General features: G+C 29.3%; 91 protein-coding genes, 21 tRNA genes, 1 pseudogene and 2 riboswitches. Of the genes and pseudogenes, 13 read left to right on the top strand and 100 right to left on the bottom strand.

Annotation, left to right across the window (positions count from 1 at the left end):
* Positions 1–86: 86 nt before the first annotated feature.
* The 6 genes from OW729_RS00565 to OW729_RS00540 all read right to left on the bottom strand — a co-directional run bounded on the left by OW729_RS00565 (position 87) and on the right by OW729_RS00540 (position 6,445).
* Positions 87–716, bottom strand: a complete 630-nt coding sequence (locus tag OW729_RS00565) for a response regulator transcription factor (RefSeq protein ID WP_268059447.1) — start codon at positions 714–716, stop codon at positions 87–89.
* Between the two features lie 13 nt (positions 717–729).
* A complete protein-coding gene (locus OW729_RS00560) occupies positions 730–1,836 on the bottom strand; it encodes a sensor histidine kinase (protein WP_268059446.1) in 1,107 nt (368 codons plus the stop codon).
* A gap of 17 nt (positions 1,837–1,853) precedes the next feature.
* Positions 1,854–2,507, bottom strand: coding sequence for a site-2 protease family protein (locus tag OW729_RS00555; RefSeq protein ID WP_268059445.1), 654 nt, complete (start codon positions 2,505–2,507; stop codon positions 1,854–1,856).
* A 212-nt stretch (positions 2,508–2,719) separates the two neighbouring features.
* Entirely contained in the window at positions 2,720–3,787 is a 1,068-nt protein-coding gene (locus OW729_RS00550; RefSeq protein WP_268059444.1) for a hypothetical protein, read from the bottom strand.
* A 20-nt stretch (positions 3,788–3,807) separates the two neighbouring features.
* Complete coding sequence (locus OW729_RS00545; RefSeq protein ID WP_268059443.1) at positions 3,808–4,809, bottom strand: phosphodiester glycosidase family protein; 1,002 nt, start codon at positions 4,807–4,809, stop codon at positions 3,808–3,810.
* A 259-nt stretch (positions 4,810–5,068) separates the two neighbouring features.
* A complete protein-coding gene (locus OW729_RS00540) occupies positions 5,069–6,445 on the bottom strand; it encodes a PhoH family protein (protein WP_268059442.1) in 1,377 nt (458 codons plus the stop codon).
* 161 nt (positions 6,446–6,606) lie between these two features.
* Between OW729_RS00540 and OW729_RS00535 the strand changes: the two genes are divergently transcribed.
* Together OW729_RS00535 and OW729_RS00530 are read left to right on the top strand one after the other, a co-directional pair.
* Positions 6,607–7,023 (top strand): transcriptional regulator PerR, encoded by a 417-nt coding sequence (locus tag OW729_RS00535; RefSeq protein WP_268059441.1) that lies wholly within the window; start codon positions 6,607–6,609, stop codon positions 7,021–7,023.
* 89 nt (positions 7,024–7,112) lie between these two features.
* Positions 7,113–8,063 carry a VCBS repeat-containing protein gene (locus OW729_RS00530; RefSeq protein WP_268059440.1) on the top strand — a complete coding sequence of 317 codons (951 nt, stop codon included), beginning with the start codon at positions 7,113–7,115 and terminating at the stop codon, positions 8,061–8,063.
* A gap of 265 nt (positions 8,064–8,328) precedes the next feature.
* Here OW729_RS00530 and OW729_RS00525 read toward each other — a convergent pair whose 3' ends face one another.
* The 13 genes from OW729_RS00525 to carA all read right to left on the bottom strand — a co-directional run bounded on the left by OW729_RS00525 (position 8,329) and on the right by carA (position 24,969).
* Positions 8,329–8,898 (bottom strand): hypothetical protein, encoded by a 570-nt coding sequence (locus OW729_RS00525; protein ID WP_268059439.1) that lies wholly within the window; start codon positions 8,896–8,898, stop codon positions 8,329–8,331.
* A gap of 47 nt (positions 8,899–8,945) precedes the next feature.
* Positions 8,946–9,224 carry a hypothetical protein gene (locus OW729_RS00520; RefSeq protein WP_268059438.1) on the bottom strand — a complete coding sequence of 93 codons (279 nt, stop codon included), beginning with the start codon at positions 9,222–9,224 and terminating at the stop codon, positions 8,946–8,948.
* Between the two features lie 39 nt (positions 9,225–9,263).
* Positions 9,264–9,806 carry a hypothetical protein gene (locus tag OW729_RS00515; RefSeq protein ID WP_268059437.1) on the bottom strand — a complete coding sequence of 181 codons (543 nt, stop codon included), beginning with the start codon at positions 9,804–9,806 and terminating at the stop codon, positions 9,264–9,266.
* Between the two features lie 211 nt (positions 9,807–10,017).
* A complete protein-coding gene (gene yihA, locus OW729_RS00510) occupies positions 10,018–10,599 on the bottom strand; it encodes a ribosome biogenesis GTP-binding protein YihA/YsxC (RefSeq protein WP_268059682.1) in 582 nt (193 codons plus the stop codon).
* Positions 10,589–12,925 carry an endopeptidase La gene (gene lon, locus OW729_RS00505; protein ID WP_268059436.1) on the bottom strand — a complete coding sequence of 779 codons (2,337 nt, stop codon included), beginning with the start codon at positions 12,923–12,925 and terminating at the stop codon, positions 10,589–10,591. Before lon ends, yihA begins: the two co-directional genes overlap by 11 nt.
* A 336-nt stretch (positions 12,926–13,261) precedes the next feature.
* On the bottom strand, positions 13,262–14,941 hold the full coding sequence (lonB, locus tag OW729_RS00500) for an ATP-dependent protease LonB (protein ID WP_268059435.1): 1,680 nt from the start codon (positions 14,939–14,941) through the stop codon (positions 13,262–13,264).
* 201 nt (positions 14,942–15,142) lie between these two features.
* Positions 15,143–16,435 (bottom strand): ATP-dependent Clp protease ATP-binding subunit ClpX, encoded by a 1,293-nt coding sequence (clpX, locus tag OW729_RS00495; protein ID WP_268059434.1) that lies wholly within the window; start codon positions 16,433–16,435, stop codon positions 15,143–15,145.
* A gap of 20 nt (positions 16,436–16,455) precedes the next feature.
* Positions 16,456–17,040: an ATP-dependent Clp endopeptidase proteolytic subunit ClpP gene (gene clpP, locus OW729_RS00490; protein WP_268059433.1), complete on the bottom strand. Its 585-nt coding sequence runs from the start codon at positions 17,038–17,040 to the stop codon at positions 16,456–16,458.
* Between the two features lie 237 nt (positions 17,041–17,277).
* The gene (gene tig, locus OW729_RS00485; protein ID WP_268059432.1) at positions 17,278–18,570 is read right to left on the bottom strand and encodes a trigger factor; all 1,293 of its coding nucleotides are present in this window, start codon (positions 18,568–18,570) and stop codon (positions 17,278–17,280) included.
* A gap of 231 nt (positions 18,571–18,801) precedes the next feature.
* On the bottom strand, positions 18,802–19,584 hold the full coding sequence (locus OW729_RS00480; RefSeq protein WP_268059431.1) for a sugar phosphate isomerase/epimerase family protein: 783 nt from the start codon (positions 19,582–19,584) through the stop codon (positions 18,802–18,804).
* A 28-nt stretch (positions 19,585–19,612) separates the two neighbouring features.
* Positions 19,613–20,431, bottom strand: a complete 819-nt coding sequence (locus OW729_RS00475) for a hypothetical protein (RefSeq protein WP_268059430.1) — start codon at positions 20,429–20,431, stop codon at positions 19,613–19,615.
* A 240-nt stretch (positions 20,432–20,671) separates the two neighbouring features.
* On the bottom strand, positions 20,672–23,857 hold the full coding sequence (gene carB, locus OW729_RS00470; protein WP_268059429.1) for a carbamoyl-phosphate synthase (glutamine-hydrolyzing) large subunit: 3,186 nt from the start codon (positions 23,855–23,857) through the stop codon (positions 20,672–20,674).
* A 23-nt stretch (positions 23,858–23,880) separates the two neighbouring features.
* The gene (carA, locus tag OW729_RS00465) at positions 23,881–24,969 is read right to left on the bottom strand and encodes a glutamine-hydrolyzing carbamoyl-phosphate synthase small subunit (protein ID WP_268059428.1); all 1,089 of its coding nucleotides are present in this window, start codon (positions 24,967–24,969) and stop codon (positions 23,881–23,883) included.
* Positions 24,970–25,862: 893 nt separating this feature from the next.
* Here carA and pflB point away from each other — a divergent pair.
* Positions 25,863–28,109 (top strand): formate C-acetyltransferase, encoded by a 2,247-nt coding sequence (pflB, locus tag OW729_RS00460; RefSeq protein WP_268059427.1) that lies wholly within the window; start codon positions 25,863–25,865, stop codon positions 28,107–28,109.
* Positions 28,110–28,218: 109 nt separating this feature from the next.
* Positions 28,219–28,920 (top strand): pyruvate formate-lyase-activating protein, encoded by a 702-nt coding sequence (gene pflA, locus OW729_RS00455; RefSeq protein WP_268059426.1) that lies wholly within the window; start codon positions 28,219–28,221, stop codon positions 28,918–28,920.
* Between the two features lie 289 nt (positions 28,921–29,209).
* Here pflA and pyrE read toward each other — a convergent pair whose 3' ends face one another.
* From pyrE to OW729_RS00210, 49 genes are all read right to left on the bottom strand, one after another.
* Positions 29,210–29,782, bottom strand: coding sequence for an orotate phosphoribosyltransferase (gene pyrE / locus OW729_RS00450; RefSeq protein WP_268059425.1), 573 nt, complete (start codon positions 29,780–29,782; stop codon positions 29,210–29,212).
* 137 nt (positions 29,783–29,919) lie between these two features.
* Entirely contained in the window at positions 29,920–30,819 is a 900-nt protein-coding gene (locus tag OW729_RS00445) for a dihydroorotate dehydrogenase (protein ID WP_268059424.1), read from the bottom strand.
* On the bottom strand, positions 30,812–31,546 hold the full coding sequence (locus tag OW729_RS00440) for a dihydroorotate dehydrogenase electron transfer subunit (protein ID WP_268059423.1): 735 nt from the start codon (positions 31,544–31,546) through the stop codon (positions 30,812–30,814). The genes OW729_RS00445 and OW729_RS00440 overlap by 8 nt, the downstream gene beginning before the upstream one ends.
* A 53-nt stretch (positions 31,547–31,599) precedes the next feature.
* On the bottom strand, positions 31,600–32,454 hold the full coding sequence (gene pyrF, locus OW729_RS00435) for an orotidine-5'-phosphate decarboxylase (RefSeq protein WP_268059422.1): 855 nt from the start codon (positions 32,452–32,454) through the stop codon (positions 31,600–31,602).
* 4 nt (positions 32,455–32,458) lie between these two features.
* The gene (locus OW729_RS00430) at positions 32,459–33,649 is read right to left on the bottom strand and encodes a dihydroorotase (protein ID WP_268059421.1); all 1,191 of its coding nucleotides are present in this window, start codon (positions 33,647–33,649) and stop codon (positions 32,459–32,461) included.
* A 26-nt stretch (positions 33,650–33,675) separates the two neighbouring features.
* Positions 33,676–34,113, bottom strand: a complete 438-nt coding sequence (locus OW729_RS00425; protein ID WP_268059420.1) for an aspartate carbamoyltransferase regulatory subunit — start codon at positions 34,111–34,113, stop codon at positions 33,676–33,678.
* Entirely contained in the window at positions 34,113–35,039 is a 927-nt protein-coding gene (gene pyrB / locus OW729_RS00420) for an aspartate carbamoyltransferase (protein ID WP_268059419.1), read from the bottom strand. Before pyrB ends, OW729_RS00425 begins: the two co-directional genes overlap by 1 nt.
* A 338-nt stretch (positions 35,040–35,377) precedes the next feature.
* Positions 35,378–36,142 carry an EFR1 family ferrodoxin gene (locus OW729_RS00415; protein ID WP_268059418.1) on the bottom strand — a complete coding sequence of 255 codons (765 nt, stop codon included), beginning with the start codon at positions 36,140–36,142 and terminating at the stop codon, positions 35,378–35,380.
* 167 nt (positions 36,143–36,309) lie between these two features.
* On the bottom strand, positions 36,310–37,689 hold the full coding sequence (locus OW729_RS00410) for a GntP family permease (RefSeq protein ID WP_268059417.1): 1,380 nt from the start codon (positions 37,687–37,689) through the stop codon (positions 36,310–36,312).
* Positions 37,690–38,237: 548 nt separating this feature from the next.
* Positions 38,238–39,617 carry a GntP family permease gene (locus tag OW729_RS00405; protein WP_268059416.1) on the bottom strand — a complete coding sequence of 460 codons (1,380 nt, stop codon included), beginning with the start codon at positions 39,615–39,617 and terminating at the stop codon, positions 38,238–38,240.
* A 391-nt stretch (positions 39,618–40,008) separates the two neighbouring features.
* The gene (locus OW729_RS00400) at positions 40,009–41,388 is read right to left on the bottom strand and encodes a GntP family permease (RefSeq protein WP_268059415.1); all 1,380 of its coding nucleotides are present in this window, start codon (positions 41,386–41,388) and stop codon (positions 40,009–40,011) included.
* Between the two features lie 273 nt (positions 41,389–41,661).
* Entirely contained in the window at positions 41,662–43,209 is a 1,548-nt protein-coding gene (locus tag OW729_RS00395) for an acyl CoA:acetate/3-ketoacid CoA transferase (protein WP_326498344.1), read from the bottom strand.
* 354 nt (positions 43,210–43,563) lie between these two features.
* Entirely contained in the window at positions 43,564–45,288 is a 1,725-nt protein-coding gene (locus OW729_RS00390) for a sigma 54-interacting transcriptional regulator (RefSeq protein ID WP_268059414.1), read from the bottom strand.
* A gap of 146 nt (positions 45,289–45,434) precedes the next feature.
* Entirely contained in the window at positions 45,435–45,857 is a 423-nt protein-coding gene (locus OW729_RS00385) for a MaoC family dehydratase (RefSeq protein ID WP_268059413.1), read from the bottom strand.
* A 137-nt stretch (positions 45,858–45,994) separates the two neighbouring features.
* Positions 45,995–46,930, bottom strand: coding sequence for an ABC transporter permease (locus OW729_RS00380; RefSeq protein WP_268059412.1), 936 nt, complete (start codon positions 46,928–46,930; stop codon positions 45,995–45,997).
* Positions 46,931–48,034, bottom strand: a complete 1,104-nt coding sequence (locus OW729_RS00375) for an ABC transporter permease (protein WP_268059411.1) — start codon at positions 48,032–48,034, stop codon at positions 46,931–46,933.
* The gene (locus tag OW729_RS00370; RefSeq protein ID WP_268059410.1) at positions 48,027–49,559 is read right to left on the bottom strand and encodes an ABC transporter ATP-binding protein; all 1,533 of its coding nucleotides are present in this window, start codon (positions 49,557–49,559) and stop codon (positions 48,027–48,029) included. The genes OW729_RS00375 and OW729_RS00370 overlap by 8 nt, the downstream gene beginning before the upstream one ends.
* Positions 49,546–50,658 (bottom strand): BMP family ABC transporter substrate-binding protein, encoded by a 1,113-nt coding sequence (locus tag OW729_RS00365; protein WP_268059409.1) that lies wholly within the window; start codon positions 50,656–50,658, stop codon positions 49,546–49,548. The genes OW729_RS00370 and OW729_RS00365 overlap by 14 nt, the downstream gene beginning before the upstream one ends.
* 122 nt (positions 50,659–50,780) lie before the next feature.
* The gene (gene guaD / locus OW729_RS00360; protein ID WP_268059408.1) at positions 50,781–52,058 is read right to left on the bottom strand and encodes a guanine deaminase; all 1,278 of its coding nucleotides are present in this window, start codon (positions 52,056–52,058) and stop codon (positions 50,781–50,783) included.
* Between the two features lie 11 nt (positions 52,059–52,069).
* The gene (locus tag OW729_RS00355) at positions 52,070–52,642 is read right to left on the bottom strand and encodes a xanthine phosphoribosyltransferase (RefSeq protein ID WP_268059407.1); all 573 of its coding nucleotides are present in this window, start codon (positions 52,640–52,642) and stop codon (positions 52,070–52,072) included.
* Positions 52,643–52,837: 195 nt separating this feature from the next.
* A riboswitch (purine riboswitch) is annotated at positions 52,838–52,939 on the bottom strand.
* Positions 52,940–53,220: 281 nt separating this feature from the next.
* Positions 53,221–54,513, bottom strand: a complete 1,293-nt coding sequence (locus tag OW729_RS00350) for a dicarboxylate/amino acid:cation symporter (protein WP_268059406.1) — start codon at positions 54,511–54,513, stop codon at positions 53,221–53,223.
* A gap of 248 nt (positions 54,514–54,761) precedes the next feature.
* Positions 54,762–55,637: a pyridoxamine kinase gene (locus OW729_RS00345; RefSeq protein WP_268059405.1), complete on the bottom strand. Its 876-nt coding sequence runs from the start codon at positions 55,635–55,637 to the stop codon at positions 54,762–54,764.
* Positions 55,638–55,650: 13 nt separating this feature from the next.
* Entirely contained in the window at positions 55,651–56,580 is a 930-nt protein-coding gene (locus OW729_RS00340) for a radical SAM protein (protein WP_268059404.1), read from the bottom strand.
* Positions 56,581–57,062: 482 nt separating this feature from the next.
* Positions 57,063–58,001: an N-acetylmuramoyl-L-alanine amidase gene (locus tag OW729_RS00335; protein ID WP_268059403.1), complete on the bottom strand. Its 939-nt coding sequence runs from the start codon at positions 57,999–58,001 to the stop codon at positions 57,063–57,065.
* A gap of 141 nt (positions 58,002–58,142) precedes the next feature.
* A complete protein-coding gene (locus OW729_RS00330; RefSeq protein ID WP_268059402.1) occupies positions 58,143–58,961 on the bottom strand; it encodes a MerR family transcriptional regulator in 819 nt (272 codons plus the stop codon).
* 301 nt (positions 58,962–59,262) lie between these two features.
* Positions 59,263–59,646: a CBS domain-containing protein gene (locus OW729_RS00325; RefSeq protein ID WP_268059401.1), complete on the bottom strand. Its 384-nt coding sequence runs from the start codon at positions 59,644–59,646 to the stop codon at positions 59,263–59,265.
* Positions 59,647–59,812: 166 nt separating this feature from the next.
* Positions 59,813–59,889, bottom strand: a tRNA-Arg gene (locus OW729_RS00320).
* A gap of 21 nt (positions 59,890–59,910) precedes the next feature.
* Positions 59,911–59,984: transfer RNA gene (locus OW729_RS00315), tRNA-Gly, on the bottom strand.
* Between the two features lie 16 nt (positions 59,985–60,000).
* A tRNA-Lys gene (locus OW729_RS00310) sits at positions 60,001–60,076 on the bottom strand.
* Between the two features lie 4 nt (positions 60,077–60,080).
* Positions 60,081–60,155, bottom strand: a tRNA-Gln gene (locus tag OW729_RS00305).
* A 4-nt stretch (positions 60,156–60,159) separates the two neighbouring features.
* Positions 60,160–60,235, bottom strand: a tRNA-His gene (locus OW729_RS00300).
* Between the two features lie 4 nt (positions 60,236–60,239).
* Positions 60,240–60,316, bottom strand: a tRNA-Lys gene (locus OW729_RS00295).
* A 28-nt stretch (positions 60,317–60,344) separates the two neighbouring features.
* Positions 60,345–60,421 (bottom strand) — tRNA-Arg (locus tag OW729_RS00290).
* Between the two features lie 4 nt (positions 60,422–60,425).
* Positions 60,426–60,499 (bottom strand) — tRNA-Gly (locus tag OW729_RS00285).
* 4 nt (positions 60,500–60,503) lie between these two features.
* Positions 60,504–60,578: transfer RNA gene (locus OW729_RS00280), tRNA-Gly, on the bottom strand.
* A gap of 28 nt (positions 60,579–60,606) precedes the next feature.
* Positions 60,607–60,682 (bottom strand) — tRNA-Pro (locus OW729_RS00275).
* Between the two features lie 6 nt (positions 60,683–60,688).
* Positions 60,689–60,765: transfer RNA gene (locus OW729_RS00270), tRNA-Lys, on the bottom strand.
* 27 nt (positions 60,766–60,792) lie between these two features.
* Positions 60,793–60,869, bottom strand: a tRNA-Arg gene (locus OW729_RS00265).
* Between the two features lie 3 nt (positions 60,870–60,872).
* Positions 60,873–60,946, bottom strand: a tRNA-Gly gene (locus tag OW729_RS00260).
* A gap of 4 nt (positions 60,947–60,950) precedes the next feature.
* Positions 60,951–61,025: transfer RNA gene (locus OW729_RS00255), tRNA-Gly, on the bottom strand.
* A gap of 5 nt (positions 61,026–61,030) precedes the next feature.
* Positions 61,031–61,114, bottom strand: a tRNA-Leu gene (locus tag OW729_RS00250).
* Positions 61,115–61,129: 15 nt separating this feature from the next.
* Positions 61,130–61,205, bottom strand: a tRNA-Lys gene (locus OW729_RS00245).
* Between the two features lie 4 nt (positions 61,206–61,209).
* Positions 61,210–61,284 (bottom strand) — tRNA-Gln (locus OW729_RS00240).
* A 4-nt stretch (positions 61,285–61,288) separates the two neighbouring features.
* Positions 61,289–61,364: transfer RNA gene (locus tag OW729_RS00235), tRNA-His, on the bottom strand.
* A gap of 4 nt (positions 61,365–61,368) precedes the next feature.
* Positions 61,369–61,445 (bottom strand) — tRNA-Arg (locus OW729_RS00230).
* A gap of 4 nt (positions 61,446–61,449) precedes the next feature.
* Positions 61,450–61,523: transfer RNA gene (locus OW729_RS00225), tRNA-Gly, on the bottom strand.
* Positions 61,524–61,529: 6 nt separating this feature from the next.
* Positions 61,530–61,605 (bottom strand) — tRNA-Pro (locus tag OW729_RS00220).
* A gap of 135 nt (positions 61,606–61,740) precedes the next feature.
* The gene (locus OW729_RS00215; protein ID WP_268059400.1) at positions 61,741–62,211 is read right to left on the bottom strand and encodes a metallophosphoesterase; all 471 of its coding nucleotides are present in this window, start codon (positions 62,209–62,211) and stop codon (positions 61,741–61,743) included.
* Positions 62,212–62,224: 13 nt separating this feature from the next.
* Positions 62,225–62,821 (bottom strand): XTP/dITP diphosphatase, encoded by a 597-nt coding sequence (locus tag OW729_RS00210; protein ID WP_268059399.1) that lies wholly within the window; start codon positions 62,819–62,821, stop codon positions 62,225–62,227.
* Positions 62,822–63,006: 185 nt separating this feature from the next.
* Between OW729_RS00210 and OW729_RS00205 the strand changes: the two genes are divergently transcribed.
* Positions 63,007–64,389, top strand: a complete 1,383-nt coding sequence (locus OW729_RS00205) for a hypothetical protein (protein WP_268059398.1) — start codon at positions 63,007–63,009, stop codon at positions 64,387–64,389.
* 491 nt (positions 64,390–64,880) lie between these two features.
* On the opposite strand, the gene OW729_RS00200 is transcribed toward OW729_RS00205, so the two are convergent.
* The 6 genes from OW729_RS00200 to OW729_RS00175 form a co-directional block, all read right to left on the bottom strand.
* On the bottom strand, positions 64,881–66,440 hold the full coding sequence (locus tag OW729_RS00200) for a peptide ABC transporter substrate-binding protein (RefSeq protein WP_268059397.1): 1,560 nt from the start codon (positions 66,438–66,440) through the stop codon (positions 64,881–64,883).
* Between the two features lie 217 nt (positions 66,441–66,657).
* Positions 66,658–67,134 carry a hypothetical protein gene (locus OW729_RS00195; protein ID WP_268059396.1) on the bottom strand — a complete coding sequence of 159 codons (477 nt, stop codon included), beginning with the start codon at positions 67,132–67,134 and terminating at the stop codon, positions 66,658–66,660.
* A 308-nt stretch (positions 67,135–67,442) separates the two neighbouring features.
* Positions 67,443–67,706: a hypothetical protein gene (locus OW729_RS00190; RefSeq protein WP_268059395.1), complete on the bottom strand. Its 264-nt coding sequence runs from the start codon at positions 67,704–67,706 to the stop codon at positions 67,443–67,445.
* 29 nt (positions 67,707–67,735) lie between these two features.
* The gene (ligA, locus tag OW729_RS00185; RefSeq protein ID WP_268059394.1) at positions 67,736–69,727 is read right to left on the bottom strand and encodes an NAD-dependent DNA ligase LigA; all 1,992 of its coding nucleotides are present in this window, start codon (positions 69,725–69,727) and stop codon (positions 67,736–67,738) included.
* 127 nt (positions 69,728–69,854) lie between these two features.
* Positions 69,855–72,119 carry a DNA helicase PcrA gene (gene pcrA / locus OW729_RS00180; protein WP_268059393.1) on the bottom strand — a complete coding sequence of 755 codons (2,265 nt, stop codon included), beginning with the start codon at positions 72,117–72,119 and terminating at the stop codon, positions 69,855–69,857.
* Between the two features lie 41 nt (positions 72,120–72,160).
* On the bottom strand, positions 72,161–72,460 hold the full coding sequence (locus tag OW729_RS00175; protein ID WP_268059392.1) for a YerC/YecD family TrpR-related protein: 300 nt from the start codon (positions 72,458–72,460) through the stop codon (positions 72,161–72,163).
* Positions 72,461–72,799: 339 nt separating this feature from the next.
* Between OW729_RS00175 and OW729_RS00170 the strand changes: the two genes are divergently transcribed.
* From OW729_RS00170 to OW729_RS00160, 3 genes are all read left to right on the top strand, one after another.
* Positions 72,800–73,636 (top strand): polysaccharide deacetylase family protein, encoded by an 837-nt coding sequence (locus tag OW729_RS00170; RefSeq protein ID WP_268059391.1) that lies wholly within the window; start codon positions 72,800–72,802, stop codon positions 73,634–73,636.
* A gap of 273 nt (positions 73,637–73,909) precedes the next feature.
* Positions 73,910–74,704 (top strand): amino acid ABC transporter substrate-binding protein, encoded by a 795-nt coding sequence (locus OW729_RS00165; RefSeq protein ID WP_268059390.1) that lies wholly within the window; start codon positions 73,910–73,912, stop codon positions 74,702–74,704.
* 25 nt (positions 74,705–74,729) lie between these two features.
* On the top strand, positions 74,730–75,377 hold the full coding sequence (locus tag OW729_RS00160) for an amino acid ABC transporter permease (RefSeq protein ID WP_268059389.1): 648 nt from the start codon (positions 74,730–74,732) through the stop codon (positions 75,375–75,377).
* Positions 75,378–75,661: 284 nt separating this feature from the next.
* Here OW729_RS00160 and OW729_RS00155 read toward each other — a convergent pair whose 3' ends face one another.
* Both OW729_RS00155 and OW729_RS00150 read right to left on the bottom strand, forming a co-directional pair.
* A complete protein-coding gene (locus tag OW729_RS00155) occupies positions 75,662–76,390 on the bottom strand; it encodes a pseudouridine synthase (protein WP_268059388.1) in 729 nt (242 codons plus the stop codon).
* Between the two features lie 258 nt (positions 76,391–76,648).
* Entirely contained in the window at positions 76,649–78,760 is a 2,112-nt protein-coding gene (locus tag OW729_RS00150; RefSeq protein ID WP_268059387.1) for a triple tyrosine motif-containing protein, read from the bottom strand.
* A 148-nt stretch (positions 78,761–78,908) separates the two neighbouring features.
* Here OW729_RS00150 and pulA point away from each other — a divergent pair, with 148 nt between their 5' ends.
* Positions 78,909–81,038, top strand: a complete 2,130-nt coding sequence (gene pulA, locus OW729_RS00145; RefSeq protein ID WP_268059386.1) for a type I pullulanase — start codon at positions 78,909–78,911, stop codon at positions 81,036–81,038.
* 18 nt (positions 81,039–81,056) lie between these two features.
* Here the strand turns inward: pulA and OW729_RS00140 are convergent, their stop codons facing one another.
* Positions 81,057–82,427, bottom strand: a complete 1,371-nt coding sequence (locus tag OW729_RS00140; RefSeq protein WP_268059385.1) for a VanW family protein — start codon at positions 82,425–82,427, stop codon at positions 81,057–81,059.
* A 122-nt stretch (positions 82,428–82,549) separates the two neighbouring features.
* On the opposite strand from OW729_RS00140, the gene OW729_RS00135 reads away from it, so the two are divergent.
* Positions 82,550–83,590 (top strand): M42 family metallopeptidase, encoded by a 1,041-nt coding sequence (locus OW729_RS00135; RefSeq protein ID WP_268059384.1) that lies wholly within the window; start codon positions 82,550–82,552, stop codon positions 83,588–83,590.
* Between the two features lie 138 nt (positions 83,591–83,728).
* Here the strand turns inward: OW729_RS00135 and OW729_RS00130 are convergent, their stop codons facing one another.
* From OW729_RS00130 to guaB, 12 genes are all read right to left on the bottom strand, one after another.
* A complete protein-coding gene (locus OW729_RS00130; protein ID WP_268059383.1) occupies positions 83,729–84,391 on the bottom strand; it encodes a phosphatase PAP2 family protein in 663 nt (220 codons plus the stop codon).
* A 22-nt stretch (positions 84,392–84,413) separates the two neighbouring features.
* Entirely contained in the window at positions 84,414–84,848 is a 435-nt protein-coding gene (locus tag OW729_RS00125; RefSeq protein ID WP_268059382.1) for a YaiI/YqxD family protein, read from the bottom strand.
* A 304-nt stretch (positions 84,849–85,152) separates the two neighbouring features.
* Positions 85,153–86,508 carry a glucose-6-phosphate isomerase gene (locus tag OW729_RS00120; RefSeq protein WP_268059381.1) on the bottom strand — a complete coding sequence of 452 codons (1,356 nt, stop codon included), beginning with the start codon at positions 86,506–86,508 and terminating at the stop codon, positions 85,153–85,155.
* 403 nt (positions 86,509–86,911) lie between these two features.
* Positions 86,912–87,724: an alpha/beta fold hydrolase gene (locus OW729_RS00115; RefSeq protein ID WP_268059380.1), complete on the bottom strand. Its 813-nt coding sequence runs from the start codon at positions 87,722–87,724 to the stop codon at positions 86,912–86,914.
* A gap of 226 nt (positions 87,725–87,950) precedes the next feature.
* Positions 87,951–88,400 carry a VanZ family protein gene (locus OW729_RS00110; RefSeq protein WP_268059379.1) on the bottom strand — a complete coding sequence of 150 codons (450 nt, stop codon included), beginning with the start codon at positions 88,398–88,400 and terminating at the stop codon, positions 87,951–87,953.
* Between the two features lie 285 nt (positions 88,401–88,685).
* A complete protein-coding gene (locus tag OW729_RS00105; RefSeq protein WP_268059378.1) occupies positions 88,686–89,549 on the bottom strand; it encodes an MBL fold metallo-hydrolase in 864 nt (287 codons plus the stop codon).
* 27 nt (positions 89,550–89,576) lie between these two features.
* Positions 89,577–90,410 (bottom strand): methyl-accepting chemotaxis protein, encoded by an 834-nt coding sequence (locus OW729_RS00100; RefSeq protein WP_268059377.1) that lies wholly within the window; start codon positions 90,408–90,410, stop codon positions 89,577–89,579.
* A 317-nt stretch (positions 90,411–90,727) separates the two neighbouring features.
* On the bottom strand, positions 90,728–91,924 hold the full coding sequence (locus tag OW729_RS00095) for a flagellin N-terminal helical domain-containing protein (RefSeq protein ID WP_268059376.1): 1,197 nt from the start codon (positions 91,922–91,924) through the stop codon (positions 90,728–90,730).
* A gap of 214 nt (positions 91,925–92,138) precedes the next feature.
* On the bottom strand, positions 92,139–92,306 hold the full coding sequence (locus tag OW729_RS00090; protein ID WP_268059375.1) for a carbon storage regulator: 168 nt from the start codon (positions 92,304–92,306) through the stop codon (positions 92,139–92,141).
* A gap of 785 nt (positions 92,307–93,091) precedes the next feature.
* On the bottom strand, positions 93,092–93,475 hold the full coding sequence (locus OW729_RS00085) for a hypothetical protein (protein WP_268059374.1): 384 nt from the start codon (positions 93,473–93,475) through the stop codon (positions 93,092–93,094).
* A gap of 223 nt (positions 93,476–93,698) precedes the next feature.
* A complete protein-coding gene (guaA, locus tag OW729_RS00080) occupies positions 93,699–95,231 on the bottom strand; it encodes a glutamine-hydrolyzing GMP synthase (protein WP_268059680.1) in 1,533 nt (510 codons plus the stop codon).
* Between the two features lie 308 nt (positions 95,232–95,539).
* Entirely contained in the window at positions 95,540–96,994 is a 1,455-nt protein-coding gene (gene guaB, locus OW729_RS00075) for an IMP dehydrogenase (RefSeq protein ID WP_268059373.1), read from the bottom strand.
* A gap of 239 nt (positions 96,995–97,233) precedes the next feature.
* Positions 97,234–97,331: riboswitch (purine riboswitch) on the bottom strand.
* Between the two features lie 490 nt (positions 97,332–97,821).
* Here guaB and OW729_RS00070 point away from each other — a divergent pair.
* Positions 97,822–98,559 carry a tRNA lysidine(34) synthetase gene (locus OW729_RS00070; protein ID WP_268059372.1) on the top strand — a complete coding sequence of 246 codons (738 nt, stop codon included), beginning with the start codon at positions 97,822–97,824 and terminating at the stop codon, positions 98,557–98,559.
* Between the two features lie 170 nt (positions 98,560–98,729).
* Here the strand turns inward: OW729_RS00070 and groL are convergent, their stop codons facing one another.
* Together groL and groES are read right to left on the bottom strand one after the other, a co-directional pair.
* On the bottom strand, positions 98,730–100,361 hold the full coding sequence (groL, locus tag OW729_RS00065) for a chaperonin GroEL (protein WP_268059371.1): 1,632 nt from the start codon (positions 100,359–100,361) through the stop codon (positions 98,730–98,732).
* Between the two features lie 136 nt (positions 100,362–100,497).
* Positions 100,498–100,782 (bottom strand): co-chaperone GroES, encoded by a 285-nt coding sequence (gene groES, locus OW729_RS00060; RefSeq protein ID WP_268059370.1) that lies wholly within the window; start codon positions 100,780–100,782, stop codon positions 100,498–100,500.
* A 535-nt stretch (positions 100,783–101,317) separates the two neighbouring features.
* On the opposite strand from groES, the gene OW729_RS00055 reads away from it, so the two are divergent.
* Entirely contained in the window at positions 101,318–101,962 is a 645-nt protein-coding gene (locus OW729_RS00055; protein ID WP_268059369.1) for a TIGR01906 family membrane protein, read from the top strand.
* A 73-nt stretch (positions 101,963–102,035) separates the two neighbouring features.
* On the opposite strand, the gene OW729_RS00050 is transcribed toward OW729_RS00055, so the two are convergent.
* From OW729_RS00050 to OW729_RS00040, 3 genes are all read right to left on the bottom strand, one after another.
* Positions 102,036–102,740, bottom strand: a complete 705-nt coding sequence (locus OW729_RS00050; RefSeq protein WP_268059368.1) for a TVP38/TMEM64 family protein — start codon at positions 102,738–102,740, stop codon at positions 102,036–102,038.
* Positions 102,741–103,079: 339 nt separating this feature from the next.
* Positions 103,080–104,564 carry a 4Fe-4S dicluster domain-containing protein gene (locus tag OW729_RS00045; protein ID WP_268059367.1) on the bottom strand — a complete coding sequence of 495 codons (1,485 nt, stop codon included), beginning with the start codon at positions 104,562–104,564 and terminating at the stop codon, positions 103,080–103,082.
* A gap of 211 nt (positions 104,565–104,775) precedes the next feature.
* Positions 104,776–105,654: a DNA-3-methyladenine glycosylase family protein gene (locus OW729_RS00040; RefSeq protein ID WP_268059366.1), complete on the bottom strand. Its 879-nt coding sequence runs from the start codon at positions 105,652–105,654 to the stop codon at positions 104,776–104,778.
* A 362-nt stretch (positions 105,655–106,016) separates the two neighbouring features.
* Between OW729_RS00040 and OW729_RS00035 the strand changes: the two genes are divergently transcribed.
* Positions 106,017–106,523 (top strand): NUDIX hydrolase, encoded by a 507-nt coding sequence (locus tag OW729_RS00035; RefSeq protein ID WP_268059365.1) that lies wholly within the window; start codon positions 106,017–106,019, stop codon positions 106,521–106,523.
* Positions 106,524–106,991: 468 nt separating this feature from the next.
* Here OW729_RS00035 and gltA read toward each other — a convergent pair whose 3' ends face one another.
* From gltA to OW729_RS00005, 6 genes and pseudogenes are all read right to left on the bottom strand, one after another.
* On the bottom strand, positions 106,992–108,380 hold the full coding sequence (gene gltA, locus OW729_RS00030) for an NADPH-dependent glutamate synthase (RefSeq protein ID WP_268059364.1): 1,389 nt from the start codon (positions 108,378–108,380) through the stop codon (positions 106,992–106,994).
* The gene (locus tag OW729_RS00025; RefSeq protein ID WP_268059363.1) at positions 108,380–109,282 is read right to left on the bottom strand and encodes a sulfide/dihydroorotate dehydrogenase-like FAD/NAD-binding protein; all 903 of its coding nucleotides are present in this window, start codon (positions 109,280–109,282) and stop codon (positions 108,380–108,382) included. The genes gltA and OW729_RS00025 overlap by 1 nt, the downstream gene beginning before the upstream one ends.
* Positions 109,283–109,575: 293 nt before the next feature.
* Entirely contained in the window at positions 109,576–110,961 is a 1,386-nt protein-coding gene (locus OW729_RS00020) for a GntP family permease (RefSeq protein WP_268059362.1), read from the bottom strand.
* Between the two features lie 246 nt (positions 110,962–111,207).
* Positions 111,208–112,755, bottom strand: a complete 1,548-nt coding sequence (locus OW729_RS00015) for an acyl CoA:acetate/3-ketoacid CoA transferase (RefSeq protein ID WP_268059361.1) — start codon at positions 112,753–112,755, stop codon at positions 111,208–111,210.
* A gap of 304 nt (positions 112,756–113,059) precedes the next feature.
* Positions 113,060–114,787: a sigma 54-interacting transcriptional regulator gene (locus OW729_RS00010; protein ID WP_268059360.1), complete on the bottom strand. Its 1,728-nt coding sequence runs from the start codon at positions 114,785–114,787 to the stop codon at positions 113,060–113,062.
* A 448-nt stretch (positions 114,788–115,235) separates the two neighbouring features.
* Positions 115,236–115,343, bottom strand: a pseudogene (locus tag OW729_RS00005) (electron transfer flavoprotein subunit alpha); the annotation flags it as partial.

The raw sequence follows: 115,343 nt of genomic DNA, 5'->3' as shown, positions 1-115,343 counted from the left end.
AGTCTTGATATTAAGCTCTAAAGATAAAGTTAAACATTTTCATGTTTATTTTTATATAAAAAATGGGACAGCATTAATGCTGTCCCTTAAAATTTACCTTTTAAATAATATATAGCAATCTGTGTTCTATGACTTAATCCAGTCTTAGATAAAATATTACTTATATAATTCTTAACAGTCCCTTCTGATATATACAACTTTTTAGCAATCTCTTTATTAGATAACCCTTCTGAAATTGCTACTATCACTTCTAGTTCTCTCTCCGTAAATAATATCTCACCAATTGAATGATTTACACTACTATTTAATCCATGTACTATTTTGTCTAATATTAAATCTTCCATAACCGTATTTCCATTATAAACAGTTTTTATAGCATTAATTATTGTATCTGGTGGATTGTTTTTTAAAATATATCCCTTTGCCCCATACTTTATTGCATCATATATATACTCGTCTTCATCAAAAGTAGTAAGTATTAATGCTCTAGTATCTGTTTTAGATACAATGCCTTTAACCGCTTCAACTCCATTCATAACCGGCATTCTAACATCTAGTATAGCTACATCTATATCATTATTTAAGCAGCCTTCGACTGCCTTATATCCATCTTCTACACACTTACTGACCTCAATTTCACCTGTCATTTCTAAAATAATTTTTAGACTTTCTCTTATAAGTGCATCATCATCTGCAATTAAAACTTTAATTGCCATAATGTAACTCCTTTCACTGAATAGGTAAAAGTAGTATTACAGAAAAGCCCTCATATCCGTCTATAATTACTTTTCCCTCTACATTTTCGCATCTTTCCTCTATCCCTTTAATTCCAAGTCCCTTAATCACACTTGAACATCCAACACCATTATCCTTAACTTGAAACTTTATAATTTTATTCAAAATCTCAATTTTTGCTTTTATTTCTGTTGCATTTGAATATTTTATTGTATTAGTCAAAATCTCCTTCAAACTATCATTAATTATCTTCCAATACACCATAGAGACTGCTCCTAAGTCTCCTTCACAATATAGGTTAGTTTTTATTCTACTATTAACCTCAAACTCTGCTAATATAAGCTTTAATTTGTTTACACCTATTTGCTCAACAGGAGGTTTTATATTTCTTAAAGTGGCTCTTATGCTATCCATACCTTCTCTTAAAACATTTATGGTATTTTGAATCATATCTTTAGATTTTGTAGTATCTTTATCCATTATAAATTTTATAGCCTCAAGCTGCATTAAGCTTCCTGAAATAGTATGTCCAATATTGTCATGTATTGCCTGGGCAATTTTATTTCTTTCTTCTAATTGAGACATATACTTTATCTGCTCACCATATTGAATGTCCTTAACCGAAGAATTATTTAGTAAATAATTTTTCTCTCTCAAATATTCATTTTCTTTAGTAAGTTTTTTTACTTTTAAATTAAATATATTATATATTCTAACTATCACATAAGTGAGCATTAAAATAACTAAATACTCATTAAAAACATTATTTTCAAGCCAAAATAGTGGTACAGATAAAAAGCATATTCCTAAACTTTGTCTAATATTAAACAAATTAAGCACTTCAAAAAAATTCATAGGCAACAGTAAGATAAATACATTATTGATTAGTATAGTACTACCAAACAAAAAGACTAAAATAAAAACCTCCATTATTTTTATTTTAATCTCATCTTCAATAATATATGTATATACACAAAGTGCCATATAAATTAATAATATTACTACTACATAGGAAAGATTATGGAAATTAGTTTTATTTACAGAAATAGCCGCAGTATATATAACTATGAAAAATTTGCTTAATATAAGCAACCCTTCCATACTACACCTCAATAATTCTAAACTATAAGATTAACTATTAGTAAAAAAAATCTAGTAAGTAAATTTGTTGGTGGATAAATTATAAGTCCTGCAAGAGAATTCCCACCTAATATAGGTAAAATCAAAACTAATAATATTATCATTTGATATCTATATAGTTTGTCAGCTACTTCATAAAAAAATTTAGGGAATAAGTCTCTTAAAATGTGGAAACCATCTAAACCTGGTATAGGAAGTAAATTAAATACCGCTAACAAACAATTTATTGAAATACCACCAAGGCAAATTTTATATAAAACATAAAATAATTTTTCATTTTGGAGTGGTAACTTAGACAGAACCCCTAACAAAACTGTAAATATTAAAGCTGCAAATAAATTTCCTATAACTCCAGCAATAGACACCTTGAGATCATCTTTATAATAATTTTTAAAAGCATTAGGATTAGTTTCAACCGGTTTTGCCCATCCAATTCCTATAATTAAAATCATAAGGAATCCTATAGGGTCAATATGTGCCAATGGATTTAAAGTTAATCTGTCTTGAAATTTAGGTGTTTTATCCCCTAACCTATCTGCCATCCACGCATGAGCATATTCATGAAAAGTAAACCCTACTAGTATCCCTGGAATAATTAATATCTTGTATAACAATGTATCAGTACTAAACATACTTATCCTCCTTTTTATTATAATTATATCAAATACAAATTAATAAATACAAAATTTATAATTGTTTTGAAATTTACACCAAATTAATATTTTTATAAAATATAGTCTACTTATTATAATAGGAAAGCCCCATTCTTAATCAGAATAAAGCTTTCCTATTATTCTATTGCTAAAATTAACTTTAAAAACTATCCAGTCTAAGTATAATTTTCTTACTTTAACTGAGTTTCTACTAATTTCCCTTCACTAGTAGAAGCTATTCCATTTTCATACATTTGCATAAAAATACCTTTATATACAGTCTCTTTATTAGAAGCAACTTCAGTAACAGTTCCTTTTAGATTGTCATTAATATATACCTTACCCTCTTTTGAAATAAAAATATCTTTTTTATCTATAGGGTTTGTAAGTGTAATCTTTTTCCACTCAGTAGTATCTTGTTCTGCTCTACCACAATATATATTTTTCACTTTTGAAGATCCTGTATCACTATTTTCAAGTTCTCCTAGGTAAATTCTATCTTCTTCATCTGCTGATATAAGGCATACATTATCAATATCTTTCATAGAAATAGAATCACTACTACCTGTTATATATACTTTTCCTTCTTTTGGCGCTTCATAAGTTATTCTATCATCATTAGGAAGTATTTTTATATCACCTATAAAATAAGCTTCTGTTCTTACCTTTTCAATCTTCTTCATAACATCTATACTATAAATAGTAGTTTTTCCACCTTTTAATGCAGTTTTAACATATATCATATTAGTTAAAGGAGTCAACTCTATATCTTCTATATAAGATTTCTTTGAAGCTGTTATTGACGTTTTTTCACCTTCTTTTGTCTGCATTAAATCTTTTTTATTTCTTTCTGCATCATAAGAACAAAACATATATTTGTTGTTATTTCCCTGTTCTTTTTTCATAGCTAAAAGTATTATATCCCTATCTGGTGCCCATTTGTAAAATTCCACTTCATAATTCTCTTCTAATTCCATTTGATTTTCTTTTCCAGTATAAACATCAATTACTTTTAAAACATCATCTTTATAGTAGGACACAAATCCTCCATCATATGAAACAGCGACATGTTCTGCATCCTCTGGAATTGGCACGTCTACTTTCTTTCTCTCTTTTTTCTTTTCATTAACTACTTTTTTAGCTACTATATTAGTAGTACCTTCAGCTGCAAATAAATAATTATCAACATAGTATAAAACAGCTACTTGAATAGTCACGGATATTAGCATCCATACCATTATTTTTTTTATAGCTTTCATCTATTCTTATTCCTCTCCTTTTACGATTCCACATAAAATATCGTAGGTATTGATCTTTCTCCTAAAGCATCGCAAGGATTATTTATAACTTCTCCTTCATAGTATAATGTTGAAGATGAACCTCCATCTAGATTAGCTGCATTATAAGCCCCATTTTCATACATTAAATCCTGAACTTCTCTATAAGTTGCCCCTAAACTTCCCGGTTGTCTTCCATCTATAACAAGAAGCATAATGCTTCCATCTTTTCTTTGTCCTATAGCGGTTCTTGGAGCAATTCCACCTCCACCATCTCCACTCTTTATTGTCTTCTTGCCACTAACAATCATAGTTTTATCAAAAGAAACTGCATCAACTACATTCTTTTGCTTCATTTCTCTTACTGTATGATATCCTACTAATAACCTTCCGTCTTTAGTAATACCTATAATTTCATGTTTCTCATCTTCATCTTTATAGTCATTATGAGCTATTTTACCATTAGAAATTATTATACCTGCAGGTTGTCCACCATTTCCAGCCCACTTCTTTCCACTTGGTGATTCATCAGTAAAGGCTCCTCCATTTACTGCTGCTACAGCATTATATCTTTTTGCCATAGCACTTGTTGTTTCTCCTGTTTTATAAAGTTTACTAGTATATCCAACCTTTACTCTTGTTGGATCATTAATTATAATCATTGTTCCTTTGAATTTATTTCCGTTTATTTCATATCTTTCTATACTACTATCATGTTTAGGCTTTATATTAACCTCTCCGTCATCATCTTGAATAATTGTTTCTATTTTATTCCTACTTTGAATTTCATTAATACGTTCTTTTGATAAGAAAGCAGTAGCAATCCATTGATGAGTCATTGTTGTCATTGCTGCACCAACCACTGTATTTTTAGCATTTTCAAATGGTCCATAGTAAAGCATGAACGGACCTGTTGCACCTGTAAAAACCAATTCAAAGATTATAAAGGCTGCAAACAATTTAAATGAAAATTTCTTTTTTGTCTTTCTATTTTTTTTACCCATCCTTTTATCACCTTTTTATTTTTATCATGTTTTCTATATCACTCTATGTATTCTACACTAAAATTTAAAATAAAGATAGTTCTTTTTTGTGAATTATTTGTGTCAATTTTACAATACACAACAATATTTTTATAATACAAATTAATATCCTAAATTTAATTATATAATAAATATTTATTTTTTTAAAGGCAAATATCCTGGAATAAATGTAAAATTAAATTACTCCAGGATATTTGTCTTTATTTAGATTTAATAATTACTATAATAATTTTGATGCTTCATGGGCAAGAGGGGATCTTTCGCATTCATCATATTTCAATGTTACTTGACAGCATAAATGGCTTCCTTTCATTTTTTCTGAAGCATAACATAGTCCATTAGATCTATAATCTAAAAAAGGTTGATCTATTTGCTCTGGATCACCTACAAGTACTAATTTACTACCTTCACTCACTCTAGTAATAATAGCCTTAACTTGTTTTGGAGATAAATTTTGAGCTTCATCTATTATTATCCAATTTTTAACTATAGATCTTCCTCTTAAAAATCCTACAGCTTCTGTAGTAATAATTTTCCTGTCAAATAACTCTCTTATTTTATCACTAAGCTCCTTTTCATTTTTATATCTTTCTTTTTCATCAGAGTCAATTAAAATTTCCAAATTATCTATAATTGGTCTCATATAAGGAGCTATTTTTTCTTCCTCAGTACCTGGTAAATACCCTATCTCTTCATCCATAGTTATATTAGGTCTACAAACTAGTATTCTCCTGTACTCTCCACTATTTTCTTGTATTATTTTATCTAACCCTACAGCAAGAGAATATAATGTTTTACCAGTTCCTGCTGGTCCCTTTATTATTACAAGTGGTACTTTATCTGCACTACAAAATAAGGCTTCTAACATAAACTTTTGCCCCACATTTCTAGGACTTATTCCAAGTGGGGATTTATCTTTATATATAAGTGGCACCACTTTTTCTCCATCAAATTTTCCTAGAGCTGTTTTTTTTGGATTTTGTAAAGAGTGCATTATTAAAAACTCATTTGGATATAACTTTGGAATAGAATATTGCTGAGTCTCCTCTGAGTATAGTTTTAAATCTTGAAAATTAATATACTTCTTTTTATAAAACTCATCTATTTTCTCTGAAGACACATATACTTCTTGTCTCCCAGTATATTGATCATCATACTCTGGAACTACCTTTTCATAATAGTCATTGGCTCTTATATCCATAATATCTGCTTTAATTCTTTCGAATATATCTTTTGTAATTAAAAATACATCTTCCCCATTTTCTTTTAATCCCTTACAAATCTGAATTATTCTATTATCTGCTTTAGCTTTATCCCAAGAGTACGGAATCTTTGTTTCATAATGATTCATTTCCACTCTGAGACTTCCACCATTAGGCAACTTTATTCCCTTATTTAATTTTCCTTTTTTTCTTAATCCATCAATTAATCTAGCAGCTATTCTTGCATTTGCTCCTAGCTCTCCTGTATTTTTTTTAAATGTATCTAATTCTTCTAAGACAACTTCTGGTATAACTACATTACCATCTTCAAAACAAAATATGGAACGTGGAGAATATAGTATAACATTAGTATCTAATACATAAGTTTTTCCCAAAATATAATTCCCCCTCTCTCTATATTTATATTATGCTTATAAGGTTATATATGTATTAAAAACCAGGAAAAATATACAAAGTTTATTTGTATTTCAGAATAATTGACTAAAGATAATTTATATTATATAATATAAATAATTACATGATAAGGGTGGTGTCTATGGATAACATAACCTCTACTTTTAGAGAAAAAAAATTAAAACTTACACCTCAGCGTATAGCCGTTTATAAATACCTACTTTCCACTAAAGAACATCCTTCTGCTGAAACTATATATAAGGCTTTACATGAAGATTATCCAACTATGAGTTTAGCCACTATATATAAAACACTAAAGACTTTAGTTGAAGTTAACCTAATTCAAGAAATTAATGTAGGTGAAGGAAATTTTAGATATGATGGTAATGCTATACCCCATCCTCATATACAGTGTTTAAATTGTGGAAAAGTAGACGATATAGAAGGAATCTCATTTTCTAATTTAAACGAAACTGTGAAAGACTATACAGACTATGAAGTTCTTTCAAACAAAATATATTTCTATGGTCTATGCTGTAATTGTAAAGAAAAAGCATAATAGATTTAGTTCTATTATGCTTTTTCTTTAATTTTTTATAAATATTTTGTACTTGTACCTCATAAATATAATTAAGTGGAGGTGCCAAAATGAAATTTAAAGTATTTTTTATAAAAAGAAAACATATATACTACTCTGTATTGATTTTACTAGTTTTTATATTTTTTATAATATTTACAAATTTAAAATCTAAAGATATTTCTTCTCCTACATTTAGCATAAATTCAGATAAAAAAACATATAAAGCAGATCTTACAGGAGATGGTAATAATGATATCTTATACATAACAACCCTAAAAGGTAAATATTATTTACAAGTAAATACTGATAAAAACAGCACTTACATTCAGCCTAATAAAAACATAAATACTTTGGGAACTTACACTCCTTATTGGTCAGCAAGAGTTAAATTATTAGATATAAATAGAGATAGAATTCCTGAAATATTTATACAATCTTCCGAAAAAAATAAACCTATTCAACATGGCTTTCTATACAACAACGGTAAGTTTCAAACAATATTTTCTAGCCATAATAATATTCTTGGTTTTATTGATTGTAGTAATAACAAAACTCCAAAACTTATATCAGGAAATATATCAAAAGATGGTTTTCAATTTTATAATTATATCCTTATACAAAATGAACTAAAAAAATATACTTATAATTATGAAGAAAAATTTGCAGGGAAAAATATAATTTTATCTTTTATAAATTTAATTACAAGTGGTGTTAACTCTTCTTCTATAATTGATAAAAATATATTCTCTAATGATGTAGATAAATCATCATTGTACACTATTGATGCATTAATAAACTCTGATACTATTTATACATTTCAGGATGCTCAATTTATTGATATTAAATCAGATAATAATGGTAATCCTTCTCAAATGCAATGGATATTAAATTTTAGGGGAATATCAAATAATAACCCTTCCTCAATAAAAAATTATACTTTTAAACTTCTACTTAAATCAGATAAAAGCTCAAATGACAGCTATTATTATAAAATATTTTCAATTTCCCAAATACAATAAGGAACTATGTTTTAGAAAATTGATATTCTATTAAAATATTCAAGGGAATTTAAATATATGACAAGTAAAAACGGACCGCTAACGCGGTCCTAATCAAAAGGGGGATGGGGGGTTTTAGCACTAGTAAAGAGTAATCATATCTATATGATCAACTCTTCATGCACATTATATATATTAACCCATAACAAAAATTTTATTCACTTTATTTATATTTTTATAGTTTTTTTATCAGTCAAGGAAATTGTGTAATTAAAAAACTTCCCATTTAGGAAGTCTTTTCATTGTCTTCAGCTATATATAATCTTATAACTTTTTCTAACTTCTTAGATTTCTCAAAATCAGTAATGCCTTTTATAGCAATTAGTAAATTAACTATTTCATCATCTGGCTTTAGTTTTCTTCTTTTCCTTCTTCTTTTACTTCTTTTAACCTCTGGCTTTTTGTATATGTTCATTTCACCATCTATAATGTTTCCTTCCTCTAAATCTATGTTGTTATAATCATTTTGTGGAATTTCTTCTTTTATATCTTTTATATCTTTTATATCTTTTATATCTTTTATATCTTTTATATCTTTTACATCTCCTTCATTGTTTATATCTTCTACGTTTTTTGCAAAATTTTTTTCTTGATTATTTCCACCTGATAAAATATTTAAAAGAGATGCTATCTGTTTTATATCTATATTATTTAACATAGATGTTAAATTATTTATATCAAAATTATTTATATCAAAATTACTTATGTCAAAATTATTATTTTCATCACTTATATCATCATAATTATTCATGTATGGATCTTCATTCCCTTTTTTATGCTTTCTATGCTTTCCCATTCCATCACCTCTTTATAAATGGGAGAGCTTCAAGCTCTCCCTTTTTACTAACAACAGCATAAACCTTGTCTTTTGAATCCTCCACAGCAAAGTAAGAATAAGAATATTAACAATGTTCCTGTTTCGCTATCAATTATACATGCTTTCTTTAATACTAGTAGGAATAATGCTAATCTACATGGATCAAATCCTCCACAGCAGCATCCTCCACCTATATTTCCTATACCGTATCCTCTATTAAATCCACATCCTCTATTCCATCCGCATCCTCTGTTACATCCGCACATACAATCATATTCGCACTTGCACTTACATTTTCTTGACATACTAAACCCCCCTTTCTTGGGCCATGGTTTCAATGTAATCTATTCTTCTTCGTTAGTTTCTACAATCTCAACTTCTGGTTCTTGTTCTTGTTCTTGTTGCTCTTGTTGTCCTTGGGTTGACTTGAAGATGTCATTAATAGCACTTAAATTACATTTCTTTCCATTAAGGAAGAAGAATAGTAATAATAAGATTATTAAGATGCCACCTCCACCGCTTCCACATCCGCCGCAATTGCCGGAACTACCACAGCTATCGCAACATCCATATCCACAGTTTCCGCCTCCGCATCTACAGCACTCACAACAACATCTCCTGTGTTTTCTACGTTTTTTACCATAACATCGGTAACAACATTGTTGGCAACAATTATTATTTCCACCATTATTTTTATTACAACAACATAATAGAAATAATATTATAATCAAGAGCAGAGGGAATCTGCTTCCTGATCCAAGGCCAGCATTACCTAAAAGCCCTGCGATTTTATCAATGTTACCAAAATTATTTTCCCCATCATTACCGGCTGTTAAACTGTTTATCAATGAACTTATGCTATTCATATCCAAATCGTTTAAATCCACTTTACCTCCCCCTTTCTGCCCTTTAAATTTCATCATTTGTTGTATAATACATACTATTCATTTAGGTTTTGTTTTGACACAAAAAAAATAAACATGCAGTATTTTTTCTTACTGCATGTTTATTTCCACTTATCTAGTGTTCACTGTTAGTACTCTAACATAATATTTTTATAGATTGTAATGCAAATAAAATAACATCCTAGATAACTTTTTATATATCTGATATTAACATTTCTGTTAATTCTTCCTTACCTGCTTTATTAAGAGAAGAAAAGAAAATAAATTTATCATCTCCTCTAAATTTTAAGGTTTCCTTTATAATTTTTTCATTTTTCTTAAACTCACTTCTCTTAATTTTATCCGATTTAGTCGCAACAATTACCGCCTCATAACCATAATGCTTAATCCATTCATACATATGCACATCATCTTGTGTTGGTTTATGTCTGGAATCTACAAGTAAGACTATTGTTTTTAGTTGGGGTCTATTAATAAGATATTTCTCCATCATCCCCCCCCACTTTTCCTGCTCTTTCTTAGATACCTTAGCAAATCCATATCCAGGTAAATCCACAAAATAAAATTCATCATTTATTAGAAAAAAATTTATAAGTCTTGTTTTACCTGGAGTACCACTTGTTTTTGCAAGTTTTCTTCTGTTAGTTATAGTATTAATTAAAGAAGATTTGCCTGCATTAGATCTTCCCACAAAAGCTATCTCTACCCTATTATCAGTAGGATATTGAGATGGATTAACTGCAGATATTATAAACTCTGAGTTTTTAATCATTATCATTTGTACTCTCCTCTACAAAAACATTTTCTAATACATCTTCAATCTTTTCAGCAAGTATAACCTTTATTTTGCTAAGTATGGATTTAGGTATTTTTCTTAAGTCTTTTTCATTTGCTTTCGGTATTATTATTGTATCTATGCCTGCTCTAAAAGCTGCAAGTGTTTTTTCTTTCAATCCACCAATAGCAATTACCCTTCCTGTAAGAGTAATTTCACCCGTCATGGCAACATTGTGTTTCACCTTTTTATTATTTAAAGCAGATACCATTGCAGTTATCATTGTTACACCTGCAGATGGTCCATCTTTAGGTACCGCTCCTTCTGGTGCATGTATATGAACATCTTTTTCTTTATAAAAATCAGGATTTATTCCATATTTATCAGCATTTGCCCTTACATAGCTGTATCCTGCTTCTGCTGATTCCTTCATTACATCTCCTAATTGGCCCGTTAACTGAAGCTTTCCTCTACCTGGCATAATACTAACTTCCACAGGAAGGGTGTCTCCTCCATATCCTGTCCATGCCATTCCCATGACCACACCAACTTTATCAGTTTTATCAGCTTTATCATAAGTGTATATCTCAGGACCTAAATATTTATTTACATGGTTTACTGTTATAGTTATTTTAACTTTATCTCTTTCTAACATATCTGCAATAGCTTTTCTAATAACTGAAGCTATCTTTCTTTCTAAACTTCTAACCCCTGATTCCCTTGTATAATTCTCTATAATAAATGATATTGCCCTATCTGAAAAAGTTATCTTACCTTTTTCTAAATTATGCTCCTCAAATTGCTTTGGTATAAGATACCTTTTAGCAATGTGGAATTTTTCCTCATAAGTATATCCTGATACATCTATTATTTCCATTCTATCAAGCAATGGTCTCGGAATAGTATCTAAAGTATTTGCCGTAGTTATAAACATAACTTCAGATAAATCTAAATCAAGTTCTAAATAATGATCTCTAAATGTTTTATTCTGCTCACTATCTAAAACTTCAAGAAGTGCGCTTGCCGGATCCCCTCTAAAATCTCCACTCATCTTATCTATTTCATCTAATAAAAATAATGGGTTCTTAGATTTAGCCTTTTTCATACCATTAACTATTCTTCCTGGAATAGCTCCAACATAAGTTTTTCTGTGACCTCTTATCTCAGCTTCATCTCTAACTCCACCTAGAGACATTCTTACAAAGTTTCTATTTAATGCATTTGCTATAGATCGAGCTATAGATGTTTTACCTACTCCTGGAGGTCCAACTAAACATAGTATAGGTCCTTTTAACGACTTACTCATACTTTTAACCGCTAAAAATTCAATTATTCTATCTTTAACATCTTTAAGTCCATAATGTTCGTTTTCTAATACTTCTCTAGCTCTTTTTATTTCTAAATTATCCTTTGTTCTTTTATTCCATGGAATATCTAATATACAATCTAGGTAGGTTCTTATTACTCCACCTTCTGCTGAATAATTCCCCATACTATTTAATCTATTCAACTCATATAAGGCCTTTTCTTTAACTTCTTTTGGAAGTTTTGCTTTACTTATTTTTTGTGAATACTCTTCAATTTCCTTCTTGCTCTCATCTTCATCTCCAAGCTCTTCTTGTATAGCTCTCATTTGTTCTCTTAAAAAATATTCTTTTTGAGACTTATCTATCTTACTTTTTACTTTAAGCCCAATTTTCTTTTCTATCTTTAATATCTCAACTTCATTAGTTATTATTAATAAAAGCTTTTCTAATCTATCATATACTTCATATGCTTCAAGTAATTCTTGCTTTTTACTCTCTTTTAATGTTAAATATGAACTTATAATATCAGCAAATCTTCCTGGATCATCTAAATCATCTAAATTTTCTAGAGCCTCAGGAGAAACGCTATTAGACAATCTAGCATATTCTTCAAACTCTTTTTCTATTGAACGAATCAAAGCTTCACACTTATCTTTATCTTTACATTGTTCATATTCTAATATTTCCACATCTGTTTTTAAAAAAGGTTCTTTTTGAATATAACTAGTTAATCTTGCTCTATTTTGGCCTTCTACTAAAACTCTTATTGTATTTCCTGGCAACTTCAGAATTTGTTTTATATTACATATAGTTCCTATACTATAAATATCCTTTTCCTCAGGTTCTTCTATTTTAGCTTCTCTTTGTGAAACTAAAAATATTTCCTGCCCATTTAACATAGCCTCTTCAATAGCAAGTAAAGATTTTTCCCTACCTACATCAAAATGTAATATCATATGAGGAAATATTGTTATACCTCTTAAAGGAATTAAAGGAAGAACTTTTAATTCTTTTTCCATATTTTCCCCTCATTTCTCTGTTTTCTTTATTTTCATGGTATATAATGCCTATATTTATTTGATACTATGCTATTATACCTATAAACAATATTTTTTTCAATTAGTTTAATTATATCATACCTTAAATAACACTGTTTTTAATTAAATTTGCTTAACACCTTTACTAAAGTATATTATAATTAAACCTAACTTTAATAAAAAGTACTTTAAACTTTAGGTAGATTTTTTATTCAATCTAAGTTTAGAAACACTTATTCATGGTCATAGCCATGATAAATATTGAATAAACTTTAAGTAAACCCCTTACTTTTTTATAGTGAGGGGTTTACTTAAAGTTTAAATAGATTCTGCACTTAATACATCTACACCTGAATTTACATCTAATAAAATTTCACTATTATTGTCACTACTCAATGCTATGTTTATCACATCTTTAATATTAGTTACAGGTATAATTTTAACTTCATTTTCACTTTCAAATATATCTTGCCAATTTTCTTTAGGTATAATAATTATTTTCGATCCTGCTTTTTTAGCTGCAGAAATCTTAGCATTTACTCCTCCTATAGGCTTAACCTTTCCATGTAATGAAATTTCTCCTGTCATAGCAACTTTATTATTTACAGGTATTCCTTTAATAGCACTATATATAGCTGTTGTTATACTTATACCGGCAGAAGGCCCATCTACAGGCATCCCTCCTGGGAAATTAATATGTATGTCATATTTATCACATTGTATATTAAATATCTTTTTTAGTACTGTTACGGCATTTTCAACTGAACTCCTAGCTGTACTCTTCATTATAAGTTTTTTACTTTGATTACTAAGTTCCTCTTCTTCTACTATACCTGTAATTATTAGTTTACCTTTTGTAGAATCTGCTTTCTGACAAGAAGCTTCTATTTCCATAATTGTACCCATATTAGCTCCATATACCGCAAGCCCATTTACATATCCTACTTGAGGTTCTTCTGGAATGCTCTTTTCAGGTCTTGGAGAATATTGTCCATTTTCTATTATCCATTCTATATCATCTGATTTTATTATATCTCGTTTTTCATTTAAAGCAATTCCAACTCCAAGTTGCACTAAGCTTACAGCTTCTCTTCCATTACTAGCATATTTCCCTACTAACTTTTTAGATATAGAATCTATTTTAAATCCAGCTTTTGTGGCAGCATTTTCTGCTATTTCCTCTATTTCCTCCTGCAATAATGCTCTGAAAAATATTTCTACACATCTAGATCTTAAAGCAGGACATATTTCCTCTGGATTTCTTGTTGTTGCTCCTATCAATCTAAAATCGGCAGGAAGGCCATTATCAAAAATCTCTTTTACGTATAATGGCATATTAGGATCTTCTGAATTATAATAAGCACTATCTAAAAAAACCTTTCTATCTTCCATAACCTTTAAAAGTTTATTCATTTCTATTGGATGTAATTCTCCTATCTCGTCTATAAACAATATACCTCCATGTGCCTTTGTAACCGCTCCTGATTTTGGTTGTGGTATACCTGCTGCTCCAAAAGCACCTGCTCCTTGGTATATAGGGTCATGTACAGAACCAATTAATGGATCTGCAATTCCTCTATCATCAAAACGAACAGTAGTAGCATCAATTTCTACAAATTTAGCCTCTTCTTGAAAAGGAGAATCCTTTTGTTTTTTTACATATTCTAAAACTAACCTAGCTGCAGCAGTTTTACCAACCCCAGGTGGACCATATATTATAACATGCTGAGGATTAGGTCCACATATAGCTGCCTTTAAAGACTTTATCCCATTTTCTTGACCTATAACATCTTTAAACATAGTGGGCCTACTTTTTTCTGTAAGCGGTTCTGTTAAATTTATAGACTTTAATTTTGTTAGTTTTTCCATTTCTTTTTTATTTTCTCTATTTACTACTACCTTATTTCCATTCTGCGACTTAATAGCATTTAAAAAATACATCCCCATTATTATTGTAACGAATAAACTAATATAGCTTACTACTGAACTATTAACCATATATTTTATCACCTTCCTGCACAAAGTAGAAAAATTTGTATTCTTTATTTTATATTTTGTACATTTTAAAGTAATATATTCAGTATTATATATTAAAATTAAAACTAATCCCCTTTTAATACATAATGCAATTTAATTTTATCAATTTGTGTTTTCTAAAACAAAAAAACACCCATACATAGGTGTTTTTTATAAATAAATTTAAGCTGGCTCACTACCTCTTTTTTTTCTTTTATGTTTCTGTCCATTTATAACAGGTCTTTCTTCTCCATCAGTTAACACAAGCTCTGGTTGCTTGTTATCAATAGTTTCTTCATTTATAATAACTTTTACAATGTCTTCTTTAGAAGGTATATCAAACATAATATCTCTCATAATATCTTCTATTATAGATCTAAGACCTCTAGCACCTGTTTTTCTTTCAATAGCTTCATCAGCTATCGCTTTCAATGCCTCATCTTTAAATTGAAGTTCAACATTATCCATCAATAAAAGTTTCTCATATTGTTTAACAAGAGCATTTTTAGGTTCTTTTAATATTCTAACAAGTGCTTCATTATCAAGAGATTGAAGTGTTACTACTATAGGTAATCTACCTACAAATTCAGGAATTAATCCAAATCTCAATAAATCCTCTGGTACTATGTCCTTTAATAACTCCCCTATATCTTTTTCTTTCTTTGACTGTATATCAGAACCAAAACCTAATGTACTTTTTCTAGTTCTTTTTTCTATAATCTTGTCTAATCCATCAAAAGCTCCACCACAAATAAATAATATATTTGAAGTATTTATTTGTATAAATTCTTGATGTGGATGCTTTCTTCCTCCTTGTGGAGGTACTGAGGCTACAGTTCCTTCTAATATCTTTAATAAGGCTTGTTGAACCCCTTCTCCAGAAACATCTCTTGTTATAGATGGGTTTTCTGATTTTCTTGCTATCTTATCTATTTCATCTATATATATTATACCTTTTTCAGCCTTTTCAACATCATAATCTGCATTTTGAATCAACTTTAATAATATATTTTCTACATCTTCACCAACATATCCAGCTTCTGTTAATGTAGTAGCATCTGCAATAGCAAATGGAACATTAAGAAGCTTTGCTAAAGTTTGTGCAAGTAATGTCTTTCCTGAACCTGTTGGACCTAATAATAATATATTACTTTTTTGAAGTTCAATATCATCTACATCTACAGATGAATTTATTCTTTTATAGTGATTATATACCGCCACTGCTAGAGCCTTCTTTGCACCTTCTTGACCAATTACATATTGATCTAAATAGTTTTTAATTTCATAAGGTTTGGGAAGAGAAGTTATATCTATCTCAGTATTTTCCTCAAATTCATCTGCTATTATTTCTGAACATAAGTCAATGCATTCATCGCATATATATACTCCGGGACCAGCTATAAGTCTTCTAACTTGCTCTTGAGTTTTTCCACAAAAGGAGCACTTCAACTGTTTCTTATCATCATATTTAGACATCTCTACACCTCACTAAGGTTTTATTTCTTTCTAATTACAACATCATCAATCAGCCCATATTCTTTTGCTTCGTAGGCCTCCATAAAATTATCTCTTTCAACATCCCTTTTTATCTGTTCTAATGGCTTTCCTGTTCTTTCACTTAATATTGTATTTAATTTATCTTTTATTCTCAATATCCTTTTAGCATGAATATCTATATCTGTTGCTTGACCTTGAAATCCTCCAAGTGGCTGGTGAATCATTATCTCACTATTTGGAAGAGCAAATCTCTTTCCTTTTGCTCCTGCTGCTAAAAGAAATGCTCCCATAGAAGCTGCCATACCTACACATATTGTAGATACATCTGGTTTTACATATTGCATAGTATCATATATAGCCATTCCAGCTGTAATAGAACCACCTGGGCTATTTATATAAAGGCTTATATCTTTATCTGGATCTTCCCCTTCTAAAAATAACAATTGTGCAACTATAAGGCTTGCTGTAACATCATTTACTTCTTCTCCTAAAAATATTATTCTGTCTTTTAAAAGCCTTGAATATATATCATAAGATCTTTCTCCTCTATTAGTTTGCTCAACTACAACAGGTACTAAACTCATTTTATCTCCTCCTCAATATTATTTAAATTTTTGTATATTCCCTAATACCTTTAATATAATAGTATTAAATAAGTTTCCTACTAAGGTAATTTATCAATTACTTATAGATAAATAAATACTATAATTAAAAAGTTTTACTTTAAGATTATCACCTATATTTAATATGATATTCATATTATAAAAGAATTTGATGTAAAATAATTGCCAGAAACATTTCTGGCAATCTTTTTAATCTATTTATGCTATTTCCTTGCTGCTATTAACCAAAAGCTCTATTGCTTTTTCATTTACTATTTGAGATTTTAAATATTCTCCTTGAGAACCCATAATAGCATCTACTACTTTTTCAGGTTCATTACTTCCGTATTGTTTAGCTATTTCAAGTGCTCTTTCTTTCATTTCATCTGCAGAAACTTCAACATTTTCTAATTTAACTATTTCTTCAAGAACTAATTCAGTTTTAACTCTTTTTTCTGCTGTTTCTTTCATATATTCTCTAACTTTTTCTTCTGTATTATTTGTATATTGGTAATAAGTTTCAATATCTAATCCTTGATATTGTAATCTCATTTCTAAATCTTTAAGCATAACGTCTACTTCTTTATCTATCATTACTTTTGGAATTTCCACTTCTGCTTTATTACATACTGCCTCTATAACAGCTTCTTTATATTCTGCTTCTTCTCTAGCTTTATTAGCTTCTTCTGCTTTCTTTCTTATATCATTTTTTAATTCTTCTAAAGTATCAAATTCTGAAACTTCTTTTGCAAATTCATCATCTAATTCTGGTAATTCTTTTGATTTTATTTCTTTTATTTTAACTTTGAAATTTGCAGGTTTTCCATTTAGGTCATCTCTACCATATTGTTCTGGGAAATTTACATTAATTTCTTTTTCCTCTGATGCTTTTAATCCTATTAATTGTTCTTCAAAGTTATCTATGAATGTACCTGAACCTATTTCTAATGAATAGTCTTCGCCTTTTCCACCTTCGAAAGCTGCACCATCTATAAATCCTTCAAAATCAATTACAGCTATGTCGCCTTTTTCTACAGTTCCATCTTCTTTTGTCATTATTCTTGCATTCTTTTCTTGCATAGCTTTTACTTGTTTTTCGATTTCTTCATCAGTTACATTATACTTTTCTTTTTTAACTTCTAAGCCTTTATATTCACTAACAGTTACTTCTGGTTTAATTGTAACTTCTGCTGTATAAACAAAATCTTTATCGGAACCTATTTGTGCTATATCTATTTTTGGGTAATCTACAGGAGATAATTTATGTTCTTCAACAGCTTGTGGATATGTAAGTTCACAACAATCATTTATAGCATCTTCATAAAATACACCTTCACCATAATATCTTTTTATTATGTTCATTGGTGCTTTTCCTTTTCTAAAACCAGGAATATTGAATTTTTTTGCATTTTTTTTATATGCTTTTTTTATTGCTTCATTAAATTTTTCTTTTTCTACAGTTATTTCTAGTTTAACAATATTAGTTTCTATCTTTTCAATTTTAGTATTCATTAATATTTTTCCTCCCAATCACCGTAAATACTTATTTTGACTTCATATATTATAACATACATTATTAAATTTTTACAAATATATCTGAAGATTTTTTCATAATTATAATTATATACTAAAAGTTTCATATTACAACACTTATTTGCAGTAACTAATTTCCAGTTACCAGTTGACAGTGTTACAGATTTTTCTGTGTTACATAAGATTATCTATCCCCTATATTATGATATGTTATATAAATTTTTCCAAATACTCTTTACTCTCTAAAAATTCTCTATAATCTATATAGTTATCACTGTAAACTTCTATTATACAGTTTCCTTTATAATTAACCTTTTTCAAATCTTCATAAAACTTCTTATAATCAACGTCTCCTTTTCCAGGTAGCAAGCATACATCAGTAGAAGTTCTATCATTTATATGAACATTGACTATGTTTTCATTCATTATTTCTATATATTCCTCAACTAAAACCCCTACTTTATAAGCTTGCTTTATGTCTAAAGTAAAATTTATAGGATATTTACATTTTTCCTTAATCATTTTTAAAAAATTCAGGTCTGATGACATACACCACGAAACATTTTCTTGAGCTAGTTTTATTCCTATCTCAGAAGATATGTATACAAGTTCATTATATACATCTGTTATTAATTTTGCATCAAAAAATTTATTATCTATTTTTCTCATACCATGAAAAGTATATGTATTCGCTCCTAATTTTTTTCCTGCAATGCATACTTCTTTAAAATACTTTAACATATCTTTCCTTCTTCTTTTGTAGCTATCAAACAAATATGGCTCAAAAAAAGATGAAAAAGCATGAACAGAATTCACAGAAAATCCCCATTTTTCCTTTTCATAAATAAGCCTTTTTGTAAATTCTTCTTGAAATTCACTAGGGCAGTTGAAAAACAGTTCTCCTGTTTTGAATCCTAAATTCTTCATTAATTTTATAGAATCTTCTAAGCACACCTTTGGATAAAAACATGCAGAAGAAATACCAATCTCCACTATATAAAACCCATCCTTATCTTACTATTTATTTGACTATCCTTGTTTGACCATCTACTATAACTTCTAACCCTTCTTTTAAAATTTTTCCATATTCAATTGACTTACCTCTAATTTCTCCTCCCCATTCATTTAACCTATATTGATGTACCCCTTCATTTAAGTTATATCTCCATAAAAATTTCTCTTCTTTTCTATTAAACCATGGAAGTTGAGATAAATATATTATAGTATTATCATCTAAAATCTTAGGTGACCCATTCCATATGTATTGAGGATTATCTTTTAATATTACATCCTTAGAAAATCTTTGTCCTTTTGTAGATATATATTCGTTATTTGCAATGTCTTTCTTATTTCCATTCTCATCTACTAAAATCATACTTTGATTACTTTTGTCAATGAACACTAAAAACCTTTTCGAACCACTTATACTATATTGAATATTTTTAGGTAAAAAATCAATATACTGTCTTTTATTATTAATTATATTGTATGTTAGTTTAACTTCTTCATTATTTGAAAGCTTTATTGATTCTACTTGTTGATTTAAAGTTGGCTGTTTTTTTTCTTCTTGCTTTTTAGCTTTTACATTATTAGTTTCATCTTTCTTTTTTTCTTCAACACTATTTTTTTCTTGCTTAGGAGGTTCATTTTTATTTGATTTATATACTTTATTTGTGATTTTATTAACAGCTGTTTTTAGTATATTATTAGAACCACCTATGGAAAAGGATACCCAACTTATAATAATTAATACTATAAGTAATGCTCCTATTATCTTTACTTTTTTTCTTCTTTTCATTTTTTTATGGTAATTTTCACTAAATATACTTGGCTTTCGCACACTCTAACCTCCTACATTAAATAATAGTATAATTTAATAGTATAGATTTATGTATAATAAACATATTTAATATTCTTCTAATTATATTATTCCCTATTTATATCATTATACAAAAAAAGACCTGATAATTCAAAATATACAAGTCTTTTTTCTTATACTTTTCTTATTTATGATATTTCACAAATCACAATCAGAAATTTATGCTTAGAAAGCCGCTGAGAAGATTAATTATATCCTGCATTAAAAATATTCTTTTAACTCTCTATATTGTATTTCAACATTACTATTTTTAATATTAATTACTTTTAAAAATATTTTTGCTGTATCAATGCATGTAAATAATGGTATCCTATATTCTGCTGCCTTTCTTCTTACTTTAAAGCCTTCAGTAATTATATTATTCCCTTTTGTTGGTGTATTTATTATAAGATTGATCTTTTCCTTTGATATTAAATCAAATAATTTGTTAACACCTACTATTTCACAATCAATATTGTATTTTTTAAGTTCTTCTCCTGTTCCCTCAGAGGTATAAATTTTAAATCCTAATTTATAATATTCTTTTACAATATCTATACCTTCTTCTTTATCTACATCTTTAAGAGAGACATATAGTGAGCCTTCCGTACATATTTCTATTCCAGAAGCAACAAATCCTTTGTATATAGCTTTATCTAAATCATAATCTACACCTAATACTTCCCCTGTAGACTTCATTTCTGGTCCTAAATATGTGTCTACATCTGCTAACTTTTCATTGGAAAATACAGGAACTTTAACAGCTTTAATTTTTCCTTCTTTTAAAAGTCCTGTTCCCCAGTTTGAATCTCTTAATTTCATGCCAAGCATTGTTTGAACTGCTATATTAACCATAGGTACGCCAGTAACTTTACTTAATATAGGCACAGTTCTTGAAGCTCTTGGATTTACCTCTATTACATAAACTTCTTTTCCATCATATACATATTGAATATTTACTAATCCAATTATTTTTAATGCTCTAGCAATTTTCTCAGTATTTTTAACTAATTTATCTACTGTATCTTTTGACAATGTCATAGGTGGGTACACCGTTATACTGTCTCCTGAATGTACTCCCGTTCTCTCTACGTGCTCCATTATTCCAGGTATTACAATATCTTCCCCATCAGATATAGCATCTACTTCTATTTCTGTTCCTTTTACATATTTATCAATCAATATTGTATGCTCATTACCTAAACTAACTGCTTCAATCATATATTTTTCTAATGAAATTTTATCATAAACTACCTGCATTGCTCTTCCTCCTATTACATAAGAAGGTCTTACTATTACAGGATATCCCAGTTTTTCTACTACCTCATATGCTTCATTTATATTTGTAACCGCATATCCAGTTGGAGTTTTTACATTCAGTTCTTCTAATAACTTTCTAAATTTATCTCTATCTTCAGCTAAATCTATTGATTTAAAGCTCGTTCCTAGTATATTTACTCCTCTTTCATTAAGCTTTTCTGCTAAATTAATTGATGTTTGTCCTCCAAACTGAAGTATAACACCTTTTGGCTTTTCTTTTCTAACAACATTCATTACATCATCTATATACAGAGATTCAAAATATAGTTTATCAGAAGTATCAAAATCTGTACTTACTGTTTCTGGATTATTATTTACCATAATTGATTCATATCCTGCATTTTTAATTGCCCATGCTCCATGAACACAACAATAATCAAATTCTATACCTTGCCCTATTCTTATTGGACCTGAACCTATAACCATAATTTTTTCTCTATTTGAAACAAAATTTTCTTCTTCATTTTCGTAACATGAATAGTAATAAGGAGTTTTAGCTTCAAATTCCCCACTACAAGTATCAACCATCTTATATACTGGATATATATCTTTTAATTTTTTAACTCTTTCTATTCTTTCAATATCTATATTAGAAAGTTTACTTATTTGTACATCCGTAAATCCCATAGTACTAGCCTTACAAATAAGTTCATCATCTACTACTTTTTGTTCTAATTTTTTTTCTACATTAACTATATTATTTATTTTATTCAAAAACCATTTATCTATTTTAGTAATATCATATATATAATCAATCTCATAACCTCTTCTTAAAGCCTCTGCTATAGCAAAAATTCTCTCATCATCTTGTTTATTTATTTTTTCTTCTAATCTCTCATTAGATAAATCTTGACCATTTTCTAATCTAATTCCTACAAGCTTACTTTCTAGACAAGTTAAAGCTTTTAAGAAAGCACTCTCAAAATTTCTATCTATAGCCATTACTTCTCCAGTTGCTTTCATTTGAGTTCCTAAATGTCTTTCTGCTGTATTAAATTTGTCAAAAGGCCACTTTGGCATTTTGACTACGACATAATCTAATGCAGGTTCAAAGCAAGCACTTGAGTTTTTTGTAACATAATTTTTAAGCTCATCTAAACTGTACCCTATAGCTATTTTAGAAGCTATTTTTGCTATTGGATACCCTGCTGCTTTTGATGCTAAAGCACTTGAACGACTAACTCTTGGATTTACCTCTATAACTATATATTTACTACTGTTTGGATCTAATGCAAATTGTATATTACATCCACCTTCTATTTTTAAATTTCTTATTATTTTAAGAGCAGAACGTCTAAGCATATGATATTCACTATCCCTTAGAGTTTGCGATGGAGCAACTACAATACTATCTCCTGTATGAACCCCTACTGGATCTATGTTTTCCATATTACATACTATAATACAATTGTCTTTCTTATCTCTTATAACTTCATATTCAAGTTCTTTCCACCCGGCTACGCTTTGTTCAAGTAGTATTTGCGTTATAGGACTCATCTTAAGCCCTCTGTCACATATTTCTAAGTATTCCTCCATAGTTTCTGCTATTCCGCCACCAGTTCCCCCTAGTGTATATGCAGGTCTTATTATAATAGGAAGCCCATTTTCTTCTACAAATTTAATACATTGATCTATATTTACCGCAATTGTGCTTTTAGGAATAGGTTCATTTATTTCAATCATTAAGTCCTTAAACTCTTCTCTATCTTCCGCTTTTTTTATAGCCTCACTATTTATTCCCAAAAGTTTAACTTTGTATTTTTCTAACACACCTTTTTCTTGTAATTCCATAGCTATATTTAAAGCTGTTTGACCTCCAAATCCTGCTAGTATACCATCAGGTCTTTCTTTTTCTATTATACGCTCTATTACATCGGTTTTTAATGGTTCAATATAAACTTTATCTGCTATATTCATATCTGTCATTATAGTCGCTGGATTACTGTTCACTAATATAGTTTCTATTCCTTCTTCTTTTATTGACTTACAAGCTTGCGTACCTGAATAATCAAATTCAGCTGCTTGCCCAATTATTATAGGACCTGATCCTAAAATCATAACCTTTTTTAAAGTTTTATCTAATGCCATATTAACTACCTCCTATTGTTTTGTTATATTGCTTTTCTTTCTACCTTGTTAAAATTCATTATGTCTATAAATTTATCAAACAAATAAGAAGAATCCTCAGGTCCAGGTGCTCCTTCTGGATGAAATTGTACTGAATAAACTGGTAAACTCTTATGCTTTATACCTTCAACTGTATTATCATTCAGATTTATATGAGTAATTATTACGTCCTTATCTTTTATACTTTCTTTGTCAACGGCATAACCATGATTTTGAGATGTTATATATGCTTTATCCTTTTCTATATCATACACTCCATGATTTCCACCACGATGTCCAAATTTCATTTTGTAAGTATCTCCTCCAAAAGCTAGCGCTAGGATCTGATGACCTAAACATATTCCAAAAGTAGGTTTTTCCTTTACTATTTTTTTTACATTCTCCACGACTTCAGGTACATCTTTTGGATCTCCAGGGCCATTGCTAAGCATAACTCCATCAGGATTAATACTCATTATTTCTTCGAAACTAGTATTGTAAGGAACAACTGTTATATCGCAATCTCTTAGTTTTAAGTTTTCTATTATATTTTGTTTTGCACCAAAGTCCATTAATACTACTTTTTTGCCTTTCCCAGGTATATTTATAATTTCCTTAGTACTTACTTCTTCAACAAATTTTTTTTCATTTTTATACTGCTTTATACACTTATCCAATTCCTCTTTTGTTAAGTTTTCACTAGTTATAACACACTTCATTGCTCCATGATCTCTTATTATTTTAGTTATACTTCTTGTATCAACCTCACATATAGCTACAGTATTCATTCTTTCAAGCATGTCACTTAAACTTTCCTCACTCATATAATTGGATGGCTCTTCACAAATATCCTTAACTATAAACCCTTTAGCATATATTTTTTCTGATTCATTTTCATACTTATTTACTCCATAATTTCCTATGAGGGGATAAGTCATATTTATAACTTGTCCAGCATAGGATGGATCAGTTAATATTTCTTGATAACCTGTCATGGAAGTATTAAAAACTAATTCACCTACTGCTGTACCTTTTGCTCCAAAACATTTCCCATAAAAAGTTACTCCATTTTCTAAATATAATATTCCCTTCACTACGTTTTCCTCCTCATAATTATAAATTTAAATTCATCTTTAAATTTAATATATCTATGTAAATTTATTCACAAATACTTTCAGTAGATCACTAAATTTCATATTATAACTTTGAACAATCGCATATTTATTCTATTTTTATTTATTAATATTTATTCATAAATATATTATATTTATACAAGATTATCATTTTAAACTTTTCATGTCAATATTACATAAAATAAAAACCTTCTACTAGAGAGTAGAAGGTTGAATTTTCATCAAGGATACATTTTTATCCTTAATAAAAGATAAATTCCAACACCTTTTTAATCTCTCTGGACTAAATTAAAGGTATAAATTCTTATTTAATTTTTAACTATGTTTTAAAAAATTATTTTTAAATAAACATTCATTCAAAACAAAATGTGTATAAATAAAAAACTTCTGCTGAAGGCAGAAGTGTAATACAAATCAATAGTTACTACATTATAACTGTATCATCACCTTTTTAGCCTCTCGGACTATGTTAAAGGTTATTTATTAAATTATTTACCAAATGTGTAATGTTAATAATACTAACACTATCATTCTGGATAATCATTTCTAAAACTTATCTATAAGATAGTAACATAATAACAAGAGATTGTCAATATATAATTAGTTATTTTTTTAACAATGTGTAAATTATATACATTTTATCATATTTTTTATTAATACGAACATTACATTCAAATTAAATGTATATATTCGTATATAATCGTTCAATAAATATTTTTTTATAAAAAATATTAACTTTTTTGTATTTTTGTCGTATAATCTATATATATACTTTTAGATTAGAATTTAAAAATTTATTTTATACTATAATATTGATATTTTTTTAACAATTTATATATTTAGGAGGCGTATATATGTTTAAAGAATGGACTGATTTTATTGAAGGTAATTGGACTAAATCTATAGACGTAAGAAACTTTATACAAAAAAACTATACTTTATATGAAGGTAATAATGATTTCCTTAAAAAACCTACTATAAAAACTAAAACTATTTGGGATAAGACATATAATCTTATAGTAGAAGAATTAACAAAAGGTGTGCTTGACATCGAAACTGAAAAATTTTCAAGTATAGATAACTTTGATGCAGCTTATCTAGATAAAGATAATGAAATTATTTTTGGATTTCAAAGCGATGCTCCTTTTAAAAGACTAGCTAATCCTTATGGCGGAATGAGAATGGTTCAGCAATCTCTAAGAGAATACGGATATAAACTAAAAGATGGTCTTAAAGAAACTTTCAGCGAATTTAGAAAAACTCATAATGAAGGTGTTTTTGATGCTTATACTAAAGAAACTAAAACTGCAAGACACGTGGGTCTTTTAACTGGACTTCCTGATGCTTATGGACGTGGAAGAATTATTGGTGACTATAGAAGAATTCCTTTATATGGTATGGATTTTCTTATAAAAGAAAAGGAAAAAGATTTTAAAAACATAAAAAGTCTTGGTTTAGAAGAAACTATAAGATTACGTGAAGAAGTTTCTGAGCAAATAACGGCAATGAAAAAAACAAAAAATCTAGCAGAAAGTTATGGAATAGATATTTCAAAACCTGCAAAAAATTCTAGAGACGCTGTACAATTTCTTTATTTAGGGTATTTAGCAGGTGTTAGAGAAAATAATGGTGCTGCAATGTCTTTAGGTAGAGTATCAACATTTATAGATATATATATAGAAAGAGATTTACGTAATGGATTAATAAATGAGGATGAAGCTCAAGAAATAATAGACCAATTCGTAATCAAATTAAGATCTATAAGACATCTTAGAACTCCTGAATATAATGAATTATTTGCGGGAGATCCTAACTGGATAACCGAATCAATTGGTGGTGTAGGTATAAACGGGAAACCACTAGTTACAAAAACTTCTTTTAGACTTCTTCATACTTTAACAAACTTAGGTCCTGCTCCTGAACCTAATATGACTGTATTGTGGTCAGAAAAGCTACCAGAAAGCTTCAAAAAGTATTGTGCTGAAATGTCTATAAAAACTGATTCTATTCAATATGAAAATGACGATCTTATGAGACCTATATATGGAGATGACTATGGAATTTCCTGCTGTGTTTCTGCAATGGCAGTTGGAAAACAAATGCAATTTTTTGGTGCTCGTTCAAATCTTGCTAAATCTTTATTATATGCCATAAACGGTGGTATTGATGAAATGCAAAAAGAGGACAATGGAGATTTGATTAATGTAGTACCTGGAATTAAATTAATAAATGATGAAATATTAGATTATGAAAAAATAAAAGAAAATTATTGGAGAGTTTTAGAATACGTTGCAGAACTTTATGTTAATACAATGAATACCATTCATTATATGCATGATAAATATGCTTACGAATCAGCTCAAATGTGTCTTCATGACACTCAAGTTCATAGATTTATGGCTTTTGGAATAGCTGGTCTTTCCTGCGTTGCAGATTCATTGAGTGCAATAAAATATGCTAAAGTTAAACCTATTAGAGATAAAAATGGGTTAGCTATAGATTTTAAAGTAGAAGGTGACTATCCTAAATTCGGTAATGACGATGATAGAGTTGATGATATAGCTATAGAAGTAGTTAAAAAATTCTCATCAGAACTAAAAAAACACCCTGCTTATAGAAATGCTGAACATACATTATCTGCATTAACTATAACTTCTAATGTTGTTTATGGTAAAAAGACAGGCACTACACCTGATGGTAGAAAAAAAGGTGAAGCTTTAGCCCCTGGTGCTAATCCAATGCATGGAAGAGATATAAACGGAGCTTTAGCATCTCTTAATTCAGTTGCTAAAATTCCTTATAGAGAATGGTGTCAAGATGGAGTATCTAATACATTCTCTATAGTTCCAAATGCTCTTGGTAAAGATGAAGATATGCAAATAGATAATTTAGTAGGTATACTTGACGGTTACTTTAGTCAAGGAGGATTCCACTTAAATGTTAATGTGTTAAACCGCGAAACTTTAGTTGCTGCTATGGAAAATCCTGAAAAATACCCTACTTTAACTATAAGAGTTTCAGGATATGCCGTTCATTTCAATAGACTTACTAAAGCTCAACAAATGGAAGTCATAAAAAGAACTTTCCATGAGACAATGTAATAATTAATATAATAAAGCAAGCGTAGTAGCTTGCTTTATTATTAGCTTATACTAAAACTTCTTTTAAAATTTAATTATTAAATATTGAACTTAAGGGCAGGTGGTAAAAATGATAAATGGTAGAATTCATTCTTTTGAAAGTATGGGGCTTGTAGATGGACCTGGTATTAGAAATGTAGTTTTTATGCAAGGTTGCCCCCTTAGATGTTTATTTTGTCATAACCCTGACACTTGGGATTTCAATAGTGGAACTGAGATTTCTAGTAAGGACTTAATAAACAAAATAATAAAATTTAAGCCTTACTTTAGAAATAATGGGGGTGTCACTTTTTCAGGAGGTGAGCCTTTGATGCAGCCTGAATTTCTACTTGAAATGTTAAAGCTGTGTAAAGAAAATAATATCCATACAGCCATAGATACTTCTGGATACGGAATAGGAAATTATGACGAGATACTCAAATATACAGACTTAGTATTATTAGATATAAAACATGTAAATAATGAAGATTTTAAAACCATTACAGGAGTAACTATAGACAAACTTAAAGAATTTATAGAAGCTATTAATTTCTCTAATACTAAAGTTTGGATAAGACATGTTGTAGTTCCTGGAATAACAGACTCTGATTCTCATATAAAAGAATTAAAAAACTTTATAAAAACAATAAAAAATATAGAAAAAATAGAATTACTTCCTTACCACACTTTAGGTGTAGAAAAATATCAGATTTTAAAGAAAGATTATAAATTAAAACATATAAAACCTATGGACAAGGTTTTATGTAAATCTCTTGAGAAAAAACTCCAATAAAGGCTTAGATACCTATATGTAACCTTCAGATGTAGAAAAAATTTTATCTGAAGGTTATATTTAAAAATATAAAATACAAACTATATCAATTCTATATTCATTTTCTTTATCGAAGTTCTTACCGCTTTATGTACTCTTTTTCTTTCTTACGAGCAGGGCAGACATCATTTGAATTTTAAACAGTTAAACTCAAAAAATCGCTTGTAATTTTCACAAGCGATTTTAAATAATACCTATTAAATTTGAATCTAAAAACATAACTCGTTGGTCTTCATAAACAATTTTTTATTTATTTTATCTTTCTACTTCCTGGTTTTACATATGGAATTCCTTGCTTACAAAGAGGACACTCTTCCTTATCAAAACTCTCGATTTCAAGCTCTATAGCACTATATATTGGATATTCTATATTGCTACTCTTTCTATCAACTATACAGCAAAGTCCAACAACTTCTCCTCCAAGCTCTTTTATTACTTCTGCAGTTTCTAAAGAAGATTTACCTGTAGTTACAACATCTTCTGTTATAAGTACTTTTTGTCCAGGTTTAATTTCAAATCCTCTTCTTAATGTCATTTTCCCATCTACTCTTTCTGTAAATATAGCTGGTTTTCCTAATTGACGTCCAAGCTCATAAGCTACAACTATCCCCCCCATAGCTGGCCCTAAAACTATATCAAAATCTATATTTTTAACTTTATCATAAACTATACTTAATACCTTTTCTGCTTTATCTGGATATTGTAAAAGCTTTGCACATTGAACATATCTATTACTGTGTCTTCCAGAAGATAGTAAGAAATGCCCCTCAAGTAAAGCTTCAACTTCCTTTAATATTTCTATTACATTTATATTGTTTTCCATGTCCTATTCCTCCTAATTTTTAAATAGTTATATACTTACTCTTAGTTTTATTAGCTTATAATCTAAAATTTATTAACTGCACTTCTCTATTCTTGTAAAAATTAATGATTATTAATGTTTTTCTCTTATTACATAGCCTATTTAATAATTCCTCTTATATCACTTAAATCTTTAATTCCTTCTTTTTTCATATACCCTTCAATACCACTTATTATATCTAAACATATATCTGGCTTCACAAAATTAGCGCTTCCTATTTGAATTGCATGAGCCCCTACCATAATAAACTCAAGAGCATCTTCTGCGTTACAAATTCCGCCCATTCCCACTACTGGAACATTAACATTTTTGCACACTTCATAAACCATCCTTAAAGCTATTGGTTTTATAGCTGGTCCTGAAAGTCCAGCAGTTACATTATTAAACACAGGTTTTCTCTTATTAATGTCTATTGCCATAGCTTTAAACGTATTTACCAAAGATATAGAATCTGCACCAGCTTCGCAGCACTTATAAGCCATACCCACTATATCCTCAGCATTAGGTGATAACTTAACCATCAAAGGCTTTTTACACACCTTTCTAGCTTCTGAAACTACATCATAAGCTACTTTAGATTTTATTCCAAATGCCATTCCACCTTCTTTAACATTTGGACAAGATATATTTAGTTCAATAATGTCTACCTCTGTATCATTTAACTTTTCTATACCTTTTAGATAATCCTCTGTAGTTCCTCCACCTAGATTCCCAAGTATAACTGTATCTAATTTAGTCATTTTGGGCAATTCATATTTTATAAAATCGTCTACTCCTGGATTTTGAAGTCCTACACTATTCATAATTCCACTACTAGTTTCGTGTATTCTAATTCCATCATTTCCTTCTTTTTTATTTATAGTTAATCCTTTAGTGGAAATTCCTCCTAGTTTTGATACATCATATATCTGTGAATACTCTTGCCCAAACCCAAACGTTCCAGAGGCTGCAATTACAGGATTCTTAAATTCTACACCACATATATTTACCTTAAGCATCTAAAACCAAATCCTTTCCATCAAAAACTGGTCCATCTTTACATGTCCTTTTGTTTCCTTCTTTAGTCTTACAAGTACATACTAAACAAGCTCCTATACCACAAGCCATTCTGTTTTCCATAGATACAAAAACTTGAACATCTTTTTCCAAACACATGCGAGTAACTTTTTCCATCATTATTTCTGGTCCACAACATACTACTACATTATATTGCCCTGGATTTAGTAAATCTGTTACATATCCTTTATGTCCTAAACTTCCATCTTCTGTTGCCAATTTTATATCTTCTACATGCTCCTGAAATTCTTTTATTGAATAGGTATCTCTTCTAAATCCACAGTATAAATCTATTTTTGAATCTTTTATCTCTCTTGCAAGGTACTTTAGTGGTGCAATCCCTATTCCCCCTGAAACTATGGCAACTTTGCCTTTTATCTTATCTAAATCAAATCCATTTCCAAGTGGCCCCATTACTTGAACTTTATCATTTATATTCAACTTACTAAAAAGCTTTGTTCCTTTCCCAACAATACTATATAAGAAAGTTATGCTGTCCTTATCTACATCATGTACACTAATTGGTCTAGGTAAGAAAGGTCCATCTTCCCAACACTTCAGCATATAAAACTGCCCCGGCTTTGCTTCAAATTTCCCCTTTACTTTAAGTTTAAATACCCCTGTAGATATTTCTCTATTCTCTATAACTAATTCTTGCGAACATATCATTTAAAGACTTCACCCTTTCTATTTTAATCAAAGTTTTTAGTAATTTTATCTAGTTACTTGGAAAGTACTTCTCTCATTTTTATAACTTCTTTTTTTGCACACTCAGCAAAATTTTCTTCTCCATTTTCGTATTTTTTATATGCTAGAAGAATCCCTCTTGAAGAATTTACAACTCCACCGTTACCATTTTTTAAATAAACTCCTGCTTCCTCTGCTCCTCCACCTTGAGCTCCAAATCCAGGTATTAAGAAGAATGTATTGTCATATTTTTCTCTTATCATTAATCCATCTTCTGCTGAAGTACATCCCACTACTGCACCTACCGAACTATATCCACAAGTTCCTAAACATTCCTCACCTAATTTTTTTAATTTTTCACCAACAACATCATAAACCTTCTTATCTTCTTTAGTGTCTATATACTCAAAATCTTTAGCGCCTTTATTTGATGTTCTGAGAAGAACGAATAACCCTTTTTCTTTATTCTTTACATATTCTATATATGGTTCTATACTATCCATGCCCATATATGGATTTATAGTTATAAAATCTGCTTCAAAATCTCCTTCAAAATGAGCTTTTGCGTACATTTCTGCCGTTTTAGAAATATCTCCTCTTTTTACATCTGCAATTGATATACATTCAACTTTTTTTATATACTTTAATGTTTTTTCATATGCCATAAGTCCTTTTATTCCATAAGCTTCGTAATATGCTATTTGTACCTTGTAGCACGCTGTATATTCTTTAGTAGCATCTATTATCTCTTTATTAAAGTTAAATATAGCATCTTCTATATTTTCAAATTGTTTAGCAAAACTCTTAGGAATGTAATTATAATCCGTGTCCAATCCTACACAAACATTTCCTTTCTTACTTACACTTTCATATAACTTATCTATTATCATTTTATTATTCCCCTTTCTTATACACCGTTCTTCCCTCTTTTAATGTAATTAAAATTTCTCCGAAGACTTTCATACCATCAAAGGGAGTATTCTTACCTTTTGATGCGAAACCCTGTGAATTTATTTCATATTCCTTATCTAAATCTATTAGTACTAAATCTGCATCATATCCTACAGTTAATTGTCCTTTTTTTAGTTTCATAATCTCTGCTGGTCTTTTAGACATTAGCCAAGATAATTTATTTAAACTTATTCCCTCTTCTTTAACAAGTTTTGTATAACTCACAGCAAAAGATGTTTCTATTCCAGATATTCCTGGTGAACCATTCTTCTTGTCTTCTTTGCTATGTGGTGCATGATCTGTAGCTATAGCATCTATATATCCATCCTTTATTGCTTTTATTAAATAATTTACATCTTTTTTATTTCTAATAGGAGGATTTACTCTATACTTAACTTCATCTGTCAAAGCTATATGATGAGGTGTAACTTCACATGTTATGTCATATCCTTCTTTTTTAGCTCTTATAATATCCCTCATAGCTTCTTTAGTACTTACATGAGCCATATGCAGACTACATCCTGTAAATTTGGCAAGAGAAATATCTCTCCAAGTCATCATATTTTCAGCCATTCGCATATCTACATTGCTCATTTCTGGACTTTCTGCATGAGATATAATTCTTATGTCTTTTTCTTTTGCCTTTACCATGGCATCTAACATAACCTTATTATTCTCTACTCCTTTTCCATCATCAGAAATAAATTTTACTTCATTACTTAGAGAGTCTAAATGGCTTATATCTTCTCCTTCTAAATTTCGTGTTATAGATACAACTTGATGAGAATCTACAAGTCCCACCTCATTTGTTCTTTTCATTACATAATCAAAAATTTCCATACTTGAACATACAGGATTTGTATTTGCCATTAAATTTACTGTAGTATACCCACCTTTAACTGCTGCTTTGCTTCCCGTTTCAATATCCTCTTTGTACGTAAACCCAGGTTCTCTAAAATGTGCGTGAAGATCTACAAATGCTGGCATAAGCACTTTTCCCTCTCCATCTATTACTTCACAATCTTTAGATAAATACTTACCTATTTCAAAGATTTTGCCTTTATATATATATATATCCCCATGAAAATCTTGTCCAAAATCTATCATTCTAACATTTTTAATTAGAAGTCCCATATTATTTTGCCCCCTTACTTTTACACTTAATATCTAAAAATTTCCTTTCCACAAGCCTCATCACAATATTTACATCTGTATTCTACATTTTCTTCATCTGCAAGATAAAATTGTTGTGGAATACCTTTTTCTACAGAAGTTATGCATCTAGGGTTTTGACATTCTAACACATTCTCTACTTCTTCAGGTAAACTTAAATTAATCTTTTCTTTTATCGTTTCATTTTGTATAACATTTATTGTAATATTAGGATCTATTAGACCTAATATTGTAAAATCTATATCTATGTGATTTTCAATTTTTATTATATCTTTCTTACCACATTTTCCACTATTAGTGTTCATTATTAAAGCTACAGGAAATTCTGCTTTAGATAAACCTAAATAATTAAAAATACTTATTCCTTCTCCTGCTTTAATGTGATCTATAACTATTCCATTTTTTATACTATCTATATTTAACATTATTCACACACCCCCAAAAGCTTTGCTATTAAAGCCATTCTTACATACATACCATATTTAGTCTGCTGAAAGTAACAAGCTCTTTTATCTTTGTCTACTTCAACTGATATTTCATTAACCCTTGGAAGTGGATGGAGGATAATCATATCTTCTTTTGCTAGTTTCATTTTTTCTTCATTTAAAACATAACTATCTTTTAATCTTAGATATTCTTCTTCATTAAAAAATCTTTCCTTTTGTACTCTTGTCATATAAAGTATATCTAATTTGTCAATTATATCTTCTAATCTATCTACTTCTAAAAATTCTATATTATTTTTTATAAGAATTTCTTTTTTTATATATTCAGGGAGTTTTAATTCTTCTGGAGATATTAAAATAAATTTATTATTAGGATATCTAGATAGTGCTTTAACTAGAGAATGGACAGTTCTGCCAAACTTCAAGTCTCCACAAATACCGATTATATGATTTGAAAAACTTCTTTTTTTACTCTTTATTGTTAATAAATCTGTAAGAGTTTGAGTTGGATGTTGATGACCTCCATCTCCTGCATTTATAACAGGAACACTCGAATTCATAGAAGCTACTCTAGCAGAACCTTCTTTTGGATGTCTCATTGCTATAATATCAGAGTATCCACTAACTACTGTTATAGTATCTGCTAAACTTTCCCCTTTTGTAGCTGAACTAGAATTTGAATCTGAAAATCCTAATACTCTTCCTCCTAATCTTAGCATTGCCGCTTCAAAACTAAGTCTTGTTCTAGTACTAGGTTCAAAGAAAAGCGTTGCAAGAAGTTTTCCATCACAAACTTTAGAATATTTTTCTGGGTTTTCAATAATATTTTCTGCAAGATTAAAAATCTCGTCTAATTCCTTTGTAGAAAAATCCATTGGATCAATTAAATTTCTTCCTTTTAACATAATATGTTCCTCCTTTTTAGTCTCACTGGACTATATTTAAAGGTATAAAAAAATGCCTTCTCTGTCAGAGAAGGCATACTTATCCTATAAATTATTTTAAAATTACCTTAAAATAATTTTAAAGTATATTCGTATCATTAGCGCAAGTATAAAAGCTCGCTACACCTTCCCTGTATCTCGTACAGAGTTAAAGGTTTCCTTATTAACTTTTAAGATATTGTACCATATAGGCAAATAAAAATCAATTGTTTTTACTTTTTTATTGCAATTAGTTTTAAATTTATCTCCTTATTATAGTCAACTCATTCCATTTGTTGTTTTTTAAAAACTTATTTGAATTATATTTTATATTGCTCAAATATTTCTCCCTTGTATCTAAATGCATTTACTGGACACTTATGAATACAGTGCTGACAAGAAATACATTTTGAATTAAAAGTAATTTTACCATTAGTCATATTTATATTATTAGTTGGACACTCATTAACGCATTTTTCACACTCTATACAAGTTTCTTCATCTACACTTAAATTCTTAAGAGCCCATTTCAAAGAATACCTATAGAACATGCTATACGCAATCTTCCCTAAAAAAACTCTTGCCTTAGAAACCTCTCTCATCATATCATTTCCAGCTAAAAAATCTCCAACTAAACTTTTCACCTTTTCTGCAGCAATTTTTTTCAATCTCTGTATTTCTTCTTCTGGGGTCTTTTTAAACATTACAATATAATAATTATTAGGCATTTCTATAAAATCTTTAATTTTAATTTCGATTTCTTTTTTTCTTAAAATATTATATAATTCCTCAACACCTGTTCCCTTAGAAGATGCTTGTGTAGAAAAAATTATGCACTGCTTTTTTGTACCTTTCTTAATATTGTCTTTAACCCATTCTATATAGTACTTTGGAAACATTTCTGCATGTATAGGTGAGCCAAAAACATAAAAATCATATTGTTCTTGGAGTGTTTTTTGAATGCTAGTATTTACTAAATCACATTCTACTCCTCTGCTTTCAAATTCTTTTTTAAACCTCTCAATAACATACTCAGTATTACCCGTACCTGAAAAATAAATTAGTGCTCCCTTCAAATTTAACACCTCCTAAAATAATTATATCTTAACTTTTTAAAATAAAAAAATCAAAACCTAGAATACACTAAATTATTCTAGGTTTATCTTGTTATTTAAATTTCATATTAATATATTTACGATGATAATTTCGATTTACTAATTAATATATTATATTCATACTAATCTCTATTTACTTATACCACTCCAAAACTTGCTAGTATAAGCACTATCACAAGTGTACAAATAGGAATAATAACAGAACACATACCTATATCTGCATAAGATTCCTTATGCGTTAATCCGCATATTCCAAGTAATGTTATAACTGCTCCATTATGTGGTAGTGAGTCTAGTCCACCACATGCTAAAGTTGCTATTCTATGAAGAACTTCTGGATTTATTCCTTTTGCTTGTGCCATCTGCACGTATTGTTGTCCGAGTGCTCCAAGTGCTATACTCATACCACCTGATGCAGAACCTGTTACACCAGCAAGAACGTTAACTGATATTGCTTCTGATACTAATGGATTACTTGATATTCCTAGAATTGCATTTTGTATAATAGCAAATGCCGCCAATGATTGAATAACATTTCCATATCCAACTTCTGAAGATGTGTTTGTAATTGCTAAAAGTGAACCGATAGCTCCTTGATTAACTGATTTTCTAGCATCTTTTAATCTACTTCTATTTGTAACTATAGTAAATACTATTGCTACAACTAATGAAATTATTAAACTCCAAATACCTTTTACTTTTCCTAATTCAGTTCCATAATCTTTTAAATATGATGCATCTATTCCTGAATAATATGATTTACCTAAAATATAATTAAGCACTAAAACTATAACTATAGGAACTATTGCAAGCCAAAAACTTGGTAAATTACTAACATCTACTCCACTAGAATTTTCATCAGGATGCTCTCCATATCCTTCTCCTGCTGTTGCTGCTTTTTTAGCTCTATATGTTAACCAAATTATTCCTCCAACACACATCAACACACCACCAACTATACCTAAAATTGGGGCTGCATATGCATCTGTTCCAAAGAAAGGCATTGGAATAGCGTTTTGTATCTGAGGTGTTCCTGGAAGTGCTGTCATTGTAAAAGTAAATGATCCTAAAGCTATAGATCCTGGTATTAATCTCTTTGGTATATTGGCTTCCCTAAATAGTTGGGTAGCTATAGGAAACACTGCAAATGCAACAACAAATAATGATACTCCACCATAAGTTAATACTCCACAAGATAATACAACTGCTAGAATTGCTTTATCCTTTCCTAGCTTAGTAGCAATTGTATGGGCAATAGATTTTGCTGCTCCTGAATCATCCATTATCTTTCCAAAAACGGCACCTAATAAGAATATAGGAAAATATGATTTACAATATCCTGCAAAATTTTTCATAAATATTTCAGTGTAGGTTGCCATTAAATGTGAATCTGTTCCACTATTCATAAAAGTTGCAAATAATGCCAAAATAGGTGCAAGTATAAGAACGGTTATACCTCTGTATGCAAGATACATTAATAAAACGAGAGATAAAATAATACCAATAACTCCCATCATATTGCATTCCCCTTTCACATTTTATTTGGAATACTCTCTTTATGTTATATAACAGGTTGTCCTATTTTCTTGGTATATTCTCCACTAAATATAATCTTTTACTTTCCTCCTTTCTCGTGTAAAATTGATTAAATATTTTAAAATTATATTTAATTCTGAAAATTAATCGCATTATATGCTCTTTTTATCTAATATATTTTTACTTTATTCAATTTAAAAAATAATTTTTTAAATTTTTTTAAATTAATTTAATGTTAGTATACCAATTTGTATTTATTTTGTCAATAATACACTCTTTGTTTTTTCAGAAAATTCAATCTAATTATTTGTTAATATTTATACAGTTTCTTTATATTTAATATACTGAAGTAAAATATATAAATTTACACTAATTTTCTTTATAAAACCTCATGTTTAAATAAATATATTTTTTATATTTGTCTTAGTCAATAATTTAAGCTAAAATACAAAAGATGTTACCTATATTTTCTATAGATAACATCTTTATTATGATAACGTTTTCTTTTTATCGCTTATTTATAAAAATACTATACAACTCCTAAACTTGCAAATATTAATACTATTATAAGAGTACAAAGTGGAATTATAACAGAACACATCCCTATATCCTTATAGGATTCCTTATGAGTTAATCCACATATTCCAAGTAATGTTATAACCGCTCCATTATGTGGTAATGTGTCTAGTCCACCTGAAGCTAAAGCAGCTATTCTATGAAGAACTTCTGGATTTATTCCATTTGCTTGTGCCATTTCTAAATATTGTTTTCCAAGTACTCCTAATGCTATACTCATACCGCCTGATGCTGAGCCTGTTATACCAGCAAGTACGTTAACTGATATAGCTTCTGATACCAATGGACTGCTCGATATTCCTAAAATTGCATTCTTTATAATTAAAAATGCAGCTAATGATTGGATAACATTTCCATATCCAACTTCTGAAGATGTATTTGTAATTGCCAAAAGCGAACCAATAGCACCTTGATTAACTGTCTTTTTCGTTTCTTTTAATCTATTTCTATTTGAAACTATAGTAAATATTATTGCAATAACTAATGAAATAATTAAACTCCAGATACCTTTTACTTTTCCTAAGTCGGTTCCGTAATCTTTTAAATATGCCATATCCGTTCCGGCAAAATATACTTTTCCTAAAACATAATTAAATACTAAAACTATGATTATAGGTACCATTGAAAGCCACACATTTGGAAGCTTATCAACATCTATAGTATTTACATTTTCATCAGGGTGATCTCCATATCCTTCTCCTGCTATTGATGCTTTTTTAGCTCTATAAGTTAACCAAAATATTCCGCCTACACACATTAATACAGCTGCTATAATACCTAAAACTGGTGCTGCATATGCATCTGTTCCAAAAAATGGCATTGGGATAGCATTTTGAATTTGAGGTGTTCCAGGAAGTGCTGTCATTGTAAAACTAAACGCCCCTAATCCTATCGAGCCTGGAATTAATCGTTTTGGTATGTCTGCTTCTCTAAATAATTGAGTTGCTATTGGAAATACTGCAAAAGCAACAACAAATAATGATACGCCTCCATAAGTTAACACTGCACAAGATAATACAACTGCTGGAATAGCTTTGCTTTTTCCTAATTTTTTTGCAATTGCATGAGCAATAGATTTTGCTGCTCCCGAATCATCCATAAGCTTACCAAATATTGCGCCTAATAAAAAAACTGGGAAGTATGATTTACAAAATCCTGCAAAAGCTTTCATAAATATTTCTGTATACGTTGCCATGATATGCGCGTTAGCGCCTTCACTCATAATTGTTGCAAATAATGCCAATATAGGTGCAAGTACAAGAACTGTTATGCCCCTGTATGCAAGATACATTAATAAAATAAGTGATATAATGACGCCAATAACTCCTAACATATATTCTTCTCCTTTCACATATAATATTTTATTACATCAAAACATTATATGATATTTTTCAAGTTTATATGCTATTCATTGAATTCTTATTTTGTCTGATAGATTAGTACTAAGTTCTAATCTATCAAATCTCTACTTAATAGCTATTTTGAAACATAAGATAAACTTCTAATATTATAGTGATCAATAATTCCATTGTTCTAGCCTTCACAGAACTTATCCTATATTTATAACAAAACAAGGACTATAATGAAAAATAAATTTTTCATTATAGTCCTTGTTTTGTTTAATTTAAAAATTTTCTGACAAAAGAAAGAAAATTGCCTTTCATAATACTCTTAACCTATTCCCATAATAAAAGTACATCACATTTTTATTAGTTTGTGTATTCTTAAACTATTCCAAAGTTTGCTAATATAAGTACTATGACAAGTGTACAAATAGGAATAATAACAGAACACATACCTATATCTTTATAAGATTCTTTATGTGTGGCTCCACATATTCCAAGCAATGTTATAACTGCTCCATTATGTGGCAATGAGTCAAATCCACCACATGCTAATGTTGCTATTCTATGAAGAACTTCTGGATTTATTCCATTTGCTTGTGCCATGGCTAAATACTGTTTCCCAAGTGCTCCAAGTGCTATACTCATACCACCTGATGCTGAACCTGTTACACCAGCAAGAACATTAACTGATATTGCTTCTGATATTAATGGATTACTTGATATTCCTAGAATTGCATTTTGTATAATAGCAAATGCCGCCAATGATTGAATAACATTTCCATATCCAACCTCTGAAGATGTGTTTGTGATTGCTAAAAGTGAACCGATAGCTCCTTGATTAACTGACTTTTTAGCATCTTTTAATCTATTTCTATTTGTAACTATAGTAAATACTATTGCTACAACTAATGAAATTATTAAACTCCAAATACCTTTTACTTTTCCTAACGCAGTTCCATAATCTTTTAAATATGATGTATCCGTTGATGGATAATACGTTTTTCCTAAAACATAATTAAGAACTAAAACTATAATTATAGGTATAATTGCAAGAACAAAGCTTGGAAGTTTGCTAGTGTCTATATCATTTGTATTCTCATCTGGATGATCTCCATATCCTTCTCCTGCTACTGCTGCCTTTTTTGCTCTATACATTAACCAAGTAACTCCACCAGCACACATAAGTATACCTGCTACAATACCCAAAATTGGTGCTGCATACGCATCTGTTCCAAAGAATGGCATTGGTATAGCATTTTGTATCTGAGGTGTTCCTGGAAGTGCTGTCATTGTAAAAGTAAATGATCCTAAAGCTATAGCCCCTGGGATTAACCTTTTTGGTATATCTGCTTCTCTAAATAATTGAGTTGCTATTGGAAATACTGCAAATGCAACAACAAATAATGATACTCCACCATATGTCAATACACCACAGGATAATACAACTGCTAGTATTGCTTTATCCTTTCCAAGCTTAGTAGCAATTGCATGAGCAATAGACTTTGCTGCTCCTGAATCATCCATAAGCTTACCGAATATTGCACCTAATAAGAATATAGGAAAATATGATTTACAATATCCAGCAAAATTTTTCATAAATATTTCTGTATACGTTGCCATTATATGAGCACTTGTTCCCTCACTCATGATTGTAGCAAATAAAGCTAAAATAGGTGCTAATACAAGTACTGTTATACCTCTATATGCAAGGTACATTAATAATAAAAGAGATATTATAACGCCAATAACTCCCATCATATTTTTTCTCCTCCCTGTTTTCTAGTCTTAATAATATCATTTTCTAGAGAATAATTTTCTCTAGAAAATGACATTAAAATTAGTAAGTTTGTTTTAAATTTTTCATCTATAAATTTATGATTTGTAAGTTTATTTTTTATTACTGGTAATAATATCTGATTTGTAAGTTTTATTTATAAGTTTTCTTGAACTTTTATATGATAAAGTTTATATCTATAAAGCCAACGCATATAACTTATAGTTGTCAATTTGATAATTTAAAAATTTAATTAATTATTTCAGACCCATTAACTCATCCTTAAATATTCTTTCATCCATTAATTTTAAATCTTTAGCTACTATTGGTTTAAAATCTATATGAGCTAGTACATCTTTTTCTAAATCAACTCCTGGTGCAATTTCTTTAAGAACTAATCCTTCTTTTGTTAATTCAAACACTGCTCTTTCTGTTATATATAGAACTGGTTGTCCTACTTCTTGTGCATATTCTCCACTAAATGTGATTTGTTCAACTTCTTTTATGAACTTATTAACTTTTCCTTCTTGTTTTATTACTAATTTTCCCTCTTCAACAGCTACTTTTAATCCACCTGCTTTAAATGTTCCACAATAAACTGTTTTTTTAGCATTTTGAGTTATGTTAATAAATCCACCACATCCTGCTATCTTTGGACCAAATTTACTTACATTTATATTTCCTTTTTCATCACATTGAGCTAATCCTAAGAATGCTACATCTACTCCACCACCATCATAAAAATCAAATTGATATGGTTGGTCTAATATAGCTTCTGCATTTGTTGTAGCACCAAAGTCTAGTCCACCTGCTGGTACTCCACCTATTGCACCTGCTTCTACTGTTAATGTCATGGAATCTCCTATTCCTTCTTCATTAGCTACCATTGCTATAACTTCTGGAACTCCTATTCCCAAGTTAACCACTGCATCTTTTGGAAGTTCCATTGCTGCTCTTCTTGCTATTATCTTTCTTTCATTTAAAGGCACTGATGCCATGCTACCTAGTGGAACTGTTACATCTCCACAGAATGCTGGATTATATTGTGTTCCAAAAGTTTGCATACCCTTTTCTGGTGTACCTATTACTATGGCATCTACATATATTCCTGGTATCTTAACAAGTTTTGGATCTAAAGACCCGTTTTTAACTATCTTTTCTACTTGTACTATAACCTTACCACCTGAATTTTTAGCTGCTTGAGCTATTGAAAGAGTTTCTAAGCTAGCAACTTCCTTCTCCATAGTTACATTACCTTTTTCATCAGCATAAGTACCACGAACTAATGCAATATTTATAGGCATTGCTTTGTATAATAATCTTTCATTTCCATCAACATTAACTAATTTAACTAAATCTTCTTTAGTTACATCATTTATTTTTCCACCTTGTAATCTTGGATCTACAAATGTCTTTAAACCAACATGAGTAATTGTACCTATTTTTCCAGCTGCTATATCTCTAAATAGTTGAGATATAGTTCCTTGTGGAAAGTTGTAAGCTTCTGTCTTATTATCTAAAGCAAGTTTTTGAAGCTTTGGTGCAAGAGCCCAGTGACCTCCTATAACTCTTTTAGTTAACCCCTCATGAGCTACATGATTCATTGCTCTATCCTTACTATCACCTTGTCCAGCTGCATAAATAAAAGTTAAATTACTAGGTTTATTTTCTTCTAAGAATTTTTTTTCAAGTCCGGAAGTTAATTCTTCTGGATGACCCGCTCCAACAAAACCTGACACTGCAACTGTGTCACCATCTTTAATTAATGAAATAGCTTCATCAAGACTTACTACTTTTGATCTCATAATCATGGCCTCCCTTATCATACAATATTTACGTTTTGTATTTTAAAACTTACACTTATTAAATTAGCAATTAGCATGCCAATGTTTTAACAATATTCTGTAAACTTTTTCATTAATAAGAGTCAACACAAATCACATTAAAAATATTAATTTTAAATTTTCTTTTACGACTATTTTCGCCAATTTTTATACAACAAAATATCAATATCTTTATTTATTGTTAGGATAACCTAACATTTTTACTTTTTCGACAAATAAAAGTGCACATTTTTACTTACACACATTACTTTTCTCTTAAAATATGTAAGTATATCTGTACACTTTTTATGTGGATTTATATTTTGAATTGCATTTTTAACTTAAAATATCATGTTTACTCATCTTTTCGTAAAGCGTGGTACGACTAATTTCTAATAATTTTGCAACTTTAGATTTGTTTCCTTTACAAACCACTAAAGCATTTAAAATAGCTTCTTTTTCCGCTTTATTAATAACATCTTCTAGTTTTTCTATATTGCTTATAATCTTTCTTCCTGTTATCTCTTTAGGTAGATGGTCAATATCTATAACCTCCCCATAGTTTACAATATTTATTGCCATCTCTATAACATTCTCTAACTGTCTCACATTTCCTTCCCAAGTATAATTTTTCATATACTCTATTGCTTCTACTGTTATACCTTTAATATATTTATTAAGTTTTTTGCTTATTTTACCTATTAAATAATATATTAATGTTTCTATATCCTCTTTTCTTTCTCTTAAAGAAGGAATTCTAATAGTAACAACATTAAGTCTGTAATATAAATCTTGTCTAAACTTTCTTTCATGAACCATCTTTTCTAAATTCCTATTTGTAGCTGCTATAATTCTTATATCTATCTTCTTAATATGATCTGCCCCTACTCTTTCAACCTCTTTTTCTTGGATAACCCTTAAAAGCTTGACTTGCATAGATAAAGGCATATCCCCTATCTCATCTAAGAATATGGTACCACCATCCGCTAATTCAAATTTTCCTATTTTGCCTTCTTTATTTGCACCTGTAAAAGATCCTCTCTCATATCCAAACAACTCTGATTCTAATAGTTCTGAAGGTATAGCGGCACAATTAACTTTTATAAAATTCCCATAAGCTCTATCGCTAGCCTTATGTATAGCATGTGCAAAAAGTTCTTTTCCTGTACCACTTTCTCCAATTAGTAAAACATTGGATGTGGTAAGGGCGGCTTTTTTGGCTATATTTTTAGTTTTTTCTATTGCCTTTCCTCTTCCAATTATATTATCAAAGCTATATATGGCATTGTTATTTTCACTGGATCTTCCATTATATTGTTTAATCTGCTTTTCTATTTTATTTATTTTCTTTGAAAAGGAATCGAAAGATTTTAGGTTTTTAAACAGCACTTTCCCAACAGCACCCTGTATTTCTCCATCTTTTATTATTGGTATCCTGTTTGCTATTATGTACCTACCTCTAACTTTTTGAAAATCTACACTTTCTCTTATCCCACTTTTCGCTACAATATGCATTCGCGTATTCTCTATTACTTCTGTAACATGCTTTCCTATAGATTTATCTCTATCTATTCCAAGGAAATCTGAATATACCTTACTTATCATTCTTACATAGCCTTCTTTATCAACTACTACAATTCCATCATAGGTCATTTCAAGAACAGCTTCTAATACTTCAGAAACATCCTTATTTCTTTCTAGTTCTTTCATTAATCTAACATGTTCAGTTTCATCACTAATAAGTATTATAGTTTCTTCTATATTTCCTCCTTTTTTTATAGGTATTTTAGTTACACATGTGACTTTTCCAGTTATATATACTTCATTTTTTCTAGTCTTTTTATTTATTTCACTATCTTCTACATCATTTAGTTTTGGAATCACATCTGCTATATTTTTGTGTAAAACTTGCTTACACTTCATCGAACAAATTCTTTCTGCTGCTTTATTAAATGATAAAATACTTCCTTCTTTATCTATTTCAATTATTCCTATTGAAATATTATTAGAAATTATATTTAATTTTTTTAAAGCATTATTAGTAACATCATTATTCACCATGTATTCATACTCCTTTTATAAATACATTATTATATCTTATATTTTACCAGTTAATATAATGCAAGTCATCAGGCACTTTTAAATATTTAAATAACTAAAAAACCTGTAGAATTTACTATTCTACAGGTTTTACTTATAGACGACCTTTATTTTGCTTTAGGTGGCATTACCATTGCTTGTCCATCTATAACAACTTTTCCGTCTTGATTAGTAACAGTAGTTTTAAGTACTAATCTATTTTTTTGTTCATTTCTTTCTATAACTTCAGCTGTAGCCGTTACAGTGTCACCCATTCTTACTGGAGCTAAAAATTTTACTTCTTGGCTCATATATATTGTCCCTGGTCCTGGAAGATACATTCCTAATACAGTTGATATTAAACTTGACACTAACATTCCATGACAAATTCTCCCTTTAAACATTGTTTTTTCTGATTCAACCTGATTTACATGTGCAGGGTTTAGGTCTCCTGAAATACCAGCAAATAAATACACATCAGTTTCTGACATAGTTTTTGTAAATGATGCCTTGTCACCCATTTTAATTTGATCAATAGTTTTTCCTGTCATATTAAATGCACCCACCTTTTAATTTTTTATTATTTAATTACATTTTATAAGATAGCCTTATGCCTTACCAGTACGCATAATTCATGCCAATCCCACTTGTAAATAGTTATTATAAAATATAATTGATCTATAACCTTTTATCTTTCTTCCCTAAAATATGGATTTCCTAAGAAAGAAGGTGGTGCATTCTTTTTATTTTTCCTCATAGAAACAACAACTAATACAACTATTGTTACAATATAAGGAAGCATATCTATTAAATATTGTGATACATGTGCCGTTAAAGCCTCAAATCTAAATCCTGCTATATCCAATCCACCAAATAAATATGAACCTACTATAGCTTTATAAGGATTCCAAGAAGCAAATATTACAAGAGCAACTGCTATCCATCCTCTTCCTGCTGTAACATTATCTTGCCATGCAGGAATATAAACTAGTGATAGATATGCTCCTCCTAACCCACATAAAGCTCCTCCTAACAATATATTTAAATACTTGTATAAATTTACATTTATACTAGCTGCATCTGCACAAGCTGGGTTCTCACCTATAGCTCTTAAATTCAGTCCACTTCTAGTATTATATATATATATACCTAGAATAACTGTAATTATATATCCTATATACACAAATGAATCTTGAGTAAAAAATACTGAACCTATAAAAGGAATCTTACTAAGAATAGGTATAGCAAAAGGTACAAAAAAACTTTTTACAGTTTCAGGCGCTGTTTGCCCTATCAAACTTTTTCCAATCAAACTAGATACACCTGTCCCAAATATAGTTAGAGCAAGCCCTGAAACAACTTGATTTGCTTTTAGGCTTATTGTAAGAAATGCATATATCAAAGCCCCAAACGCTCCAGCAATAGCTGCTGATATCATAGCTAAAACTGGATTACCTGTTTTAAGTCCTGTCATAAATCCAAACACAGCCCCAAGAAGCATCATTCCCTCAACTCCAAGGTTGAGATTCCCACTTTTTTCTGTAATTATTTCTCCTAAAGTAGCTAATAAAAGAGGCGTTCCCGCAACAATTGCTGCACTTAAAAATGCTGTTAATGAATCCATTTAATTCGCCTCCTTTAATTTGCATAGACTTTCTTGATTTTTTATTGATTTTTTGGAATTTCTTTTTAAAAAAACTTTATATTTTATAAAAAATTCACTACCTAATACGAAGAACAGTATCATACTTTGTAATACTAATGCAGCAGCTTCTGGTATGCCAAATGCTGTCTGTATATATAGTCCACCTTGAAGAAGAGCTGCAAAAAGCACAGAAACCACCATAATTAAAGGTGCACTTAAAGAAGCTAACCACGCTACAATTATAGCTGTATATCCTACTCCTCCTGAAACTTCTACAGAAAGAGTATTACTAACAGCCGATGCCTGAATCATTCCTACTAATCCACATAATCCACCACTTAAAAATACTGCACTTATTATTGTCCCTTTAATGTTGATGCCAGCATATAAAGCAGTTTTCTCACTTTCTCCCAAAACACTAATTTCATATCCTTTTTTAGTATAATTCATAAAAATATACATTAAAACAACAAGAATAATAGCAATAATCCAACCTATGTGAACACCTAAAAACTTAGGAAGTATAGCATTTTCCGAAAAATTAGGTATCTTAGGAAAACCCATTGCCTTTGAATCCTTCCATAGGTCATATTGTAAATAAGCTACCCACTTAATAGCTATGTAATTCATCATTAATGTTAAAATTGTTTCATTAGTACCCCATTTCGACTTAAAAAATGCAGGTATAAAAGCCCAAACTCCGCCTCCTATAATTCCAGCAATAGCCATTACTAAAAGTAAAACCGGCTTAGGAAGATTCTGAAAATTAAGTGCAAAAAAAGACGCCACAAATGCTCCCATCATTATTTGCCCTTCTCCTCCTATATTCCAAAATTGCATTTTAAAAGCAACTGAAATCCCTAATGCAGTTATTAAAAGAGGCACAGCTTTTATTATAGTTTGTCTGATTTTATAATCAGATCCAAAAGCTCCTTTTATCATCGAACTATAAACCCTTAAGGGATTTAATCCTAATACTAAAATAAAAATTCCAACTACCAATAGGGCAAGAATTATAGCTATAGTTCTTATCTTTATTGTGTTTGATCTTGTTATTTCACTTCTTTTTATAACTCTAAACATTAGCTACATCCTCCCTTTCTTTATTACCCATCATTAGGCTACCCACTTCTTCTTTTGTTAGACCATTTGTATTCAAAACCCCAGTAATCTCTCCATTACATATAACCATGATTCTATCACATAGCTTTAAAAGAACATCCAAGTCTTCTCCAATATAAATAACTGAGTTACCTTTAGCTTTTTCTTCATTTATCAAATCATATATTGTATAGCATGTATTTACATCTAATCCCCTTACAGGATAAGCCATTATTAAAAGCTTAGGATATAAACTTAGCTCTCTTCCTAAAAGTATTTTTTGAATATTTCCTCCTGACAAATATCTGATCGGATAATGAACATTAGGAGTTTTTATTTCAAGCTTCTCCACCATTTTTGTTGCTTTTTCTTCAATTGGTTTCCTATTAATAAACATTCCTTTAGAATTTTGATAATTCTTTAAAAGTAAATTATCAACCATATCCATAGATCCAACTAGCCCCATACCCAATCTATCTTCAGGTATAAAACTCATACTTATACCTCTTCTAATAATTTCTCTGCTTGTCCTTCCAACTATATTTTCTCCATCAAAAATTATTTCTCCATCTTCAACCTTTTGAAGACCAGCTATAGCCTCACATAACTCTTTTTGTCCACTTCCAGCTATTCCTGCAACTCCCAAAATTTCACCTGTTTTTATTGAAAAACTAATATTTTTTAGTACTTCAATTCTTTCCTCATTTAAAACTTTTAAATTATTTACTTTTAAAAGTTCCTCTCCTGTTTCTATTTCAACATTTTTTATAGATAAATCTACAGATTTTCCAACCATCAATTCTGTAAGTTCTTTAGGGTTTGTATCAATTTTATTTAAAGTAGTTATACTTTCACCTTTTCTAAGTACAGTTATTCTATCAGCAGTATTCATTACCTCATCCATTTTATGAGTAATAAATATAACAGCACATCCCTCTTTTTTCATTTTCTCAACTATTTTAAAGAGTCTCTCACTTTCTTGAGGTGTAAACACAGCAGTAGGTTCATCTAATATAAGAATATTTGCTCCTCTATATAAAACTTTCAATATCTCAAGGTTTTGCTTCTCACCTACAGACATTTCGTGCACATTTTTTTCTAAATTAATTTCTAATCCAAACTTTTCTTTTAATTTTTCTATTTTTTCTAAACTTCTCTTTTTATTTAAAAACAATCCGCCCTTTTGACCTAAAATAATATTTTCTTCAGCAGTCATATTCTCCACTAACTTAAAATGTTGGTATATCATTCCAATACCAGCAGCTATAGCATCCTTTGGTGAATCAAAATTAGCTTCTTCTCCATGAATTAAGATAGAACCGCTATCAGGAGTATAAACTCCTGATAGCATGTTCATTAATGTACTTTTCCCAGCTCCATTTTCTCCTAAAAGAGCATGAACTTCCCCTCCATACACTTTTAGATTAATATTATTGTTAGCGACTACCTTACCAAATTGTTTTGTTATATTTTTCATTTCAATGTAAGGAATTTTATTTTCCACCATTCTGAACTCCTTCTACAAACCAATTAAACTTTAACAATTCTTCATCAGTCATAACTTTATCTTTTGCTACTTTTTCTTGACCCTTGTTATCTTTTATAGGTCCAACAAATATTTTATTTTTTCCAGAAATTATATCTTCTTTAGCCTTTTTAATTTTTTCTTCTGCTCCTTGTGGTGCATTTTTTGTAAGCGGAGCAAGATCTATTATTCCATCTTGTAACCCACCCCAATAGCTCTCAGATTTCCAAGTTCCATCCATTACAGCTTGTACTTGTTTCACATAATATGGTCCCCAGTTCCATACTGCTGATGTCATATAAGCCTTTGGTGCTTTCTTTTCCATGTTTGTATTATATCCAATTGAAAATGCTGCTTTTTCTTCCGCTGCTTGTTGTGGTCCTGCAGTGTCTTGATGCTGAGCAATAACATCTGCACCTTCATCTAAAAGAGCTTTTGCAGCTTCTTTTTCCTTAGCAGGATCATACCAAGTATTTGTCCATTTAACTTTAACAACAGCTTTAGGATTTACCGAACGAACTCCTAATGTAAATGCATTTACAGCTCTAACTACTTCTGGTATTTCATGAGCTCCTACAAATCCTATAGTATTACTTTTTGTTTTCATACCAGCAACTATACCTGATAAATATCTTGCTTGATACATTCTTCCAAAATAGTTAGACATATTTTCATCAGACATATATCCTGAACAGTGTAAGAACTTAACATCTGGATGTTCCTTAGCTGATTTAGCCATTCCATCCATGAATCCAAAGCTAGTTCCTACTATAACATTACAACCTTCATCAACCATATTTTCTATAACCTTTTGAACTTCAGCAGTATCTTCTTTAACTGATTCTTTAAATATAGTAGTTACTTTTAATTTCTCTTCTAAATATTTTCTTCCTTGGTCATGTGAATATGTATATCCCTCATCACCTACAGGTCCTACATAAATAAATCCTACTTTTATCTTCTTATTAGACTCTGTGCTTTGTTTTGAATCTGCTTTTTTGTCTCCCTCCGAAGAACAGCCAACTAAAAAAACACTTAGTGACATAACTAACATCAACATTAAAGCCATAATTTTTTTCATAAATTTTCTCCTCCATAATTTTAGTTTTTTATAATTATGTATACTTAAGGAAATTTTTAGGACTGATTTTGGCACTCCTAATTCCCTTTAATTACAAGCACTTTTCATTCGCATATTAACTTTTAAAATTTAGGTTCTGATATTTTTTGTCCAGCTACATATCTTTCGACTATGTTCCTATCATCTCCTATGTAAATATATCTTTGTAGTCTTTCTTCAATAGTCCTATCTAAATCACCTAAGCTACTATCATCTATAATTAATGCATCAAATTCATATCCTTCTTCGAAACTTCCAACTTTTCCAAAAAATTTTCCTCCGGCTTTAGTTCCCATATAAAAAACTTCTGCTGTTGTTAAAGGTTTATATGTTTTATCTGATTCAAGCCACTTCATCTTAGACATCTGTACTGCTGCTACCATAACATTAGGTATAGAAATTTTGTGACCACCGCTAATATCACATCCTAATCCAACTGTTATACCTTTTTCCATAAACTTTCTTACAGGCATAATTCCAGTTGCAACATTTAAATTAGAAGTAGGACAATGTACTGCAATAACTCCGTTATTTTTTATTAAATTCATTTCTCTTTCTGAACTATATATACAATGAGCCATAATTGTTGGAACTTCACCGAATAATCCGAATTTATTGTATACATTACCATACTCTTTACATTCAGGATGTAATTCTTTTACCCATTGAATTTCAGATATATTTTCAGACAAGTGAGATTGCACAGGAATATTATATTTTTTAGCTATCGCGCCAATTCCTTGCATAACTTGAGAAGAACAACTTGGGACAAATCGTGGGGTTATAATTGGTTTAACTAATCTTGACTTATTACTATATTCACATACAATTTCTTCTGTATCATTTATAGACTTTTGTGTATCTTCTATTATATAATCTGGAGAATTTCTATCCATATTAACCTTTCCTACAAACGCTCCAAGCCCAGATTTTATGAATAAATCCATAAGTATTTTAGTTGCATCTTTATGTACACTTCCAAATACAACCGATCTTGTAGTTCCACATCTCCATAATTCTTTAACCACTTTTTTGTACACTTTTTCAGTATACATTAAATCTTTAAACTTTGATTCTTCTGGAAAAGCATACTCATCTAACCATTCTAATAATTGCTTGTCCATTCCTAATCCTAAATTAGCATATTGAGGTGCATGTAAATGTAAATCAATAAATCCTGGTATAATTAACTTATCTTTATAATCTATAATTTCATAAACTTCATCTTCTTTTGAAAGTTCAGATTTTATCTTATCCACTTTTCCATTCTTAACAAATATATATCCGTTTTCTATAACTGTGAATTTCTCAGAACTTTTAGTAAATATTATATTTCCTCTATAAACAACAGTACTAATCATATACGCATCCCCTAATTTTTAAAAACTATCTTTCCATCTCTCATTGATTCTATAATGGCTAAAGATTCTAATTGAATATTTTGATCTTCAATAATTTTTCTACCTTGTTGAAATCCTTTTTCTATAACAATACCTACTCCAACAACTTTTGCATCAGCTTGATTTATAATGTCTATTAAACCTGATGCAGCATTAGCATTAGCAAGAAAATCATCAATTATCAAAACCTTATCTTCTGGTAGTATATACTTTTTAGAAACTCTGACATTATAGGATTTACCTTTGGTAAATGAAAAAACTTCTGACTGAAAACTATCTTTATCCATATTAGTACCTGCATGCTTTTTTGCAAATACTACAGGCACATCAAAATATTGTGCAGTAATACATGCAATTCCTATTCCCGAAGACTCTATGGTTAAAATCTTTGTTATTTCTTTTTTATCAAATCTTTTCTTAAATTCTTTACCTATCTCTTTGAATAATTTCACATCTATCTGGTGATTCAAAAAACTATCTACTTTTAAAACATCACTGCCTATAACCTTGCCATCTTTAGTAATTCTATTTTTTAATAGTTCCATATATTTCCCCCCTATATTAAAATCTAATTATCAAAAAAGAAAGCTCCCTAGTACACAACTAGGGAGTCTATATCATTTAACACCTTTAATATAAGAAATTAATATAATTAACACTTTAATCATATAGCAAAAATATATACTTCATTGCTAATATACTAAAGTATTGTTATATCACTTATAAAAAATTAACGTGTAAAATTTAATATAAACACCCGTAGTCAAACAGTTTAAGGCCGTTTGGTAGAAACGTTTAGTCCATATTACTAAACATATACGAGTAATTTTACGAACATTTTTAATCACTTTTTATATATTATTCGTTTATTTTTGTTATATGTATATATTAAATCAAATAGACAGAAAAATCAATATCAAATTAAAAAACTTTTATTTAGTAACTACCATACCGCTTTCCTATGATTAACGACTAAAATTTTGAAAAATATGAAATAAAATCTTCAAAACCAGCTTCTTAAATAAAAAATAAGCAACTGATGATTTTTTTGTTCATCAACTGCCTATTCTATAGTATTTATAATTATTAGAAACTAGTTACTCAATAAAGTTGCATTGCAGCTTTATTCAGCATCTAAAACACATTTTTCTTCACATATATACTTCTGATTATATACATCTAAATCTAATTCTTTTTCTAAATTAGCCATAATTACAGTTGCGGTTGCATCCCCACTTACATTAACTACAGTTCTCATCATATCTAATATTCTATCTATACCTAACACTAAAGATATTCCTTCCACTGGTAAACCTACCTGTTGAAGCACCATAGAAAGTGTTATTAATCCCACCCCTGGTACTCCTGCAGTACCTACAGAAGCTAAAGTAGCGGTTAACACTACCATTAACATTTGATTAATAGTAAGAGGTATACCATATACTTGAGCAATAAAGACAGTAGCAACTCCTTGCATTATAGCTGTACCATCCATATTAATAGTAGCTCCTAATGGTATGGTAAAACTTGCAATGGCCTCTTTAACACCTAATTTTTTTTCACAGGTCTCAAGATTAATAGGTATAGTAGCATTACTGCTTGATGTACTAAATGCAACTACCATAACAGGCCAAAATTTTCTAAAAAACATTATAGGGCTTACTCTTCCAATAAATTTCAAAGCCGATCCATATACTACTATAAGTTGAATTAAAAGAACTAATACAATTGTAATTCCATATTTAAATAACTTGATTAAAACATCCGAACCTTGAATCATTATAACCTTAGATATAAGTGCAAATACTCCAACAGGAGCAAACAACATAACTATTCCTATTATTTTTAAAAGAACTTCGTTTATCTGGCTTATTATATCAAGCATAGGCTGTGCTGCTTTTCCAATCATTGTGGCTGCTATACCAAATAATATAGCAAAAGTAATTATTTGTAGCATTTCCCCTTTAACCAAAGATTCTATGGGATTTGTAGGAACCATATTAACAAAAACATCCATAATAAAAGGAGCATCAGCAGTTTTAAAACTTTTAGCAGTAGATAAGAGTTGTTCTCCTCCTAGCCCTGGCTTTATTATATTCGCAAGCATAATAGCTATACTAATAGCAAACGCAGTTGTTGCAGTATAGTAAACCATAGTTCTCACACCTAGTCTACCTAATTTTTTAATATCTCCAACACTAGCTGTTCCACATATTAAAGAACATAAAACTAATGGAACTACAAGCATTTTTATTCCTCTTAAAAAAACATTACCTGCTGGATCTAAAACCCACTTAATAATAGATTCATTTATAGCTTTTTCAAAGAACATGTTGGAGACTATTCCAAAAGCAACACCCAATAATAGTCCTAATAATATCTTTATAGTAAGTGACATTTTCTTCTTTGGTTTCATTCTCTTCCCTCTTTCACAATGAATTTTTATGTATTTTATAATTCATTTAATGAAATTATTATATCATTATTTTTATTTTTTATCAATAAAATGAATTAACATGTTTTGAATTATTCATATAGACATTGTGTTTGATTTATTAAAATTCGAATAATTCATTTTAGCTTAAATTCATAAAATAGAATCTAAAAATATTTTTATTTACATATAAAAAGGCACCTATTTATATAGGCACCTTCATTCTAATTTTATTCCATTAATTCATAACCACTTACTACAACAGGCATTTTTAAATTTTCTAATACTCTCTCTAATAATACTCCTTCTCTTTGCGGATATTCAAATCCATAACTAGCTTTAATACAAGCTGTTATAAATTGAACCCCTCTATCTAAAGCAATAGGTAAACTATCTCCCTGAAGCAAGCTCCCAACAATTACACTAGTAAATATATCTCCGGTTCCTGGAAAATGAGCTGGAATATATCTACAGCTAACTTTCCAAAACTTATTATTTATTCTATCATAAGCAACAACACTTGTATCCTTATGTAGCTGACTATCTGGTACACTTGTTATTATAACTACCTCAGGACCCATATCTGATAAACTTACAAGCCACTCCTTCACTTCTCTATCCGTTATATTACTTTTATAATCTTTATTCAAAAGATAAGCTGCTTCTGTAAAGTTAGGTGTTATAATATCGGCTTTTCCAATTAATTTTTTCATATTTTCTACCATACTTATATCCATAGTACTATATAGTTCACCATTATCAGCCATAACTGGATCTATAACAATCAAATTATCTTCCTTACCGAATATATCAATAAACTTTGAAACTATTTCTATTTGCTTACTAGACCCTAAAAATCCACTATAAATACAATCAAACTCTATTTGAAGTTTTCTCCAATGCTCCATATAAGTCTCCATTGAATCTGTTAAATCTATAAAACTAAAATCTTCAAATCCTCCTGTATGAGTTGATAAAATCGCCGTTGGAAGAGGACATACTTGTACTCCCATAGTTGATAAAACTGGTGTAATAGCACACAATGAAGCTCTTCCAAATCCAGATAAGTCATGAATTGCAGCAACTCTTTTAACAGGTCTTATCATATTAACACATCCTTCATACGTTTAGTCTATATGTACTATATCCTTTGTACTCCACTAATTGAATATTATCATCTTTTTCTAATTTTTTAAAGATATTTTCAATACAAGTACAACCTCTCGATTCTAGAAAGTTTTTTATTTCATACTGGTTCATTGGATGTCTTCTTATAATACTTAATATAGCTTCATAATCATCTTTTATTTCACTAAAAAATCCTTCTGAATTTAACATATCTATAGATATTCCGCCTAATATATCAACTGCTAATTTCATTGATTCTTTAGATATTTGACTTACCCATTCTTCTGCTGGAGGTCTAACAGGAGTATTTATGTAAAGTCTACTATATTCTATTTTATCTATTAATTCTTTCATTCTCACTAAATCTTTTTCATGATCATTAACATCTTTAATTAACATTGTTTCCAACCATAATTCACCTTTATATTTTTTTGAAAAATTAACTAACCCTTCATATACATCTTTAAAATGAAGTTTTCCATAAGGTCTATTTATCTTTTTAAATGAATTTTCATCATAGGCATCAAGAGAAGGCATAACTATATCTACATTCATAAGATTATCTTGAACTTTTTGTTCATATAAAATTGAGGCATTTGTAATTACTACAACTGGTTTAGATGTTACTTTTTTAAGTTCTAGCACTAATTCGCCTAATTTTGAATATAAAGTAGGTTCTCCTTCTCCAACAACTGTTACAACATCAAAATTCAAATCATCTTTTATGTAATCTTTGAATTCATCTAATATATCAGAAACACTAAAAAACTCATCAATATTGTTTGTCATTTTGTCAGTTCTTCCAAGTTGACAGTAGGCACAAGAATAATTACAACATTTTCTCGGAATAGGACTAACTCCTACTGAAAGCCCTAATCGTCTTGACGGTACTGGACCAAAAACATATTTAAATTCTTTCATTTACAAAACCCCTTTTCCTTTTGTATTTTATCCGATGTCTAACCATTCTAATCCTCCATCTTCTTTAAAGTGGCAATAAAGAATGGTACGAGACCCTAGATAATGACCTCTAAGGAGTAGACCTCCTAAGAATCCTGTTTATAATAAGCTACTTTTAAACATTCTTATTTTCATGTAAACCATATTATATTATTAAGTTCATAACAATTTATCTTTATAATTTAAAATATATATACCACAGAACTACTTTAAATCTTATTTGTTAATTATGATTTACATTTATTTCACCTAGAGGATATAATTGAATTATAATTATAATATATGGTTTTAGTCAATTGTATCCATACTATATTGATTTTTCTCTTTTGGGTTTCATTTTAAAACCTCTTATCTAATATCATAACAATACTTAAGTTTCCAAATATAGTAATCGTTAAATAAGTATAAAATAATATTGCTCTGGGAAAACTCCCAGAGCAATATTATCTTGTCTTAACCTTATCCTTTCGGACCCATGCTTTTTCACCATTAATATCTAGTTGATAATAATATGTTATCTCATCTATAGCTGTAATAAAATCTCCCTTTTTAAAAGCTTTTACTTCATTAGCCCAACATATAATATCATCTTGTATAACCTCTAGTTTTTTTCTTTTCTCATAAGGTTCATCTAAATTTCCTTTGACTTCTACATCATCTTTGTGTATCCATGCCCCTTTCTCTAAGTCTAACCTATAATAATTAGTTATTTCATCTATAGCTGTTAATTTATCACCTTTCTTAAATCTCTTCACTTCTTTTGCCCAAGCTATAACATCTTCATTACATTTTAATGGTAAATGCTTAAATTTACTCTCAATATTCTCAGATGTAGCTTTATTATTTACAGTATTTTTACCCACACCTTCCGCTATAACTTTACCTATTACATCTGAACCTAATTTTTTATATAACTCAACATCTTTTGTAGCTTCTACAAAGCATACTTCCACAATTATTGATGGTATAGAATTACGTTTTATTTCATATAACCCTCTCGACATACCATCCTTTATTCCTCTATTCCTAAATCCTAATTTTGCTATATTATTGGTTATTTTGGTTGCTATTGTACTTGTTGTGCCATTATTTAAGTTTAACCATGCCTCCGTTCCTAACTCACCTTTATACCTGTTATATGCTTTATTAAAATGTATAGATATAAATAGCTCTGCGCCCCATGTTTTCGCCCTATTTACCCCATATGGCAAATCAGAGTTTCTATTCATAGGTCCTGGTGTCACATCTAGTACATCGTGTCCCAACATTTTGAGATATTTTATTACAGAAGGATAAACTTTTCTATCTTCTGTCAATTCATCTATTAAAGCACTAGCCCCTGTAGCTTGCGGATTATGTCCACCTCTTACAGCTATCTTCATAAAAATCATCTCCTTCCCAATTATTTTATTACTATTAACTATGTTTTGTTACTACATTAAACTTCGTTATGTAACCGTTACTTATTCTGCATATAAAATATAAAAAGAAGCCTAAAATCAAGGCTTCTCTTTATTAATACATTAATTTTTTTCAACAGGTATTTGGATTTCCGTTATATATTCTTGTGGATTATCTGTTGAACGCTCCCCTTCTAAATATAATTCTCTATTAGGTCCTGCAATCCTATATCCATTTTCTTCAATCCACTTAAGTAAAACATTATAAGAAATATTAAATTCTTCATAAGGCCCTTTGTGTATTAGGCAAGCTGCATTTTCAACCTCTGAAAGTTCTTTTATTTTTATTCTATCTGTCTCTTGAATATCATTTCCTATACAACTCATAACCTCAATATCAACATCATTTTCTTTGTGCCCTGGATCATAATATACAGACATACTTGGAGCAACTATCTTAGCATTATTACTTTGTAAATATCCCATTAATTCTATCCATAAATTATGCTGTTTTGAATAGTCTCCTATTATATCCCTTATAGAAGCTACCTTTTTTCTTTCCAATTTTTTTAGCACTACATCATATTTTAACATCAAATCATCATCCTCCTTAATGCTATTTATAAGTCTCTCTACCTTTACCAATCTAACTTTTTCTAGTTTTATATTCTGCATAATCTCTTGTTTCTTCTTATATAACATAGAAGTTACAATGTTTACAGATAAATCACTTTGAAGTATTTTAGAAATTTCACTTAGAGAAAAACTTAAATTTTTTAAAGCTATTATTTTATTTAATCTCGGTAGTTGCTTCGCAGAATAATATCTATATCCTGTTTCATCATCAATTTTTGCAGGTCTTAGAATTCCAAGTTCATCATAGTATCTTAAAGTTTTTACAGATATTTTATTTAATTTAGCAAATTCTCCTATTTTGAACATTTTTACCTCTCCCATATGTGCACATATTGAGTTTATATATTAATAATAACCCGTCCCCTAAGTGGAGAGTCAATAGTTCTTTTACTAATAATTATTATATTTCCATAACCTTCTCCATAATTCATAAATAAAAATAATTATAAAAAATAGCCTAGCTTTATATGATCATATAACAGAAAAGCTAACTAGCTTTTTAGCTAATTAGCTTTTCTGTTATATATTATTAAATTATTTCTAACTATTACTGTTATATTCTTAAAAATTAATAGGATACTACATAAAATGAATAGGTTAATGAAGCTTATTCATTATTTTTTATAAAATAGTCTAGTAAATCCTCAATACTTACAATACCCTTAACTTTAAAATTTTCATCAACTACTGGTAGAGCTATAACATCATTTTCTCTAACTCTCTTAGCCACATCTATTATAGTATCGTTTTCACTGCAAGTAACAACTTCTCTATTCATTATATTTTCTACTGGATATGTATCGTAATGTCCCTCATAATTCAAAAATCTATATATATCAGCCTTTACTATTATGCCTAACAAAGTTTTATTTTCATCTACCACAGGAGCACCATTGATTTTATTACTCGTCATTATGCCTAACGCAGTTTTTATGGTATCTTTATAACCTATGTGTATTACATTGGTGTTCATAATATCAACTAATTTCATGAATTAACCCCCTTATATAATTTAGTCTTTACTAAATTATATACAAAATTAAATCTATAGTAAACATATTATGCCTTTTTTAGTTTCTAAAACCTAAAATTTAGTTTGCCATTTATATATTTCTTCATATTAAAAAAGACCTTCTTCAATATGGAAAGCCTTTAAATGGTGCGCCCAGCGGGATTTGAACCCACGACCGTCAGATTCGAAGTCTGCCACTCTATCCAGCTGAGCTATGGGCGCTAAAAATCCAAAAAATAAAAATGGAGCGGGTAAGGGGAATCGAACCCCTGTGTTCAGCTTGGAAGGCTGACGTTCTACCATTGAACCATACCCGCATGTTCATATACAATTTGGTGATCCACCGGGGAATCGAACCCCGGACAACTTGATTAAAAGTCAAGTGCTCTACCGACTGAGCTAGTGAATCAAAATGGCTGGGATGGCAGGATTCGAACCTACGCATGTAGCAGTCAAAGTGCTATGCCTTACCGCTTGGCGACATCCCAAAACTGGGGTGGACGAAGGGACTCGAACCCTCGACAACCAGAACCACAATCTGGCGCTCTACCAACTGAACTACGTCCACCATATGGTACGCGATCAGGGACTCGAACCCTGGGCCCTCTGATTAAGAGTCAGATGCTCTAGCCAACTGAGCTAATCGCGCACATTATCAATAACTATTTAAATTTAAATGGTGCGTCTTAAGAGATTCGAACTCCTGGCCCACGCCTTAGAAGGGCGTTGCTCTATCCAGCTGAGCTAAAGACGCTTATTGGAGCGGGTAAGGGGAATCGAACCCCTGTGTTCAGCTTGGAAGGCTGACGTTCTACCATTGAACCATACCCGCATATTGGAGCGGAAGACGAGATTCGAACTCGCGACGTTCACCTTGGCAAGGTGACGCTCTACCACTGAGCCACTCCCGCATAGCTTATTTATAGTATCTTTTTTAAATGGTCGGGGTAGCAGGGCTCGAACCCGCGGCCTCATGGTCCCAAACCACGCGCGCTACCATCTGCGCTATACCCCGTTGCTATGGTACGCGATCAGGGACTCGAACCCTGGGCCCTCTGATTAAGAGTCAGATGCTCTAGCCAACTGAGCTAATCGCGCACATTATCGATAACTATTTAAATTAAATGGTGCGTCTTAAGAGATTCGAACTCCTGGCCCACGCCTTAGAAGGGCGTTGCTCTATCCAGCTGAGCTAAAGACGCTTGTGGAGCGGGTAAGGGGAATCGAACCCCTGTGTTCAGCTTGGAAGGCTGACGTTCTACCATTGAACCATACCCGCATATTGGAGCGGAAGACGAGATTCGAACTCGCGACGTTCACCTTGGCAAGGTGACGCTCTACCACTGAGCCACTCCCGCATAATTGGTGCAGGTGAAGGGAGTCGAACCCCCACGCCAAAGGCGCTAGATCCTAAGTCTAGTGCGTCTGCCAATTCCGCCACACCTGCATGTATTGTATAAAATGGTGATCCACCGGGGAATCGAACCCCGGACAACTTGATTAAAAGTCAAGTGCTCTACCGACTGAGCTAGTGAATCAAAATGGCTGGGATGGCAGGATTCGAACCTACGCATGTAGCAGTCAAAGTGCTATGCCTTACCGCTTGGCGACATCCCAAAACTGGGGTGGACGAAGGGACTCGAACCCTCGACAACCAGAACCACAATCTGGCGCTCTACCAACTGAACTACGTCCACCATATGGTGCGTCTTAAGAGATTCGAACTCCTGGCCCACGCCTTAGAAGGGCGTTGCTCTATCCAGCTGAGCTAAAGACGCTTATTGGAGCGGGTAAGGGGAATCGAACCCCTGTGTTCAGCTTGGAAGGCTGACGTTCTACCATTGAACCATACCCGCATATATTGGTCGGGGTAGCAGGGCTCGAACCCGCGGCCTCATGGTCCCAAACCACGCGCGCTACCATCTGCGCTATACCCCGTTGTCCACGTGTGAGAAATTCAAACAATTAATCAACAAGTTTATTCTTATTAATTTTACTTTGTTCCTCAGCGACATGGATTATTCTACACTATATTTTTAAATCCGTCAATAGTTTTTAGATTTTTTTTTTATTTTATAATAATTTAATCTCAGCAGTTATTTTTCCATCATTTATATTAATAAGTCCAACACTCCTATACCTGTCTCTGGGGACACTTGGACTTCCTGGATTAACGAACCAAATACCGTTCTCATATTCTATACCAGAAAGATGCGTATGACCAAATAACGCTACATCGGCACCTAATTCTTCTGCTCTATATTTTAAATTTAAAATATTATATTTAACATCATATTTATGTCCATGAGTAATAAAAAATTTAACTCCCTCAATTTCTTTGAAAATTTCTTCTGGACACTTATTTCCAAAATCACAATTACCTTTAACATTTATTATATTTTTTTTATAAATTTTTTTTATTTCTTCAACATCTTGTACATTATCTCCAAGATGTATAATTAAATCTACATCTTCTAAAGATTTAACAACCATTGGTAAGATTGTCTTGTCCCTATGGGTATCACTAACAACTCCTATCCGCAAAAGCTTTTCCTCCTTAAATCAGTTCCTTGAGTTTTTCTTGAAGAATTTTCAAGGCTTTTCCTCTATGACTAATAGAATTTTTTTCTTGTGAAGTCATTTCTGCAAATGTTTTTTTAAACTGTGGTACATAAAATATTGGATCATATCCGAATCCATCTTTCCCTCTTTCCTCTTCAATTATATACCCTGATACTTCTCCTTGCACATTTATAATATTATTATTATCAAAAATTAATTCTACAGCACAAACAAATTTTGCTTTTTTTTCTTCTATATTCATTCCTTTTAATTTTCTTAGTAACTTCTCATTGTTCTTTTTATCATTTCCATGCTCTCCACTATACCTAGCTGAATATACACCCGGTTCCCCTCCAAGTACTTCTACCATAAGTCCAGAATCATCTGCCATAACCATGCAATCCTTAACTCTCTTATATATTTCAGTGGCTTTTATATGTGCATTTTCCATAAATGTACTGCCATTTTCATCAATATCTATATATATTCCCGCTTCTTTTAACGAAATGATTTCAATAGGAAAACTTTTCAGGATTTCTCTTATCTCCATAATCTTGTGTTCATTATTACTAGCAACTATAAGTTTTTTCATAATTTAACCTCTCTTTCTCCCTTAGAAGTGATTTTTTACTTTCGTATTAAAATCCATTCATAATAACTATATAAAAAAATTATTAAAAATTAAATAAAAATATTTCATTTAATTTTAAAATCTATCACATTTTAATATTTATTCACATATTATTTATATAAGGATTAATTTATGGTGGTGTATTTATGTTAAGATATATAGGACCTTTTCTACGAATGAATAAATTAAATATAGATCAAGTTAAATCTCAATTGTTCCATCTCACAAAAGAGTCCATAAGGGATATCGTTTTATATTCTAAATGTGGAATCACAACTAATTTAGATGAAATAAATTTAAGAACTATTGATAATATTGATATTAACACAATAGACTTCAATTCTCCACTATTATGCATATACAAAAAGTCTAAAGCTTCCTTAAAAAATAAAGATGATAAATTGCATTGGATAGAAGATAAATTTAAAAAGGATATATATGTTTCCAGTAACGCTTATATGACTTTATGTCTTTTAGAACTCATTGACTATTATAAACAATTCAAAGATATGGACACTAACAAGTACTATTTAAGTAACATATATACAAACATAGCTAAAACTCAATTAGATTTTTATGCTGCCTACTTAAGAAATGAAGAGGGTGTATTTGTTGACAAAAAGGATTGTACAGACCCTATAAGCGGGAAAATTAAATTTAAAGATAAAAATAAGTCCTTTAAATTTTCAGACCAATCGCTTTTAATGAATGCGTACTACAAGTGCTCTACTTATCTAGATGAAAAAAATCAAGATTCTTATAAAAATTTTTCTAAGGACATATTAACTATGTTTCTAGATTTTAAAGAAGAACTTTATACTATCTCTTTTGATGAACAATGTAAGCTATGTCTTAATCTAAACATATTCTATACTTATTCCGGCATAGAAGAAGTCAAATCACTAATAATAGATATATTTGACCTCTTATATGAAAACTATAATACCAACATATCTGAAACTAAAAATATATCCGATTTATGCTTACTATACCTAAATTCAATACTAATTTATAATCATACTAATATATATAAATTCCGAGAAATTGCTAAAAATTTATATAATGTTTTAAAAAAATACTACGATGAAAATTCGTCAATTTTCGTAAAACACACTGAGGAAAAAGAAATAATTTTTTCTTGTAAAGAAATTATATTATATATTCTTACCAATATATATGAAAATCACATCAATGACGAAGATAATTCTGACATAATTATGCATGTTTATACAAAGCAATTAATTGACTCAGGAATAATATTGAGCTGGCCAGAAGTCCCTACTTTAGACAATATTGAGCGATATAAGAATTTTATAGAAAAACCTGAAAATTTATTAGATGAACAATATTTTAAAATGCCTACAATAGCAACCCCTAATGCAAACGAGCTTCCTTCTGTTTTTGTAAAATCAATTTCTTATGATAAAAATAAACATATTTTTAAACCTAGTAAATCTACCTTTGACAGTAGAAAAAATTTAGAACTATTTTTCTTAATAATCTACTTATTAAATAATCACTTAAAATAAGACTATTTTACAATTATAAATCTAGTATAAATAAGTTGCCTTATAATTTATGTTAGGGAAATAAATATAAATTAATTTTTAGTTTACTTATCTTATTAATTATAGGGCAACTTAATAGCTACCAGAGTATATAAATACATAAAATTGCTTAAACTATTTACTAAAACAAATACTTATAAAAGGAGGTTGCTTAAATTTATTAACAATATAGATAATACTCTAACCAACATTAATTGTTCGGAAAACTGTCTTTATTGTAAAAATGGCCAATGCACTTTTACTAATATTACTTCTCTTTCTAAAGTTAGCATTAGCAACCTAGACTGTGCTTATTTTGTACCTAACAATAAAGAAAAACAAACTTGATTTAACAACTAAAATCTCTTACTTGAAATCTTCCATTATAGTTTCCTTAGTAAGAGATTTTAATTATTTTATTTTAATATTGTTTTTCATATTATATAAAATCAATGTTTTTTTAAAGTATAAGCCTAGTTATTATTTTCCTTATTTAAATAGGCCTTTTTAAGCAAAACATTTCCTCTTTTATTTATTTCTACTCCTTCTACAGTTTCTTTTTTACATACTGTATTTTTAAAAAAACATATAGGCATAAAAGGTATGTCTTCATAAAGTACATCCTGTGCAGAATTTAAAAGCTTTTTGGCACTTTCACTATCTGATGTTATCTTGGTTTTCAATATCAAATTATCATAATTCCAGTTAGTATATCCAAATATGTTTGTGGTAGAATTAGTAGTCCACTTTTCTAAAAAAGCTAATGGATAACTATTCTCTGATAAATACTCGGTAACTACAATATCATAATCACCATCTTTTATTATTTGATTAAATCTTTCATTATCACATTCTTCTATGTAAGTCTTAATACTCGCCTTTCCTAATGATTTTTCAATATCTTCAATAATTTTTTTGCTGTTTTCTAATGTATTTAAATAAGCTATTCTAATCTTTTCCCCTTTATAAGTACTTTTATTTAAGAAATCTTTTGCCTTGATCAAATCCTTATGTTTATCAAAAAATATTTTATCATTTGCCCCACTTTCAATAAATTTTTGAGCTTCTTGTCCTAATATTTTCTTTGAAATTTCTTCTCTATCAATACAATAGTTTATAGATTTTCTAAAATTTATATCTCTTGAGATTCCTTGTTTTTTTAAATTAAAATTTAAGCTAATTCCATTAATTGATGTAAAACTTATTATCTCATTATCTTCTATACTTTCCTTGATTTCATTTGCCGGAGGATTTAAAATTATGTCAGTTTCATCCCATTTATAATTAGCTAATGCTAAAGCACTTGATTCTTCATTTTTTATAACGATTTTAGAACTAGGTACATTGTCCTTATCCCAATACATTTCATTTTTAGATAATTCTATATCCATATTTGTAGAGATATTTTTTATATTAAAAGGTCCTGAGTAAACTATATTGGAATAATTGTTTTTCCAGTTTTTGAAAGAGGTGAGATTTTTCTTAAGAGCATACATAGGTTTGCTTAGCATATTTAAAAAGTACGTACAAGGATAATTTAGTCTTATTTCCAAAGTTTCATTATCTTTTTCAATAATAGCTACTTCATTAAAGTCAATTTTATTATCAGCATAATCTTTAGCTCCAAAAATACAGTATAGCTGTTGTTTATATATATTTTCATTAGATTTTAATAACTCCTTGAAAAACTCAATAAAATCTTCTGTTGTTATACTACTTCCATCACTCCATTTAGCATTGTTTCTTATTTTAAAAGTATATGATAGTTTATCATCACTTATCTTCCACTCCGAAGCTAATCCAGGTACTATTTCTCCTTTTTCATTTGTAGAAACTAATCCTTCAAATAAACAAAGTAATAAATCCTCGTCTCTTAGATTATTACTTTTTAGCATGGTCAAGTCTTCTGGCATTTTACCTAGATTATATATTATATAATCTCTAATTTCTTTTGTATTTACTTGTTTTTTTTGGATACATCCACTCCCCATAAACATAAGTAAAACTAAAAATATACTTAAACCTTTTTTCATATATCAACTCATCCATTTCTAATTTAAGTTACTTACACTTAAATTATTGACAACAACTATTAAAAATAAACAATTCTATTTCACAAATTTCCATAATTCAAAAACTGTACATCTACAAGTTTAATTGTTGACAAATAGATTATTATGAATGCAGTTTTTGCCAAATTAAATATAATTATTTAGATGAAAATTATCAAACAGAATTTGAGGATTTATGTTATTTAGGTAAGTATCTAAAAAAATTTATTTTTCTATTTCGAAATACATCTATGGTTTTTCCTCTTAATCCTAATTGATTTTTTATAAAATAAGCATAGTCATAAAGGGCAATTTGTTTATGAAAAATATTTCTATTACCATGTATATTTCCTTCAAATAATCCACATGTTATGTATACTCCTTTTTCTACTCCTATTTTCTTTAAATTAGCTACAAAATTATAATATTCATCGTGAAAAATCATGTCTCTTCTATCATATTTTAATAGTACTTTTTCTTTTTTCCCTATAAGTTCTACTATCAACTCTAATCTATTCTCCTCTATAACATTGCATGTGATTTGTTTTTCCTTACAATTTCTCATTATTATATTTAATATAGTTCCTATTTTTAATCTCCTTAATCTATACCGAGCTTTTTTAATCTCTTTTTTTCTAAATTTAAAATATATTAAGTTAATAATCCCCTTTAACATGAATTATCCCATCCTTATTAATATTCTTTACATTATATGATTTTTAGTAAGAATTTATATTCTAATATATTAATAGAAAAATGAAAAAGTACCGAACAAATGATATGCTCCCCTTGAGGTAGACAGTTAAAATAATGAAACTGTTTAATTCAAGAAGGCAGTTCAAAACGGCACTTTTCCAAAAGTTTATATAATTAGTTATACAAAATCTACTTAATGCTAATATTTCTATTTACTTCCATAAGTTGTATCTCATATTAAACCTATAATTCTAATTTAGTGAATTTATCTTACTTATATATCTGTTACTAATATACTTTCATAAACATAAAAAACATAGTAACAAACCCCATAAGCATGCATATGATAGAATCTATCCATTCTTTATCTTTTAAAAGAAGCTGCTTTATGCTCCAAAGAAACATTGTCACAGCAATGCTACATTGAAATAAATAATAATTATTAAAGCATTGTATATTTACAATGTAATAACTAGAAAGCATTGTGAGAATAAGACACAGACTTGTTATTACTACAGATATCCATGCCAATATACCTATTAACTTCTTCATTTCGTTTACCCCTTACCTCTTTTCTATTTTTATTTTACCATATCTTTAAATTCATCTTCATTTATAATTTTAACCCCTAGTTCTAAAGCTTTATTGTATTTAGAGCCAGGATCTTTTCCAACTAATACATAATCTGTTTTTTTACTCACGCTACTTGACACCTTAGCTCCAAGTTGTTGTAACTTATCTTTTATTTCACTTCGTGAAAAACTTTCTAGGGAACCTGTAACTACAACAGTCTTTCCATTAAGCAAATTTTCCTGTATTACTGTTTCTTCATAATAAGGCTGTACTCCCAATTCTAAGATTTCATCTATACTTTTATTTATTTTTTCATCCTTAAAAAATTCTATTATGCTATACGCTACGATATCACCGATATCTTCCACTGATATAAGCTCTTCAAATTCAGCTTTTCTTATATTAAATAAATTTTTGAATTTTTTAGCTAAGTCTATACTAGTCTTTTTCCCTACATTAGGTATTCCTAATGAATATACAAAAGACGGTAAATCACAATTTTTACTTTTTTCAATGGCATCTATTAAATTTTGAGCTTTCTTCTCACCAAACCTATCTAACTTTAATAATTCTTCTTTATTTATTCTATATAAGTCAGAAATAGATTTTATATGCAGTTGCTCAAATAATTGTTCAGCTGTTTTTTCACTAAATCCTGCAATATTCATAGCTTCCCTGCTTGCAAAATGAACAATAGACTTTACAAGCTGGGGTTTACATGAAAGTGTGTTTTCACAGAAATAGTGAACTCCTTGCTGAACTATCTCGCTTCCACAATAAGGACAGACATTAGGTTGCTGTATTTCTATGGTTTCTTCAGCCTCTTCTGCAACACCCATTATTTCAGGAATTACATCATTAGATCGGCGTAAAAAAACTCTACTTCCTATTTTTACTCCTTTTCTATTTATGTCATCCATATTATTTAATGTTGCTCTTTTAACAGTAACTCCACCTATTTCGACAGGTTCTAATATAGCTGTAGGACTAACTCTCCCGCTTCTACCAACATTCCATTCCACATCTATAAGCTTTGTAGTTGCCTCTTCAGCTTCAAATTTATAGGCAATAGCCCATTTAGGAAATTTAACAGTATATCCTAATATATCACGAGTCTTAATATCATCAATTGCTATTACTACTCCATCTATTTCATAATTTAAATCTTGTCTTATACTTGCTACATATTCAATCTCTTTTTCTATTTGATAAATTGTAGAACAAGTTCTTATATAGTCATCTACTGGAAACCCTTTGTCTTTAATAAATTTCAACATTTCAGTATAAGTGCTAAAATCTTTTCCTTCATTATATCCTACATCATAAAAAAAGGCTGACAAATTTCTTCTAGCTGTTTCCTTTACATTTAAATTTCTAAGAGCACCAGCAGCACCATTTCTTAAATTTTTTAATGGAGTCTCTGATACTTTATTATATTCCTCAAACGCTTCTTTTGTCATAATTGCTTCTCCATGTACCTCTATTAAAGCCTGATTATCAATAATTAAAGGTAATGTTTTTATAGTTTTAGCTTGAGAAGTTATATCCTCTCCAATTTCACCTGTTCCTCTTGTAGCTGACTTGATTAAAATTCCTTCCTTATTATATGTACAGTTGATTGTAAGCCCATCAAACTTCTTTGTTAAAATATACTTTACCTCAGGTAATTTCTCTTCATTATTAGCATTATAATCTTCTATGGCTTTCAAATTTCTATTATGCCATTCTATAATTTCTTGCATACTTTGAGCCTTGCCTAAACTCCACAACTTACCCTTGTGTGTATATTTATTAAACTGAGACAGAACAACATCACCAACTCTTTGAGTTGGTGAATAAGGAAGTATTATACCTAACTCTTTTTCCATATTCACAAGTTCATCATATTTTTTGTCATACTCCTTATCTGAAATAGAAGGAGTATCTAAAGTATAATACTCATGGGCGTACTTATTTAATTCTTTAACTAATACTTCCATTTTTTGTCTTATATCTTTCATTAGTGAATATCACCATCCCTCTCGCTTAGTTTGCACTTTATAATCTACAAGCTATAATTTACGTTTTACAACTTATAAGTTTAGAGTTTACAGTTATAACCCATAATCTCTAAACTTAGTAAAACTTCTAAAGAAGTTCGATTGGTGCTACACTAAACATAAGCTGTTTTATTCCCATATTATCAAAAGCAATAGTTATTTTAACATCATCATAAGTTTTAATAGCACTTACTACAGTGCCTACTCCAAATTTTTCATGTCTTACTTTTCTTCCTATTGTAATTTCATTTGAATCAAATTTTCTTTTATCATTACTATCATTATTCGAATTAGAATACTGCTGAGATAAAATAGAATTTATTTTTTTTTCTGCTTTATTGTTTGAAAAGCTGCTTAATGAATGTGAATTCAAATTACTGCTTACATATGACTTATTAGTATTTTTCATAGCTCCATTTTTATTTTGATGGATACTTTCTCTCAAGTTCATAGATACTTCATTTATAAAATCCGATTCTGAGTAAGACACACTTCTACCAAAAACCATTCTACTTTGTGCCGATGTCATATATAATTTTTCTTTAGCTCTTGTTATACCTACATAACAAAGTCTTCTCGATTCTTCCATTTCACTGAAATTTTCCATAGAGCGAGTCCCTGGGAAAATTCCATTTTCCATACCTACCATAAATACTACTGGGAATTCTAATCCTTTAGCACTATGAATAGTCATTAAAACAGCTGTATCTGCATCTTCTGTATAATTATCTATATCTGATACTAAGGCTATCTTTTCTAAGAATGCCGATAAAGATTGATCCTCTGAAGTACTTTCAAACTCTACAGCTGCAGACACTAATTCCTTTATATTTTCTATTCTACTCATATCCTCTATATTTTTAGATTCTTTTAATTGTTTTAAATACCCTGTACTTTCAAGTATTTCTTCTATTAATTTGGAAACACTTACATTATCCTTAGTCCTATTAAAAGAATTTATAAGGCTTGTAAATTTATTTATAGATGCAATATTCCTTGCTGTAAGTCCTGGTATATTTTCTACTTCTAACAGGATACTATACATACATTCATCCATATAACTTGCAAATTCTTGTATTTTAGATACAGTAGCAGCACCTATAGCCCTTTTAGGAACATTTATTATTCTCTTTAAACTTATATCATCTTGAAGATTATTTATAAACTTTAAGTAAGCAATTATATCTTTAATTTCTTTTCTATCATAGAACTTTTGTCCACCTATTATTCTATAGGGTATACTTCTTTTCATAAAAATATCTTCAAAAATTCTTGATTGAGCATTTGTCCTATACAATATTGCAAAATCCTTAAAATCCATATCTTCTTTTTCCATAAGTTCTTTTATTTGCTTTACAACAAAGTTACCTTCATCTATATCTGAAAATGCTCTATAAATTTTTATTTTCTCCCCAGGGGGATTCTCTGTCCTTAGAACCTTACTTTTCCTTTGAGCATTATTTTTTATAACCCCATTTGCTGCATTTAAAATATTACTCTTTGATCTATAATTCTGTTCTAATTTTATAACTTTAGTATTTGGATAATCCTTTTCAAAATCTAGGATATTACTTATATCAGCACCTCTCCATTGATATATACATTGATCATCATCACCAACAACAAATAGATTTTTATGTCCTTGTGCTAACATCTTAATTAACTCATACTGAGCTTTATTGGTGTCTTGATATTCATCTACCATTATGTATTTGAACTTATTTTGATAAAATTTTAAAATATCTGGATTTTTTTTAAACAATTCAACTGTTTTAAAAATCAAATCATCGAAATCTAAAGCATTACTATTTTTTAATCTCTTTTGGTATAAAAGATATGCATCAGCTATTTTGTTCTTTCTAAAATCATTCTCATTTTGCTTTTTATATTCCTCTGCAGATATTAATCTATCTTTTTGCTTCCCTATTTTACCTATTATTTCTTTCTCGTCTATATCTTTTTCATTTATATTTAATTCTTTCATACATTCCTTTACTAAAGTTTTTTGGTCAGAACTATCATATATTGCAAAATTTTTATTGTATCCTAGTTTGTCTATCTCTCTTCTCAATATTCTAACACAACATGAGTGAAAAGTAGACACCCACATACTGTCTACATTAACATCGATTAGCTTTTTTATTCTTTCTTTCATTTCACCAGCTGCTTTATTTGTGAAAGTTATAGCTAATATATTGTAATGCGGTATATTTAAATCTTCTACCATATGTGCAATTCTATAAGTTAATACCCTTGTTTTACCTGATCCTGCACCTGCTAGTACAAGTACTGGACCTTCTATAGTAGTTGCCGCTTCATATTGTTCCTTATTTAAAAGCGTTTTTAAATCCATTAAATCACTCCTCGATTTATACCATTATCCATCTATATGTATTATTCCCACTTTATTCTTTCTAATACTAGGTTGTACCCGTCACTTCCATAATTCAGACATCTATTTACTCTACTTATAGTAGCAGTACTTGCTCCTGTGGCAGATGCAATTTCTGTATATGTCTTTTTTTGTTTTAACATCTTTGCAACTTGTAATCTCTGTTCTACAGACTTTAACTCATTTATAGTAAATATATCTTCAAAAAATCTATAACACTCTTCTTTTGTCTTTAAAGATAACACCGCTTCACATAAATAATCCATTTCTGGACTTTCTAGCTTTGATTTAAATTCTGACACTAAATCACTCCCTATCTTGTTTTAAAATATATAGGATTGCATACATTTAAATTCTACCATTCAATTCTTGTTTATTCTAGACTTGTTTTTATATGTTTACAAACTCCTTATAATTTTCCTTAAATTCAAACTATATTTTAGTACATTTTTTATTTTATATAATAAAAAAATAATACTATTTAAAGTATAACCTAATCTAAAACTTTTTTGACAACTATATAGGCATAATTTACATGTATTTTATTTAAGCTTCTTATAAATATATATATTTCTCTAGGACAAACTAAGTATATATCTAGAATAAAGTATCTTCAATTACAAACAAAGGGGAAAGATAAAATGAAAAAATTGTTCTCTTCACCATTTTTTAAAACATTATTTATAATTCAATTGTTTTTCTTACTAATATTTTTTTTTCAATATAATTCTTCTAATGCCTTAGCACAGGATATTTCTGAGAATAAGCTTTTATTAGCTTCCCCATACTCAAATTCCAATGATAGCTTTATTTCTCTATATTCTGCAAATATCCCTAAAAACAAAATAGCATATTTAACTTTTGATGACGGTCCTTCTAATAATACTGAAAAAATACTTAAAATACTAGATGATTATAACATTAAAGCTACTTTTTTTGTAACTGGAACTTCTGCTAAAAGGGGATTGAAAATTTATAAAGCAATCGTCAATAAAGGTCATTCTATTGGGAATCATACTTATAGTCATAATTATAGTAAAATCTATAAAAGCATAGAAGACTTTATATCTGACTTTAAAAAATTAGAAAACTATTTAAATAACTCTCTAGGTGTAAGTACTAATATAGTTCGTCTTCCTGGTGGTAGCAATAATACCATAAGCCATAAGTATGGAGGTAATAACATAATGGTAAGTATAAGCAAATATTTAATAGACAATGGTTATACTTATTTTGATTGGAATGTGGATTCTACCGATGCCTGTGTAAAAACTCAAGATAAAAACAAAATAGTCAATTCAATATTAAGCAATAGTAAAAATAAAAATGCAATCATAATCCTTATGCACGATGGGCCACTAAAAACCACTACAGTGGAAGCTCTTCCTGAAATTATATCAGGTTTAAAAAAACAAGGCTTTGAATTTAGGCCATTATCTTCTGAAGAATACGTTACTCAGTTTTTAAGGGCAAAATAGGCATAAAATTATTGTATATTTGAGAAAGCTATATAAAAAACAACTAGTAAAAAATCGATTTTTACTAGTTGTTTTTTATTGAAGAAAATATTTAAAATTAATTTCATTTTATCACTTTACAACTTCATCGCATTAAAGTATAATATACTCATAAATTAAAATTAATGATTGAGTATGTTTTAGAAATTGTTAATTCTATTTAGTAAGGTAAGCATTTCAAATCAAAGCCTTACAACTAATACATATAAATTTATAAAATAGGGGGATTAAAAAATGAAAAAATTAATTACGTTATCATTAAGTTTCATTATAGTATTAGGTCTTTTCGGTTGTGGTTCTTCTAAAAATCCAACTAGCAATTCTTCAAAAGATGAAATTCCAAAGAAAATAGTTGTAGGTTTAGATGATTCTTTTCCACCAATGGGATTTCGTTCAGATGAAGATAAAATAATAGGATTTGATATTGACATGGCTAATGAAATGGCTAAACGAATGGGTGTAGAGATAGAATACATGCCTACAGAATGGAGTGGGGTAATACCTGCTTTAAAAGCCGAAAAATTTAATGTTGTAATTTCTGCTATGAGTGTTACAGAAGAAAGAAAAAAAGAAATAGCTTTCTCTAATCCATATATCTTAGAAAAACAAGTTATTGTTGTAAAAAAAGATAATAAAAATATAAATTCATCAAAAGATTTGAAAGACAAAATAGTAGGAGTTCAACTTGGAAGTACTAGTGCAGAAGCTATAAAACCAATAAGAAACACAATGAAAGAAGTTAAAGAATATGATAAAAATACTGATGCTCTCCAAGATTTGTCTATTGGAAGACTCGATGCTGTAGCAGTTGATGAACTTGTTGCAAGATATTATATGAAAGAACACAATGATAAATATAGAGTAGTTGAAAAAGAAATTTCAAAAGAACCTATAGCAATTGGATTTAGAAAAGAAGATACTAATTTAATTCAAAAATTCAATGAAACCTTAAAAGCTATGCAAACAGATGGCACTATGTCAAAAATCTCAAAACAGTGGTTTGGAGAAGACATTACTAAAATAGATTAATGAAAGTTAAAGGCGGTGCAGTAACATGGACGTTACAATTTTAAAAAAAGCTTTACCTATCCTATTAAAGGGAAGCATTATGACAATAGAACTAACAGTAATTGCTATTATTATTGGTACAATTTTAGCTATGCTCATAACATTTTGTAAAATTAGCAACTCAAAAGCACTAAAAATGTTTGGAGATTTTTACACTTGGTTCTTTAGAGGAACACCTTTATTAATACAACTTTTCGTAATATATTATGGTTTCCCTCAATTAGGAATAAAATTAGAACCATTTGCTGCTGCCATAATAGGGTTAACTATAAATATATCAGCTTACATTACTGAAATAATCAGAGCTTCTATCCAATCGATTGACAAAGGGCAATGGGAGGCCTCAAAAGCTTTAGGAATGAATTATTGGCAAACTATGTTTTTAATAATAATACCTCAAAGTATAAAAAGAATGCTTCCTCCTATGTCAAATGAGTTTATAGCTTTACTTAAAGATACTTCGCTAGTATCAGCAATATCAATGGGTGATCTTATGAGAAAATCTCAATTATTATACACTGCAACCTATAAACCTCTTGAAATATTTTTACTTGCTACAATTCTTTATCTTTTAATGACAACAATATTTACCACATCTTTTAAAGTTCTCGAAAACAGATTTGTATTTGAATAATAATACATTTTAAAAGAATGTAAAAAATACCATTCTTTTAAAATAGAATAAAAAAAACACTATCCCGGTGATAGTGTTTTTAGTATTATATAGGGCAAGACTACTCCTGGGGCGGGAGTGTCTAATTTAATAAAAAGGGGGCTATTCATTCTTTTTATTTTCCCTTACAAATGCTATTATATTAAATAAAACCTTAAATTGCAATAGATTTTGCAAATTAAATTGTAAACAAACTGTTATGCTAATCTATATCTTTCATAATCCATTCATATTTTTATTGATATTTATCCCATTTCTAACATATCCTTTAATTCTAATAATTCTTTTTCTGATAATTCTCTGTACTCGCCTAAATCTAAATTTTCATCTAAAATTAAATTGCCCATTCTCATTCTTTTTAAGTATATTACATTTTTTTCTAAAGACTCAAACATTCTTTTTACTTGATGATACTTTCCTTCCTGAATTGTAACCTTTACTTCCGAACCATCTTCACTGCTACTAATAATCTCTAATTTAGCAGGTAGGCATTTATATCCATCATCTAAAACTATTCCTTTTTCAAAAGCCTTAATATCCTCTTCTCCTAAAGGTTTATCTATATCAGCATAATAAAGCTTATCTACATGCCATTTAGGTGAAGTTAGTCTATGATTAAGTACTCCATCATTAGTTATTAATAATAGTCCTTCAGTATCTTTATCTAGTCTCCCTACTGGAAAAGGATTAAATACACTATCTTCATAATCTAATAAATCCACCACTGTCTCATCATAATTATCAAAAGTTGCTGATACTACTCCCGCTGGTTTATTCATCATAATGTAAATATATTCTCTATAATTAATTTCTTCACCAGAAACCTTTATAATACTTTTCTCAGGATCTACTTTTATACTACTATCCTTTATAACTTCTCCATCTACTTCTACCTCTCCATTTTTCATAAGCAGTTTTATTTCTTTTCTAGAACCGTAACCTAAATTAGATAAAACCTTGTCTAATCTTTCCATTTGTTTCACTCCTTGTCTAGTATTAACTACTAGACCATTTTATCAAACTATATACATTGATGTACATAATAAAAAATTTATAAAAATACTCTTGCAAATTTTCAATACCTTTTACAGCATAATTAAAGTTCTATATTCAATAAAGTATTACTTCAAATTAGTGAATTTAAACCTATTTATTCTGCAATAATATATTGCAAAATAAATAGGTTTATGCAATATATTATTCATTTATCTGTTTTGTTTATTATTATCTTTTCAATTATCCATTAATGTAAAGTCAAGTAAAAGAGTGTTTTTTAAAATTTCTTTATTTGTTACTTTATTATCTCTATTTAATATATTTCTTAATACAGGTGTTTCAGTAACTTTAACTTTAATAACACAATAATCTTCATAGGAAATCTTCTTATAACTACTTTTAGACAAGACTAATATTTTATATATACCCTTTTTAAAAGGTATAAAGTCATAATAATTTTTTTTGCTATATTTTTGCACTAAATTCCATTCTTTATTTTCCATTAAATAAAATTCGTAAATTACATCTTTCCCTCCATCACTTTCAGCACATACTTGTATAGGTTCATTAGGTAAAAATTCAAATCTATCACATTTCAATCTAGTATTTGTAATAGGAGGTGCATCATTAACTATAACTTCTAATTCTTTTTCACAATCAAAAATTTTATCACTTTCTTTATTTTTTCCATATACTTTTATCAAATACCTACCACTACATCTAGGAGTCACCTTATATCTTCTACTTTTCACATAATCAGTTTCCTCTACTTCATGTCCATTAATTTGAAGAACATATTTTAATAGCATATCACAAGTATCTTGAGTGATAACATCTAAAACTATCTGTTCTCCTATTAAATAATATTCCTTTGGATTCGTTAAAATATAGTCTATTTTTGCAGGTATATATTTGTAACAATTTATGTGAATTATATCATGAGCATCAAATAATTTATCAGAATATTTATCTTTAACTCTTATCTCTACCTCAAAATTCCCTGCTTCTTCTGGAATAAAATTAACCCAATTACATTCATTATAGTCTACTTTTTCCTTTTCCTCATTATCTTTTTTTACTATAAAGCTATATAATAATTCTATTCCACCTTCAGCTATTACTTTTATTTTTACACTTTCATTTACAAGTAGATTTTCTTTCTTATCTAGAATTATTTCATCTATCTTAACAGGATCTCTAAATAAATTATCAATTGTAAAACTCATTACTTTATAATCTTCATACTTATCACTACAAGAAACATCTCTAACATATAAATTTATTTCATATTCTCCTGCTTCTTCAGGCTTCCATAAATATTCACTTGATTTTATGTAACCAGAATCTTCATTTTTCGAACCTTCTACTATATATCTATATCTTAAGTCTTTTCCCCCTTTAACAACTGCTTTTAAAACTATATCTTTACTTATTGTCTGAGGAGAACTTATGTCACTAGTAAAACTTAATATTTGCACCTTTTCATAAGGAGCTACATCATAATAAATTATAGCTCTATCATCATGTTCATTAGGTGAATATAAATCTTTAGCTAAACATAAAATTTTATACTTACCTGGAGTAGTTTCTTTATAACTAACTACTTTCTTAGTTGAGTAATCTTGTATGCACTCAACTTGTCCAGTTAAATTAATTTTTATAAATTTATATAATATCATTCTATTATCTTGATATTCAGCTTCAACTTCAAAAACCAACTCTTCATTGGTTACTAATAAAGAGTTTAAACATTTAAAATTATTTATTTTCAATTTATTTATATCTACGACTTTATAAGCAATTTTCTTAACATCATCAAATTTTTTTTCGGAATCTATAGCTTTACATTGAACTAAAATCTCTTGTTCTCCAACCTCTTTAACGCTACATACAAATGTATTCTCTGTGCAATAGTCTTTAGCTAAAACCCATTTTTCATCTTTTTTGATAAAATATCTATAAAGAACAGAATTCTTATTGGTTTCTACTTTTAGGTATAATTTTTCCCCTATATTAAATTGTTTTTTACTTAAAAATAATCCCTTTATTAAAGTACTATTAGTACATTCTTCTCCTATAATGTATTCGTATTTAGAAACATAATCAAAGGATTTTTCACTATTTTCTTCCTTAGCTTGTACCATTAAAATATATCGTCCATCTTTTTGTGGTTTCCAAACTATCTCCTCTACTTGACTAAAATCTTGTAAAGTTTCCCATGATCCTTCCAATCCTACTATATATTTAAATAATAGATTATCTTTAGGTTTGCTTAATATATTTATTTTTATTTTGCTCCCTTTATTTTGAGGAGACTCTTTATTATATCCTATAAGAATTTCATTCATATTAATCATCTCCTGATAATATTTTACCTTTATGATATATTATACTATAATTCCAATTTTTGTAAAAGTAATTTTTGATTATTTTAACCCAAATTGATAAATATATAATAAAATGTTTATATATGGTTTTTTATATTAGGAGGAAAATATGAATTTATTTAAAATTAAAATATTAGGTTTTTCTAAAATTTCAATAAATCTAAATACTCAGGATTGTTTTAACCTGAATGATTTGAAAATCACTAATGGTGATAATCTATTTCCAATAATAAATTTCAATAAAAGTAATGAGAACTCATTTATTATTTTTCTTAAAGGAAATATAGATATAAAATATTACACTTATATAACCTATAAAGGAATAACAGTAAAAGCTTTATATAAAGATTTATTTTCCACGAAGGAGTTCAATGATAAATTTTATTATGGAGGAAATTTAGGACTATTCTACTATGAAAGTTATTCTACATTTAAACTATGGTCACCAGCAGCTTCTTCTGTATCTGTTTTAATATATAAGAATGGTGATACTTCCATTTCTGAAGTACCCAAAGAGTATCCTATGCATGAAAATAATGGAGTTTGGCAAGTAACTATAAATGATAATCTAAAAAGTTTATTCTACACTTATAAAATAAATGTATACAACACTAATAACGAAGTTGTTGACCCCTATGCTAAAGCAGTAGGTATAAATGGATTAAGAGGTGCAATTATTAATTTAAAAGAAACTAATCCTATTGACTTTGATAAAGATTTATCTTTTAAACCTTATCATAATACAGATGCAATAATCTATGAAATTAGTATTAGAGATATCTCATCTCATGAGAGTAGCGGAGCTATAAATAGAGGTAAATTTTTAGCTCTTACTGAAAATTCAAATTGTTTAAATCATATCAAAGACTTAGGAGCTACTCATGTGCAAATTATGCCTTGCTTTGATTTTAGTTACACATGTCTAGATGAAAAAAAGCCATCTAAAGACTATAATTGGGGGTATAATCCTCAAAATTACAATGTTCCAGAAGGATCTTATTCATCTAATCCTTATGATCCTAAATGTCGAATTATAGAAATGAAAAAAATGATACAGCACTTACACAATAATAATATCCTAGTTAATATGGATGTAGTATACAACCATTTATTTCATAAATCAGAAAATATTTTTGAAAAAATATTTCCAGGATATTATTTTAGATTTAATGACTATGGTGAATTTTCTGATGGTTCTGGCTGTGGAAATGATACAGCCTCTGAGCATAAGATGATGAAAAAATTTATTATTGATTCTCTTTTATATTGGGTAAAAGAATATCATATAGACGGGTTCAGATTTGATCTTATGGGTATACATGATATTGATACTATGAGCTCTATTTATGATACTTTTAAAGATTTTGAGAAGCATATAATGTTATATGGTGAGGGATGGGATCTTGACACTTTATTAGATAAAAATTTAAAAGCCACCCAAAGTAATGCCAAATCTCTACCATGTATAGGCTTTTTTAATGAAACTATAAGAGACACTATAAAAGGCAATGTTTTTTCTCAAAGTGATAAGGGATTTGTTAGTGGTAAAAAAAATTTAGAAAGTATATTAAAATACTGTATTACAGCTTGCTGCATTTCTAATAAAGAAACAGAAAAAATGTATGTAACACCTGAACAATCTATAAATTATGCATCTTGTCATGATAATTATACTTTATGGGATAAGATTGAGTTTAGTAATAAAGAAGATAGTTTAGATGATAAAAAAAATATGGTTAAACTTGCTAGTGGAATTATATTAACTAGTCAGGGAGTTCCTTTTTTACACTCAGGAGTTGAATTCTGTAGAACAAAAAATGGAGTAGAAAATAGTTTTAAATCAGGAGATATTATAAATAGTTTAAATTATGCCCAAAAAGCTCAATTTATTGATGTTTATGAATATCATAGAGGATTAATAAAGCTAAGAAAAGAGCACCCAGCATTTAGACTATATTCTACTGAAGATATAAAAAAACACCTAGAATTTATACTCAATACCCCTGACAATGTTGTAGGATTTATAATAAAAAATCATGCTAATAATGATAGTTGGAATAGTATCTTAGTTGTATACAATTCCAATAAATATGATGTAACATTAAATGTTCCCTATAATACTTGGTATAAAGTTGTTGATAAATATAGGATATCTACAGATATTCCATTAGAAACAATAATTGGTGATAAAATTCATATTGAAAGTATCTCTATGGTTGTAATGTATTCAAAAAAATAAAAGTGCATAATCGCACTTTTATTTTTTAGTTCCTCTTTTTATAACTCCATTTATAGCTATATAATAGTCATTAGAAATTAATTGTTTTTCTATAAGTCTTCCGCTCTCATAAACACTTCTATATACTTTTACTTTATAACCAGTATGAGGGCTTTTAACCTCTTCAGTTTGTCCTGCAGGTAAGCTTGAATCATCTACATATGTAGTTTTAGCTGGTACTGTAGCATATAGATCTGTGCTCATTTTACAAGTTGTATTCTTTAATTTCTCATTAGAATATATATTAAATGTAACGACACTACCAGTAGTATATCCTTCAATATATATTGGATAATCAAAAGTATTTTTAAATTTCAAATCTATATTTCCCCAATCTACAGTTGCATCTAATCCTTTATCAACATAATGTGATGGAAAAGTATGATGTGCTCTTTCCGTAGTTTTTATATTGGACAATAATATAGCATTATATAAAGTAGTAGAAACTTGACATATTCCTCCACCAAGTCCTGAATCAGCTTTCTGATTTACTATAACTGTTGCTTCTTGATATCCTGCTGCTTTTGTTCTTTCCCCTACTACACCATTAAAACTAAAAGTTTCTCCTGGCATTACTACTGTACCATTAATACTTCTTGTAGCAACTGCAATATTATTACATCTTGCTGCTGAAGAACCTGCATAACTAGTTGAAAAAGTAGTTCCTATTTGAGCATTTACTGACTTCAAAGCGGCTTCAGTAACTTTAGGCTTAACCACTTTAATAGATGCATCAACATTAATGCCACCCTTAGAGTTGCTATTTAATTTTTCTATAATATCTTTTTTTAGCTTTTCTCCATCTAATTCTGCTCCATCAACACCAGGCTTAGTACTAAATCCTCCACCACTTAAACTCAAACTTGCATTCTTTGGCTTCTTATCTATTTCTTTCTTCATAGTCTTTATAGTTTCATCTATAGATTTAGTATTATAAGCAAATTTAAGGTTAAGTTGTTTACCTTTGGAACTACTTATAAGTTTGTATTTTGATATAATGCTTTGGTCTTTTCCATATGCAAAAGCCTCATTAACAGTTTCATCAATATTATACTTTGCAGCTAAATCAGAATAATTTATAGTATAATTCCCTTTTCCTGCTTTAATATTTACTTTATTACTTAATACTACATCACCATATTTATCCTTTAGCAACTTAGTAGCTTGTTCCTTTGTTTTTCCACTTAAATCTATATCCTCTACTTTAACCTTAGGATAAACTACTTTTTCCCATTTTTTAGCTGTAAAATATACGTAACTCCCCATTATCGAAGCTGCCAATAGCACCGCTGCTACAATAAACATTCTTATCTTTTTCTTATTTTTGTTATTTTTTACTGCTCTACTCATGTCACTTCTCCCCTCTTTCCTGTTTATTATACTATAAAACTTAGAATTTTTACATAATATATGTTTTATAATATTGGTTATCTTTTGATAATATGTTACAATCCTCATAAAGGAGTGATATTATGCAAAATAAAAAAGCCAAACTTAAGTATTATATCAGCAATCTCTTATCTATTGCAAGCCCCTCTGGCTTCACAGATAAAATAATGTCTCATATAAAACAAGAATTAGACACTTTAAATATACCATATACATTAACGAACAAAGGTGTCATTATAGTTACATTTAAAGGTGAAAATGATAACATTGAAAGAACATTTTCAGCTCATATTGATACTCTAGGTGCAATGGTTAAAGAAATAAAATCCAATGGTGCTTTATCTCTAGACTTTATTGGAGGATTTATGGGTAATTCTGTAGAAGGAGAAAACTGTATTGTTTCTACTATGGATGATATAAACTACACAGGTACTATACAAACTATAAAACCTTCTGTCCATATAAATGGTGACGAGGCACGTGATCTTAAAAGAATTCCTGAAAATATGGAAGTAATACTTGACGAAAAAGTATTTACAAAAGAAGATGTGGAAGACTTAGGAATAAACGTTGGTGACTTCGTATCTTTTGATCCTAGAACAATATTTACAGAAAAAGAATTTATAAAATCTAGGCATCTTGATGATAAAGCTAGCGCAGCAATTCTTTTATACGCTATAGAATACATACATACAAATAAAATAAAACTTCCTTATACTACAAATTTCTTCATAAGTAATTATGAAGAGGTAGGTCATGGTGCTTCATCTAGTATACCTAAAAATACTACAGAGTTTATTTCTGTAGATATGGGTGCCCCTGGACCTGGACAAAATTCTTCTGAATATAGTGTTTGTATATGTGCTAAAGATTCTTCAGGCCCTTATGATTATAATCTAAGGAAAAAATTTGTAAATTTATGCAAATCTAAAAACATAGATTATAAAATAGACACTTATCCTCATTATGGCTCAGATGCATCTGCTGCACTTAGAGCTGGATGGGATATCAAAACTGCCTTAATTGGTCCTGGTGTATTTGCTTCTCATGCATATGAGAGGACATATATGGATTCAATGGTAGCAACTCTAGACTTAGTCTTAGAATACTGCAAAACAAACTAAAAATAGTGAACAGAACACTCACTTATATGTTCTGTTCACTATTTTTATATACTTATCTAATTGATAAAATTGTATAATTTCAAAATTATATAGCTACATAAAAATTTCATTTGGCATTTGGAATTATAAATAACGATCTTAAATTTCATTTGTACTAGAAGTATCCTGCTTCTTTTTCTTGAATTCTGGTACTAAATATACATATCCATATAACCCAATGCATAGGGCTATGCCAGCTATAACATCAACAAAAGAATGTTGCTTTATAAACATAGTTGAAAGGCATATAAGTACCATAATTATTGTAGATATAACTTTCACCCTTCTATTGTTTTCAAATAAGGAGCTATTACAAATCACAACATTTACTCCAATAGCATCTATTACATGAATACTTGGGCAAACATTAGTTGGAGGATCAATAGCATAAATAGCCCCTACCATCTTTGTGAATATATCTTTGTCTTTTAAGATAGGTCTTAAATTTTGTCCACTGGGTAATATTACATATAATATATAAGATATACCCATCCCTAAAAATATGAACTTAGTTAGCTTTAAAAAGTCGTCTTTTGACTTTAAACCAAAATAAACAAAAGGAGCAGATATATAAAAATACCAAAATACATAAGGCAGTATAAATACTTTTAAAAAAGGTATATAGTCATCTATACTACTGTGCATTATATATTTAGGAGTAACAAATTTTTGACAACAATAAAAAAATCCCAGCAATGGAATCCATATTATCATATATAGAAAATGTCTATTGTTACCTATAAATTTTTTTATACTCTCCACTTTCTTCACCCTCTTAAACAAATTATAGATTTTTAATTAATTTTATAAGATTTCTATATAGTCTCTCATCATCTTCACTAGTTCTTTTTTTAGGATTATTAGTTTTTCCTCCACTTCTTCTAACTTTAGATGATATATGTCTTTCAAATAGTAATTTATCTATATTATCATCACTATAAATGTATCCCTTAGGACTTATGGCATAAGCTTTTTTCCCAAGAACCATAGCCGCTACCCCGTAGTCTTGAGTAACCACAATATCTCCTTTAGTAGATTCATTTACAATATACATATCTACACTTTGAAAACCGCTATCCACAATTTTTACTGAACTATAATCACTTTCAATTATATGGTTTATATCACAGTACATATTAACCTCTATATTATATTCTTTTGCTACTTTTTCTATGTATTCTCTACCAGGACAAGAATCTGCATCTACTATTATTTTCATGAATTACCTCCTATCTCTTCCTCTATTATACCATTATTGCCATATATTTATTAGCCTACTTCTTAATTTATAATTCTGTTTTTAAGCCTTAGTTAGTTTACTAAAACCTATCTGATTACATTACGCTAAATTTAGAATTATTTTTAAGATTATACTAAATTAACTTATACACTCGCCTAAAACATAGTAATATATAAAATATAGCTTGCAGTAACTATAATAGTTTCTGCAAGCCTATAGACAAGGAAACTCATCTTCGCATGTTCAGATGAGTAAGCGATTCACACAAAATTTCCATTTTGGTTCACTGCTTAAGTTTAGCTTCTATTTCTGCTTTCATACCTTCATATCCTGGTTTTCCTAAAAGAGCAAACATATTTTTCTTATATGCTTCAACTCCTGGCTGATTAAATGGATTTACTCCTAACAAATATCCGCTTAATCCACATGCTTTTTCAAAGAAATAAACTAGCTTTCCAAAATAATATGGTGTCAATTCTGGAATATTTATTATGATATTAGGAACTCCACCTTCATTGTGGGCAATTACTGTCCCTCTAAATGCTTGTTGGTTAACAAAGTGCATATCCTTTCCTGCAACAAAGTTTAATCCATCAAGATTATCTTGATTTTCTTCTATTACAATTGATTTTCTTGACTTTTCTACATTTAGTTGAGTTTCAAAAAGATTTCTTAAACCTTCTTGTATATATTGCCCCATTGAATGTAAATCTGTTGAAAAATCAGCTGCTGCTGGGAAAATTCCCTTTCCATCTTTCCCTTCACTTTCTCCAAATAGTTGTTTCCACCATTCTCCTGTATAGTGAAGAGAAGGTTCAAAATTAGTCATCATTTCAATAGTTTTTCCTTTTGCATACAATGCATTTCTAGCTGCCGCATATTTGTATGCATCATTTTCTTTTAAATCTGGATTACTATACTCTTTACGACCATCAGCTGCACCTTGCATCATTTCATCTATACTAATTCCTGCAGCTGCTATTGGCAATAATCCAACTGCAGTCAATACTGAAAATCTTCCACCAACATCATCTGGAATAACAAAAGTTTCATATCCTTCTGCATCAGCTAATGTTCTTAATGCTCCTTTTGATTTATCTGTTGTAGCAAATATTCTTTCTTTTGCTCCTTCTTTACCATATTTCTTTTCTAATAAGTCTTTGAATACTCTAAATGCTATTGCAGGCTCTGTAGTAGTTCCTGACTTAGATATGACATTTACTGAAAAATCTATGTCTTTAACTAATTCTATTAAATCTGCCATATATGTTGAACTAATATTATTTCCTACATAGAAAATTTGTGGCGCTTTTCTCTTATTCTTTGAAACAACATTAAAGAAAGTATGAGTAAGCATTTCTATTGCAGCTCTTGCTCCTAAATAAGAACCACCTATTCCTATAACAATAAGCGCATCGGAATTATTATTTATTTTAGTCGCTGCTCTTTTTATTCTTTCAAATTCCTCTTTATCATAATTTACAGGTAAATCCATCCACCCTAAGAACTCATTACCTGCTCCATTTTTTTGATGAAGCGTATCATGCGCCGCATTTACCATAGCCTGAAGTTGGTAAACTTCATGCTCACTTAAGTATGGCTGTGTTTTTGATAAATCTAATGTTACACCTTTGGACATTTTTTAACCCTCCAAACTTTTTTTCATTTACTTCTCTTTACTCGTTAAGATTTTAAGTTATTTGTTTTATAAATTCAAGGGATAGGTTACATAATATTTCATTTTTAACAAAATAGTTAATCATTATACCTTATTCTATTTATTATATCTCCAGTAAAAAATATTATGTTTGGACCAAACTTTGTTATTTTTTTAACTAACGAAACTTTACCTTTCCCTTAGATTTATTATATAAAGCAGATATATATATATAATTTTATACCCATTAAATTTCTTTAAAGTCTTTTTATATCTTATACTTAAATTGATTCATTACTGTAATAACACTATTTTGTAATAGAAACTCCATATATCCTAAAAAAATGTTATCACAAAATTTTTCTATTCACACTACTATCCTCACTTATATATTTGCCACAAATTTGTCTATAACTTTAATAAATTTATCTGTATCTTCCATAACTAATAAGTGAGTACATCCATTAAATCTTTCCATTTTCGTATTAGTTATTTGCTCATTAAGATATTTAGGAACTTCTTCTGTATATAAAGTACTCTTTTCCCCATATAAAATAAGAGTTGGTACGTCTATTTTTCTTAAAACATCCCTATAATCGCCATTAACCATTTCATTCCACATATTCTTTATTACATGAGGGTCATTCATTAAGTTACCCTTCATAATGTATTTAAATTGTTTTTCATCCAACTCTGGGACCAAAGTTCTTGTGAATTTTTCAATGTATTTTTGCCAATCCATATCCATCTCTTGAAGTGCTTTTAAGTTATCCTCTTTTTCAAAGTTCCCTTTATATAGTCCTAATTCCCACGAATCATCTCTTATTAACTTCGGACTCATATCTACTATACCTATACCTTTAAGTCTATCACATCCAAACATATCTATATACTTAAATAAAACATGAGCTCCCATAGACCACCCCACAAGTACAACATTCTTTAAATTAAGTTGCTCTAAAAGCTCCTGCAAATCTGTAGCAAATCTGTTAATTGTAAGTCCTTTATCTGTAACATCAGATTTTCCATGACCTCTTAAATCATAGGTTATAACTCTATACTTTTTACTTAAATAGTAAGCTGGAATTGCAAAGCTTATCATGCTTGATGCCCATCCATGGATAAAAACGATATTTTCACCAATTCCTTTGTCTTTATAAAATATTTTTACATTATCGTCTGTTAAAATATATGACATAACTAATTCCCCCTAAACATTTGTTAAACTCTAATTGCTTATCTATTGAGGAAATTTTATAATTCCAAAACTAGATAGCTAAACTTTGTTGACTGTTGTATAATTTTCTATTTTTGCTACTCATTGCAATAACCATTATAACACACATTGGAATTTTTTGTATATTAATTATGGAAATTAATATTTTTTAAGTAGTATATTCATTATATCGAAAAGTATATGTGTGCTATTTATAAGAATTTTTTTTAGGATGAGAAAAATAGAAATACATAAATGCAGCTATGCCACCAGAAGTGTCTATTAATACATCTCTAAATCTTCCTTCTCTACCGGGTATGAAAGTCTGGTGAAATTCGTCAGAACAAGCATATAAAAAAGTAAATACTATAGCAATTACTAAAGCTTTTTTATTCGTATAACTTTCACTTAAAGCATTGTATAAAAACACATACAATATTAAAAACTCAGTAAAATGAGCTACTTTTCTTACTATAAAATTAGCTAAAGTGCCAAGTAAACTGTTTAAATTTAACCCAATAGAATCGAACATAGTAATTACTGTTCCACTTTTAGCATCAGAAACTGTAGCTGGATCATTTGAAAATTTAAAAATAACTACCATCCATGCTATAGCTAGTAGCCACTTGATATAAAACCTTTTTCTTTTTTTTGTCATAGAAATACTCCTTTGTTATTATTCAGTTACATTGTCCATTAGTTTATTATATCAAAATAAACATAAAATAATTAATATTTAAATTAATATATCTTTTTTATATTCAATTCATGATGTGTATTCTTAAAAAATTCACCAATCAAATGAGAAAGATTGTTAAATAATTTATAAATTCAACTTATTTAACACCCTCTTTAATTAAAGATAATAAACAATACTTATGCTTCCATTTTATTTTTGTTATTTTTAAAGTATACAATAAAAAACTCTGAAATTCAGAGTTTTTTATATTTCTAAAACAGTTCCTGTACAATTTTCAAAAAAATTATCACATTTTTCTTTAAATATTTTAACTGCTTTTTCTCCTGTACAATGGGATACACCTATAATCTCAATATTCATTTCTTTTAGCCTTTTTATAGTCTTGTTTATACGTTCTTCATCTGCTTCTACAAGATGAGTTCCTCCCATAACGCCATATATCTTTTTACCAGCTCTTTTACTAATAGTATCAACTATATTTAAAATTCCTGGATGAGAACAACCAAGTAAAATTAACAATCCTTTTTCTGTATCTATTGCTATAGTAACTTCATCCTCAAAAGTATCTACTGTATATTTATCCCCTTTTTTTACTTGCATATTAGAATTTAAAGTTTCAAAATCATAAGTTCTTTCAAAGTTAGTAAATATATAGACTTTATCACTTAACTTAACCATATCACTATCTACATAATTAATATTTAGTTTTTTATTTCTTATAAATTCTTCATCAAAATCTATACCTATATACTTGTATCCTGGGCCATTCGATGCGAAATCTACTTTTTGACTTCCATCTGAATAGTGGTACTTGTCCCTATTTTTGAAGAAGTTTTTACTTACATAAAATTCTGGCTGAATATTAAAAGTATCTAAAAATCTCCTAACTCCACCACAATGATCATAATGAGCATGACTAAGTACTAAATAGTCTACTTTATTTAAATCAATTCCTAGATCTTTTGCATTATCTACAAAATCTCCACTTTTACCTGTATCAAATAGAATATTACAGGCAGATGTTTCTACAAAAAAAGAGAGTCCATGTTCATTTTTAAGCTCTTTATTGTCTTTTAAAGAATTCTCTATTATTGTTGTAATCTTCATTATTAAATTCTCCTAACTTATTTTTTATTAAAGTTCAGCTGACATTCTTTTAAGGATTACTGCTGATTGATTTAAATTTTCTATAACTCCTGTAATTTCTTGAATAGATGCAACTTGTTCTTCAAAAACATTATTTGAGTTATTAATTTTCTCTGATATATCCGTTACAGAATCTTGAATATTTTTAAGCACTCCATTTATCTCCTTAATGGATTGGCTACTAGATACTGATAATTTTCTTATCTCATTTGCGACAACACTAAACCCTTTACCAAATTCCCCTGCTCTAGATGATTCAATTGCTGCATTTAGCCCCAATAAATTAGTTTGCTTTGCAATGTTCTCAATAAAACTTAATACTTCATCAGTATTCTGTGCTTCATTATATGTTTTTTTAACATTTTTCTGTATACAATCATTAGCTACGGAAACCTCTTGTACCCCTTTGTTAATTTCATTAAGAGATGCACTTATTTGTTCCAAAGAAGCTGATAAGTTCTCAGTTAAATCACTGACTTCATTCTTACGTCTTAAACTTTTTGCTATAACTATAGTTCCTACTATTTGAGAATTTTCTTTAACAGGAACTCCAATTGCTTTTATTGAAATACCAAAAACCTCTTTAGGAACAATTATAGATATCGGCTTTTTTGCCTTTAAACACTCATAAGCTGCACAATTTACTGGAAGAATATCCCCATCCTTTGCTCCCAATTTAATTGTTTCACCATCAACAACTTTTAAAAAATATTCAGTATTTGAAATAGTAAATGCAATTTCATCTTCAAAATAATATTGCAAGTATGGTATTAAATTATTAAAAGATCTTATTACTTCATTTTCTTCTAATGTTTTTATCATTGACTACATCCTTTCCAAATTTTATATGTATTCTCAATATATTACTTACATTTCATGAAGTCAAGTATTTAGTCTTATTTTAACATACCCTTTTTCCAGAGAATAGTGAACCTTGTATAGTGAATAGTGAATAGTAGTTGTAGAAGTTTATTTTGACAATAAATTTGTCTAATATAATTAAAAGATTTTGTCTCCAAGACAAAATCTCCTCTTTTACTATTCTCTGTTCTCTATTCACTAAATAAGTTCTCTATAAAAATAAAAGGTTTTGTCCCAAAAACAAAACCCTCCTTTACTATTCACTATTCTCTAACCAATTATCTTAATAATTGAAGAACTCCTTGCGGTTGTTGGTTAGCTTGAGCAAGCATTGCTTGAGCAGCTTGGCTAAGTATATTGTTCTTAGAGAAAGTCATCATTTCTTTGGCCATATCAACGTCTCTTATTCTTGATTCAGCTGCTTGTAAGTTTTCTGAAGATGTTCCTAAGTTGTTAATTGTATGTTCTAATCTGTTTTGGTATGCACCAAGTTTACTTCTTTCTCCTGAAACTTTATTTATAGCACTTTGTAATTTTGTAATTGCATTTCCTGCATTTTTAGCATCACTTACATCTAGTGCTGCTTCTATTGCATCATTATCTGTTCCTTTGGTTACTGTATTCTCAGCAGTAAATCCAGCATCTCCCTTTGTTCCTGTAATTCCTAAAGCAGCTGCTCTCATATCTTTAAATTCAAGTGTCATTGTTTGATTTTCATTAGCTCCTACTTGAGCTACAAAACTTGATTTTGCTGATTCTGCTCCTTTTCCTTCAGTGTCCATAGTTATTGTTACATCTGCACCATTACTTTTAACTACTGGTTTAGCTGATGATTCAAATCCTGCCTTTTGTTCTAAGATTAATTTTCCATCAGAACCACTTGTCGCTGTATATTTAGCGTTTAATGTCGCATTATCTTTTATTGCTTGTACTAATGTATCTTTATCAGCGCCCGGGTCAATTGTTACTCCGTCTATCACTAGTGGTTTGCCTTGAGTTATTGTAAATTCTGCTGTCTTACCTTTTACTGCAGCTTCTGCCTTTGTTACAGTTCCAGCAGTTGCATCTAATAAATGTTGGTTGTTAAATTCAATTGTATTTCCTATTCTGTTTATTTCTGATGTTAATTGGTTAATTTCTTTTTGGATTTCTGCTCTATCAGTATCTTTATTTGTATCATTACCAGCTTGTACTGCTAATTCTCTCATTCTTTGAAGAATTGAGTGACTTTCATTTAAAGCACCTTCACCAGTTTGAATCATAGATATAGCATCTTGACCATTTCTTGATGCCTGATCAAGCCCTCTGATTTGTCCTCTCATTTTTTCTGATATAGCTAATCCTGCAGCGTCATCTCCAGCTCTGTTTATTCTTAAACCTGAGCTTAATTTTTCCATTGATTTCCCACTATTAACAGTGTTCATTCCCATTTGTCTATGAGCATTCATAGCATTAAGATTGTGATTAATAATCATAATAAAAAACCTCCCTGATTTTTTTAGCACATCCCTGTGCATTTTATATATTTTCAAAAGTCATTGATGACTTTTAAATCAAATTAAATTTACTTATTTATCCGATGTCTATCCATCCTAAAACTCCAATATTATTCAAATTAGGAGTTAAGTATGGCTACGACCCTGGATAACGGCTTCTAACTTTTAGCTGTATGAAAAACTCCATCTAAAACTAAGAATCCTGTTTATTTTTGTCTTCTGCTCCATCTCTTAAAATAGCTACATCCCTTGGAGCGTCTATTGCAACTCTTATAGTGTTTTCCTTAACCTTTACAAAAGTTAGCTTTACATTTTCACCTATGTTGATTGTTTCTCCAGTTTTTATACCTAATACAAGCATTTCTTTATCCTCCTTGATTTTTCATATTTTTAATAATCTGTATTTATATTTAAAACAAAAAAGATGAGTCAATATACACATAGCTTGTCTTAAAATCCAAAACAATCTATGCGCATATCAACTCATCCTTGAGAATTTATATTAAATTTTTGCAATATATAGACTTTACTTATACAGTAATCCTTGTACTTTGTGTTTAATTTTATCCTTCTAATTAATGAAATTACATAATTAAATATAAATCTTACATTTAACTATGTGCTATGTGGATTTATAACTATACAATCTCCTTAATTATTTTCCTAACAAAAAAGGATGAGTTAATACAGTCAATTTTTGTTTAAATTGACTCTGTATTAACTCATCCTTGAGAAATCTATATATCGTTGTATTGTATTCTTTTTAATAATCTTGACTATAGTTCCTTCTATACCCAAAATTTAAAAATTATTAATAACTATATTTAACCATATTAAACATGTATTTTCAATATTTCCTAATATATTATTCGTTACTATAATTTAATACTTTACATTTAATTTTAATTTTTTTATAAAAAATTCATTTCATTTCAGATACAAAATATATTTAAAGGAATTATTTATTTTAGTACATATTTTTACAAATTTTTGATTTTGTATAATTTTAAAATATATACTAAAATAAATTACTATTAAAACTAAAATCGAAAATAAAAAATTGCATAATTAAAATTTCACAATAAACTTGCATTAAGTTATGGTATTTATTGATTATACAATTTACTCATTTAATAGACTTTTTGATTAAATATCATAAATAATACTTATATTTCCATTTTGTTTTTGTGATTCTTGAAGATTATAACAAGCCCCTACTAACATTCCATAAGCTACAAAACCAAACAAACATATAGAAATAGCTTGCCATTTTTTCATAAAACTAGGTTCTCTAATTATAAAAAATATTACACCTAAAAAAAACATTATAAAGGGCATTGCAAATATAACCAATAAAGGAGAATATTCTAACTGGTAGCTTCCACATAAAAATGCATAAGTTAATCCCCCTAATAAACATACAAAAATAGCTTCTATCTTATCCACTAGCTTAGGCTTTTTAAAAATAAAAAACATCATGATAATTAGAAACACTAAAGCAATTAAAAGAAATATATCTTCTAGTCCCATGATTTTCCCCCTTCCTATATGAATTATATCATATATAATTACATTTTATTGCACTGTTTTACAATAAAACACTATTAAAACATACTTTATTAAAATATATAATAATTTGTAAAAACACAAAAGTGCTTACAACATTTCCATATTTCGCGAAATATCATAAACACTTTTTTTAATTATATTTTTATTAATATCTTGTTAAACTGTTGATATATCTTACAACACTCTATTCCCACTCAATAGTTGCTGGTGGTTTTGAAGTTACGTCATAAACAATTCTGTTTACTCCTTTAACTTCGTTTACTATACGACGGCTTACTTTGTCCAAAACTTCATATGGTATTCTTGCCCAATCTGAAGTCATAGCATCTGATGATGTAACCGCTCTTAATGCTATAGTATGACAGTAAGTTCTTTCGTCTCCCATAACTCCAACTGATTGAATGTTTGGAAGACAAGCAAAGTATTGCCATATTTTTTCTTCAAGACCTGCATTAGCTATTTCTTCTCTGAATATAGCATCAGCTTCTCTTGTTATAAATAATTTTTCCTCAGTAATTTCTCCTAAAACTCTAATTGCAAGACCTGGACCTGGGAAAGGCTGTCTCCATACAAGTTTATGAGGTATTCCCACTTCTTCTCCTACAGCTCTAACTTCATCTTTAAATAATTCTCTAAGTGGCTCTATTAATGAGAATTGCATATCTTCTGGAAGTCCACCAACGTTATGATGACTTTTAATCGTTGCTGAAGTATCTGTTCCACTTTCAACTACATCTGGATATATAGTACCTTGAACAAGGAAATCTATTTGTCCAAGCTTATTTGCTTCCTCTTCAAATACTCTTATAAATTCTTCTCCTATTATCTTTCTCTTTGTTTCTGGATCACTTACACCTTTAAGCTTTCCTAAGAATCTATCCTGAGCATTTACTCTTATAAGATTCATATCAAATTGTTTTTTAAAGATATTTTCAACTTGATCCCCTTCATCTTTTCTTAATAAACCATGGTCAACAAATACACATGTTAACTGTTTTCCAATTGCTTTGTGAACAAGAACCGCCGCAACTGATGAATCTACTCCACCAGATAAAGCACATAAAACTTTCTTATCCCCAACCAATTCTTTGATTTCTTTAATTTTATTTTCTGCGAAAGATGCCATAGACCAGTCACCTTTTAATTCGCAAATTTTAAATAAGAAATTTGTAAGCATTTGCTTACCAAATACAGTATGTTCAACTTCTGGATGGAATTGAACAGCATATACCTTTTTACCTGCGTTTTCCATAGCAGCTACAGGGCATTGATCTGTTGTAGCTACTACTTTAAATCCTTCTGGTACTTGTGATACATAATCTGTATGACTCATCCAAGATTGATCTATTTCTTTAATTCCATCAAACAACATAGATGATGTATCTAGTTTAACTTCTGTTTTACCATACTCTCTTATATCAGGGCTTTCAACATTGCCACCTAATGTATAAGCAGTTAATTGATGTCCGTAGCATATTCCAAGAATAGGAATACCTAATTCAAAAATTTCTTTATCTACTCTTGGAGTTCCTTCTCCATAAACGCTATTAGGACCTCCTGTGAAAATTATTCCTCTAGGATTTTTTTCTTTTATTTTTTCAATTGAAGTGCTATATGGAACAATCTCACAATATACATTGTGCTCTCTAACTCTTCTAGCTATAAGCTGATTGTATTGTCCTCCAAAGTCTATAACTAAAACTAATTCATGTTGCATCGGCATTTTTCATCCTCCTGGTTATTATATAATCTTTAGTTTTATTCAATTAACTTGTTTAAATTATTTATATTTTAGAGATTAGTAACTGAGAAACTATCAAATTTTTAATGCTTTAATCACTAACCAATATTAAATATACAATATTATATAATCTCTAGCAACTATAACTTATTACTAATCTCTAAATACTTTATTTTGAAATGTTTATTATTGTTTTAGAGATTAGATGCTACCAATTCTCTTTTACCCCCAGTACTTGATAATTGACATCTAGTGACTGGTTACTAATATCTAGTTACTGCCAATTAAGATTGAACGCTGTAGTTTGGTGCTTCCTTAGTCATTGAAATATCGTGTGGATGACTTTCTCTAAGTCCTGCTGAAGTTTGTACTACGAATTTAGCGTTCTCATATAATTTTTCAAGAGTAGGTGCTCCTAAATATCCCATTCCAGCACGTATGCCACCTAATAGTTGGAATATTGTATCTGCTAATGATCCTTTGTAAGGAACTCTACCTTCTATACCTTCTGGAACTAACTTCTTACTATCTTCTTGGAAATATCTATCCTTACTTCCACAAGCCATAGCTCCTAAAGATCCCATTCCTCTATATACCTTGTAGCTTCTTCCTTGGTATATTTCCATTTCTCCTGGAGCTTCTTCACATCCTGCAAGCATTGATCCCATCATAGCTACCTTAGCACCTGCTGCAAGAGCTTTTACTATATCTCCTGAATATTTTATTCCTCCATCTGCAATTATAGGTATATTGTATTTATTAGCTTCTTCAACACAATCCATTACCGCTGTAAGTTGAGGTACCCCAACTCCTGCAACAACTCTTGTTGTACATATTGATCCTGGTCCTATACCAACTTTAACACAATCTGCACCAGCTTCTATTAAGTCTTTTACAGCTTCTGGCATTGCAATATTTCCTGCAATGATTTGAAGTTCTGGATATTTTACTTTCACTTCTTTTACCGCTTCTATAACTCCCATAGAATGACCATGAGCAGTGTCTATAGTTATAACATCTACACCAGCTTTTACTAAAGCATCAACCCTTTGCATCATGTCTTTTGTTACACCTACTGCTGCTCCACATAAAAGTCTTCCTCTTTCATCTTTAGCTGCATTAGGGAATTTCTTTACCTTTTCAATATCTTTTATAGTAATAAGTCCTTTTAAATTATTGTCTTCATCTACTAGTGGAAGCTTTTCAATTCTATGTTCCTTAAGTAATTCTTTTGCTTCTTCTACAGTAGTTCCTTCTGGCGCTGTTATAAGCTGTTCTTTTGTCATTACCTCATCTATTTTTTTGCTGTAGTCTGTTTCGAAAAGAATATCTCTGTTTGTAATAATCCCAACTAATTTTCCATCCAAAGTTATAGGTACACCTGATATTCTATATCTACTCATTAAACTTAACGCTTCCTCAATAGTATTATCTGGTGACAAATAGAAAGGATCTGTTATTACTCCGTTTTCTTGTCTTTTAACTTTATCAACTTCGCTTGCTTGTCTTTCTATACTCATATTTTTATGTATTATACCAATTCCGCCTTCTCTTGCCATTGCTATAGCCATTTTTGACTCTGTAACAGTATCCATACTTGCACTCATAAGAGGTATATTTAATTTTATTTTATTTGTTAAATTAGTTTTTAGAGAAACATCCTTTGGTAAGATTTCTGATTTGTTTGGAACTAGTAAAACATCATCAAATGTATACGCTTGTTTTAATATAATTGCCATTTTAATCATCTTCCTTTCAAATTTATTATTAACCTATAGAGTGAATCTTACTCCATTAAAAATCTTAGTTTCTAATGAGTTAAGATGGACTAATTTAGAATAAGTAATTATCTTATTCTTTACTAATTAAAAGATAAGATATTAGATAAGTTAGACATGAATTAGTTTACTTTACATAAAAATAAAATACATTAATTTTACTCTCTACTATTGAGTGAAATTAATGCATGTACAAAAAACATAATGCAATATTCACTCGTAGTCGGAAATTTACGGCTTCCGGTAGAGACTCCTTGCCATATTCAAGGGATATACAAGTTCATAATAACAATTTTTATTAAATTTTTGTTTCATGTAATTTTTTATTAAGTTTTATTTTATTTCAAATTTTGAATTTTGTCAATTATAATTCTGTCTTTTTTGATAACAAACTTGCAAAACACATTTTTTTTTGTAGTATAATGTTTATAAATTAATTATACTACAATTCAAAGAATTTTTTTAATAAATAATTTATCCGATGTCTAACCATTCTAATACTCCCATCTTTTTTAAAGTGGGAGTAAAGAATGGCACGAGACCCTGGATAACGGTTTTCCCTAAAGGATAACGGCTTCTAAGGAGTAAAACTCCTAAGAATCCTGTTAATAACTTTCAGATGGAGTAAAAACTCCACCTAAAACCAAGAATCCTGTTTATAATTTAAAAACACTCTTCATTTATGATAGATTTAATAGTTATCTAAGTTTTAGAAGATATTTTTTACATTCTTTTAAAGCAGCACCTGCTAATCTTACATATATATTGTATATTACAAGGAGGAAAATATGATAAAGTTTAAAAAGGAATATAATCCTTTATTTCTCAAATATATTAGGCGATCTATTGATGATTATAATATGATAAGTTCCGGCGATACAGTCGCTGTTGGATTATCCGGAGGAAAAGATAGCATATTTCTACTCTTTGCTCTTAAACTTATACAAATGACTGCAATAAAAAATTTTAAAATAGTAGGTATACATATAGATTTAGGCTTTAATATGGACATTCATCCATTGAAAGATTTCTGTCAAAAAAATTCTATACCTCTTATAATTGAAAAAACGGATATAGCTGAAGTAGTATTTGATGAACGGAAAGAAAAAAAACCTTGTTCTCTTTGCTCTAAATTAAGAAAAGGTGCTTTGGTAAGAGTATCTTCAGCTAATAATATAAACAAAATAGCACTTGGACATAATAGTGATGACGTCATTGAAACACTTCTTATGAATGTTTTAATGGTTGGAAAACTAGGAACATTTCATCCTAATATACATCACAAAGATAAAAATATAAATATAATACGTCCTTTAATATATCTTAGAGAAGATTTAATAGAAAACCTTACAACTCGGTTTGAACTCCCTGTAATAAAAAGTACTTGTCCTGTGGATAAAAAAACTACAAGAGAAGATATGAAAAACTTACTATATTCATTAGAAAAAATTTATCCAGACTCTGCTAGAAATATAATAACGTCTTTATCTAATGTGGATTTTAAAAATCTTTGGAATCAAAGATAAATTAACTTATATTTAACAATCATATATTACTAAAACAATATTTCAATGATATTATATTTAAATTTAATTATACTGTTTAATATAAGAGGTACTCTATAACAAAATGATTTTAAAATATATAAAATAAAAAAGGATTTTTGCTTATTGCAAAAATCCTTTTTAACTATACTTTAGTACATTCCGTCCATTCCCATTCCGCCCATTCCTGGCATTGGTGCAGCAGGATTCTTTTCTGGTATATCAGCTACTACACATTCAGTTGTTAAGAATGTTGAAGCAACAGATGCAGCATTTTGAAGAGCTGATCTTGTAACTTTAGTTGGATCAACTATACCTTGTTGAACCATATTTACATATTCTTCTTTTAAAGCATCAAATCCTATTCCTGGCTCACTATTAATTACTTTTTCAATAATTACAGAACCTTCTAGTCCAGCATTTGAAGCAATTTGTCTTACTGGCTCTTCAAGAGATCTCTTTATAATGTCGATACCAACTTTAACATCTGAATTATCTGCTGTTAATTTACCAACTTCTTTTATAGCATTAACATATGCAGTACCACCGCCTGGAACTATTCCTTCTTCCACAGCTGCTTTAGTAGCTGCAAGAGCATCTTCTATTCTTAATTTTCTTTCTTTTAATTCAGTTTCAGTTGCAGCACCAACTTTAATTAATGCAACTCCACCAGCAAGTTTTGCAAGTCTTTCTTGAAGTTTTTCTCTATCAAATTCTGAAGTAGTTTCTTCTATTTGATTCTTTATTTGTTGAACTCTATATTCTATTTCTGATTTATTTCCTTTACCATTAACTATTGTAGTGTTTTCTTTAGATACTTTTACACTTTCAGCAGTTCCAAGCATATCTAAAGTAACTTCTTTTAGATCTCTTCCTAATTCTTCTGATATAACTTCTCCACCTGTTAAAATAGCTATATCTTGTAACATTTCTTTTCTTCTATCACCAAATCCTGGAGCTTTAACAGCAACACATGTAAATGTTCCTCTTAATTTATTTACAACTAATGTTGCTAATGCTTCTCCTTCTATGTCTTCAGCAATAATTAATAATTTCTTTCCTTGTTGAACTATTTGTTCAAGCACTGGAAGAATTTCTTGTATGTTAGTTATTTTCTTATCTGTTATAAGTATATATGGGCTATCTAATCCAGCTTCCATTTTTTCAGCATCAGTTACCATGTATGGACTTAAGTATCCTCTATCGAATTGCATACCTTCAACAACTTCTAATTCAGTTGCCATTGATTTAGATTCTTCTACAGTTATTACGCCCTCATTACCTACTTTTTCCATAGCATCTGCTATTAACTTTCCGATTTCTTCATCAGCAGCAGATATTGCAGCAACTCTTGCTATATCTTCTTTTCCTTCAACTTGTCTTGAAGTCTTTTTGATTTCTTCAACTGCACAATCAACTGCTTTTTTAATTCCTTGTCTTATTAACATTGGGTTTGCACCAGCAGTTACATTTTTTAATCCTTCTCTAATCATTGCTTGAGCAAGTAATGTAGCAGTTGTTGTTCCATCTCCAGCGACATCATTTGTTTTTGTAGCAACTTCTTTAACAAGTTGTGCTCCCATATTTTCGTATGGATCTTCTAATTCAATTTCTCTTGCTATACTAACACCATCATTTGTAATAAGTGGTGATCCAAATTTTTTGTCTAATACAACATTTCTTCCCTTTGGTCCTAAAGTAACCTTTACTGTATCAGCTAATTGATCTACTCCTTTTTGCATAGAACGTCTTGCTTCTTCACCAAATAAAATACTCTTAGCCATTTTAACACCCTCCTATTTTCAATTAAAATCTATTAACCTCTATGTTTTAAATTCTAATTTTGTAATATTTAATTTTAAAATTTAGTTATTAGGGATTTTTTAATATTATACTTAGTAATTAGTACCTAATGACTAACTATTCAACTACTGCTAAAATATCATTTTGTCTTATTATTGTATATTCTTCTCCATCCATCTTAACTTCTGTACCAGAATATTTAGAGAATAGTACTTTATCTCCAACCTTAACTTCCATCTTTACTTCTTTTCCGTCTATAACTCCGCCTGGTCCTACTGCAACAATTTCAGCTTCCTGTGGTCTTTCTTTAGCACTTCCAGGTAATACTATTCCGCTTTTTGTTGTTTCCTCAGCTTCTAATCTCTTAATTACTACTCTGTCTCCAAGTGGTCTAATTTTCATATAAAACCCTCCTTGTTATTTTATAAATTTATATTAGTAAAATTGTTTTTATTAACTGTTAGCACTCATCAACATTGAGTGCTAATACAATTATTATAATAATTTATAGAATATTTAATATCAAATTCCACTTTTTAACTCATAACATTGTTTTAGGCAATTATAAGCGATTATCATCAAATATGGCGTTATTTCATCTTATTTCTTTTATTACCTTATTAATAAATATATATTTAGATTTTAATTGATTTTCTAACAATAATCTATTTAATAAATTTCTATATAGATTTAGGATTTTTCCTATTTTAGGTTACTTTCTAATTTATTTCTATTTATTAATTATTCAAATTAATAAATAGAATTTATCTATTAATATTATCCAATGCTAACTTTAATTACAAATCTATTATTCCTTATTAGTAAGAAACTATTAATAAAAGTTCATTTATCACGATTATTATTTTAAAAGTTGTCCATAATTATAAAAGAATTTTTAATTATATGTTTTGCTAACTAAAATAGTGAGGTGATATTTTTGAAAAAAATATCAATAAAAAATACTTCTGTTTTACAAATAGTACTCACTCTATTTACCGTACTACTAATCATCAGCATAAATATAAAGGTGGTAGTAAACTTTAAACCACTTTATTATATAGATATTAAATCTCTTGATATTGAAAAAAACGCCAACTTAAATATTGACGAAATAAAGTCAAACTATAATTATGTAATAGATTATATTCAAAAACATAAAATAGAAGAATTTAATTTACCTACATTAAATTCTTCTATCAATGGAAAACTTCATTTTCAAGATGTAAAAAGTATATTTAATAAAATAGATTATCTTTTACTCATATCTATTTTTATAGTATCTAGTTATTTATATTTTATAAAAAATAAAAACTACATATTTTTAAAGTGGAGTTATAACATCTTATTTTTTATGCATTTACTGCTTATACTATCATTTTTATTTGATTTTAGTAAAAGCTTTAATACATTTCATCAACTTTTCTTTAGAAATGATTATTGGGTTCTCGATGCAAATTTAGATCCTATAATTAATATTATGCCTGAAACCTATTTCCTTCACTGTGCTATTTTTATAATAGCTTTAAATATAATCTCAGCTATTATAATTTACATTTTACATAATTTCAGAAATAATTCATGATAAGAAAGATATACATTTATATCTTATTCTAAAATTTTAATTTTAATGATAAAAAATAAGTTAATACATTGTATTACTCTTTTTTACGATGGGCCATTAATCTTTTTATTATTGCATCCCCTTTTAACAATCCTAAAATAAAGAGTGCACTCATTGTAACTGCTATAAATATAAGTAGTGGCATATTGCCAGTAAATATCTTAGCTCCAAAATAAGCTGAAATAAATATTCCTGGAATTCTACCTATAGAAGAATATATTGCAAAGTCCTTTAATGATATATCTGACACTCCACAGATATATCCAAATATATCCTTTGGTAAGCCTGGCAATAGATACAATAAAAATATTATAATTTTTTTACTACCAGCTTCTAATATTTTCTCAATAAAATTGAACTTATTTTCAGAAACAATTTTTCGAACAAAAGGTTTACCAAATTTATTAGCTATCAAATAAACTAAAATACTTCCAGTTGTAATTCCTGCAAAAGAAATTATACTTCCTAAAACTGTTCCAAAAACATATCCGCCTGCTATTTGAACAATCTCTCCAGGGATAAAGAACGCAACAACTTGTATTACTTGAAGAGCAAAAAACACAAATACACCGTATTGTCCATAGGACATTATATAATTTTTAAGTTTTTCAGGATCTTTTGATATAGAAAAATATTTATAATAATACTCATATCCGGAAATTGCAAAAAATATTAGAATAAGTATTAATATTATATACCCTTTATATTTTAATATTTTATCTTTAATAGTTTTTAACATGATTTCTCCTTACTATTCTTTAATATAATTGTTTTGTTTTAAATAAATGAACAATATAACTAATATGTAGATATGCTGCTTTATAATTATACAATTCTTAACTATGTAAATAGTTTTTAATATTTGTTTGTTTTTATTCCACTTATATTTATTTTATTATTAGCTTAATAAGTAATTCATAATCAAATATAAAAATAAAAGGCACCCACATATTATTATACATGAAAGTACCTTTTAACTTCTTTTTTTATTATTAATTTTTTCTTAAAATTACATTATTTATGACTTTATTTTTTAAATTAATTTAAAAAATAATCCGGATTAATATTTTTGATAACCCTATTTATTTAAGTCAATATCTTTAAACTCTTCTAAATTATTGTTCTCTACTATATTTTGAGCTTTAGCCTCTTTACTAAACTTGCTTAAAGGCATTTTTGTTTTCATTTGAGAACAAATTGTACCTGCTCCCCCTATACATCCACCTTCACACATCATACCTTCTATAAAGTTCCCAGGTAATTTACCATTTTTAGCAAGAAGCATGTACCTTTTTAAATTTTCATGTCCACTTATTTTGACTGGTTTGAATTCAACTTCTATTTGTTTATCTTTTATAATATTTTCAATTGCAGCAGAAAGTCCACCGCCTTGTGCAAAACCTCTTCCATAAGAAGAAGCATCCTCTATTTCAATGTTGTCACATTCTTCTAAATGGATATTATATGCTGATATTATTGCTGCTAATTCTTCAAAAGTTAAAACATAGTCTGCTATACCTTTAACCTCTTCTCTTCTAACCTCCATTTTCTTAGCAGTACAAGGTCCAATAAACACAACCACAGCATCTTTATCATTTTTCTTTATCATTTTAGCTGTTGCTATCATTGGTGAAACTGTACTAGATATATTTTCTACTTGGTCTTTAAATTTATTTTCTATATAAGCTACAAATCCTGGACAACATGAATTAGTCATATATTTATGCCCATCTTCAATTCTTTCAACAAATTCCATAGCTTCATGTACCGTAACAGCATCAGCACCACATGCAGCTTCTACAACATTTTCAAAACCTACTTTATTAAGAGCATCTTTAATCTGACCAACTGCTATCTTTGGGCCAAACTGTCCTGTTATTGATGGTGCAACTATAGCATATACTTTCTTATCTGATTCTAAATTTTTAATCACAGGAACTATATAACTTTTATCTGATATAGCTCCAAAAGGACATGCTTCCATACAAGCTCCACAGTTCACACATTCTTCATCCTTTATCATAGCTCTTCTATATTCATCTATATCTAGTGCCCCAGTAGGACAAACTTTCTTGCAAGGTCTCATAACTTCTGATACAGCATTGTAAGGACATGCTTTTTTACATAATCCACATTCTTTACATAAATCCTGATTTATATATGCCTTACCATTAATTCTTGTTATCGCCTTAGCAGGGCATACTTCCATACATTTATGTTGTATGCACCCTCTACATACTTCTGTAATAGTATATTTATTTATAGGACAAGTGTCACAAGCCGCTTGTATTACATATAGTATTTGATCGCTATCGTCTTTTGCTGGTATATATCCACCGTTATCTCCATTACTTACATATCCAGCTGCAAGTTTTGCTCTCTCTTTTAATATAGCCCTTTCATGATAAACACAACATCTATACGTAGGCTTTGTTCCTGGAATAATCTTATAAGGAATAGCATTTAAATTTTCATCACTAAGTTTGTCTTCTATTGCCAATTTAGCTACTTCTGTTAGAACTTCATACTTTAATTTTTTTAATTCTGTTTCAAATAAATTCATTATTTTACCTCCATCTAAAGTGGTTACTCTGCAATTAACTGTTATATAATTAACTTCAAGTTATTGTTTATAAATCACTAATTTTTTTCAAATTTCTTTAATATAATTATAACAGATTTTTATAGATAATGTAACAGTAAATTACTATAACAGATGGTAAAATAATATTATAACAGTTTAAATTTTATTACTGTTTCAAAGATTCTAAATATTATATCCTTATATTATTTTCCCTAGCATAATAAAATAAGTATTGTTGAGCAAAGCCTGATAATTCTCCAAATTGACCTCTCCCAAAATCTCTTATTTTTTTCAAAGATACATCTGGTGCTAAATAAAAATGTTGCATAGCTCTTTTCACCCAAACATCAACTGGAAAAGCAGAATATTTATTCATTGAAAATAACATTATACAATCTGCTACTTTGGGTCCTACTCCACTAAATTTTTGTAATTCTTGATGACATTTGTCATCGCCTAAATTTTTAATATAGTTAATAGTCATATCATTTTTTAAAATTCCATCTACTGTGTTTTTTATATACTTACCTCTAAATCCTGTACCACATGCCTCAAGTTCTTCTATAGTACAGTTCTTAATTTCTTCTATATCGGGAAATGTATAGTATGTCTTACCTTTGTATTCAACAGGCTTACCCCATCTCTGTGAAATATTACTTATAACTTTTTTAATCATAGGAATTCTATTATTAGCAGATATTATAAAAGAAATTAATATTTCAAAAGGTTCCTGCTGTAGAAGTCTTATACCCCATCCATATTCTACCGCTTTTTTTAGAAGTTCATCTTTGCTCAAAATTTGTTTTATAGAATCATAGTCCCTATACAAATCAAAATAGTTAGACCATATATTCTCAAATTCATCCTCTGTTGTGTTATATAGAATAACATCATTGTCTATCTTTTGTACTTCTATAACTTTACCAAAAGCAACTCCTATGTAATTTCCATTTTCTTCTTCTCTCCATCTAAAACATTGTCCGCAATCAAATATATGATTTAAATTAAAATTTTTTACATCCTTTATTATTACACCATTCTCAATTTTTTCTATATAATTAAATTCCATATCTTCACCTCTAAATTTTTATATTATTAGATGAGGATTTTGTATAATTCCTAAACAGATAGTTATATGCAAATTCCTCATATATTAAATAATTTTTAGTTATTAATAATAATTATTATACTACACATTTAACTTATAATAAAATAATATTACTATATTTATTGTTAACTCTAGTTTTATTATTTACCTTTAGTATTATAATATATATAGTTATTAATTTTTTCGCCTATTTCTATCTTTATTATACAAATTTATTAGAAATGATAATTATAAATATAAGTAATTAAAAATATCTAAAGTAATATTTACTTAATCCAGATACTTAAAATAACTATATAAAATTAAGAAGGAGAAGAAAATAAATGAAAGATAAATTAGTTTATAACGGTTGGTTAAAATTATACCATAGAGAAATAGATGGAAAACTCTATGATATAATAAAAAATTATGATGCTGTTTCCGCAGCTATTATTAATGAATTTAATGAAATATTACTAGTAAAACAATTTAGACCTTCTATTATGGAATATACTCTAGAAATTCCAGCAGGATGTTTAGATGTCTCAGGAGAAAGTATAGAAGATTGCTTAATAAGGGAAATAAAAGAAGAAACCACTTTAGCCATTTCTATGGATTCTTTAGAAAAAATTGTTTCATACAAACCTATGATGGGATTTAGTGATAGTATTATGCATCTTTTTAAAGCCTCCTTAAAAAGATCTTCTCTTAAAAATAATATAGTAGATGATACTGATGTAACCGAAGTAATGTGGATGCCTTTTAATGAATTTGAGAAGAAAATAAAAGAAGGAATAATATGTGATAGCAAAACAATAATGTCATACTACTACATAAAAGCATGTTCATAACTTAAAAATGTTGCGTCGCAACATTATTTTAGAGAATAGTGAACAGAGAATAGTGAAGGAGGATTTTCCTCCTAGTGTCAGAAAATCTTTGAATTAAATAAAAGAATAAGCTCATAATGAAAAATTAATTTTTCATTATGAGCTTTGTTGTTAATCTAAATAAAAGAGCTGATAAGCCCTTAAAAGCGGTAGCTGGTATAAATTATAACAAAGTTTTAGATTAAACGGCTCTGTAAAAAGAAATTTCATTCTATTGTTCTACATTTAATTGAAAATTATATAAACTTAATCTTTAAAATAAACATTTTACAAATTATAACCCATAAAGGAATTTTAAACCTAAAAAGCCTTCATTAATCTGAAGGCTTTTTTAACAATTTAAGATTTTGTCTAAAACAAAATCCTCCTTTACTATTCTCTAATCACTATTCTCTGTTTACTAGAAAAATGTTGCGTCGCAACATTATTCTATTGTTTATTATTTAAATATTCATCAATTGCTTTTGCAGCTTTTTTACCAGCTTCCATTGCAAGTATCACAGTGGCTGCTCCTGTGACAGCATCTCCCCCTGCATAAACTGCATCTTTAGATGTTTTTCCAGTATCCTCTTCAGCTATTATGCATTTCCACTTATTAACATCCAATCCTTCTGTTGTAGCTGGAATTAAAGGATTTGGCGAAGTACCTAGTGACATTATAACCGTATCAACATCCATAACAAACTCTGAACCCTCTTTAACCTTTGGTCTTCTACGTCCAGACTCATCTGGTTCTCCAAGTTCCATTCTTACGCACTTCATTCCTTTAACCCATCCATTTTCATCAGCTATGATTTCTACTGGATTAGTCAGTAAATCAAAAATAATTCCTTCTTCTTTAGCATGGTGAACCTCTTCTAATCTTGCTGGAAGTTCTTCCTCTGATCGTCTATAAACTATATGAGTTTCAGATCCAAGTCTTAAAGCTGTTCTAGCTGCATCCATAGCAACATTTCCACCGCCTACTACGGCAACTTTTTTTCCTATTTTTACCGGAGTTGCATATTCCTCTTTATATGCTTTCATTAAATTCACTCTAGTTAAGAATTCATTTGCGGAGAATACCCCATTAGAATTTTCTCCAGGTATACCCATGAATTTTGGAAGACCAGCTCCTGAGCCTATAAATACAGCTTCAAACCCTTCTTCTTCCATTAATTTATCTACATTAGCAGTTCTACCAACTACCACATTGGTTTCTATTTTAACTCCCAAGCTTTTTATATTTTCAATCTCTGCTTTAACTACTGTTTCCTTTGGAAGTCTAAATTCAGGAATTCCATAAACCAATACTCCGCCTGTTTCATGAAGAGCTTCAAAAATAGTTACATCATATCCTTTTTTAGCTAAATCTCCTGCACAAGCAAGACCTGCTGGACCACTTCCTATTACTGCAACTTTTTTATTTTTTTTAATATCTGTTTGAGAAAGATCTACATTATTCTCTCTTGACCAATCTCCTACAAATCTTTCAAGTTTTCCTATAGAAACAGCTTCTCCTTTTATTCCAAGAACACACTTACCTTCACACTGAGTTTCTTGGGGACATACTCTTCCACAGACCGCCGGAAGTGAACTGTATTTTGCTATAACTTTAGCTGCTTTTTCAAATTCTTTTTCCTTTATATGTTGTATAAAAGTTGGTATATCTATTGAAACAGGACAGCCCTTCATGCATAAAGGATTTTTACAATTAAGACATCTACTAGCTTCTGCTACAGCTTCATCCTCTGTATACCCTAAACATACCTCTTCAAAGTTCTTAATTCTTTGCTTTGGCTCTTGTTCTCTTACTGGTATTTTCTTCATTCTATCCATTATTCTTCACCTCCGCAGCATCCACAACCTTTATGATCATGATGATGGTGATTATGCTTTTCTTCCTCTTTAAGTTTCTCTCTTCCTTCTTCACTCTTATACATAGCTTGCCTTCTCATAGCTTCGTCAAAATCTATTAAGTGTCCATCGAATTCTGGCCCATCAACACAAGCAAATTTAGTCTCATCTCCTACTGTTACCCTACATGCTCCACACATTCCAGTACCATCAACCATTAAAGGATTCATACTTACTATTGTTTTTATTCCATAAGGCTTTGTAGTTAAACATACGAATTTCATCATTATTATAGGACCAATTGCTACAACATAATCATATTTTTTTCCTTCATTATCAACTAAATCCTTAAATTTATCTGTTACTAACCCCTTAAATCCATACGAACCATCATCTGTAGTTACATAAACATTATCTGCTACAGCCTTCATCTCATTTTCTAATATTAACATTTCTTTATTTCTTGAACCCATAATAACATCAGACTTCATGCCTTGCTCATAAAACCACTTAACTTGAGGGTATACCGGTGCTGCACCTACACCTCCAGATATAAATAACACCTTTTTATTTTTTAATTCTTCCTTGTTCTCTATTAAAAATTCAGATGGCTTTCCTAACGGACCTACAAAATCTTCAAAATACTGTCCTTCCTCATACTTAGCCATTTCCATAGTTGAAGAACCAACTGCTTGAAATACTATGGTAACTGTACCTTTATTCTTATCATAATCACATATTGTAAGGGGAACCCTTTCTCCTTTTTCATTCATCTTTACAATTACGAATTGCCCTGGATTAGCCGCCTTTGCAACTCTAGGAGCTTCTATATCCATAAGATATATATTTGGCGCCAAAACCTCTTTCTTAATAATTTTAAACATTCTCACACCCCATATCATTCTACAAAATTTTGAATATATTATTTATAATTATTCACTCATCCTCTATCTCATTATTTACTATTATAATTAATAAAAGCACACTCGTAAAGGTAAGCTTTTGTAAAAACAGCTTTTTCAATGCAACATACAAAATAGGAACCTGAATAACCTAATCAGATTCCTATTTTCATAAATTTCATTATTTTCTATATTTATTTAATATTCTATATATTTATTAAAGGATGTATATTCTAAATATTTTTCATATTAAATATTTATTCTAAATTTTTGCTCTAAACTATACCTATACTTGCACATATCAATACAATAACAAGGGTACATAACGGAATTACAACTGATACCATTCCAATATCACTATATGATTCTTTATGTGACATTTGACAAATTCCAAGCAATGTTATAACTGCTCCATTATGTGGTAATGAGTCAAATCCACCACATGATATTGTTGCAATTCTATGAAGAACTTGTGGACTTATACCAGCTGCTTGAGCCATTTCAATATATTGTTTTCCCATTAATGATAATGCTATAGCCATACCGCCTGATGCAGAACCTGTTATGCCTGCTAATACGTTAACTGATATTGCTTCTGCAATTAAGGGATTACTTGATATTCCAAGCATAGCATTTTGTATAATAGCAAATGCTGCTAGAGATTTTATAACATTTCCATATCCAACTTCTGATGAAGTATTTATAATTGCTAACAATGAACCTATAGCTCCTTGGTTACAGCTGTTCTTAACATCTTTTAACCTTTTTAAATTAGATACTATAGCAAATATAATTGCGATTAATAATGCTAATATTAAACTCCACATACCTGAAACATCTGATAGCTTAGTTTTATATTCTGCTAAATAAGATGAATCATAAGAAGCTCCTCCAAAATAATATCTTGAAAATATAAAATTTAAAACTAGTACTAATACTATCGGAATGATAGATATTATAAAAGATGGTAATTGAGATACGTCCATATCTGAAACATTTTCACCTGGATGATCTCCATAGCCTTCTCCTGCTTTTCTAGCTTTATTAGCTCTATTAGTTAACCAAAGCATTGATACTGTTAACATTATAGCTGATGCTATCAATCCTAATACTGGTGCAGCATAAGCATCTGTTCCAAAGTACGGCATTGGAATAGCATTCTGTATTTGTGGTGAACCTGGTAATGCTGTCATTGTAAAACCAAAAGAACCTACTGCAATAGTACCTGGAATTAATCTTTTCGGTATATCTGCTTCTTTAAATAAAGATACAGCTATTGGATATATAGCAAAAGCAACAACAAACATTGAAACTCCACCATAAGTTAAAACTGAACAAGATAAAGCAACAGCTAACATAGCTTTCTCTTTCCCTAATTTTTGTGCGATTGTATGTGCAATAGATTTAGCACATCCTGTGTCATCCATTATTTTACCAAAAATAGCTCCTAACATAAATACAGGGAAATATTTTTGTGCATATCCAGCAAAGGATTTCATAAATACTTCTGTATATGTAGCCATTATATGTGCATCTGCACCAGCTCCCATGAATGCTGCAAATAATGCTAAGACAGGTGCTAATACAAGTACTGTTATTCCTCTGTAAGCTAAATACATAAGTAATATTAAAGATATTACAATTCCTATAACTCCTAACATTTTAACTCACCCTCCTACGCTTTTGTTTTTTTATGTTATCATTCTCTAGATAACCTTAGTCTTCTAGAGAATGATTTTTTGACATTAAGTTTTTTTACTTTGTAAGCTTTTGTTTTTTGTTTGTAAGTTTTATTTGTTATTTGTAAGTTGTAAGTTTATTTGTTTATTAATTTGACAAAATTTATTGTGTTTTTTATTTTTATTTTTTATTTTGTAATAAGTTTGTTTGCATATTGTAATAAATAATTATTCAAGTCCCATTAATTCTTCTTTAAATATTCTTTCATCCATTAGTTTAAGATTTTCTGAAACTATTGGTTTAAAGTCCATTTTTCCTAATATATCTTTTTCTAAATCAACACCTGGTGCGATTTCTGTAAGAACTAATCCTTCTTTTTTTAATTCAAATACTGCTCTTTCTGTTATATATAATACTGGTTGTCCAACTTCTTGAGCATACTCAGCACTAAATGTAATTTGTTCTACATCTTTTATGAACTTATTAACTTTTCCTTCTTGATTTATGTGTAATTGTCCATCACCAGTAGATACTCTTAAACCACCTGCAGTAAATGTTCCACAATATATAACTTTTTTAGCATTTTGAGTTATATTAATAAATCCACCACAGCCTGCTATTTTAGGTCCAAATTTACTAACATTTATATTACCTTTTTCATCACATTGAGCTAAACCTAAGAAAGCAACATCTAATCCGCCTCCATCATAGAAGTCAAATTGATATGGTTGGTCTAATATAGCTTCTGCATTTGTTGATGCTCCAAAGTTAGCACCACCTGCTGGAACTCCTCCAATTGGACCTGCTTCAACAGTTAATGTCATTGTATCTCCTATACCTTCTTCATTAGCTACTGCTGCGACCCCTTCTGGAACACCTATTCCTAAGTTTACAATAGCATCTTTAGGAAGTTCCATCGCTGCTCTTCTAGCTATAATTTTTCTTTCATTCAGCGACATTTTTTCAACTGAACTTAGTGGAATTCTAGTTTTTCCACAGAAAGATGAATCATATTTTTCCGCAAAAGTTTGTGAAGCTTCTGGGTCTACTACAACAGCATCTACATATATTCCTGGAATTTTAACTAGTTTAGGATCTAGACTTCCATTTTCCACTATTCTCTTTACTTGCACTATAACCTTACCACCTGAGTTTTTAGCAGCTTGAGCCATTGAAAGAACTTCTAATGTAGCTGCTTCTTCTTCCATGGTTACATTTCCTTTTTCATCTGCATATGTACCACGAACTAAAGCGATATTTACTGGTCTTGCTTTATATAATAGACGTTCGTTTCCCTCAATATTTATAAGTTTAACTACATCTTCATCTTCTTTTGCAAGATTATTTATTTTTCCCCCATCAAGTCTAGGGTCTACAAAAGTCTTTAGTCCCACATGTGTAATTGTTCCTATTTTTCCAGCAGCAATATCTCTAAATAATTGAGAAATTGTTCCTTGTGGAAGATTATAAGCCGCTAATTTGTTTTCCAATGCTAACTTTTGAAGCTTAGGCGCAAGATTCCAGTGTCCACCTATAACTTTTGTAATTAATCCTTCGTGTCCTAAACGATTTAATCCCTTATCTTTTCCATCACCTTGTCCAGCAGCATACATTAAGGTTAAGTTTTTAGGTGTTCCTTCTTCTAGAAATCTTTTTTCAACACCAGCAATAACTGTGTCTGGGTGAGCTATACCTAAAAATCCACCTGTTGCTACTGTGTCTCCGTCTTTAATTAATGCAACTGCTTCTTTAACAGTTTTTACTTTTGTAGCCATATAAAATTCCTCCTCTATATAATTGTGAAATTTTTATCCATGATTACGTTTATTTATATAAGCAATATTTATGCCAAAATATCATATATATGTATACACCAGTGTTATAGAGGGATTGAATTCATATTTTGCCTATACCATATCCTTGTTTGATATTTATTTAACTATGCACAATGAAAATGTCTTGTTTTTAAGACACTTTTGTCACATATAAAAAAATAATGTAGTAAATTCCATACATATGTCGATTTAAAATCAATATATGTATGAAAACTACTACATTATTGTATAAATTATTACAAATTTATATTTCAACCTTATGTTTATTCATTTTTTCATAAAGAGTACTCCTACTTATATTGAGGATCTTTGATGCTTTAGTTTTATTACCATTACATATTATCAAAGCATTTACTATAGCGTGCTTTTCAGCCTCATTTATAATACTATCTAAGCTTTCAATTTTGTCATTATTAGTAATCATTCCTGTTATACTTGAAGGTAAATGTTCAGGTAAAATTTGTTCTTTATCTTCCACTACATTTATCGCTCTTTCAAGCACATTTTCAAGTTGTCTTATATTTCCTTCCCATCTGTAATTTTTTAAAAATTCCATAGCTTTTATAGAAATACCATTAACTTTTTTATCTAATTTATTGCATAACTTATTAATTAAAAAAACAACTAGTGGAATAATATCTTCTTTTCTTTCTCTTAAAGGAGGTATATTTACCTCAACTACATTAAGTCTATAATATAAATCTCTTCTGAATTTTCCTTCTTTCACCATAGCCTCTAAATCTCTATTAGTTGCTGAAATAATTCTTATGTCTATTTTTTTTGTTGTATTTGATCCTATTCTCTCAACTTCTCTTTCTTGAATTACTCTTAATAACTTAGCTTGCATGTGAATAGGCATATCTCCAATTTCATCTAAAAAAATTGTTCCTTTATCTGCTAACTCGAATTTTCCTATTTTCCCTTCTGTTTTTGCTCCTGTAAAAGATCCTTTTTCATAGCCAAAAAGTTCTGATTCTAAAAGCTCATTTGGGATAGCAGCACAATTAACCTTAATAAAATTTTTACTTGAACGCTTGCTTTCATTGTGTATTGCATGAGCAAATAATTCTTTACCTGTACCACTTTCGCCTTTAAGCAAAACGCTGGATTTTGTTCCTGCTGCTTTTTTAGCTAAGTATTTAGTTTTTTTAATAACATCACTGTCTCCTATTATATTATCAAAAACATATACAGCTTCGCTTATTTGCTTTTCCTCTTTATTTTGGAATTCCTCCTCTATCTTATTTATTTTATTATAAAATAGATTATAATTTCTGGTATCTCTAAACAATACATTAGCTACAGCTCCTACAACTTGTCCATTTTTTACTATAGGTATACGAGTAGTTATTATATATTTATCATTTATTTTTTGAAGTTGCGTACTTTCTGGTTTCCCACTTTTAACTACTCTATGCATTCTTGTATTGTCTATAACTTCAGTTACATGCCTTCCTATGGCATCCTTCTGATTTACTCCTAGATATTCTGCGTAGGATTTACTTATAATCGTAATAATACCTTCTTTATTAACCGCTACAACTCCGTCATAAGCTCTTTCTAGAATTGTTTCCATTTCCTTTATATACTTGTTATTATTCTCAAGTTCTTTTGCAAGTTTATCATAGTTTAAATCTTCATAAATAAATATAATGGTGCCTATATCTTTATTTTTATAACTTATTGGTTGAATCTTTATTTCAACCTTTACATCATTAATCTCCACATGATTTTTGCATTTGTCAATTGAATATCCTTTACTAAAAATCTCTCTACTTTCAATTTCAGGATATATGTTCAAAATTTTTCTTTTTAAGTTTTCCTCAGAACCTTCCTTGCAAATGTCCATACCTTTTTGATTTACCCTAACAATTTCACCCTTAAAATCTAAAACTATAATCCCTTCCTTCACATTCTTTAAAATAACATCAAAGTTTTCAAGAAAATCATCAATAAAACACCTTTCTTCCATAGTATTTATAACGCTCACCCCTACATAAATAAAATATCTTACATATATTATTTTATCAATTTTAAAGTTATAAATCACTAACAATATACAAATATATATTTTTCTTAAAAAATAAGAAGTCGCATATTAATACACGACTTCTTCAAAGCTGTTTGTTTATATGTAGTTAGCATTTCATATTAGACTAAGAGTCCTCTTTACCCGATGTGTACTGCCATTAGTTATCAAATTTTGCAACTTGGATAAATTGGCAGTACAACCCTGGATAATGGTTTCTAACCCTCATTAGGGATTAACATCCCTTATGAGACTAAGAATCCTATTTATCCGATGTCTACTGCCACTAATTATCCAATCCTTTATAGCTTTGCATAAACTGGCAGTACAACCCTGGATAATGGTTTCTAACCCTCATTAGGGATTAACATCCCTTATGAGACTAAGAATCCTATTTATATGATTTAACTTGAGCTACTAATTCAGGAATTACTTTAGTTACATCGCCAACTATTCCTAAATCAGCAACTTTCATTATAGCTGCATCAGCATCTCTGTT

The organism is Clostridium brassicae (assembly GCF_026738875.1).
GTDB lineage: Bacteria > Bacillota > Clostridia > Clostridiales > Clostridiaceae > Clostridium_H > Clostridium_H brassicae.
Note: the sequence above shows the minus strand (reverse complement) of the source record. Positions and strands in the feature narration are given on the sequence as shown.

Excerpts from the sequence above, each read along its gene's own strand:
- OW729_RS00325 (WP_268059401.1), bottom strand. The coding sequence starts at position 59,646 with ATGAAATTAGTTGATATTATGAACACCAATGTAATACACATAGGTTAT.
- OW729_RS00105 (WP_268059378.1), bottom strand. The coding sequence starts at position 89,549 with ATGAAGATTACAACAATAATAGAGAATTCTTTAAAAGACAATAAAGAG.
- OW729_RS00380 (WP_268059412.1), bottom strand. The coding sequence starts at position 46,930 with ATGGATTCATTAACAGCATTTTTAAGTGCAGCAATTGTTGCGGGAACG.
- pyrE (WP_268059425.1), bottom strand. The coding sequence starts at position 29,782 with ATGGAAAACAATATAAATGTAATAGAAATATTAAAGGAAGTTGAAGCT.
- OW729_RS00350 (WP_268059406.1), bottom strand. The coding sequence starts at position 54,513 with ATGAAACCAAAGAAGAAAATGTCACTTACTATAAAGATATTATTAGGA.
- OW729_RS00210 (WP_268059399.1), bottom strand. The coding sequence starts at position 62,821 with ATGAAAAAACTTATAGTTGCTAGTAATAATGAACACAAGATTATGGAG.
- OW729_RS00155 (WP_268059388.1), bottom strand. The coding sequence starts at position 76,390 with ATGGAAAGATTAGACAAGGTTTTATCTAATTTAGGTTACGGTTCTAGA.
- OW729_RS00190 (WP_268059395.1), bottom strand. The coding sequence starts at position 67,706 with ATGAAGAAGTTAATAGGTATATTGGCATGGATATCTGTAGTAATAACA.
- OW729_RS00395 (WP_326498344.1), bottom strand. The coding sequence starts at position 43,209 with ATGAGATCAAAAGTAGTAAGTCTTGATGAAGCTATTTCATTAATTAAA.
- OW729_RS00520 (WP_268059438.1), bottom strand. The coding sequence starts at position 9,224 with ATGTCAAGAAAATGTAAGTGCAAGTGCGAATATGATTGTATGTGCGGA.
- OW729_RS00070 (WP_268059372.1), top strand. The coding sequence starts at position 97,822 with ATGATAAAGTTTAAAAAGGAATATAATCCTTTATTTCTCAAATATATT.
- OW729_RS00140 (WP_268059385.1), bottom strand. The coding sequence starts at position 82,427 with ATGAGTAGAGCAGTAAAAAATAACAAAAATAAGAAAAAGATAAGAATG.
- OW729_RS00195 (WP_268059396.1), bottom strand. The coding sequence starts at position 67,134 with ATGTTAAAGGGGATTATTAACTTAATATATTTTAAATTTAGAAAAAAA.
- OW729_RS00440 (WP_268059423.1), bottom strand. The coding sequence starts at position 31,546 with ATGATATGTTCGCAAGAATTAGTTATAGAGAATAGAGAAATATCTACA.
- OW729_RS00095 (WP_268059376.1), bottom strand. The coding sequence starts at position 91,924 with ATGATTATTAATCACAATCTTAATGCTATGAATGCTCATAGACAAATG.
- OW729_RS00550 (WP_268059444.1), bottom strand. The coding sequence starts at position 3,787 with ATGAAAGCTATAAAAAAAATAATGGTATGGATGCTAATATCCGTGACT.
- OW729_RS00020 (WP_268059362.1), bottom strand. The coding sequence starts at position 110,961 with ATGTTAGGAGTTATAGGAATTGTAATATCTTTAATATTACTTATGTAT.
- OW729_RS00370 (WP_268059410.1), bottom strand. The coding sequence starts at position 49,559 with ATGGTGGAAAATAAAATTCCTTACATTGAAATGAAAAATATAACAAAA.
- carB (WP_268059429.1), bottom strand. The coding sequence starts at position 23,857 with ATGGCATTAGATAAAACTTTAAAAAAGGTTATGATTTTAGGATCAGGT.
- OW729_RS00135 (WP_268059384.1), top strand. The coding sequence starts at position 82,550 with ATGCAAAATAAAAAAGCCAAACTTAAGTATTATATCAGCAATCTCTTA.
- OW729_RS00340 (WP_268059404.1), bottom strand. The coding sequence starts at position 56,580 with ATGAAAGAATTTAAATATGTTTTTGGTCCAGTACCGTCAAGACGATTA.
- OW729_RS00015 (WP_268059361.1), bottom strand. The coding sequence starts at position 112,755 with ATGGCTACAAAAGTAAAAACTGTTAAAGAAGCAGTTGCATTAATTAAA.
- guaD (WP_268059408.1), bottom strand. The coding sequence starts at position 52,058 with ATGATTAGTACTGTTGTTTATAGAGGAAATATAATATTTACTAAAAGT.
- OW729_RS00025 (WP_268059363.1), bottom strand. The coding sequence starts at position 109,282 with ATGTTTAAAATTATTAAGAAAGAGGTTTTGGCGCCAAATATATATCTT.
- OW729_RS00345 (WP_268059405.1), bottom strand. The coding sequence starts at position 55,637 with ATGATAAGACCTGTTAAAAGAGTTGCTGCAATTCATGACTTATCTGGA.
- clpX (WP_268059434.1), bottom strand. The coding sequence starts at position 16,435 with ATGTCTAAATATGATGATAAGAAACAGTTGAAGTGCTCCTTTTGTGGA.
- OW729_RS00035 (WP_268059365.1), top strand. The coding sequence starts at position 106,017 with ATGAAAGATAAATTAGTTTATAACGGTTGGTTAAAATTATACCATAGA.
- OW729_RS00405 (WP_268059416.1), bottom strand. The coding sequence starts at position 39,617 with ATGTTAGGAGTTATTGGCGTCATTATATCACTTATTTTATTAATGTAT.
- OW729_RS00120 (WP_268059381.1), bottom strand. The coding sequence starts at position 86,508 with ATGTCCAAAGGTGTAACATTAGATTTATCAAAAACACAGCCATACTTA.
- OW729_RS00365 (WP_268059409.1), bottom strand. The coding sequence starts at position 50,658 with ATGAAAAAAATTATGGCTTTAATGTTGATGTTAGTTATGTCACTAAGT.
- OW729_RS00430 (WP_268059421.1), bottom strand. The coding sequence starts at position 33,649 with ATGGGACTTCTAATTAAAAATGTTAGAATGATAGATTTTGGACAAGAT.
- pflB (WP_268059427.1), top strand. The coding sequence starts at position 25,863 with ATGTTTAAAGAATGGACTGATTTTATTGAAGGTAATTGGACTAAATCT.
- OW729_RS00330 (WP_268059402.1), bottom strand. The coding sequence starts at position 58,961 with ATGTTCAAAATAGGAGAATTTGCTAAATTAAATAAAATATCTGTAAAA.
- pflA (WP_268059426.1), top strand. The coding sequence starts at position 28,219 with ATGATAAATGGTAGAATTCATTCTTTTGAAAGTATGGGGCTTGTAGAT.
- lon (WP_268059436.1), bottom strand. The coding sequence starts at position 12,925 with ATGGAAAAAGAATTAAAAGTTCTTCCTTTAATTCCTTTAAGAGGTATA.
- OW729_RS00525 (WP_268059439.1), bottom strand. The coding sequence starts at position 8,898 with ATGGGAAAGCATAGAAAGCATAAAAAAGGGAATGAAGATCCATACATG.
- OW729_RS00010 (WP_268059360.1), bottom strand. The coding sequence starts at position 114,787 with ATGGAAGAAAGGTGTTTTATTGATGATTTTCTTGAAAACTTTGATGTT.
- OW729_RS00535 (WP_268059441.1), top strand. The coding sequence starts at position 6,607 with ATGGATAACATAACCTCTACTTTTAGAGAAAAAAAATTAAAACTTACA.
- guaB (WP_268059373.1), bottom strand. The coding sequence starts at position 96,994 with ATGGCAATTATATTAAAACAAGCGTATACATTTGATGATGTTTTACTA.
- pyrF (WP_268059422.1), bottom strand. The coding sequence starts at position 32,454 with ATGATAATAGATAAGTTATATGAAAGTGTAAGTAAGAAAGGAAATGTT.
- pyrB (WP_268059419.1), bottom strand. The coding sequence starts at position 35,039 with ATGTTAAAAGGAAGAAATTTAATTGATCCAATGGATTTTTCTACAAAG.
- OW729_RS00390 (WP_268059414.1), bottom strand. The coding sequence starts at position 45,288 with ATGGTGAATAATGATGTTACTAATAATGCTTTAAAAAAATTAAATATA.
- OW729_RS00160 (WP_268059389.1), top strand. The coding sequence starts at position 74,730 with ATGGACGTTACAATTTTAAAAAAAGCTTTACCTATCCTATTAAAGGGA.
- OW729_RS00375 (WP_268059411.1), bottom strand. The coding sequence starts at position 48,034 with ATGTTTAGAGTTATAAAAAGAAGTGAAATAACAAGATCAAACACAATA.
- OW729_RS00150 (WP_268059387.1), bottom strand. The coding sequence starts at position 78,760 with ATGAATGAAATTCTTATAGGATATAATAAAGAGTCTCCTCAAAATAAA.
- OW729_RS00445 (WP_268059424.1), bottom strand. The coding sequence starts at position 30,819 with ATGCTTAAGGTAAATATATGTGGTGTAGAATTTAAGAATCCTGTAATT.
- OW729_RS00100 (WP_268059377.1), bottom strand. The coding sequence starts at position 90,410 with ATGATAAAAACATTAGAAGAAAATGAAGTAATAAGATCTTTTAATAAT.
- OW729_RS00205 (WP_268059398.1), top strand. The coding sequence starts at position 63,007 with ATGTTAAGATATATAGGACCTTTTCTACGAATGAATAAATTAAATATA.
- OW729_RS00125 (WP_268059382.1), bottom strand. The coding sequence starts at position 84,848 with ATGAAAATAATAGTAGATGCAGATTCTTGTCCTGGTAGAGAATACATA.
- gltA (WP_268059364.1), bottom strand. The coding sequence starts at position 108,380 with ATGGATAGAATGAAGAAAATACCAGTAAGAGAACAAGAGCCAAAGCAA.
- pcrA (WP_268059393.1), bottom strand. The coding sequence starts at position 72,119 with ATGGATTTAAAAACGCTTTTAAATAAGGAACAATATGAAGCGGCAACT.
- OW729_RS00045 (WP_268059367.1), bottom strand. The coding sequence starts at position 104,564 with ATGAATTTATTTGAAACAGAATTAAAAAAATTAAAGTATGAAGTTCTA.
- groES (WP_268059370.1), bottom strand. The coding sequence starts at position 100,782 with ATGAAAATTAGACCACTTGGAGACAGAGTAGTAATTAAGAGATTAGAA.
- OW729_RS00110 (WP_268059379.1), bottom strand. The coding sequence starts at position 88,400 with ATGACAAAAAAAAGAAAAAGGTTTTATATCAAGTGGCTACTAGCTATA.
- OW729_RS00410 (WP_268059417.1), bottom strand. The coding sequence starts at position 37,689 with ATGATGGGAGTTATTGGTATTATTTTATCTCTCGTTTTATTAATGTAT.
- OW729_RS00090 (WP_268059375.1), bottom strand. The coding sequence starts at position 92,306 with ATGCTTGTATTAGGTATAAAAACTGGAGAAACAATCAACATAGGTGAA.
- OW729_RS00085 (WP_268059374.1), bottom strand. The coding sequence starts at position 93,475 with ATGGGACTAGAAGATATATTTCTTTTAATTGCTTTAGTGTTTCTAATT.
- OW729_RS00530 (WP_268059440.1), top strand. The coding sequence starts at position 7,113 with ATGAAATTTAAAGTATTTTTTATAAAAAGAAAACATATATACTACTCT.
- OW729_RS00165 (WP_268059390.1), top strand. The coding sequence starts at position 73,910 with ATGAAAAAATTAATTACGTTATCATTAAGTTTCATTATAGTATTAGGT.
- OW729_RS00115 (WP_268059380.1), bottom strand. The coding sequence starts at position 87,724 with ATGTCATATATTTTAACAGACGATAATGTAAAAATATTTTATAAAGAC.
- OW729_RS00200 (WP_268059397.1), bottom strand. The coding sequence starts at position 66,440 with ATGAAAAAAGGTTTAAGTATATTTTTAGTTTTACTTATGTTTATGGGG.
- OW729_RS00385 (WP_268059413.1), bottom strand. The coding sequence starts at position 45,857 with ATGACAGGAAAAACTATTGATCAAATTAAAATGGGTGACAAGGCATCA.
- lonB (WP_268059435.1), bottom strand. The coding sequence starts at position 14,941 with ATGGTTAATAGTTCAGTAGTAAGCTATATTAGTTTATTCGTTACAATA.
- OW729_RS00545 (WP_268059443.1), bottom strand. The coding sequence starts at position 4,809 with ATGGGTAAAAAAAATAGAAAGACAAAAAAGAAATTTTCATTTAAATTG.
- OW729_RS00560 (WP_268059446.1), bottom strand. The coding sequence starts at position 1,836 with ATGGAAGGGTTGCTTATATTAAGCAAATTTTTCATAGTTATATATACT.
- OW729_RS00170 (WP_268059391.1), top strand. The coding sequence starts at position 72,800 with ATGAAAAAATTGTTCTCTTCACCATTTTTTAAAACATTATTTATAATT.
- OW729_RS00555 (WP_268059445.1), bottom strand. The coding sequence starts at position 2,507 with ATGTTTAGTACTGATACATTGTTATACAAGATATTAATTATTCCAGGG.
- guaA (WP_268059680.1), bottom strand. The coding sequence starts at position 95,231 with ATGCAACATGAATTAGTTTTAGTTATAGACTTTGGAGGACAATACAAT.
- OW729_RS00050 (WP_268059368.1), bottom strand. The coding sequence starts at position 102,740 with ATGTTAAAAACTATTAAAGATAAAATATTAAAATATAAAGGGTATATA.
- OW729_RS00040 (WP_268059366.1), bottom strand. The coding sequence starts at position 105,654 with ATGGAATTTAATTATATAGAAAAAATTGAGAATGGTGTAATAATAAAG.
- OW729_RS00565 (WP_268059447.1), bottom strand. The coding sequence starts at position 716 with ATGGCAATTAAAGTTTTAATTGCAGATGATGATGCACTTATAAGAGAA.
- groL (WP_268059371.1), bottom strand. The coding sequence starts at position 100,361 with ATGGCTAAGAGTATTTTATTTGGTGAAGAAGCAAGACGTTCTATGCAA.
- OW729_RS00335 (WP_268059403.1), bottom strand. The coding sequence starts at position 58,001 with ATGAAGATAGCTGTAAGAGGTGGACATAATCCGCAAGCTACAGGGGCT.
- pulA (WP_268059386.1), top strand. The coding sequence starts at position 78,909 with ATGAATTTATTTAAAATTAAAATATTAGGTTTTTCTAAAATTTCAATA.
- clpP (WP_268059433.1), bottom strand. The coding sequence starts at position 17,040 with ATGAGTTTAGTACCTGTTGTAGTTGAGCAAACTAATAGAGGAGAAAGA.
- OW729_RS00425 (WP_268059420.1), bottom strand. The coding sequence starts at position 34,113 with ATGTTAAATATAGATAGTATAAAAAATGGAATAGTTATAGATCACATT.
- tig (WP_268059432.1), bottom strand. The coding sequence starts at position 18,570 with ATGAATACTAAAATTGAAAAGATAGAAACTAATATTGTTAAACTAGAA.
- ligA (WP_268059394.1), bottom strand. The coding sequence starts at position 69,727 with ATGAAAGATATAAGACAAAAAATGGAAGTATTAGTTAAAGAATTAAAT.
- OW729_RS00400 (WP_268059415.1), bottom strand. The coding sequence starts at position 41,388 with ATGATGGGAGTTATTGGCGTTATAATATCTCTTTTATTATTAATGTAC.
- OW729_RS00355 (WP_268059407.1), bottom strand. The coding sequence starts at position 52,642 with ATGGAACTATTAAAAAATAGAATTACTAAAGATGGCAAGGTTATAGGC.